General features: G+C 70.5%; 102 protein-coding genes and 2 pseudogenes (2 of these 104 only partly in view). 55 read left to right on the top strand and 49 right to left on the bottom strand.

The window, feature by feature from the left end:
• Position 1: a 1-nt sliver of a (2Fe-2S)-binding protein gene (locus LUX31_RS01860; protein ID WP_235472752.1), read on the top strand. 845 nt of this gene lie to the left of the window's left edge; just 1 of its 846 coding nucleotides falls inside the window; its start codon lies off the left edge, out of view; only part of the stop codon is in view: it crosses the left edge, with 1 base visible at position 1.
• Between the two features lie 3 nt (positions 2-4).
• Here LUX31_RS01860 and LUX31_RS01850 read toward each other — a convergent pair whose 3' ends face one another.
• The gene (locus LUX31_RS01850; RefSeq protein WP_268828105.1) at positions 5-1,768 is read right to left on the bottom strand and encodes an ABC transporter ATP-binding protein; all 1,764 of its coding nucleotides are present in this window, start codon (positions 1,766-1,768) and stop codon (positions 5-7) included.
• A 749-nt stretch (positions 1,769-2,517) separates the two neighbouring features.
• Between LUX31_RS01850 and LUX31_RS01845 the strand changes: the two genes are divergently transcribed.
• Both LUX31_RS01845 and LUX31_RS01840 read left to right on the top strand, forming a co-directional pair.
• Entirely contained in the window at positions 2,518-3,603 is a 1,086-nt protein-coding gene (locus LUX31_RS01845) for an S-(hydroxymethyl)mycothiol dehydrogenase (protein WP_235479764.1), read from the top strand.
• Positions 3,603-4,232: an MBL fold metallo-hydrolase gene (locus LUX31_RS01840; RefSeq protein ID WP_235472751.1), complete on the top strand. Its 630-nt coding sequence runs from the start codon at positions 3,603-3,605 to the stop codon at positions 4,230-4,232. The genes LUX31_RS01845 and LUX31_RS01840 overlap by 1 nt, the downstream gene beginning before the upstream one ends.
• Positions 4,233-4,323: 91 nt before the next feature.
• Here the strand turns inward: LUX31_RS01840 and LUX31_RS01835 are convergent, their stop codons facing one another.
• Genes LUX31_RS01835 through LUX31_RS01825 form a run of 3 tightly spaced genes read right to left on the bottom strand, consistent with a single transcriptional unit; the run spans position 4,324 to position 7,130 of the window.
• The gene (locus tag LUX31_RS01835; protein WP_235472750.1) at positions 4,324-5,046 is read right to left on the bottom strand and encodes an FAD:protein FMN transferase; all 723 of its coding nucleotides are present in this window, start codon (positions 5,044-5,046) and stop codon (positions 4,324-4,326) included.
• Positions 5,047-5,050: 4 nt separating this feature from the next.
• Entirely contained in the window at positions 5,051-5,782 is a 732-nt protein-coding gene (locus tag LUX31_RS01830; RefSeq protein WP_235472749.1) for an FMN-binding protein, read from the bottom strand.
• A gap of 10 nt (positions 5,783-5,792) precedes the next feature.
• Positions 5,793-7,130 carry a ferredoxin reductase family protein gene (locus LUX31_RS01825; protein ID WP_235472748.1) on the bottom strand — a complete coding sequence of 446 codons (1,338 nt, stop codon included), beginning with the start codon at positions 7,128-7,130 and terminating at the stop codon, positions 5,793-5,795.
• Between the two features lie 150 nt (positions 7,131-7,280).
• Here LUX31_RS01825 and LUX31_RS01820 point away from each other — a divergent pair, with 150 nt between their 5' ends.
• Genes LUX31_RS01820 through LUX31_RS01810 form a run of 3 tightly spaced genes read left to right on the top strand, consistent with a single transcriptional unit; the run spans position 7,281 to position 10,117 of the window.
• Positions 7,281-7,979, top strand: a complete 699-nt coding sequence (locus LUX31_RS01820) for a response regulator transcription factor (RefSeq protein WP_235472747.1) — start codon at positions 7,281-7,283, stop codon at positions 7,977-7,979.
• Entirely contained in the window at positions 7,976-9,424 is a 1,449-nt protein-coding gene (locus LUX31_RS01815; protein WP_235472746.1) for a sensor histidine kinase, read from the top strand. Before LUX31_RS01820 ends, LUX31_RS01815 begins: the two co-directional genes overlap by 4 nt.
• Before the next feature lie 39 nt (positions 9,425-9,463).
• Entirely contained in the window at positions 9,464-10,117 is a 654-nt protein-coding gene (locus LUX31_RS01810; protein WP_235472745.1) for an NAD(P)H-dependent oxidoreductase, read from the top strand.
• Positions 10,118-10,173: 56 nt separating this feature from the next.
• Here the strand turns inward: LUX31_RS01810 and LUX31_RS01805 are convergent.
• The 3 genes and pseudogenes from LUX31_RS01805 to LUX31_RS01795 all read right to left on the bottom strand — a co-directional run.
• Positions 10,174-10,687 (bottom strand): annotated as a pseudogene (locus tag LUX31_RS01805) (LysR substrate-binding domain-containing protein); the annotation flags it as partial.
• A gap of 215 nt (positions 10,688-10,902) precedes the next feature.
• Positions 10,903-11,496 (bottom strand): TetR/AcrR family transcriptional regulator, encoded by a 594-nt coding sequence (locus tag LUX31_RS01800; RefSeq protein ID WP_235472744.1) that lies wholly within the window; start codon positions 11,494-11,496, stop codon positions 10,903-10,905.
• A 22-nt stretch (positions 11,497-11,518) separates the two neighbouring features.
• Entirely contained in the window at positions 11,519-13,585 is a 2,067-nt protein-coding gene (locus LUX31_RS01795) for a discoidin domain-containing protein (protein ID WP_235472743.1), read from the bottom strand.
• A 226-nt stretch (positions 13,586-13,811) separates the two neighbouring features.
• Here LUX31_RS01795 and LUX31_RS01790 point away from each other — a divergent pair, with 226 nt between their 5' ends.
• The 7 genes from LUX31_RS01790 to LUX31_RS01760 all read left to right on the top strand — a co-directional run bounded on the left by LUX31_RS01790 (position 13,812) and on the right by LUX31_RS01760 (position 20,602).
• Positions 13,812-14,462, top strand: a complete 651-nt coding sequence (locus LUX31_RS01790) for a GntR family transcriptional regulator (RefSeq protein ID WP_235472742.1) — start codon at positions 13,812-13,814, stop codon at positions 14,460-14,462.
• Positions 14,463-14,590: 128 nt separating this feature from the next.
• Positions 14,591-15,340 (top strand): PIG-L deacetylase family protein, encoded by a 750-nt coding sequence (locus tag LUX31_RS01785; RefSeq protein ID WP_235472741.1) that lies wholly within the window; start codon positions 14,591-14,593, stop codon positions 15,338-15,340.
• Positions 15,337-16,080, top strand: coding sequence for a 4-carboxy-4-hydroxy-2-oxoadipate aldolase/oxaloacetate decarboxylase (locus LUX31_RS01780; RefSeq protein ID WP_235472740.1), 744 nt, complete (start codon positions 15,337-15,339; stop codon positions 16,078-16,080). Before LUX31_RS01785 ends, LUX31_RS01780 begins: the two co-directional genes overlap by 4 nt.
• A gap of 32 nt (positions 16,081-16,112) precedes the next feature.
• Positions 16,113-17,186, top strand: coding sequence for a 4-oxalomesaconate tautomerase (locus LUX31_RS01775; protein ID WP_235479763.1), 1,074 nt, complete (start codon positions 16,113-16,115; stop codon positions 17,184-17,186).
• Entirely contained in the window at positions 17,186-18,136 is a 951-nt protein-coding gene (locus tag LUX31_RS01770; protein WP_235472739.1) for a catechol 2,3-dioxygenase, read from the top strand. The genes LUX31_RS01775 and LUX31_RS01770 overlap by 1 nt, the downstream gene beginning before the upstream one ends.
• 256 nt (positions 18,137-18,392) lie before the next feature.
• A complete protein-coding gene (locus LUX31_RS01765) occupies positions 18,393-19,592 on the top strand; it encodes an NAD(P)/FAD-dependent oxidoreductase (RefSeq protein WP_235472738.1) in 1,200 nt (399 codons plus the stop codon).
• A gap of 101 nt (positions 19,593-19,693) precedes the next feature.
• Complete coding sequence (locus LUX31_RS01760; RefSeq protein WP_235472737.1) at positions 19,694-20,602, top strand: RNA polymerase sigma-70 factor; 909 nt, start codon at positions 19,694-19,696, stop codon at positions 20,600-20,602.
• Between the two features lie 34 nt (positions 20,603-20,636).
• On the opposite strand, the gene LUX31_RS01755 is transcribed toward LUX31_RS01760, so the two are convergent.
• The 5 genes from LUX31_RS01755 to LUX31_RS01735 form a co-directional block, all read right to left on the bottom strand.
• A complete protein-coding gene (locus LUX31_RS01755; RefSeq protein ID WP_235472736.1) occupies positions 20,637-21,572 on the bottom strand; it encodes an alpha/beta hydrolase fold domain-containing protein in 936 nt (311 codons plus the stop codon).
• Between the two features lie 134 nt (positions 21,573-21,706).
• The gene (locus tag LUX31_RS01750) at positions 21,707-22,516 is read right to left on the bottom strand and encodes an SAM-dependent methyltransferase (RefSeq protein WP_235472735.1); all 810 of its coding nucleotides are present in this window, start codon (positions 22,514-22,516) and stop codon (positions 21,707-21,709) included.
• Positions 22,517-22,550: 34 nt separating this feature from the next.
• Positions 22,551-23,090: a hypothetical protein gene (locus LUX31_RS01745; RefSeq protein WP_235472734.1), complete on the bottom strand. Its 540-nt coding sequence runs from the start codon at positions 23,088-23,090 to the stop codon at positions 22,551-22,553.
• Positions 23,091-23,357: 267 nt separating this feature from the next.
• Positions 23,358-23,603: a DUF397 domain-containing protein gene (locus LUX31_RS01740; RefSeq protein WP_235472733.1), complete on the bottom strand. Its 246-nt coding sequence runs from the start codon at positions 23,601-23,603 to the stop codon at positions 23,358-23,360.
• Positions 23,604-23,606: 3 nt separating this feature from the next.
• Positions 23,607-24,428, bottom strand: coding sequence for a helix-turn-helix domain-containing protein (locus LUX31_RS01735; protein WP_235472732.1), 822 nt, complete (start codon positions 24,426-24,428; stop codon positions 23,607-23,609).
• Positions 24,429-24,736: 308 nt separating this feature from the next.
• Between LUX31_RS01735 and LUX31_RS01730 the strand changes: the two genes are divergently transcribed.
• Positions 24,737-26,179, top strand: coding sequence for a hypothetical protein (locus tag LUX31_RS01730; RefSeq protein ID WP_235479762.1), 1,443 nt, complete (start codon positions 24,737-24,739; stop codon positions 26,177-26,179).
• Between the two features lie 142 nt (positions 26,180-26,321).
• On the opposite strand, the gene LUX31_RS01725 is transcribed toward LUX31_RS01730, so the two are convergent.
• Positions 26,322-27,158 carry an SDR family NAD(P)-dependent oxidoreductase gene (locus tag LUX31_RS01725; protein ID WP_235472731.1) on the bottom strand — a complete coding sequence of 279 codons (837 nt, stop codon included), beginning with the start codon at positions 27,156-27,158 and terminating at the stop codon, positions 26,322-26,324.
• A gap of 292 nt (positions 27,159-27,450) precedes the next feature.
• Here LUX31_RS01725 and LUX31_RS01720 point away from each other — a divergent pair, with 292 nt between their 5' ends.
• From LUX31_RS01720 to LUX31_RS01710, 3 genes are read left to right on the top strand one after another with little or no spacing between them, the layout of a single operon-like run.
• Positions 27,451-27,870 (top strand): ATP-binding protein, encoded by a 420-nt coding sequence (locus LUX31_RS01720; RefSeq protein ID WP_235472730.1) that lies wholly within the window; start codon positions 27,451-27,453, stop codon positions 27,868-27,870.
• A 43-nt stretch (positions 27,871-27,913) separates the two neighbouring features.
• Positions 27,914-28,501 carry a DUF6624 domain-containing protein gene (locus LUX31_RS01715; RefSeq protein ID WP_235472729.1) on the top strand — a complete coding sequence of 196 codons (588 nt, stop codon included), beginning with the start codon at positions 27,914-27,916 and terminating at the stop codon, positions 28,499-28,501.
• A 58-nt stretch (positions 28,502-28,559) separates the two neighbouring features.
• A complete protein-coding gene (locus tag LUX31_RS01710; RefSeq protein ID WP_235472728.1) occupies positions 28,560-29,486 on the top strand; it encodes an SDR family oxidoreductase in 927 nt (308 codons plus the stop codon).
• Between the two features lie 7 nt (positions 29,487-29,493).
• Here the strand turns inward: LUX31_RS01710 and LUX31_RS01705 are convergent, their stop codons facing one another.
• Entirely contained in the window at positions 29,494-30,039 is a 546-nt protein-coding gene (locus LUX31_RS01705; RefSeq protein ID WP_235472727.1) for a hypothetical protein, read from the bottom strand.
• 49 nt (positions 30,040-30,088) lie between these two features.
• Between LUX31_RS01705 and LUX31_RS01700 the strand changes: the two genes are divergently transcribed.
• Both LUX31_RS01700 and LUX31_RS01695 read left to right on the top strand, forming a co-directional pair.
• Positions 30,089-30,919 (top strand): SDR family NAD(P)-dependent oxidoreductase, encoded by an 831-nt coding sequence (locus LUX31_RS01700; RefSeq protein ID WP_235472726.1) that lies wholly within the window; start codon positions 30,089-30,091, stop codon positions 30,917-30,919.
• Positions 30,920-30,975: 56 nt separating this feature from the next.
• A complete protein-coding gene (locus tag LUX31_RS01695) occupies positions 30,976-31,671 on the top strand; it encodes a L,D-transpeptidase family protein (RefSeq protein ID WP_235472725.1) in 696 nt (231 codons plus the stop codon).
• 36 nt (positions 31,672-31,707) lie between these two features.
• Here the strand turns inward: LUX31_RS01695 and LUX31_RS01690 are convergent, their stop codons facing one another.
• Genes LUX31_RS01690 through LUX31_RS01675 form a run of 4 tightly spaced genes read right to left on the bottom strand, consistent with a single transcriptional unit; the run spans position 31,708 to position 36,180 of the window.
• On the bottom strand, positions 31,708-32,910 hold the full coding sequence (locus tag LUX31_RS01690) for a Gfo/Idh/MocA family protein (RefSeq protein WP_235472724.1): 1,203 nt from the start codon (positions 32,908-32,910) through the stop codon (positions 31,708-31,710).
• A 12-nt stretch (positions 32,911-32,922) separates the two neighbouring features.
• Positions 32,923-34,278: an ABC transporter substrate-binding protein gene (locus LUX31_RS01685; RefSeq protein WP_235472723.1), complete on the bottom strand. Its 1,356-nt coding sequence runs from the start codon at positions 34,276-34,278 to the stop codon at positions 32,923-32,925.
• Between the two features lie 32 nt (positions 34,279-34,310).
• Positions 34,311-35,252 carry a carbohydrate ABC transporter permease gene (locus tag LUX31_RS01680; protein WP_235472722.1) on the bottom strand — a complete coding sequence of 314 codons (942 nt, stop codon included), beginning with the start codon at positions 35,250-35,252 and terminating at the stop codon, positions 34,311-34,313.
• A 25-nt stretch (positions 35,253-35,277) separates the two neighbouring features.
• On the bottom strand, positions 35,278-36,180 hold the full coding sequence (locus LUX31_RS01675; RefSeq protein WP_235472721.1) for a carbohydrate ABC transporter permease: 903 nt from the start codon (positions 36,178-36,180) through the stop codon (positions 35,278-35,280).
• A 182-nt stretch (positions 36,181-36,362) separates the two neighbouring features.
• On the opposite strand from LUX31_RS01675, the gene LUX31_RS01670 reads away from it, so the two are divergent.
• Positions 36,363-37,544 carry an ROK family transcriptional regulator gene (locus LUX31_RS01670; protein WP_235472720.1) on the top strand — a complete coding sequence of 394 codons (1,182 nt, stop codon included), beginning with the start codon at positions 36,363-36,365 and terminating at the stop codon, positions 37,542-37,544.
• Between the two features lie 49 nt (positions 37,545-37,593).
• A complete protein-coding gene (locus LUX31_RS01665) occupies positions 37,594-37,779 on the top strand; it encodes a hypothetical protein (RefSeq protein WP_235472719.1) in 186 nt (61 codons plus the stop codon).
• 186 nt (positions 37,780-37,965) lie between these two features.
• Here the strand turns inward: LUX31_RS01665 and LUX31_RS01660 are convergent, their stop codons facing one another.
• The 3 genes and pseudogenes from LUX31_RS01660 to LUX31_RS01650 form a co-directional block, all read right to left on the bottom strand.
• Positions 37,966-39,327: a S1 family peptidase gene (locus LUX31_RS01660; RefSeq protein ID WP_235472718.1), complete on the bottom strand. Its 1,362-nt coding sequence runs from the start codon at positions 39,325-39,327 to the stop codon at positions 37,966-37,968.
• A gap of 118 nt (positions 39,328-39,445) precedes the next feature.
• Positions 39,446-40,320, bottom strand: a pseudogene (locus LUX31_RS01655) (SAM-dependent methyltransferase).
• A 95-nt stretch (positions 40,321-40,415) separates the two neighbouring features.
• Positions 40,416-41,390 (bottom strand): hypothetical protein, encoded by a 975-nt coding sequence (locus LUX31_RS01650; RefSeq protein WP_235472717.1) that lies wholly within the window; start codon positions 41,388-41,390, stop codon positions 40,416-40,418.
• A gap of 166 nt (positions 41,391-41,556) precedes the next feature.
• On the opposite strand from LUX31_RS01650, the gene LUX31_RS01645 reads away from it, so the two are divergent.
• The 7 genes from LUX31_RS01645 (at position 41,557) to LUX31_RS01615 (ending at position 49,389) form a co-directional block, all read left to right on the top strand.
• Positions 41,557-42,882 (top strand): sugar ABC transporter substrate-binding protein, encoded by a 1,326-nt coding sequence (locus LUX31_RS01645; protein WP_235472716.1) that lies wholly within the window; start codon positions 41,557-41,559, stop codon positions 42,880-42,882.
• Positions 42,879-43,805, top strand: a complete 927-nt coding sequence (locus tag LUX31_RS01640; protein ID WP_235472715.1) for a carbohydrate ABC transporter permease — start codon at positions 42,879-42,881, stop codon at positions 43,803-43,805. Before LUX31_RS01645 ends, LUX31_RS01640 begins: the two co-directional genes overlap by 4 nt.
• Entirely contained in the window at positions 43,802-44,746 is a 945-nt protein-coding gene (locus tag LUX31_RS01635; protein WP_235472714.1) for a carbohydrate ABC transporter permease, read from the top strand. Before LUX31_RS01640 ends, LUX31_RS01635 begins: the two co-directional genes overlap by 4 nt.
• 40 nt (positions 44,747-44,786) lie before the next feature.
• Positions 44,787-45,695: a 5-dehydro-4-deoxyglucarate dehydratase gene (locus LUX31_RS01630; RefSeq protein ID WP_235472713.1), complete on the top strand. Its 909-nt coding sequence runs from the start codon at positions 44,787-44,789 to the stop codon at positions 45,693-45,695.
• Complete coding sequence (locus LUX31_RS01625; protein ID WP_235472712.1) at positions 45,692-46,954, top strand: glucarate dehydratase family protein; 1,263 nt, start codon at positions 45,692-45,694, stop codon at positions 46,952-46,954. Before LUX31_RS01630 ends, LUX31_RS01625 begins: the two co-directional genes overlap by 4 nt.
• A gap of 296 nt (positions 46,955-47,250) precedes the next feature.
• Complete coding sequence (ltrA, locus tag LUX31_RS01620; protein WP_328285638.1) at positions 47,251-48,894, top strand: group II intron reverse transcriptase/maturase; 1,644 nt, start codon at positions 47,251-47,253, stop codon at positions 48,892-48,894.
• Positions 48,895-49,002: 108 nt separating this feature from the next.
• A complete protein-coding gene (locus tag LUX31_RS01615) occupies positions 49,003-49,389 on the top strand; it encodes a PPOX class F420-dependent oxidoreductase (RefSeq protein ID WP_235472710.1) in 387 nt (128 codons plus the stop codon).
• A gap of 304 nt (positions 49,390-49,693) precedes the next feature.
• On the opposite strand, the gene LUX31_RS01610 is transcribed toward LUX31_RS01615, so the two are convergent.
• From LUX31_RS01610 to LUX31_RS01600, 3 genes are all read right to left on the bottom strand, one after another.
• Positions 49,694-52,492: a hypothetical protein gene (locus LUX31_RS01610; RefSeq protein ID WP_235472709.1), complete on the bottom strand. Its 2,799-nt coding sequence runs from the start codon at positions 52,490-52,492 to the stop codon at positions 49,694-49,696.
• A 168-nt stretch (positions 52,493-52,660) separates the two neighbouring features.
• On the bottom strand, positions 52,661-53,041 hold the full coding sequence (locus LUX31_RS01605; RefSeq protein WP_235472708.1) for a Zn-ribbon domain-containing OB-fold protein: 381 nt from the start codon (positions 53,039-53,041) through the stop codon (positions 52,661-52,663).
• 141 nt (positions 53,042-53,182) lie between these two features.
• Positions 53,183-53,872: a TetR family transcriptional regulator gene (locus LUX31_RS01600; protein WP_235479761.1), complete on the bottom strand. Its 690-nt coding sequence runs from the start codon at positions 53,870-53,872 to the stop codon at positions 53,183-53,185.
• Between the two features lie 262 nt (positions 53,873-54,134).
• On the opposite strand from LUX31_RS01600, the gene LUX31_RS01595 reads away from it, so the two are divergent.
• Positions 54,135-54,803, top strand: a complete 669-nt coding sequence (locus LUX31_RS01595; protein ID WP_235472707.1) for a peptidoglycan-binding domain-containing protein — start codon at positions 54,135-54,137, stop codon at positions 54,801-54,803.
• A 16-nt stretch (positions 54,804-54,819) separates the two neighbouring features.
• Here LUX31_RS01595 and LUX31_RS01590 read toward each other — a convergent pair whose 3' ends face one another.
• From LUX31_RS01590 to LUX31_RS01565, 6 genes are all read right to left on the bottom strand, one after another.
• Complete coding sequence (locus LUX31_RS01590) at positions 54,820-55,209, bottom strand: hypothetical protein (protein WP_235472706.1); 390 nt, start codon at positions 55,207-55,209, stop codon at positions 54,820-54,822.
• Positions 55,210-55,492: 283 nt separating this feature from the next.
• Positions 55,493-56,944, bottom strand: coding sequence for an NF041680 family putative transposase (locus tag LUX31_RS01585; protein ID WP_235472705.1), 1,452 nt, complete (start codon positions 56,942-56,944; stop codon positions 55,493-55,495).
• Positions 56,945-57,067: 123 nt separating this feature from the next.
• On the bottom strand, positions 57,068-57,991 hold the full coding sequence (locus LUX31_RS01580) for a MurR/RpiR family transcriptional regulator (RefSeq protein WP_235472704.1): 924 nt from the start codon (positions 57,989-57,991) through the stop codon (positions 57,068-57,070).
• Positions 57,992-58,038: 47 nt separating this feature from the next.
• The gene (locus LUX31_RS01575) at positions 58,039-59,769 is read right to left on the bottom strand and encodes an ArnT family glycosyltransferase (protein WP_235472703.1); all 1,731 of its coding nucleotides are present in this window, start codon (positions 59,767-59,769) and stop codon (positions 58,039-58,041) included.
• 98 nt (positions 59,770-59,867) lie between these two features.
• Complete coding sequence (locus LUX31_RS01570) at positions 59,868-61,829, bottom strand: phosphatase PAP2 family protein (RefSeq protein WP_235472702.1); 1,962 nt, start codon at positions 61,827-61,829, stop codon at positions 59,868-59,870.
• Between the two features lie 196 nt (positions 61,830-62,025).
• Positions 62,026-62,925: an N-acetylglucosamine kinase gene (locus tag LUX31_RS01565; RefSeq protein ID WP_235472701.1), complete on the bottom strand. Its 900-nt coding sequence runs from the start codon at positions 62,923-62,925 to the stop codon at positions 62,026-62,028.
• Between the two features lie 355 nt (positions 62,926-63,280).
• Between LUX31_RS01565 and LUX31_RS01560 the strand changes: the two genes are divergently transcribed.
• The 6 genes from LUX31_RS01560 (at position 63,281) to LUX31_RS01535 (ending at position 71,561) form a co-directional block, all read left to right on the top strand.
• On the top strand, positions 63,281-64,411 hold the full coding sequence (locus LUX31_RS01560) for an ROK family transcriptional regulator (RefSeq protein ID WP_235472700.1): 1,131 nt from the start codon (positions 63,281-63,283) through the stop codon (positions 64,409-64,411).
• Positions 64,412-64,688: 277 nt separating this feature from the next.
• Entirely contained in the window at positions 64,689-66,011 is a 1,323-nt protein-coding gene (locus LUX31_RS01555; RefSeq protein WP_235472699.1) for an extracellular solute-binding protein, read from the top strand.
• 123 nt (positions 66,012-66,134) lie between these two features.
• Complete coding sequence (locus LUX31_RS01550; protein ID WP_235472698.1) at positions 66,135-67,046, top strand: carbohydrate ABC transporter permease; 912 nt, start codon at positions 66,135-66,137, stop codon at positions 67,044-67,046.
• Entirely contained in the window at positions 67,043-67,945 is a 903-nt protein-coding gene (locus tag LUX31_RS01545) for a carbohydrate ABC transporter permease (protein ID WP_235472697.1), read from the top strand. The genes LUX31_RS01550 and LUX31_RS01545 overlap by 4 nt, the downstream gene beginning before the upstream one ends.
• 2 nt (positions 67,946-67,947) lie before the next feature.
• Positions 67,948-69,666 (top strand): hypothetical protein, encoded by a 1,719-nt coding sequence (locus tag LUX31_RS01540; RefSeq protein ID WP_235472696.1) that lies wholly within the window; start codon positions 67,948-67,950, stop codon positions 69,664-69,666.
• A gap of 56 nt (positions 69,667-69,722) precedes the next feature.
• Positions 69,723-71,561, top strand: coding sequence for a hypothetical protein (locus LUX31_RS01535; protein WP_235472695.1), 1,839 nt, complete (start codon positions 69,723-69,725; stop codon positions 71,559-71,561).
• Between the two features lie 80 nt (positions 71,562-71,641).
• On the opposite strand, the gene LUX31_RS01530 is transcribed toward LUX31_RS01535, so the two are convergent.
• From LUX31_RS01530 to LUX31_RS01520, 3 genes are all read right to left on the bottom strand, one after another.
• On the bottom strand, positions 71,642-72,295 hold the full coding sequence (locus tag LUX31_RS01530; RefSeq protein WP_235472694.1) for a nucleoside/nucleotide kinase family protein: 654 nt from the start codon (positions 72,293-72,295) through the stop codon (positions 71,642-71,644).
• 17 nt (positions 72,296-72,312) lie between these two features.
• Complete coding sequence (locus tag LUX31_RS01525) at positions 72,313-73,440, bottom strand: serine hydrolase domain-containing protein (RefSeq protein ID WP_235472693.1); 1,128 nt, start codon at positions 73,438-73,440, stop codon at positions 72,313-72,315.
• A gap of 61 nt (positions 73,441-73,501) precedes the next feature.
• Positions 73,502-73,915: a TOBE domain-containing protein gene (locus LUX31_RS01520; protein ID WP_235472692.1), complete on the bottom strand. Its 414-nt coding sequence runs from the start codon at positions 73,913-73,915 to the stop codon at positions 73,502-73,504.
• 120 nt (positions 73,916-74,035) lie between these two features.
• Here LUX31_RS01520 and LUX31_RS01515 point away from each other — a divergent pair, with 120 nt between their 5' ends.
• Together LUX31_RS01515 and LUX31_RS01510 are read left to right on the top strand one after the other, a co-directional pair.
• A complete protein-coding gene (locus LUX31_RS01515; RefSeq protein WP_235472691.1) occupies positions 74,036-75,070 on the top strand; it encodes a permease in 1,035 nt (344 codons plus the stop codon).
• The gene (locus LUX31_RS01510) at positions 75,067-75,786 is read left to right on the top strand and encodes a TIGR03943 family putative permease subunit (RefSeq protein ID WP_235472690.1); all 720 of its coding nucleotides are present in this window, start codon (positions 75,067-75,069) and stop codon (positions 75,784-75,786) included. Before LUX31_RS01515 ends, LUX31_RS01510 begins: the two co-directional genes overlap by 4 nt.
• Positions 75,787-75,795: 9 nt before the next feature.
• On the opposite strand, the gene rpmF is transcribed toward LUX31_RS01510, so the two are convergent.
• Together rpmF and LUX31_RS01500 are read right to left on the bottom strand one after the other, a co-directional pair.
• Positions 75,796-75,960, bottom strand: coding sequence for a 50S ribosomal protein L32 (gene rpmF, locus LUX31_RS01505; protein WP_235472689.1), 165 nt, complete (start codon positions 75,958-75,960; stop codon positions 75,796-75,798).
• Between the two features lie 85 nt (positions 75,961-76,045).
• Complete coding sequence (locus tag LUX31_RS01500; protein ID WP_235472688.1) at positions 76,046-77,620, bottom strand: serine/threonine-protein kinase; 1,575 nt, start codon at positions 77,618-77,620, stop codon at positions 76,046-76,048.
• 191 nt (positions 77,621-77,811) lie between these two features.
• Here LUX31_RS01500 and LUX31_RS01495 point away from each other — a divergent pair, with 191 nt between their 5' ends.
• Both LUX31_RS01495 and LUX31_RS01490 read left to right on the top strand, forming a co-directional pair.
• The gene (locus tag LUX31_RS01495) at positions 77,812-78,660 is read left to right on the top strand and encodes an oxygenase MpaB family protein (RefSeq protein WP_235472687.1); all 849 of its coding nucleotides are present in this window, start codon (positions 77,812-77,814) and stop codon (positions 78,658-78,660) included.
• Positions 78,661-79,593: 933 nt separating this feature from the next.
• Positions 79,594-82,023 carry a GH92 family glycosyl hydrolase gene (locus tag LUX31_RS01490; RefSeq protein WP_235472686.1) on the top strand — a complete coding sequence of 810 codons (2,430 nt, stop codon included), beginning with the start codon at positions 79,594-79,596 and terminating at the stop codon, positions 82,021-82,023.
• An 88-nt stretch (positions 82,024-82,111) separates the two neighbouring features.
• Here LUX31_RS01490 and LUX31_RS01485 read toward each other — a convergent pair whose 3' ends face one another.
• The 6 genes from LUX31_RS01485 to LUX31_RS01465 all read right to left on the bottom strand — a co-directional run bounded on the left by LUX31_RS01485 (position 82,112) and on the right by LUX31_RS01465 (position 86,355).
• Positions 82,112-83,299, bottom strand: coding sequence for a S1 family peptidase (locus tag LUX31_RS01485; RefSeq protein WP_235472685.1), 1,188 nt, complete (start codon positions 83,297-83,299; stop codon positions 82,112-82,114).
• Positions 83,300-83,460: 161 nt separating this feature from the next.
• Positions 83,461-83,595, bottom strand: coding sequence for a hypothetical protein (locus LUX31_RS37410; RefSeq protein WP_268828104.1), 135 nt, complete (start codon positions 83,593-83,595; stop codon positions 83,461-83,463).
• 62 nt (positions 83,596-83,657) lie between these two features.
• On the bottom strand, positions 83,658-84,650 hold the full coding sequence (tgmB, locus tag LUX31_RS01480) for an ATP-grasp ribosomal peptide maturase (RefSeq protein WP_235472684.1): 993 nt from the start codon (positions 84,648-84,650) through the stop codon (positions 83,658-83,660).
• Positions 84,651-84,666: 16 nt separating this feature from the next.
• Positions 84,667-84,858, bottom strand: a complete 192-nt coding sequence (tgmA, locus tag LUX31_RS01475; protein WP_235472683.1) for a putative ATP-grasp-modified RiPP — start codon at positions 84,856-84,858, stop codon at positions 84,667-84,669.
• A 225-nt stretch (positions 84,859-85,083) separates the two neighbouring features.
• Positions 85,084-85,455, bottom strand: coding sequence for a DUF6479 family protein (locus tag LUX31_RS01470; RefSeq protein ID WP_235472682.1), 372 nt, complete (start codon positions 85,453-85,455; stop codon positions 85,084-85,086).
• Between the two features lie 87 nt (positions 85,456-85,542).
• Positions 85,543-86,355, bottom strand: coding sequence for an SAM-dependent methyltransferase (locus LUX31_RS01465; RefSeq protein ID WP_235472681.1), 813 nt, complete (start codon positions 86,353-86,355; stop codon positions 85,543-85,545).
• 210 nt (positions 86,356-86,565) lie between these two features.
• On the opposite strand from LUX31_RS01465, the gene LUX31_RS01460 reads away from it, so the two are divergent.
• Both LUX31_RS01460 and LUX31_RS01455 read left to right on the top strand, forming a co-directional pair.
• Positions 86,566-88,224, top strand: a complete 1,659-nt coding sequence (locus LUX31_RS01460) for a hypothetical protein (protein ID WP_235472680.1) — start codon at positions 86,566-86,568, stop codon at positions 88,222-88,224.
• Between the two features lie 203 nt (positions 88,225-88,427).
• Positions 88,428-89,420, top strand: a complete 993-nt coding sequence (locus tag LUX31_RS01455; protein ID WP_235479760.1) for a M23 family metallopeptidase — start codon at positions 88,428-88,430, stop codon at positions 89,418-89,420.
• A gap of 23 nt (positions 89,421-89,443) precedes the next feature.
• Here LUX31_RS01455 and LUX31_RS01450 read toward each other — a convergent pair whose 3' ends face one another.
• Positions 89,444-90,787, bottom strand: a complete 1,344-nt coding sequence (locus tag LUX31_RS01450) for an MFS transporter (RefSeq protein WP_235472679.1) — start codon at positions 90,785-90,787, stop codon at positions 89,444-89,446.
• Positions 90,788-90,902: 115 nt separating this feature from the next.
• Here LUX31_RS01450 and LUX31_RS01445 point away from each other — a divergent pair, with 115 nt between their 5' ends.
• A complete protein-coding gene (locus tag LUX31_RS01445) occupies positions 90,903-91,262 on the top strand; it encodes an ArsR/SmtB family transcription factor (protein ID WP_235472678.1) in 360 nt (119 codons plus the stop codon).
• A gap of 210 nt (positions 91,263-91,472) precedes the next feature.
• On the opposite strand, the gene LUX31_RS01440 is transcribed toward LUX31_RS01445, so the two are convergent.
• Both LUX31_RS01440 and LUX31_RS01435 read right to left on the bottom strand, forming a co-directional pair.
• Entirely contained in the window at positions 91,473-92,177 is a 705-nt protein-coding gene (locus LUX31_RS01440) for a DUF1775 domain-containing protein (RefSeq protein WP_235472677.1), read from the bottom strand.
• Between the two features lie 72 nt (positions 92,178-92,249).
• Positions 92,250-92,912: a hypothetical protein gene (locus LUX31_RS01435; RefSeq protein ID WP_235472676.1), complete on the bottom strand. Its 663-nt coding sequence runs from the start codon at positions 92,910-92,912 to the stop codon at positions 92,250-92,252.
• A 168-nt stretch (positions 92,913-93,080) separates the two neighbouring features.
• On the opposite strand from LUX31_RS01435, the gene LUX31_RS01430 reads away from it, so the two are divergent.
• Positions 93,081-93,896, top strand: coding sequence for a sulfotransferase family protein (locus LUX31_RS01430; protein ID WP_235472675.1), 816 nt, complete (start codon positions 93,081-93,083; stop codon positions 93,894-93,896).
• 103 nt (positions 93,897-93,999) lie between these two features.
• Entirely contained in the window at positions 94,000-94,413 is a 414-nt protein-coding gene (locus tag LUX31_RS01425; protein WP_235472674.1) for a BlaI/MecI/CopY family transcriptional regulator, read from the top strand.
• Positions 94,414-94,471: 58 nt separating this feature from the next.
• Here the strand turns inward: LUX31_RS01425 and meaB are convergent, their stop codons facing one another.
• From meaB to LUX31_RS01410, 3 genes are read right to left on the bottom strand one after another with little or no spacing between them, the layout of a single operon-like run.
• Positions 94,472-95,455, bottom strand: coding sequence for a methylmalonyl Co-A mutase-associated GTPase MeaB (gene meaB / locus LUX31_RS01420; RefSeq protein ID WP_235472673.1), 984 nt, complete (start codon positions 95,453-95,455; stop codon positions 94,472-94,474).
• Positions 95,452-97,626 (bottom strand): methylmalonyl-CoA mutase, encoded by a 2,175-nt coding sequence (gene scpA, locus LUX31_RS01415; RefSeq protein ID WP_235472672.1) that lies wholly within the window; start codon positions 97,624-97,626, stop codon positions 95,452-95,454. Before scpA ends, meaB begins: the two co-directional genes overlap by 4 nt.
• Entirely contained in the window at positions 97,626-99,434 is a 1,809-nt protein-coding gene (locus LUX31_RS01410) for a methylmalonyl-CoA mutase family protein (RefSeq protein ID WP_235472671.1), read from the bottom strand. Before LUX31_RS01410 ends, scpA begins: the two co-directional genes overlap by 1 nt.
• A gap of 271 nt (positions 99,435-99,705) precedes the next feature.
• Here LUX31_RS01410 and LUX31_RS01405 point away from each other — a divergent pair, with 271 nt between their 5' ends.
• Together LUX31_RS01405 and LUX31_RS01400 are read left to right on the top strand one after the other, a co-directional pair.
• A complete protein-coding gene (locus LUX31_RS01405; protein ID WP_235472670.1) occupies positions 99,706-100,260 on the top strand; it encodes an SMI1/KNR4 family protein in 555 nt (184 codons plus the stop codon).
• Between the two features lie 168 nt (positions 100,261-100,428).
• Positions 100,429-102,882 carry an ATP-binding SpoIIE family protein phosphatase gene (locus LUX31_RS01400; RefSeq protein WP_235472669.1) on the top strand — a complete coding sequence of 818 codons (2,454 nt, stop codon included), beginning with the start codon at positions 100,429-100,431 and terminating at the stop codon, positions 102,880-102,882.
• Between the two features lie 7 nt (positions 102,883-102,889).
• Here the strand turns inward: LUX31_RS01400 and LUX31_RS01395 are convergent, their stop codons facing one another.
• Positions 102,890-103,798: a MurR/RpiR family transcriptional regulator gene (locus LUX31_RS01395; RefSeq protein ID WP_235472668.1), complete on the bottom strand. Its 909-nt coding sequence runs from the start codon at positions 103,796-103,798 to the stop codon at positions 102,890-102,892.
• A gap of 111 nt (positions 103,799-103,909) precedes the next feature.
• On the opposite strand from LUX31_RS01395, the gene LUX31_RS01390 reads away from it, so the two are divergent.
• The 9 genes from LUX31_RS01390 to LUX31_RS01350 all read left to right on the top strand — a co-directional run bounded on the left by LUX31_RS01390 (position 103,910) and on the right by LUX31_RS01350 (position 112,091).
• Entirely contained in the window at positions 103,910-105,064 is a 1,155-nt protein-coding gene (locus LUX31_RS01390) for a C45 family autoproteolytic acyltransferase/hydolase (RefSeq protein WP_235472667.1), read from the top strand.
• A gap of 53 nt (positions 105,065-105,117) precedes the next feature.
• Complete coding sequence (locus LUX31_RS01385; protein ID WP_235472666.1) at positions 105,118-106,764, top strand: ABC transporter substrate-binding protein; 1,647 nt, start codon at positions 105,118-105,120, stop codon at positions 106,762-106,764.
• Between the two features lie 5 nt (positions 106,765-106,769).
• Positions 106,770-107,723 (top strand): ABC transporter permease, encoded by a 954-nt coding sequence (locus LUX31_RS01380; protein ID WP_235472665.1) that lies wholly within the window; start codon positions 106,770-106,772, stop codon positions 107,721-107,723.
• Positions 107,720-108,586 (top strand): ABC transporter permease, encoded by an 867-nt coding sequence (locus tag LUX31_RS01375; RefSeq protein WP_235472664.1) that lies wholly within the window; start codon positions 107,720-107,722, stop codon positions 108,584-108,586. Before LUX31_RS01380 ends, LUX31_RS01375 begins: the two co-directional genes overlap by 4 nt.
• A gap of 7 nt (positions 108,587-108,593) precedes the next feature.
• Positions 108,594-109,586: an ABC transporter ATP-binding protein gene (locus LUX31_RS01370; RefSeq protein WP_235472663.1), complete on the top strand. Its 993-nt coding sequence runs from the start codon at positions 108,594-108,596 to the stop codon at positions 109,584-109,586.
• Positions 109,583-110,407: an ABC transporter ATP-binding protein gene (locus LUX31_RS01365; RefSeq protein WP_235472662.1), complete on the top strand. Its 825-nt coding sequence runs from the start codon at positions 109,583-109,585 to the stop codon at positions 110,405-110,407. Before LUX31_RS01370 ends, LUX31_RS01365 begins: the two co-directional genes overlap by 4 nt.
• A 52-nt stretch (positions 110,408-110,459) precedes the next feature.
• Positions 110,460-110,849, top strand: a complete 390-nt coding sequence (locus LUX31_RS01360) for a VOC family protein (protein WP_235472661.1) — start codon at positions 110,460-110,462, stop codon at positions 110,847-110,849.
• A gap of 40 nt (positions 110,850-110,889) precedes the next feature.
• Positions 110,890-111,501, top strand: a complete 612-nt coding sequence (locus tag LUX31_RS01355; RefSeq protein ID WP_235472660.1) for a DinB family protein — start codon at positions 110,890-110,892, stop codon at positions 111,499-111,501.
• Between the two features lie 107 nt (positions 111,502-111,608).
• Positions 111,609-112,091 carry a VOC family protein gene (locus LUX31_RS01350; protein ID WP_235472659.1) on the top strand — a complete coding sequence of 161 codons (483 nt, stop codon included), beginning with the start codon at positions 111,609-111,611 and terminating at the stop codon, positions 112,089-112,091.
• Between the two features lie 49 nt (positions 112,092-112,140).
• Here LUX31_RS01350 and LUX31_RS01345 read toward each other — a convergent pair whose 3' ends face one another.
• Positions 112,141-113,166 carry the 3' portion of an ABC transporter ATP-binding protein gene (locus tag LUX31_RS01345; protein ID WP_235472658.1) on the bottom strand. The gene runs 744 nt beyond the window's last position, so only the last 1,026 of its 1,770 coding nucleotides appear in the window; its start codon lies beyond the right edge, outside the window — the gene reads right to left on this strand; its stop codon occupies positions 112,141-112,143.

Below are 113,166 nucleotides of genomic sequence, written 5' to 3'. Positions count from 1 at the left end.
AGACTCAGCCGGAGTCGGTCGTCGCCAGGAACTGGGTCGCCGCCAGCTCGGCGTACAGCGGGTCCCCCGCGACGAGTTCACGATGGGTACCCACAGCCCGCACCCGCCCCGCGTCCATCACCACGATCCGGTCCGCCATCGTCACCGTCGACAGCCGATGGGCGACGACCAGAACAGTCGTCGTACGGGAGACATCCGCGACCGTGTCGCGCAGCGCCGCCTCGTTCACCGCGTCCAGCTGCGAGGTCGCCTCGTCGAGCAGGAGCAGCCGGGGGCGACGCAGCAGCGCACGGGCGATGGCCACCCGCTGGCGCTCACCGCCCGACAGCTTGGTGCCACGATGCCCGACCAGGGTGTCGAGGCCACGCGGCAGCCGGGACACCAGACCGTCGAGCCGGGTCGTCTTCACGACGCGCGTGACCGCCTCCTCGTCCGCCTCCGGATTGCCCAGGACCAGGTTGTCGCGCAGCGAGCCCGACAGCACGGGCGCGTCCTGCTCGACATAGCCGATGGCGGACCGGAGTTCGGTCAGTTCCCAGTCGGCGGCGTTCCGGCCGTCGAGCGTGATGACGCCGGACTCGGGGTCGTAGAACCGTTCGATGAGCGAGAACACGGTGGTCTTGCCCGCGCCGGACGGGCCGACGAACGCCGTCATCCCCCGGGCCGGCACGTCGAACGTCACGCCGTGGTGGACGTACGGCAGATCGTCGTCGTAGCGGAAGCGCACCTCCTCGAAGGCGAGCGCAGCCGGTTCGGCGTCGGCGGCCGGGAGGGGCGCCGGGTGGGCCGACGACGGTTCGGCGGGCAGGGCGAGGGCCTCCTGGATACGGGTGAGGGCCGCGGCACCCGTCTGGTACTGCGTGATCGCGCCGACGACCTGCTGGATCGGCGACATCAGATAGAAGACATAGAGGAGGAACGCGACCAGCGTGCCGACCTCGACCGCGCCCGTCGCGACCCGCGCACCGCCCACCGCGAGCACCGTGATGAAGGCGATCTGCATCGCGAGACCCGCCGTGTTGCCCGCGGCGGCCGACCACTTGGCGGCGCTCACACTCTGCCGCCACGACTCCTCGGCCGCCGCGTGCAGGTTCCGCTCCTCACGGTGCTCGGCGCCGGACGCCTTGATCGTGCGCAGCGCGCCCAGCACCCGTTCCAGCGAGGCGCCCATGACACCGACCGCGTCCTGCGCCCGCCGGCTCGCCTTGTTGATACGCGGCACGATCACCCCGAGCACGGTCCCCGCCCCCACGATCACGGCGAGGGTGACGCCCAGCAACACCGGGTCCACCAGGCCCATCATCACGACCGTCGCCACCAGGGTGAGGCCACCGGTGCCGAGGCCGACGAGCGAGTCGGTGGTGACCTCGCGCAGCAGGGTCGTGTCGGACGTGACGCGGGCCATCAGATCGCCGGGCTCGGTCCGGTCCACGGCCGGTATCCGCAGCCGCAGCAGATAGGAGGACAGCGCCCGCCGCGCCCCCAGCACCACCGACTCGGCGGTCCGCCGCAGCACGTACGAACCCAGCGCGCCCAGCGCCGCGTTGGCGACGACCAGCGCCGACATCAGCAGCAGGGCCTTGGTGATCGTCCGGTCGTGGGAGAGATCGTCGATGAGCCCCCGCGCCACCAGCGGCAGCGCCAGCCCGGCGGCCCCCGTGGCCAGCGACAGCAGGGCGCCCACCAGCAGGGTCCACCGATGCGGCCGTACGTATCCGAGGAGCAGCCGCCAGGCGGGCGGAGCGGGGTCCGGCTCGGCGATGGTCACGGGGCTCCTCGGCGGGCAGACGGGTGGGAGATTTCACCCTACGTCGGTGGCCGGGGGAGCGGCGAAGCAGTTGTCGCCGCCCGCTGTCCGTGTGCTCCTCGCGCAGATCCCGCCGGTCCAGCGCCGTCGCGAGGACGACGGGCGGGGTGCCCCAGCTGGGCAGACGGTCGCCGAGCATGCCGGCCAGTACCTCGCCCGGGCCGAGTTCGAGATACGGGGTCACCCCGTCCTGCGCCAACAGCCCTACCCCGTCCGCGAATTGGACCGGCTCGCGCAGCTCCCGCCCCCAGAACTCCGGCGCGCACGCCTCGTCGTCGCCGACCGGTCTCGCCGTGATGTCGAAGACCGGAGGGAGGCGTGGCGCGCACGATCAGCGCGCACTGGCCGAGGCCCGCCGGTACGGCGTCGAACAGGTCCCGGTGGCGCTCGCGCGAGCAGGTCACCTCCTCGCCGGCGCCCGTGACGACGTCCAACTCCCTTACGTGGTCGGCGACCAGACCGTGCCGGTGGCTGGAACCGCCCAGGCCCCCGGTGCACATGGCGGCACTCCTTCCTGTCCTTTTCCTGGCCGTGAAGCGGCCCGATAATTACCCCGGGGGGGTATAATTCGCCACCGTAGCAGAGGTACCCCCGGGGGTATCCGCGGTCCGGGTCGCGCCGGGCTCGACCCTGGACGTGCCGTTACCGATCAGTCGCACGTAGGGTCGGAGAGAAGGACCGAACATTGGCCGATGGAAGGGTTCAGCACCATGGCGCAGGAAGTACGCGGCGTGATCGCACCGGGCAAGAACGAACCGGTGCGGGTCGAGACGATCGTCGTGCCCGACCCCGGTCCGGGCGAGGCCGTGGTGCAGATCCAGGCCTGCGGGGTGTGCCACACCGACCTGCACTACAAGCAGGGCGGGATCAACGACGATTTCCCCTTCCTGCTCGGCCATGAGGCAGCCGGGGTCGTGGAGTCGGTGGGGGAGGGCGTCACCGATGTCGCCCCCGGTGACTTCGTGATCCTCAACTGGCGTGCCGTGTGCGGGAACTGTCGGGCCTGTCTGCGCGGGCGGCCCTGGTACTGCTTCAACACGCACAACGCCAAGCAGAAGATGACCCTCACCGACGGCACGGAACTCTCCCCGGCCCTCGGTATCGGCGCCTTCGCCGAGAAGACCCTCGTCGCGGCCGGGCAGTGCACCAAGGTCGACCCGTCGGTCTCCGCCGCCGTCGCCGGGCTGCTCGGGTGCGGGGTCATGGCCGGCATCGGTGCCGCCATCAACACCGGCAACGTCGGACGCGGCGACACGGTCGCCGTCATCGGCTGTGGCGGAGTCGGCGACGCCGCCATCGCGGGCGCCAACCTCGCCGGTGCCGCGAAGATCATCGCCGTCGACATCGACGACCGGAAGCTCGCCACCGCCCGCACGATGGGCGCCACGCACACGGTCAACTCCAAGGAGACCGACCCGGTCGAGGCGATCCAGGAACTCACTGGCGGCTTCGGCGCCGATGTCGTCATCGAGGCGGTCGGCCGCCCGGAGACCTACAAGCAGGCCTTCTACGCCCGTGACCTTGCCGGGACCGTCGTCCTCGTAGGGGTCCCCACGCCGGAGATGAAGCTCGAACTCCCGCTGATCGACGTCTTCGGTCGTGGCGGCTCGCTCAAGTCGTCCTGGTACGGCGACTGCCTGCCCTCCCGCGACTTCCCCATGCTCATCGACCTCCACCTCCAAGGACGCCTGGACCTCGCGAAGTTCGTGACCGAGACCATCCAACTCGACGAGGTGGAGAAGGCGTTCGAGCGGATGCACGGCGGCGATGTGCTGCGTTCCGTGGTGGTGCTGTGATGGCCGCCCGTATCGAACGCCTCGTCACCTCAGGGCAGTTCAGCCTCGACGGCGGCACCTGGGACGTCGACAACAACGTCTGGATCGTCGGCGACGACCACGAGGCGATCGTCATCGACGCCGCCCATGACGCCGACGCCATCGCGGCGGCCGTCGGCGACCGGCGCCTGACCGCCATCATCTGCACCCACGCCCACAACGACCACATCGACGCGGCCCCCGCGCTCGCCGAGCGCACCGGCGCCACCATCTGGCTGCACCGCGACGACCTGCCGCTGTGGAAGCAGACCCACCCCGACCGGGAACCCGACGCGTGGCTGGCCGACGGCCAGGTGATCGAGGCCGCCGGCGCCGACCTGAAGGTCCTGCACACGCCCGGACACGCACCGGGCGCGGTCTGCCTCTACGACCCGGGTCTGGGCACCGTCTTCACCGGCGACACCCTCTTCAACGGCGGCCCGGGTGCCACCGGCCGTTCCTACTCCCACTTCCCGACGATCATCGACTCGATCCGGGACCGGCTGCTCGCCCTCCCGCCCGAGACCAAGGTCCTCACCGGGCACGGCGACCCCACCACGATCGGGGTCGAGGCGCCGCACCTGGAGGAGTGGATCGCCCGGGGCCACTGACGGCCACGGACACCGCACGCACACGCCAGTGGGCGCCCACCGTCAACAACGGAGGGCGCCCACACGGACGTACAACAGCAAGCAAGGCCCCTCAGGCGGCCACCGGAAAGCCCGCCGTCCGGAGGACCTGGTGGTCGGCGTCCACCGCGAAGATCTCGCAGCCCTTGCGTGCGGCGGCCCAGTCGACGCCCTCCGCGCCCATCGCGAACGCCGCCGTCGCCGTGGCGTCCGCCTCGGTGAGCGTGGCGGCCACGACGGTCAGGCTCAGCAGCCCGGTCGCCGGACGGCCGGTGCGGCCGTCGAGGATGTGGTCGCCGCGTTCATAGCGGGCCGAGGTCGCCACACCGCCCTCCGTGAGCTCCAGCACCGTGCACAGTTGGTCGGCGCGCTCGGGGTGACGTACCCCGACCCGCCAGGGGCGACCGGCGGCGACCACGTCACCACCGGCGTTCAGGCAGTACGTCCGTACGCCCGCCGCCTCCAGCAGATCCGCCGCCCGCTGCACCGCCCAGCCCTTCACCATCGCGCACGGATCGAGGCCACGGCCGGGCAGCCGTACGTCGAAGGCGCCCTTGGTCGCGACCCGGTACTCCTCGCACAGGCCGAGCACCTCGGTGAGGTCCGTGCTCAGCTCGTCGGGCTCCAGTTCGCCCCGGTCGAGGCGGGACACCTCGCTGTCGTCCTTGAAGGGGCTGAAGCGCGCGTCGACCTCGTGGAGCCAGGCGAACACGGCGTCGGCCGCCTCCGCCGGGGCGTTCTCGTCGTCGATCCGCAGCGAGATCGGGAACCCCATGATGTGTTCGACGCGCCGCATCCGCTCAGCCCTTCGCGTCGATCGCGGCCTGGAGGGACTCCTTGTAGCCGTCGCTCGTGATGGTCGCACCCGACACCGTGTCGATGTCCGCGCTCTGCGCCGCGAGGGTCTCCTCGATCAGGACCGGCACGGCCGCCGTGGTCTGCGGGTGGTTCGGCTGCTGGAGCATCTTCACGGACGCGATCGTGTCGCCCTCGAAGGTCACCTCGACCTGGACGGTGCCCTTCTCGGTGTCCACCGCGGTCCCCGAGACGACCTTGGACGCGGACTCGGCGGAAGCCGAGGCGGACGCGGACGCGGAGGGCGACGCGGACGACGCGGCGGAGTCCGCCTGGGAGTCGATGGCGGCCTGGAGGGACTCCTTGTAGCCGTCGCTCGTGATCGTCGCGCCGGAGACCGTGTCGATGTCGGCGCTCTGCGCGGCCAGCGTCTCCTTGATCAGGACCGGCACGGCGGCGGTGGTCTGCGGGTGGTTCGGCTGCTTCAGCATCCGCACCGAGGAGATCTTCGTCCCCGCGAACGTCACCTCGACCTGGACGTCACCCTTCTCGGTGGTCACGGTCGTGCCCTTGACGACCGTCGATGACGTACCGGAAGAACCCGAAGCGGCGGAGGAGGACGCGGACGGCGTCGAGGCGGAGGCCTCCGAGGACGTCGTGCCCAGCGACGGCTCGTAGAGCCAGACGGGGACCAGGCCCGCGATGCTCAGGACCAGTACAGGCAGTGCTCGTTTCACGACGTTCCTCTTATCCGGCCAGGCTGAAGCGCTCGAAGTGGGTCTGCGACTTGGGCACGCCCAGTTCCCGCAGGCTGCGCAGCACCGCGTTCATCATGGGCGGCGGGCCGCACAGGAAGACGTCCCGGTCGGCGATGTCCGGCACCAGCTTGGCCAGCTCCGCCGGGGCCAGCTTGTCGGGGGCGACCGGCCCGGACACCAGGTGCAGCTCGCAGCCCTTGGCGTGGGCGATGTCCCGCAGCTCCTCGTACAGGACGGCGTCCTGGTCCCTGGCCACCCGGTAGATGACCACGGCGTGGCCCTGGATCTCCTCAAGGAGCGCGCGGATAGGTGTGACACCCACACCGCCGGCGATGAGGACGGCCTCGGGGCGGGTGCGGTGCATCGAGGTGAAGGCGCCGTACGGGCCCTCGGCGAAGACTCGGGTGCCGACCGGGATGTGCTTCAGGGCCGCGGTGCCGTCGCCGGCGACCTTCGCGGTGAGGCGGAGCGACCTGCCGTCGGGCGCCGCCGACAGCGAGAAGGGGTTCGCCTGCCACCAGCGGTCCTTGGTGAGGAACCGCCACAGGAAGAACTGGCCGGCGCGGGCGGGCAGCTTGTCCAGGTCGCGGCCGGTCATGTAGATCGACACGACGTTGTCGGCCTCGGGGACGACCGCCGAGACCCGCAGCTGGTGCCGGAGGTTCTTGCGCAGCGGCAGCACCACGCGGCCCAGGAACACCGAACCGAGCGCCACGCCCCACATGGTCCACCAGTACGTGGTGGCGGCGGACGACGAGGTGAACGTCGTACCGACACCGACCTGGTGCGTGAACGCCAGGACCACCGCCACATAGGTGTAGAGGTGGATGAAGTGCCAGGTCTCGTAGGCGAGGCGGCGGCGGGCGTAGCGCGCCGAGACCGCGCCGATGATCATGATCAGGACCAGGGCGACGATCGCGCGCAGCACGCCCTCGGTGGTCTCGGCCAGCTCCACCAGCTCGTCGACCGGACCCATGGACGTGCCCTCGGCGTAGCCGAAGACGATGAACACCGCGTGGGCCATCAGCGTCCACAGCAGTCCGAAGCCGACCCAGCGGTGCCAGGAGGTCAGCCGGTCCATGCCGATGCGGTGGTCGAGCCAGGGCAGCCGGGCCACCAGGACCAGCTGGAAGGCCATGAAGAGCGCGCCGTACAGCCCGGCGAGCCGGCCCATCACGATCAGCGCGTTCGAGGCGAAGCCTGCCTGGGCGAAGAAGACGGTCACGACGGCCACGTTGGCGGCCAGCACGGCGTACAGGCCGGTGCGGGCCACCACTTTGGGTCGTATCGCCGTGGGGGGCGCGGGAGGCGATTGGACGGTCGTCACGGACAGTGCTCCTTGATCGGGTCCGGGGACACCGAGCTTGACCGACGGTAGCTGTCGTAATGCTGTCGTTGGACTTTCAAGTTGTTATCGATCGTGCGTAGGGAGGGGAGGGCGTTAGGGCTCGGGAGCCACGTGGAGCACTATGAGCACGTGGAAAAAGTACGACTCCTCGTCGTGGACGACGATCCGCCCATCGCCGACCTGGTCGCGACGGTCGCCCGCTACGAGGGCTGGGAGGCGGTCACCGCGTACTCCGGTGAGGAGGCGCTGAGCCGGGCCGCCGACTTCCATCCCGACATCGTGGTGCTCGACCTGATGCTCCCGGGCCTCGACGGCTTCGCCGTGCTCGACCGGCTGCGGCTGTCGGGCACGATGGTACCCGTGGTCTTCCTCACCGCCCGTGACGGAGTCGCCGACCGGGTCGCGGGGCTCACCCGGGGCGGCGACGACTACCTGGTCAAGCCCTTCGCGGTGGAGGAGCTGATGGCCCGGCTGCGCACCGTTCTGCGCCGCAGCGCCGGGCCCGGTTTCCAGCGGTCCGTGCTCCGGGTGGCCGACCTGACGATGGACGAGGACACCCGCGAGGTGCGCCGAGGTGACAAACGTCTCACCCTCACCCCGACCGAGTACGAGGTGCTGCGCTACCTGATGCGCAAGTCGCCGACCGTGCTCACCAAGGCACAGATCCTCGACCACGTCTGGGAGTACGGCTTCGGCGGCCGCTCCAATGTCGTGGAACTCGTCGTCAGCCGGCTGCGCCGCAAGCTCGACGACCCCGAGCAGCACGACGAGCCGCTGATCCACACCGTGCGGGGCGTCGGCTACGTGGTCCGGCAGGTCGCCGAGTGATCCGCCGCTGCCGGGAGAACTACCGCAGACTGCGACTGGGCACACGGCTGGCGCTCGGCATGGGCGTGCTCTCGCTCGTCGTGTTCGCCGTCGTCGGCGCCGCGCTCTCCATGTACATGCGGGACTACCTGGAACGCCAGCTCAGCGACCAGATGAAGCTCGTCCAGATCACCCAGTCCAAGGACGTCGTGGACTACGGCAGCGTGCAGGGCAAGCCGTACTACGGCTGGTACACCGCCTCCTACAAGGTCTCCGGCGTTACGCCCGTCCTGCGCGAGCCCGCCGACGTGCCGCCCGACTCCCGGGAACTCCTCGTCACCGCCGCGACCCTGCGGACCTCAGGCACCGACCCCGTCTACCGCACCGCGCGCATCGACGGGGACGCCTACCGGCTGCGCGCCTGCGAGGTCGAGGCCGGTGTCGTCCTGGTCACGGCGGCGCCCATGGACGACATCGAGAACACCATGGACCAGCTGGTCACGGTCCAGGTCGTCGCCTTCGCCATCGCCCTGCTGGGCCTGGTGATCTTCGGCCGCGCGGTGCTGCGGCGCGGCCTCAGGCCCCTCAGCGACATGGCCCACACCGCCCGCGGCATCACCTCGCACGACTTCACCGACTCCGCCCGGCTGCCCGTCCGCGCCCACCGGGGCAACGGCGGCCCGGAGGTCGAGGAGCTGCGCACCGCGTTCAACACCATGCTCGAACACATCGACGACTCCCTCGCCGTCCGCACGGAGGCCGAACAGCGCCTGCGCCGCTTCGTCGCCGACGCCTCCCATGAACTCCGTACCCCACTGATGTCGGTACGGGGCTATGCGGACCTCTTCCAGTACGCCGCCGCCAACGAGCCCGGCGAACGGGACAAGCACCTGGCCCGCCTGCGCGCCGAGGCCGCCCGGATGGGCATCCTCCTCGACGACCTGCTGCTGCTCGCCCGACTCGACGCGGCCCAGGTCGAGACCCCGCTGCGTCAGGAGAACGCCGACCTGGTGGAACTCGCCGGTCAGGCGGCCGACGCCTTCCGCGCGGGTCACCCGGACCACCCCCTGACGGTGACGGCCGCGCCGAACGAACTGCGGCTGCGCCTCGACCCCCTCCGTATCCGGCAGGTCCTGGACAACCTGCTGACCAACGCGGCCGTGCACACACCCGCGGGCACCCCGGTGTCCGTGCGGGTGAGCGTCGACGCCGACCACGCGGTGGTCCGGGTCGCCGACGCAGGCCCCGGCATCCCGGCCGCCGACCAGGACCGGGTCTTCGACCGCTTCTACCGCGTCGACAAGGCCCGCAGCCGCGACCGGGGCGGCAGCGGCCTCGGCCTCGCGGTCGCACTGTCCCTGGCACAGGCGCACGGCGGCACCCTCGACCTGACGAGCGGACCCGGCTCGACCGCCTTCACCCTCCGTATCCCACTCGACAGGACGGACCGACCTCCGAAGAACTGAACGACTGGACGACCGGACGATCTGAGGAGTCCCCCCACAGTGAACGTACTGATCGTTTTCGCCCATCCCGAACTCTGCTCCTTCAACGGCGCGCTGAAGGTCAGAGCCGTGGACGTCCTGAGACGCGCCGGCCACGACGTCGTGGTCAGCGACCTCTACCGGCTCGGCTGGAAGGCCGCCGTCGACGCCGACGACTTCCCCGGCGTCTGGACCGACCCCGACTACCTGGACGTCACCGCCGAGCAGGAACGGGTCCAGGCGGCCCACGAGACCCCGCCCGACGTCCTCGCGGAACAGGAGAAGGTCGCCCGGTGCGATCTGATGATCCTCCAGTTCCCCCTGTGGTGGTCCGGAATGCCGGCCATCCTCAAGGGCTGGATCGACCGCACGATGGCCCGAGGCTTCGCCTACGACGAGGGCCGCACCTACGACACCGCTCCCCTGAAGGGCAGACGCGCCCTGATCTGCACAACGACGGGCACCCCCTCAGGCCTCTACGCCCCCCACGGCACCGACACCGACCTCGACCGAGCCCTCTGGCCCATCCACCACGGCATCCTCAGCTGCCTGGGCTTCGACGTCCTGCCTCCGTTCGTGGCGAGGGCCCCGGGCGAGGCGTCCCCGAAGCAGAGGGAGGAGTACCTGACGGAGTACGCGGGCCGCCTGCTGGCGGTGGAGGAGCGCCCCTTTTAGGGGCGCGGGGAACTGCGCGACCAGCCCCCACCGGCCCGCAGAAAACAAACAACCCCTCAACCCTCGCGATAGAGGTCGGTCAACAACTCAACCACCCCCGCCCCCCGCAGGATGCGGATCGTCCCGCCACCAGGCAACCCGAACCACGACCGGCTCCGCATCCCGCACCGCCCGATAAACCACCCCGGGCCGCCGATACTGATGCGCGGTGGCCTCGGGCGTCAGCCCGACACAGCGCCCCGTCGAGATCGAGTTCAGCCAGTCGTCCACATCGTGCGTCTCCTGGACCACCGGACGAGCCCCCGCCGGCCACAACTCCTCCGTGGTCGTCCCGGTCCGCCGGTCCACCAACACCGTGCGCCCACTGATGTCGGCGAGCCGGATCCACCGCCGCCGCGCCAGCGGATCATCGGCGGCCATGACACACATGCGCCGTTCCAGGCCGAGGACGACGGAGTCGAACCGCCGGTCGTCCAGCGGCCGGCGCACCACGGCCAGATCGCACGCCCCCTCCGCCAGCCCACCGGTGCCGGAGTTGGTCCGGACGAGCTGCACCTCCGTCTCCGGGTGCCGGTCGGGATCGTCCTCGTCGTCGAGCATCCGCCGACCCTCGCGGCCGTCGGCTACGCCGTCGTCGCCGGGGTGCTCGCCTCGGCCTGGGGGAGAACCTGGGCGCCCTGGAGTGGGCGAGCATCGGGGCGATCGTCGCCGCCAACGCGGTGAGCATCCTGACCTCGCAGAAGTAGCGCGCCGCCCAACTCCCGTACGGACCACCCCTGTACGGACTACTCCCGTACGAGGGAGGCCACGTGGTCGGTGACCGTGTCGAGGATCGCCACGCAGGCCTTCTCGTCGCCGAGGGCAAGGAAGTTGAGGGTCAGCCCGTCCGTCATCGCGGCCAGATAGCGGGCCAACACCGGGACGGGCACGCTCAGTTCGAAGCCCATGCTCTCGCGCAGCTGCTCCAGCAGCCCGGCGTACGTGTCGGTGTACAGCTCGTACTGCCGGCGGGCCAGATGCGCGAACCCCGGCTCACGCAGGGCGTACTGGGTGAGTTCGTACGTCAGCATGTGCTCGCCCGGGTGGGCGGCCACATGGTCCCAGTACGCGTGGAAGCCCGCGCGGATCGTCTCCTGGAGGGTGGACTGCGGCTGGATCGCCGCGCGCACCACGTCGACGGAGTGGTCCGTGATCGTCGTCATGACCGACTCGACCAGGGCCTGCTTGGAGTCGAAGCAGTAGTGGAAGACGCTCAGTGACACGCCCGCCTCGGCCGCGATGGACCGGGTCGTCGTCCTGGGGACGCCGTCCCGGGTCATCGCGCGGATGGCCGCCTCCGTCAGCTGCCGGCGCCGCTCGGCCGACGGCTTGCGTGCCATGAACTCCCCCTAGATACGGAACTCAGCTGCTGTAGACACCCACTTCGTAGAGCGAGTATCCCCAGTCCGTGCCGCGATCAAGACCGTGGACGCGCACATAGCGGGCCGGTACTCCCGTGAACTGTGCCGTGTCCAGGCCGCCGTCGCCGACGGTCGTGGACCACGCGGTCTGCCAGGTCGTACCGTCCGTCGACAGTTCGACGCGGTACGACTTGCCGAACGCCTTCTCCCAGTCGAGGGTGACCCGCTTGACCAGGTTCGTCGAGCCGAGGTCGAGCTGGAGCCACTGGTCGTCGCTCCAGTCGCTCGCCCAGCGGGTGCCCGAGTCGCCGTCGACGGCCCGGCCGGGCTGGTAGCTGGTGACCGGGTTCGACTCGGACGAACTCGCCGTCGCCGTCACGCCCTTGGCGAGGTTCACCCCGGCCTTGTGGCTCTCGGAGGCGCCCCAGGTGTCGAGGTAGGACTCGGCGCCCCGGAACAGGTCGCTCACCGCGTCCGTGCCGCCGACCTGCTTGATGTCCTGGATCCAGTCCGGGATCAGCCCGACGTGCGCGGCGCCGTCGGTGTTGAAGTCCCAGGTGCGTTCACCGGTGGTCTGGCGGTCGATCACCGAGCCGCCGTCGACACTGGTGAAGGGGTACGTCACCGTCGAGGTGGCGCGTGGCGCCGGGTGGTCGCCGATGCCGTTGAAGTCGGTGCCGTAGCCGTAGCCCACGCCGTACTTGGTGCGCAGTGCGTCGGTGCGCGCGGCCTCCGTCACGAACTCCTCGGAGGAGTGCATGTACTGGGCGATGAAACCGCCGAGACCGTAGACCCGGTCGGTCCAGTTGAGGTCCATCCAGCTGTGCGAGGAGAGCACTCCCGGATAGGACTCGGACTCGAAGATGTCCAGCGCCTGGCCGGTGGCCTTGACGCTCATGTGGTCGATCTCCAGCATCATCTTGCGTTGCATCATGCCGCGCACCGCGTACTCGCCGAGATCGGTGAGCCCCCGGGTGTTGCACTGCGCGTCCGCGTCGTACGTCGGCAGCTCGGTGCCCGCAGGCAGGTCCTCCGTCGCGCTGGTCGCCGTGGCGCCGCCGATCGGGTTGTCGTGCATCGCGGTCGTGCACGTCTCCGTCTGCCAGAAGGTGCCCGTCGACAGGAACTGGCCGACGTTGATCGCCGTCCCGAGCCCGCCCTCGTCGAACCGCACCCCGCACAGCGCGTTGTCGAACTTGTGGCACAGGAACATGCTGCGCACACCCAGGTCGTACAACTCGTCGAGACCGGCGTCGATGTCGGCCTTGCTGCACTGCGCGATGTCCAGGATCTGCTTGCAGCCGAAGGGCTCCGACGTCTCTACGCCCAGCACGACCGCCAGCTTGCCCTGCTTGATCACCTCACGGGCCTGCGCGGTGTCGGTGACGATCCGGAACCAGCCCTTGCCCGAGCCGCCGTACTGCGCGTCGATGTAGTCCTGGAGGTCGTAGGTCAGCTGGGCCTGGAGGCGGATCGACGTCATCTCGTCGCAGCTGCGGTCCCTGAAGAAGTAGACCGAGCAGATCACGCCATTGGTGACCAGGTCGTTGACCAGCACGCGCTGGCCGCCGCGCCAGGCGCGCTCGACCCAGGCGTAGTAGTTGGCCTGATGGGTCATCGAGTCGTACGCGGGCCAGTCCTTGAACGTCGGGTAGCCGACCGGGTCGTGCCTGCCGTCGCCGCCGTGGGTGATGTAGTCGAAGATCGCGAGCGTGCCGTCGGGGTAGTGCTCCGGACAGTCCTTGAGGGCGTCCGCGATCCCGCTCGTGGAGAACACCTTGCCGCAGATCAGGCGTCCGCCGAAGGCCTCGTTGGAGAACAGATGGTTGTGCGCGTCGACGAACCCCTGTACCTCGCCCTGGGAGTTGGTGCCCTTGAAGGGCTCACCCGTGACGTTGATCTGGGAGTCGGGCGTCGGTCGCGCGGTAGGCGTCCACCAGTCCGTGCCGGCCGCCGAGCTGGGCACGGTGCCGAGGGTCAGCGCCAGGACGGCGAGCAGCAGCGACAACACGGTCAGGGGTCTGCGTCCGCGGCGCGGACGTGGCGGGAAGGCAGCAGGCACAGTCATCACTCACGTCCTCGCACCAGGGTTGTCATGGCTCGCGCAACTCTGTGATGAGGATCGCGACAGCGGGGTGATGGAGTCAATAGTCCGGGACGCTTGACCTGATAGCGGATCGGGGCCGTGTTGCGGTGTTTCCGTGGGTCAACCGTACGTGAATATGGAGAACAATATTGTTGACAATGTTGTCGGTCTAGATTTAGCGTCGACAGGCACTCACTCAGGAGGGCACATGCCGAAACAAGCCCGTCCAGGCACCGGAGAGCAGGCCAAGCAGCACGCGTTGGAGCGGCTGCGGCAGGCGATCCTGCGCGGCGACATGGCACCGGCCCAGCGGCTGGTGGAGAACGAACTCGCCGAGCAGTTCGGTGTGACACGGGCCAGTGTCCGGGCGGCGCTGATCGAGCTGGAGTCGGAGGGACTCGTCGAGCGGATCCGCAACCGTGGCTCGCGGGTGCGGGTGGTGACCGTGGAGGAGGCGGTCGCCATCACCGAGTGCCGGATGGTCCTCGAAGGGCTGTGCGCGGCCAAGGCGGCCGTCGCGGCCACCGACGACCAGCTGGCCCAACTGACCGGCGTCGGCGAGGCGATGACCAAGGCCGTCGCCGACGGTGAGCCGGTCACGTACTCCGAACTCAACCAGGAACTGCACGCCCGGATCAGACAGTTCTCCGGCCAGCAGACGGCCGTGGAACTGCTGGAAAAGCTCAACGCCCAGTTGGTGCGCCACCGTTTCCAGCTCGCGCTGAGACCGGGGCGTCCCCAGCAGTCCCTGGGTGAGCACCTGGCCATGGTCGAGACGATCACGGCCAGGGACCCGCAGGCGGCCGAAGCGGCCGCTCGCGCCCATCTCACGAGCGTGATCGCCGCGTTGCGCGAATAGCGTGTCGCGCGAAGGGCGTGCCACATGGGTGGCGTGTTGTGCGAACAACGCGCCGCACGGATGACACGTCACGCGGATGACGCCGCCGAGGTGGGCCGAACGACCTGTCCACCAAGGAGATTTCTGCAATGACACATGGTGCGGTGCTCGCAGCCGCTCGCTCGACGCTGGTGATCAGCGCGCATGCCGGTGACTTCGTCTGGCGGGCGGGAGGTGCCATCGCCCTGGCGGCCTCCCGTGGCGAGAAGGTCGTCATCGCCTGCCTGTCGTACGGGGAACGCGGCGAGTCCGCCAAGGCCTGGCGGGAGGGCAAATCGCTGGAGGAGATCAAGGGGATACGCCGGACCGAGGCCGAGCAGGCCGCCGCCGCGCTCGGCGCCGAGGTCCGCTTCCTCGACGCCGGCGACTACCCCCTCCTCGCCACCCCCGAGTTGACCGACCGGCTGGTGGGGATCTACCGGGACACCCAGCCCGACGTGGTCCTCACCCACCCGCTCGCCGACCCCTACAACGCCGACCACCCGGCCGCCGCCCGGATGGCCCTGGACGCGCGGATCCTCGCCCAGGCCATCGGCTACCCCGCCCCCGGCGAAGTCCTGGGCGCGCCCCCGGTGTTCTTCTTCGAACCCCATCAGCCGGAGATGTGCGACTTCACCCCGCAGGTGCTGCTCGACATCACCGAGGTGTTCGACACCAAGCGCAAGGCCATGGAGTGCCTGCCGGCCCAGCAGCATCTGTGGGACTACTACACCGACCTCGCCAAGCGCCGCGGCGTCCAGCTCAAGCGGAACGCCGGCCCCAACCTCGGCCTGCCGCACACCACTTACGGCGAGGCGTATATGCGTCCTTACCCGCAGGTCACGGGAGAACTGGCATGAGCGGCGTCATTGTCACCAACCCGCCGCGCGCAGCCGCCGCGGACGTCGAGGAGCTGGCCCGCCACGGCGTGGCCACCGTCCACGAGGCCCTGGGCCGCACCGGCCTCCTCGGCCCGGCCCTGCGCCCGATCCAGCAGGACGTCCGCATCGCGGGCACCGCCGTCACCGCGCTGTGCTGGCCCGGCGACAACCTCATGATCCACGCGGCCGTCGAACAGTGCGCCGAGGGCGACATCCTGGTCGTCACCACCACCTCCCCCTGCACGGACGGCCTGTTCGGCGAACTGTTCGCCACCGCGCTCCGGCACCGGGGCGTACGCGGCCTGGTCATCAACACCGGCGTACGCGACACCGCCGAACTGCGCGCCATGGACTTCCCCGTCTGGTCGGCCGCGGTGTCCGCGCAGGGCACGGTCAAGGCGACGGGCGGCTCCGTCAACGTCCCGATCGTCGTGGGCGGCCAGCAGATCCACCCCGGCGACGTGATCATCGCCGACGACGACGGCGTGATGGTCGTCCCCCGGCTGCGCTCGGCCGAGGCCGTCAAGGCGTCCGAGGCCCGCATCGCGAAGGAGGAGGCGTCCCGACTGGCCTTCGCCGACGGCCAGTTGGGCCTGGACCGGTACGGGCTGCGCGAGGCGCTCGTACGGCTGGGGGTCACGTACCAGTCGTACGAGGAGTACGTCCGGGACGCCGGTGCGGGGGCCGGCCCGGGCGCCGTACCGGGGACGCGCTCGTGAGTACGGGCGGCGCGGGGGAGGAGCTGCGCTGCATGCTGATGCGGGGCGGCACCTCCAAGGGTGCCTACTTCCTCGCCGAGGACCTGCCGGCCGATCCCGCGACCCGCGACGACCTGCTGCTGCGGGTCATGGGCAGCCCCGACCCCCGCCAGATCGACGGCCTCGGCGGAGCGCACCCCCTCACCAGCAAGGTGGCCGTGGTCTCCCGCTCGGCCGACGACGAGTCCGACGTCGACTATCTGTTCCTCCAAGTCGGCGTCGAGGAACCGGAGGTGAGTGGCCGTCAGAACTGCGGGAACCTCCTCGCGGGCGTCGGCCCGTTCGCCGTGGAACGCGGACTGGTCGCGGCCGACGGGGAGTTGACCTCCGTACGCATCCGCATGGTCAACAGCGGCGACCACGCCACCGCGACCTTCCCCACGGCGGACGGGCGTGTCGTCTACGAGGGCACGACCGAGATCTCCGGGGTGCCCGGTGGCGCCGCTCCGGTGACGATCGGGTTCGGGCGGGGGAGCGGACCCCTGCTGCCGACCGGCCGGGTCCGGGACACCGTCGCCGACACGCCGGTGACCTGCGTCGACAACGGCATGCCGACGGTACTGATCGTCGCCTCCGCCCTCGGCATCACCGGTTACGAGGAGCCGAGGGACCTGGAGGAGAACGTCGCCCTCAACGAACGGCTGCGTGAAATCCGCCTGGAGGCGGGCAAGTTGATGGGCCTCGGGGATGTCTCCGCGACGACCGTGCCCAAGCTCAGCCTGCTCGCCCCGCCCGTGCACGGCGGCACCGTCATGACCCGCACCTTCATCCCGGTCCGCTGCCACACGGCGATCGGCGTGCTGGGTGCCGCGAGCGTCGCCGCCGGACTGCGCATACCCGGTGCCGTCGGGGAGGGAGTGGCGCGTCTCCCCGCCCCCGACGGCGCCCCACTGCGCATCGAACACCCCACCGGATTCCTGGACGTGGAAACCGTCGTCTCCCTCACCGACCCCGACGGCCCCACCCCGGTCGCGCACCGCACGGCCGTCGTCCGTACCGCCCGCAAGATCTTCGACGGCACGGTCTTCCCCCGCCCCGCCGTCCCTCTCCCCGTCAGGAGCCGCTGATGACCCCGCCACTCGGCGACATCGCCCACCTCGGCCATGTCGAACTCCTCACCCCCGACCTGGACGCCAGCGTCCGGTTCTTCACCACGATCCTCGGCCTCACCGAGAACGGCCGCTCCGGCGACTCGGTGTACCTGAGGACCTGGGACGACTACGAGCACCACAGCCTCACCCTCACCGCCCGCTCGACCTCCGGCATCCGCCGCACCGCCCTGCGCGCCTCCAGCGAGGAGGCCCTGCAGCGCCGGGTCAAGGAGACCGAGAACGCCGGCCGCCCCGGCCGCTGGGTAGAGGACGAGCCCGGACTCGGCCCGCTCTACGTCACCACCGACCCCGACGGCCACGAGTACGCCCTCTATTGGGAGAGCGAGTGGTACGAGGCGCCGCCCGATCTGCGGCCCGGCCTCAAGAACCAGCCGCAGGCCAAGCCCGCGACGGGCGTCGGCGTACGCCGTCTCGACCACGTCAACTTCCTCGCCGCCGCGGTCGATTCGAACGCCGGCTTCGTCCAGCACGTCCTCGGCGCCCGCCCCACCGAACAGATCGTCCTCGACGAAGGACGCCTGGCCGCGCAGTGGCTGACGTTCACCAACAAGTCGTACGACATCGTCTACACGGAGGACTGGTCCGGCTCCAACGGCCGCCTCCACCACATCGCGTTCGCCACGGACACCCGCGAGGACATCCTGCGCGCCGCCGACCTGTGCCTGGACAACGGCGTGCACATCGAGACGGGCCCGCACAAGCACGCCATCCAGCAGACGTTCTTCCTGTACGTCTACGAGCCCGGCGGCAATCGCGTCGAGCTGTGCAATCCGCTGACCCGGCTGGTGCTCGCCCCCGACTGGCCGCTGATCACCTGGACCCAGGCGGAGCGGGCCAAGGGCCAGGCGTGGGGTCTGAAGACCATCGAGTCGTTCCATACGCACGGGACGCCTCCACTCGACTGACGCCGAGCGTTCCCACCCGCGGTGCGGGCCGTGACCTGACCGATGACGGCAGGGCCCGCACCGAGCGCATCTCATCCCCGTGTGCCGTTCCCGATAGGGACAAAGGGGGGTCTGGGGGCGCAGCCCCCAGAAGGATGGGACGGGTAGGGGCGGCGGGGGCGAAAAAAATCTGGCCGTACCTGTCACAGCCCCCGACCGACCGGTGTCTTGAGACCGAACCCCACCCCAGGGGCCCCGGCCAAACGGAGGAGACACCATGAGCGAGAACATCGATGTGGTCGTGATCGGCGGCGGGTATGCCGGTGTGATGGCGGCCAACCGGCTCACCCAGCGCACCGACATCACCGTCACCCTGATCAACCCCCGCCCCACCTTTGTCGACCGCATCCGCCTCCACCAACTCGTCGGCGGCACCGCCGACGCGGTCGTCGACTACCGGAAGGTCCTCGCCGAGAGGGTCCGCCTGGTGGTGGACAGCGCGACCCGGATCGATGCGGCCGGGTGTGTCGTCACGCTGGCGAGCGGCGGGACGGTCGGATACGACCACCTCGTCTACGCGGTCGGCAGCGGCAGCGCCGCCCCGAGCGTGCCCGGTGCCGCCGAGTTCGCCTACCCGATCGCCGGTCTGGAGGAGGCGCAGCGGCTGCGGCCGGTCCTCGACGCCGAGGCCGTCACGGCACCGGTGACCGTCGTCGGCGGCGGGCCGACCGGTATCGAGACGGCCGCCGAGCTGGCCGAGCAGGGCCGCACCGTGACCCTGGTGTGCGGCGGCCCGCTCGGCCCGTCCCTGCACCCGCGTGGACGGCGTTCGGTGGCCAAGCGGCTCACCGCGCTCGGGGTGACCGTGCTCGACGGCCCTGACACGAAGGTCACGGCGGTGACCCGTGACGCCGTACGGCTCGCCGGTGGCCGCGAGCTGCCGAGCGCGGTGACGATCTGGACCGCCGGTTTCGGCGTGCCGGACCTCGCCGCCCGCAGCGGACTACGCACCGACGCCCTGGGCCGCCTGCTCACGGACGAGACATTGACGAGCGTGGACGACACACGCATCGTCGCGGCCGGAGACTCGGCGGCCCCCTCGGACCTGCCGTTCCGGATGAGCTGCCAGGCCGCGGTCCAGCTGGGCCCGCAGGCCGCCGAGACGGTGCTGAACCGGATCGCGGGGGAGCAGCCGGCGTCCGTCGAGGTGGGTTTCGTCGGCACCTGCATCAGCCTGGGGCGCCGCGCCGGCGTCTTCCAGCTCATGACCAAGGACGACACCGCCAGGAAGTACTACCTCGGCGGCCGGTCGGGCGCCAAGGTCAAGGAGCTGATCTGCAAGGGCATCCCCTGGCAGCTGACGTACGAGGCCCGCAAGCCCGGCACGCGCACCTGGTGGACCAAGGACGCCAAGCGCCGCCAACTGCTCCAGAGCGAACTCGGCCAGAAGCGGACCACCGCCGAGCGGGCGGCCTGAACCGGAGCCGGAGCCCGGCGTGTCACATTCGGAGCGCCGGGAAACGTCTCCCTGTCGAGGAACGGCTGTCAACTGTCGACGAAGACGAAGAGGACCATGTCGTGGACGCACGCCCGAGCACCGATGAGACCGACCCGGCGACCGAGACGTTCGTCGCCCACCGCAACCTGCTCTTCACCGTCGCCTACGAGATGCTCGGCTCGGCGGCCGACGCGGAGGACGTCCTCCAGGAGACCTGGCTGCGCTGGGTCAAGGTCGATCTCGCACAGGTCCGCGACCAGCGCGCCTACCTGGTCCGGATCACCACCCGCCAGTCCCTCAACCGGCTGCGCACCATGAACCGCCGCAAGGAGGCCTACGTCGGCCAGTGGCTGCCCGAACCGCTGCTGACCTCGCCTGACGTCGCCGAGGACGTCGAACTCGCCGAGAGCATCTCCATGGCCCTGATGCTCGTCCTCGAAACCCTCTCCCCGACCGAACGCGCCGTCTTCGTCCTGCGCGAGGTCTTCGACACCGGTTACGACGAGATCGCCGCCGCCGTCGACAAGACCCCTGCGACCGTCCGCCAGATCGCCCACCGCGCCCGCCGCCACGTCGACGCCCGCCGCCCCCGCCAGACGGTCTCGCCCGACGAGAGCCGGGCCGCCCTGGCGTCGTTCCAGCGCGTACTGGAGACCGGGGACCCGCAGACCCTCCTCGACGTGCTCGCCCCGGACGTCGTCCTGGTCGGCGACGGCGGCGGCATCAAACAAGCCGCCCTGCGCCCCGTCACCGGCGCCGAGAAGGTCGCCCGCTTCCTGGCCGGCGGTCTGGGCAAGAACAAGCTCCCGGTCACCGTCACCCCCACCATGGTCAACGGCAGCCCCGCGCTCGCCGTACACGTGGACGGAGAATTCGACGGCATCATGGCGATCCGCGTCGAGAACGCCCGTATCACCGGCCTCTACTACGTCCGCAACCCCGAAAAACTGACCCACGCCCAGACGGAGACCCCTCTCACCCTCCGGTGAACGCGATGAACACCGGCGGCCACGGGGGCGGTCGTCAGTCGTCCGCCGTGGCCTGCCGTACGTGCCGGGCGATGAAGGCGTAGATCTCCCGGGCCTTCTCGTCGTCGTTGAGGTCGTAGCCGTGGTCGACCCCCGCCACGTCATGGTGCTCGACCAGCGAGCCCACCTGCCGCAGTCGCTCGGCGTACCGGACGTTCTCCGCGTGGAGGCGGTCGTGTGCGGCCGTGACGATCAGGGCCGGGGCGATGCCCTTGAGGTCCGCGGTCTCCTTCGGGTGGGCGGGGGAGACCAGCCGGTCGGCGCGCTCGCGCGGGTCCGGGACGTACGCGCTGTCGAACACCTCGCCCATCCACGGGCGCAGCATCGGCTTGGCGATCGCCGCCCGCTTGTCCTTCGCGGCGGTCGCGAGGTCGAGCGGCGCGTAGTGCAGGACCTGGAGCGTGATCGAGGGACCGCCCTCCTCCAGGGCCTGGCGTGCCACGGCCGCCGCGAGACCGCCGCCCGCGCTCTGCCCGCCGACGGTGAGCCGGGCGCCGTCCCAGCCGTGTTCGGCGCCGTGCTCGGCGATCCAGCGGACCACCTCGTACGCCTGCCGGGGCGGGGCCGGAAACGGATGCTGCGGAGCGACGACGTAGTCGACGTTGACGACCACGACGCCCGCCAGCGCGGCGACGGCACGGCAGAAGGCGTCGTCCGTCTCCGTGACGGCCATGATGAAGCCGCCGCCGTGGAAGTTGACGTGGACCGGCGGGGCCGGGTCCTCGGTCGCGGGCCGGTAGACCGTGACCCGGGCGGGGGCGACCGAGGAAGGGACCGTCAACTCGCTGGTGTCGCGCGCGAATTCGGGAAGGCGGGCGTGGGCCGCGGCGGCGGAGCCCCGCCCGCTGGTCCGCCGGTCCGCCAGCATGACGAGACGTTGCATCGCCTTGGCGATGAGGGAGGCCACCGCAGGCCGGGCCAGGAGGGACACGCGGTTCCGATCGGTCGGGCTATTGCCAGGAATCCTGTCGATCCACAGGCTGACATTAAACACGACCGTTCGGTACAGCGGAAGTCGCCCGGTCGCCCAGGACGCCTGTCCGCCGGAGAGGTCCTCTGTCTGCCCTACGCCTTGTACGCGATCCCCCCGTACACGTCCGTCGGCTCCGGCGAGGTGCCGGGCTCCGGGCGCCACAGCGGGCAGGAGACGATGCCAGGCTCCAGCAGCTCCAGACCCTCGTAGAGCGCGATGAGCTTGTCGGGGCTGCGCAGCACGTACGGGACCGCGCCCGTGTCGTCGTACCCCTGCTGGGCGCGCTTGAGTTCCTCGTCGGTGTCCGTGCTGTCGTAGTGCACGAAATAGCTGCCCGGGGGCAGGGCGGCCTGGAGGCGGTGCGTGATCGACTTGGCCTCCTCCCAGTCCTGGATGTGACCGAGGATGCCCATCAGCATCAGCGCCACCGGCTTGTCGAAGTCCAGGAACCTGCCCGCCGCCTCGATGATCTTCTCGGGCTCGCGCAGATCCGAGTCCACGTAGTCCGTGGTGCCCTCGGGGGTGCTGGTGAGCAGCGCCTGGGCGTGCCGCAGGACGAGCGGGTCGTTGTCGACGTAGACGATGCGCGACTCGGGGGCCACCTTCTGGGCCACCTGGTGCGTGTTGTCGTACGTCGGCAGGCCGGTGCCGATGTCGAGGAACTGGCGGATACCGCACTCGCGGGCCACGAAGGTGACCGCGCGGATCAGGTACACGCGGGAAGCCCGGGCCATCGTCTCGATGTTGGGGGCGATCTCGCGGTACTCGTCGCCCGCCTGGCGGTCGACCTCGTAGTTGTCCTTGCCACCCATCCAGTAGTTCCAGATACGGGCGGAGTGCGGCACCGTGGTGTCGATCTTGGACAGTGCTTCCTGGTCGGGGGTGGGCCGGCCGTCTGTCATCGGGTTCTCCTGAACTCGCCTCGCGCGGACTTCGCTAACCTACCGTCAACTGCCGTGCTGATCGCCGGAGTTGGGACTGGTGGGACGCGGGTGCACGGATGCGGCGACCCGGTTCGGCGGTCAGCTCGGCGGCGTCGATCGTCACGACGGGAACGTGCTGGGCGAGCGTGCGGAACACCCGGGCGTACGCGAGGGTCGCGGCCACGGACTCCGAATCGTCGTCGCCGTGCTGCCCGCCGGTGAGATGGAGCATGGCGCCGTCGCGTTCCGCGACAGCTTCGGCGTGGTCGAGTGCCTGGATCCAGGTCACCCGGGAACGTCCGTGCCGCAGCGGCCCGTACACGAGTTCCCTGATGATGCCGCCGTCGATGACGAGCCGGCCGGGCGCGGACAGCAGTTCACGGTACGGCAGCGTCGGGTCGAGGTGGTGCAGACCGCCCGGCGGCCGCCGTAACAGGAAACCGGCGCGGGCCAGTTCGGCGAACACCGGGGTCCGGCGGATGCCCTCGTGGCCCTCGACGACCAGTGTGCGGTACCGGGCGACGGCTTCCGCGGTGGTCTGCGGAAGGTTCATCGCGGCGTCGTCCCGGCCCGTCGGGGAGCGGCCCGGCAGGGGAGGCCGGCACGTCCGGGCGGCATGACTCGACCCGGGACGCGAGGCGGCGTACGCATGCCGCTCCCTTCGGTCTTCGCAGTGATGCGTGAGGTTGTGCGTCAACTCCCTCAGTGTGTACGGGACCTCGGCACGGCGGGAGTGCTCGTGCGGGTTGTCCGGTTGTGCGGGTGTGGTGGTGCGCCGTGCGCCGGCGGAGTGCGCCGGTGGGTCAGGCGGTCAGGGCGGTCAGGCGATGAGGAAGTCGGCCTGGCCGGACTTGGCGCCCTCCAGGAACGACACCATCTCGTCCCGGGAGTAGACCAGCGCGGGCCCGTCCGGGTCCGTGGACTGCCGGAACGCGACACTGCCGTCGGGCAGTCGCTTGGCCTCGACGCAGCTTCCGCCGTTGGTGCCGCTCCAGGGCTTGTGCCAGCCCTCGGAGCCGAGTTCGGACGCGGCCATGCCGCTGTGGATGGGGCCGTTGGTTGCCATGGTTCACAACTCCTTACGCAGTGCTGCCAGGGTCTCCCTGGTCCGAGCGACCGGCTCCGCCTGAACGGACATCCGGTCCAGTACCTCCAGGTACGTCACGACGTCGGCGGGCTGGTCGAAGTACTGCGCGCCGGCGAGGCTCTCCGTGTAGACGACGTCGGGCAGTTCGGAGAAGCCGAAGCGGAAGTAGTGGAAGGGACCGAAGGCCCCCGGGTGCGGGCCCACGGCGAAGCGCATGATCTGGATACGGACCTTCGGGTACGCCAACACCTCGATGAGGTGGTCGATCTGAGCCCGCATCACCTCGGCCCCGCCCACGGGCCGGCGCAGCACGGTCTCGTCCAGTACGGCCCAGACGGCGGGCGCCTCGGGCTTGTCGAGCAGATCCTGGCGCCTCAGCCGCAGGTCGACCCGGCGCCGGATGTCCTCGGGACTCTCGTTGGGAAAGCCGATGCGCAGCAGCGCGGCGGCATAGTCGTGGGTCTGCAACAGGCCGGGGACGTAGTGGGGTTCGTAGAGCCGGATGACGGTGGCTTCGCTCTCCAGGCTCACATAGGCGCTGAACCACTCCGGCAGCACATCGCGGTACGTGTACCACCAGCCGGGCTTGTTGGCCTCCCTGGCCAGCTTGAGGAAGTCGTCGACCTCCTTGGCCAGGACCCCGTAGGTGCGCAGCAGCTCCTTCACGTAGGGGATGCGGAGGCCGACCTCGGCCTTCTCCATCCGGCGGACCGTCAACGGCGTGACCTCGATCGCCCGTGCGGCGTCCTCGAACGACACCCCTGCCTGCTCCCGCAGATGCCTCAGACGCTTTCCGAGGACCATCCGAAGGACCGTGGGGGCACTGCCGCCTGAGCGGTTCTCGCTCACGTGGGACCTCCGGGGACCGCCGTCACAGCGGGCAGTGTGCCACGTCTTCGGTTGACACCGACAGGCCTTTGCGCTTCATTCTGAAATTATCAGAACGAAGGTTGCGAGCTGTGCCTGTCGGTCACCATAGTGATCGAGTGACCTGCCGCACATCGCGCGGCGGCGTCACCGAACCTCGTCCGTCCGCCGGGAAGTTGACGACCCGGCAGCTCCGGACAGGGACGAAGCCCCACACCGACGTGATGCGAGACTGCGAGACCTGGATGGCCGCCGTGACGAACGGACAACCGAGAAGCCCGGGCAAGGGCGCGGGCGGAGCCAACAAGACACTGGCGACCGCGCTCAAGGACGCAGGCTGCTCGTACGCCTCACTCGCGCACCGCGTCAACGAACTGGGCCGCCGCCAGGGCGTGGACACCAACTACGACAAGGCGTCGGTCACCCGCTGGCTCCAGGGCCAGCAGCCCCGGGGCGGCACCCCCGAGTTGATCGCCGCGGTGCTGAGCGAGCGACTGGCCCGCCCGCTCTCCCCGGCGGACCTCGGCTTCGTACCCGACCAGCAACGCCCCGTCGTGGGCAGGGCACTTGTGTACGGCGACGACGTGGCGGAAACCCTGCACACCCTGGCGGAACTCGGCTCCACCGACATCTCCCGGCGCACCCTCCTCGGCACGGTCCCGTTCGTCGCGGGAGCCCTGACGAACCCTCAACGGGAGTGGCTGCTCTGGCTGCTGGAGAACGAGGGGACGGCTGACGGGGACGCCGTGCGCCTCGCCTCGGTGGCCGTCGCGCCTCCCGGCGCCGCCGGTCCCGTGGAACAGGTCCACGCGATGATCGGCATGTTCGACGAGATGGACAACCACTACGGGGGCGGCGGGGTCCGCACCAGCATCGTGCACTACCTGTCCACCGAGATCATCCCCATGCTCCAGCAGCGCGGCGTCGCCCCGGCACAGCTCCGCGAGCTGTTCGCCGCAGCGGCCCGCCTCGCGGCGATGGCCGGCTGGAGTTCGTACGACGCGGGGGAGTACGGGCTCGCCCAGCGCTACATGACCCAGGGGCTGCGGCTCTGCGCCGAGGGACGCGACCGGGTGCTCGGCGGACAGATCCTGGCCGGCCTGTCCCACCTGGCGACCAGCCTCGGCCGCCCCGACGAGGGCGTGTGCCTGGCCCGGGCGGGCCTCGCCACGGCAAGGGATTCGGGCAGCCCGCTAGGCCTGATGCGCCTGTACGCCATGTCGGCCAGGGGACACGCGGCGCTCGGCCGCGCCCGCGAGACCTCCGACGCCCTGCACGCGGCCGAACAGCAACTGGCTGCCAGCCGGGGCAGCGCCCAGGAGTCACCCTGGGTGCGCTTCCTGGACCACCACTACCTGGAGGCGGAGTCAGCGGTGTGCTTCCGGGACCTGGGCTGGGCGGCCCAGGCGGAGAGCACCGCGAAGCAGTCGGTAATCGCCCACGCCGACCGCCGCCGCCGCCAGGCCATCAGCCGCTCGGTACTGGCCACGGCCCACCTCCAACAACACCGCCTCGACGAGGCGTTGAGCACGGCCACAGATGCCCTCGACGCCCTGAGCGGCGTCCACAGCGAACGCTCGATCCAGGCCTTGCGCGACTTCCGGGGCCGACTGGCCCCACACCGGGGAGAGCCGATGGTCCAGGAGTTCGACCGCAGGTCGCGGGCTGTGCTGGGCGCGGTGGCATAACGGAGCCCTTGAGATGGCCACGGGCACTGGGGCCACCGGCCATCGGCACCGGGTACCTGCCGACTCCGGATGCGGACGCGCCCTTAAGGGGCGCGGGGAACTGCGCGACCAGCCCCCACCGGCCCAAGCCGAACGAACCACCTCAATACCCCTCCGGCGTAGGCGAGTTCTGCCCCCGGTCCACCGGCAGATTCGCCCCCGAGACACCACTCGACGCGTCGGACAGCAGAAACGCGACCACCTCCGCGACCTCCTCCGGCGTGACCGGCTCGCCGCCGGGCAACTCGGTGGCCGTGAACGCCGCGTACGCCTCAGGCTCCTCCACGCGCATCCGGTCCCAGCGGCGGCCGGGGATCAGCATCGAGCCCGGGGAGACCGCGTTCACGCGGATGCGGTCGGGGCCGAGTTCGCGGGCCAGAGTGGTCGCCAGGTGGATCTGGGCGGCCTTGGCCACGCCGTACTGCGCGTACGGTCCCGGTTTCCAGCCGGAGATCGACGCGATCACGACGACCGAGCCGCCCCCGGCCGCCCGCAGCCCCGGCAGCGCCGCCCGGACGAGCCGGGCCGTGTGACCGGCGTTCAGCTCCCAGGTCGCCGTCCAGTCCTGTGCGGCCGACTGTTCGAGTCGCCCGCCCCGGGAGCCCCCGACACACGCGACGACGCCGTCCAACGCTCCGCCGAAACGTTTCGTCGCAGTACTGGCGAAGTCCTCCAGCCGATCGGGCTCCACCACGTCCAGCACCTCGGTGAGCAGTCGGCCGCGTGACTCCTCGTCCAGGGAGGACCTGAGTGACGCCAGTCCGGACTCCCCCCGCGCACACGTCGCCACCAGTGCGCCCTCCGCGAGCAGCAGCCGTACGATCCGCTCGCCGAGCCCCCGGGTGCCCCCGGTGACCAGCACCCTCTTGCCCCGTACCCCGGCCGGGCCGCCGGAGCGGTACCGCGAGCCGGTGGCCCGGCCTTCGTTCACGTACTCCATGAACGGGAACCTACCGCCCCCGCCACTACGCATATGCAACCGGACAACCCCCGCACTCCCTGTCCCGGTGGCCCCCCGGTGCTGTTGTCTTCGACAACAGCCACCGGCGCTCCGGCGCACCGGAAGGAGTCCTGATGACGGCACCCGCGGCATCCCCGCCTGGCTTACCCGGCCGTCGCCGCACCTCCGTGTGCCGGGCCGGGTGGCGGACGGTGGACGACACCGGACCGGACCGCATGGACGACGCAGGCGCAGATGTGTACGTGTACGTGAACTACATGGTGAGGCTTCCTTGATTTCCCTCAGCAGGCCCCGCCTGTTCCAGGTCGCGGTGCCCGCACACCCCTCGTGCGCCGCCTGGGTACGGCGCACGGTGGCCGCGCACCTCACCCTCTGGCAGCTCTCGCACCTGCTCGACGACGCCGTCCTCGCGACGGACGAGCTGTTCGCGAACGCGGTCCGGCACGGGGGCGCCGGCCCGGCCGATGCCATCGCCCTCGTACTCGAACACACCGAGCACGAACTGCGCGTCACCCTTTCGGACCCCTCGCCCCGGCTGCCCCGGCCACGTACGCCGGGCACCGCGGCCGAGTCGGGCCGGGGACTGTCCATCGTCGCCGCGCTCGCGGACGACTGGGGCACGGCACCGCCGGACCCGGGCACCCCGGGCAAGAAGGTGTGGTTCTCGCTGGTCACAGGAGAGAAGACGTGAAGCTCGTCGGGGGCAGGAGAACAGAATGAGGAGCGCACCGCCGATGGAGACCGAGAACGCACAAGGCCCGGCGGCCGAACCGCCACCGGCAGCCCAGGCCGCGCTGGCCGCCGAACTGGTGCGCAGGGCCGAGGAGGACCAGCAGCTGACCCGCCGGGCCCGCGAGAACCCCACCGCCCTCAACCGGCATTTCGTCACCCGGTGCCGCGCCGCCAACGCCGACGCCCTCAGGGCGGCCGTGGCCCGGCGCGGCTGGCCGGAGGCCGGTCAGGTCGGGGAGCCCGCCTCCACGGCGGCCCTGATGATCCTGCTGCACACCGCCGACCTCGGCTTCCAGCTCACCTGCCGCGATCTGATCGCCGAGGCCGTGGCGGACGGCGGCTGCCCCGCCGTGCACCACGCCTACATCGCCGACCACTGCGCGGTCGAACTGGGCCTCCCGCAGTTCTACGGCACCCGCATCGACGCCGGCACCCTCTGCCCGTACCCCATCCGCAACCCGGAGACGGTCGAGGAACGCCGCCAGGACGTGGGTCTGGCCCCGCTGGCGGAGCACCTGCCCGCACTACGGCATGTCGTGAGCGGAATACCGGACAGCGGATGTCCGGAATTGGCGACACCCTGGACGTGACGCCGGTCCACGGGCCGGGTCGGTCGGGTCGTCGATCGCGCACGGAGGAGCCATGGACATGCGGCAGGACAGGAACCGGAGCCTGACGGGCAAGGTCGCGCTGGTCGCGGGGGCGACCCGAGGCGCCGGACGCGGCATCGCCGTGGAACTCGGGGCCGCCGGAGCCACCGTCTACGTGACCGGACGCAGCACCCGGCAGCAGCGCTCCGAGTACGACCGGCCGGAGACCATCGAGGACACCGCCGACCTGGTCACCGCGGCGGGCGGCCACGGCATCGCCGTACCCACCGACCATCTCGACCCGGCCCAGGTCAAGGCCCTGGTGGAGCGCATCGCCGAGGAACAGAACCGGCTCGACGTCCTCGTCAACGACATCTGGGGCGGCGAGAACCTCTTCGAGTGGGAGAGCCCGGTCTGGGAGCACGACCTGGACAACGGGCTGCGGCTGTTGCGCCTCGCCGTCGAGACCCACGCCATCACCAGCCACCACGCCCTGCCCCTGCTGCTGCGCAACCCCGGCGGCCTGGTCGTCGAGATGACCGACGGCACCACCGAATACAACCGGGACAACTACCGGCTCTCCTTCTTCTACGATCTCGCCAAGTCGTCAGTCCTGCGCATGGGCTTCGCCCTCGGCCATGAACTCGGCCCGCGCGGTGCCACCGCCGTCGCGCTGACCCCCGGCTGGCTGCGCTCCGAGATGATGCTCGAACACTTCGGCGTCGGCGAGGAGAACTGGCGGGACGCCCTGGAACGCATCCCGCACTTCGCCATCTCGGAGACCCCACGCTTCGTCGGCCGCGCCGTGACGGCCCTGGCGGCCGACCCCGACGTGGCCCGCTGGAACGGCCAGTCCCTCTCCAGCGGCCAACTCGCCCAGGTGTACGGCTTCACCGACCTCGACGGCAGCCGCCCGGACGCCTGGCGTTACATGGTCGAGGTCCAGGACGCGGGGAAACCGGCGGACGCGAGCGGATACCGGTAGGGGTACTTCAGCCGCCTCCTGTCGGGTCCGTCGGCAGGACCGGCCAGCGCGCCGAGTGGCCCGGTGGCAGGGCCAGATCGTTCCGTACGGCCGCGTAGTAGCCCTCCCGGCCAGCCCGCTGACGCTCCAGCAGGGCCTGCCACGCCTGCGGATCCTCGGTCCGCTCCCGCAGGAACCGCTCCATCTCCAGCAGTACGGCCACCCACTCCCGCGCCTTCGCCACCACTGTCGGGTCGCCCAGCAGAAGCAGTGCCTCCCCGGACGGGTCCCTGGCGAGAGTGGCCTCCGCGAGAAGCGGTGCTGCCTCCTCGGGGGTGAGGGGATACGGATGGGGGTCGTTGCCGAGGCCCGCCGCGACCCGGTACGTCAGGGACACCGACTTCTTGAGCGTCCGCGCGTAGTCCGTGTACACCGCGAGCAGCCGCTCCTCCCAACGCGCCTCCCGTTCACGGCGGGAGCGGACACGTTCCCCTCGTGCGACGGCCCAGTAGGAGCCGAGCGCGCCGATGACGACACCTATGAGAGCGGGGAGTTGCTGAATGAACGCGGACATGTCCGCACGTTATCCGCCCAGTTGATCTCCGGGACAGTACCGTCTGTCCATGACACCGACACGGCGCTTCGCGGGTTACGGGGTTCTCGTCACGGGCGCGGCCCGGGGCATCGGCGCGGCCACCGCCCGGAGGCTGGCCGAGGAGGGCGCGCGGGTCCTGGTGACCGACGTCGACCTCGACGCTGCCGAGCGCACGGCGGTGGCGCTGCGCGAACGCGGCCTGGCGGCCGAGGCGTTCGTGTGCGACGTGGCCGACCGTGCCTCGGTCGAGGCCGCCGTCGCCCAGGCCGTCGCCTCCTTCGGCTCGCTCGACGTCCTGGTCAACAACGCCTACGGCTGTACGCCCGACGTCCCGCTGTTCGAGGACCAGCTCGACGAGACCTGGGACCGCGACCTCGACCTCACCCTGACCGGCGCCTACCGCTGCTGCCGGGCCGCGCTCCCGCACCTCGTCGCCTCCGGCCGGGGCGCCGTCGTGAGCATCGGCTCCGTGAACGGCGTCCAGTCCTTCGGCAACCACGCCTACAGCGCGGCCAAGGCGGGGCTCGCGTCCCTCACCCGTACCCTCGCCGGGCACGCCGCCGCCCGCGGGGTCCGCGTCAACCTGGTCGAGCCGGGCACCGTACGGACCACGGCCTGGGCCGGCCGTGACGGGGAGTTGGAGGCGCTGCGCGAGCTGTACCCCCTGGGGCGGATCGGTGAACCGGAGGACATCGCCGCGGCCGTCGCCTTCCTCGCCTCCGGCGACGCGGCCTGGATCACCGGCACCACCCTGCGCGTCGACGGCGGCCTCACGGCGGTCAACACCGGGTTCCGCAATGTCACCGTTTCGTCCCGGCTCGGGCCCTACCACAACCGATCACCCGAAACGCCGGTCTAGCTGGCAGACACCGCACACGACCACCCGCACGCAGTACCCACGAGAGAGGTTCCACCATGGGGGACGTACGCAGACGAGGAGCCGTCGCGCTCGGGATCACGGCGCTGGTGGCGCCGCTCACGCTCGTGCTCGGCACCGCCCCGGCACAGGCCGCGAGCTGTACGACACAGACCGGCCCGTACCAGAAGAAGGTCGAGAAGTTCCTCGGGCGGCCCGTCGACGGCGTGCAGTCCAGGGGTGACTGCAAGGCCATCCAGGCCTTCCAGAACAAGCACGGCATCACCCCCAACCAGGGCTACGCGGGTCCCGTCACCTGGGGTGTGATGGACCTGATGCTGAAGCAGCGGGCCGTCGGCAACAAGCCCAACAAGGCAGGCAAGTGCCCGACGAACAAGGGCCGTATCGCCTGCGTCAACCTCACGCTCCAGCTCAGCTGGATCCAGGACGGCAGCCGTCTCGTCTACGGCCCGGTGCCGGTCCGCACCGGCCGCAACGGCTACGAGACCCGCACCGGACTGAAGAAGATCTACTGGCGGGACATCGACCACGTCTCGTCCATCTACGACGTCCCCATGCCCTACAGCCAGTTCTTCGACGGCGGCCAGGCCTTCCACTCGGTCGGCCTCAGCATGTGGAACCCGCCGGGCTCGCACGGCTGCGTCAACATGACGAAGACCACCGCCAAGAAGTACTGGTCGCTCCTGAAGAAGGGCGACGACGTCTTCGTGTACGGGCGCAAGCCGGGCACCTGACAGCACCCGGCCGCACCCGCCACCGAGGGTCGCGGCTCACGCGTCGGGCGCGTCCCCGAAGTCCGGGATCGCCAGCCGCTCCCCGCCCTGCCGCGCCGAGTCGTGCGCCACGATGCCCGGCAGGGTGTAGCGGGCGGCCACCCACGCGTTCACCGTCGGCAGGGTGCGAGTGTTGACCGCCGTCACGAAGTCGTCCACCAGGAAGTGATGGCTGCCCTCGTGGCCGTTGTGCAGGTTGTCGAACTCCCTCGGGAGGCGCGAGCGGTCGTGCACCGGAGCCGAGCCCGAGGTGAACGCGGCTCGCAGGTCCGGGGCGATGTGCTGGAGTGACGGATCGTCAGGAGCCATGGTGGGCTTGGGTTCCAGCAGCTCGCTGATGTCCGTGACCCCTTTCTTGTCCTGCCAGAAGGCGACCGTGGCGAGCTGCTCCATGCTCGCGTCCGTACCGAAGAACCGGAACCGCGACTCCCGGATCTGCGAGGGGTAGCCGACGCGCCGGAACTCGTTCGTGCGGAACGAACCGCCGCCCGCGACCTCGAACAGCGCGCTCGCGTTCGAGAAGTCGTTGCCGAACTGGCTGACCTCCTTGTCGAACACCCCGTCGCCGCGCTCGTCCCGCACCCCGATCGCCGACACGCTCACCGCGTGCGTCTGCCAGGCGCCGAGCACCCCGCCCACCGAGTGCGTCGGGTAGAGGAGCGGGGGATAGCTGGCGGTCGCCTTCCAGTTCTCGCCGCCGCTGTACCGGTAGGCCTCGTAGAACCCGAGGTCCATGTCGTGGACGTAGTCGCCCTCGGCGTAGAAGAGCCTGCCGAAGGCGCCCTCCGCTATCCGGTTGCGGGCGTGGACGGTCGCCGGGTTGTACTGACTCGTCTCACCCATCATGTAGGTGAGCCCGGTGGCCCGTACGGCGTCGATGATCGCGCCGATCTCCTCCGCGCTGATCGCCATCGGCACCGCCGAGTACACGTGCTTGCCCGCGCCGAGCCCCTGGAGGACCAGCGGGCCGTGCGTCCAGCGCTGGGTGAAGATCGCCACCGCGTCGACCGCCGGCGACTCAAGCATCGCCTCGTACGAGGGGAAGGTGCCCGACAGGCCTTCCGCTGCGGCCAGTTGCTCCGCCCGCTCCGGCAGGAGGTCGGTCACGTACACCTCGCCGACGCCCGGATGGGCGAGGAACAGCTTGGCGAACTGGCCGGAGAACTGCCCGGCGCCCACGATGCCGAGGGAGAACGTCATGAAGTGTGCCTTTCACTGTCCGAGAATGAGATTGATCTGGCTGTTGGTCCGGTCGAGGCTGGTCACAGACCTGCCGTTGCCGTAGATGTCCTGCATGGCCGGATGCATCAACGCGAAGACGTCCGCCGCGTAGTTGGTGATCGGGTAGGAGAAGGTGGCGAACTCCTTCCCGCCGGCCTTCTCGTCGGCGACCGGCCTGGTGAACGCCGAGACGTCGATGCCCTTCTTCTTGTACGCGGCCACGGCGGCCTTCGTGCCGTCGGGCGTGGCCGGGAAGACGGTCCCGTAACCCCCCACCGTGCGCTGGCACTTGGCGGAGGCCAGATACCGCACCCACTTCTTGGCGCCCGCCTTGTTGTGGGCGCCCTTGGTGATGGAGTCGGCGAGGCCGTTCATCATCGTCGCCCGCTTGCCGGTCGGCCCGGCCGGAGTGACGGCGGTGGCGATGTCCAGGCCCTTGAAGCCGTCGTACGACGAGATCATCCAGGCGCCGTCGAACGCCGCTGCCGCCTTGCCCGAGGCGACCTGGGTGTTGGCCTGGTTGGACGCGATGTTGTAGTCCGTGAAGGGGGCCATGTAGCCCTTCTTCGCCAGGCCGAAGTACCACTTGATGACCGACTGGAAGGTCTTGCTGTCGTACTGGTACTCGGTGCCCCAGCGCTTCTCGTTCGTGTAGGTCCAGCCCGCCGAGGCGGCGAACGTGCTCCACTGGGTCTGGCCGTCACCGTCACCGGCGCCGTTGGTGGCGAGGCCGTACACCTTGACCTTGCCCTTGTCGAAGCCGGGCTCGTCGCCCCGCTTGCCGTTCTCGTCGACCGTGAGGTGCGCGATCGCCTTCTCGAAGGTGCCGCCGTCCTCCGGGTTCCAGGACAGGTCGTTGAGCTGTGCGGCCGGGAGACCTGCGGCGTCCGTCAGTTTCCGGTTGTAGAAGAGGGCGACGGTGTCCCAGTCCTTCGGGGTGCCGTAGCGGTGGCCGTCCTGGCCGATCCAGTTGGCGGCGAGGCCGGGCTGGTAGGCGGACTCGTCGATGCCGAGGTCGTCGAGCGGTTCGAGGACCTTCAGATCGGCGAACTGGCCGAACTTCACGATGTGGTCGGTGAACACGTCCGGCTGGGTGCCCGCGATGAAGCTCGCGGTGAGTTTGGTCCAGTAGTCGTCCCAGCCCAACTGGGTGATCTTCACCGTCAGTCCGGGGTTCTCCTTCTGGAAGTCCTTCGCACAGGCCTGGTAGGCGGGTTGCTGGTTGGCGTCCCACAGCCAGTAGGTCACCGTGTCCGACGACGACCCGGCCGCCCCGCCCTGGGCGCAACCGGTCACGAGGGACAGCGCCAGGGCCCCGGTCAGCGCAACGACCGTACGAATTCGCATGTCAGTCCTCTCCGTTGACCCGGTCGACGCCGTCACTTGATCCCCGTGAAGCCGATGGAACTCACGATGCGCCGTGCGAAGCACGCGAACAGCACCAGCATCGGCAGCGCGGCGATGAGCGTCGCCGCCATCAGCCCCGACCAGTCGACTCCGGTCTGGGGTGTCTGTGCCCGGAAGATCGCCAGCGCCACCGTGAGAACCCGTGAACTGTCGCTGTACGACACCATCAGCGGCCAGAAGTAGTCGTTCCAGGCGGTGATGTACGTCAGGATCGAGAGCGTGATGACCGGTGTGGACGCCATCGGCAGCAGCACCCGGAAGAAGACGCGGATCTTGCCCGCGCCGTCGAGCAGCGCCGCCTCCTCGACCTCGCGCGGGATGTTCATGAAGAACTGGCGCAGGAAGAACACCGCGAACGGCGTCATGAACATCGTCGGCAGCGCGATCCCCAACAGGTTGTCCACCAGGCCGAGTTGCTTGATCAGGACGAAGTTCGGCAGCAGGGTGAAGATCGCCGGGACCATCAGGCCCGCCAGGAAGAGCCCGAAGACCGTGTCCCGGCCGCGCCAGCGCAGCCGGGCGAAGGCGTACGCGGCCATCGCCGAGAAGAAGATCTGGCAGCCGGTGATCAGGGTCGACACGAGCACCGAGTTGAGGAGATAGCGCCAGAAGTCCAGGCCGCCGCCCGCGCCGCCCTGCGCGATGGCCTCCTTGGTCGACTGGAGCCCGAGCGCCCGCTCGAACCCGCCGGTGGTGAGGCCCACCGGCAGCGGGTCGGAGGGGTTCGCCGCGAGGCCGGTGTTGGTGGACAGGGCGGTGCGCAGGATCCAGTAGAACGGCAGCAGGGTGACCAGCAGGATCGCGGCCAGCACCGCCCAGGCGGCGATCCGCCCGAGGGAGGGCCCGCGCCGCAGCGGTCGTACGGTCGCCTTGGTGGGGGTGGGTGTCGGGGCCGGTGTGGTCAGCGTTGTCATGGTGTGCGTGCTCCTTCCGGTCCGGTCAGCCGAGGTCGGTGTGGCCGGCCCGGGTGAGCCGGTACTGGAGGAAGGTGATCGCGCTCAGCACGACCAGCAGGGCCACCGACATCGCGGAGGCGTAGCCGAACTGGAAGCGGCCGAAGGCGGAGCCGTAGATGTAGTACTGCAGGACGTTGGTGGCGTTCGCCGGACCGCCCGCCGTCGTCACCGCGACCGTGTCGAACACCTGGAACGAGCCGATCACCGTCATGATCAGCACCACCGCGAGGATCGGCCGCAGCAGGGGCATCGTGATGCGCCAGAACATCCGCCACTCGCTCGCCCCGTCCACCTTGGCCGCCTCGTACATGTCGTTCGGGATGGCCTGGAGCCCGGCGAAGAGCAGCAGCGCGGTGTAGCCGACGTGCCGCCAGACGTTGATCAGCGCGATCGTCGGGATCGCCCAGGTCTCGTCCGCGAGGAACGGGATCCGGTCGAAGCCGAGGCCCGCGATGATCTCGTTGCCGATGCCGAGCTGGGTGTCGAGGATCCAGAGCCAGACGATGCCCGCGACGATGTTCGACATCAGATACGGGGTGAGCACGATCCCGCGGAGCACCGCCGACTGGGTCAGCCGCTGGAGCAACACGGCGATGGCGAGTGCCGACACCGTCTGCACACCTATGTTGATGACGACGTACTCGACGGTCACCGTCAACGAGTCCCAGAAGATGGGGTCGTTGACCATTCGGACATAATTGTCGAGCCCCACCCACTCGGCCGGGGTCAGCAGGTTGAAGCGCGTGAAGCTCAGGTAGACGCCCCGCAGCGTCGGCCAGAGCAGGAACACCAGGAAGCCCAGCATCGCCGGGGCGACGAACAGCGCCGCGAGCGCGCCGTCGCCGCGTGGTCGACGCAGGGGTGGGCTGGTGGAGGCGACGGTCATGGAGCGACTCCCTCGTCTGCTCGTAGGCGGCTCGTCCTCAGGGCACTTACTTTTGCCGCGAAAGAATCCACCCGTCAAGATGCGGGCAGATATCTTTTCCTGGACCGTGATCGCGACCTATCGAGACGTATGATCGCCCCGTTAGTTCCAGGGCGAAAGAAAAAGTGAGGGGTCTGATCGTCATGACCGCACTGGCAGACGGCTGGCCGCCGCTGAGCCCCGGCGAGCGCTCGGTGGCGATCGAGGTGCTCGTCCACGGCCCTCTCTCCCGTGCCGAACTCGCCCGCCGGCTCGACCTCTCCGCTGGCAGCCTCACCCGGCTGACCAAGCCACTGCTCGAATCGGGCCTGCTGGTCGAGGTGCCCGACGCCGGTTCCCCGGCCGAGGTGCGGCAGGGGCGCCCCTCGCAGCCCCTCGACGTCGTCGCCGAGTCCCGTGCCTTCCTCGGCTTCAAGATCACCTCGGACATGGTCTACGGCGTCGTCACCACCCTCCGCAGCGAGGTCGTCGCCCGCCTCGACCGGCCCCTCACCACCCATGACCCGGACCGAGTGGCCGACGTGATCGCCGAGTTGGCCGCCGAGCTGACCGCCGCGCATCCCGCCGTGGCCGGTATCGGGATCGGCGTCGGCGGACGCGTCGAGAACCGCGCGGTGGTCGCCGACTCCGTCTTCCTCGACTGGTACGACGTCCCGCTCGCCGCCCTCGTCGAGGAGCGGACCGGGCTGCGGGTGGTCGTCGAGAACGACGTGAACGCCCTCGTCGAGGCCGAGAGCTGGTTCGGCGCGGGCCGGGGCCTGGACCGCTTCGCCGTCCTCACCATAGGAGCGGGCCTCGGCTACGGCCTGGTCAGCGGCGGCCGGCGGATCCCGTCCTCCGAGGACGGCATGGGCATAGGGCGCCGCTGGATCGTCAACCCGAACGGCCCGCTCACCCCCGACGGGGAGCGCGGCAGCGCCATCTCCCTGCTCACCATCCCCAGCATCCGCTACCAGCTCCGCGCCGCCACCGGCCACGACCTGACCTACGACGAGATCCTCGCCCGCGCTGTCGCGGGCGACCCCATGGCCGCCCGCGTCATCGACGAGGCGGCCCGCGCCCTCGGCACACTCGTCGCCCAGATCGCCAACTTCGCGATGCCCGAGAAGATCCTGCTGGCCGGCGAGGGCGTCGGGCTCGTGGCGGCGGCCGGGGGCGCGGTCGAGGAGAGCATCCTCGCCAACCGCCATCCGCTCGCCGACCCGGTCAACCTGGAGACCAAGGTCTCCGACTTCCACGACTGGGCGCGCGGGGCCGCCGTACTCGCCATCCAGGTACTGGTGCTCGGGGCGGCCGACGGACGTGATCAGCAACACGGTCCGTAATGACGGAAAGGTCGGTTTTATCCAATTCAGCTTTCACTTACGTCGGCATATGCTTCACAGCATGTCCACCACTCTTCAATCCGCCCCTGATCGATCGGCAGCCGACGTCAACGAAGAGATCCGGGCCCTCTGGCTCCGGTCGGGCGGGATCCTCAGCACCGAGCAGCGGCTGACCTACCAGCAGCTCGTAGCCGAATGGGCAGCGGTCTCCCCGCACCCCGGGCACGACGCGTAACTTTCGTTCGACATCTCAACAGCAGGGCCGGGGCCGCGAAGCCCCGGCCTTTCGTGTGTGTGCTTTTTTGAGGGCCGCAGGCCCCAAAAAGGGGCGCGGGGCTGTATCTGATGTGCGGCTCCGCCGCGTGGGCGCGACCAGCCCCCACCGGCCGGTGGCAAACGAACCACCCACCGACCCGAGCCCTCAACTCCAGGTAGCGGAGTAAGACCGCCGATAATCCCGCCGATCCTGCTCCACCCGGAACCACCGCGTAGCGACAAACGCGATCAAACTGCCCCCCGCGATCAACAGCCCAGGCCCCACGTTCTTGGGATCCGACAGACGCTCCAACAACGCCTCCCCGGCAGACCCACCCGCAACCGGCGCCACAGACCCCGGCTGCGCATCCTCAGGGTCAATCGCACTCTGTGTAGCCGTAGCCGACGGAGCCGGCGCAGCAGCCTGCCCCGCCTGCCCGATCAACCGAACGTTGAGCGCGCTCAACGCCTTCGTCACCGGCTGGAAGAACGTCGTACCGCCGGCCGTGCAGTCACCGTTGCCGCCCGACGTGATCCCCAGCGCGATGCCCTCGGAGAACAACGGGCCCCCGCTGTCGCCGGATTCGGCGCACACGGTGGTCTCGATCAGGCCCGACACCGTGCCCTCCGGGTAGTTGACCGTGGCGTTGAGCCCGGTCACCTCGCCGTTGCGCAGCCCGGTGGTGCTGCCGCTGCGGAACACCTTCTGGCCGACGGTCGGATCCGCCGCGCCCGTGATGCGCACGCCCCGGCCGTCGCCGATCGCGACGACATCCGCGCCGTCACCGGCCGAGCCGCCGTCGTACTGGATCAGCGAGTAGTCGTCGATGGGGAAGCTGCCGCTGATCGTCTTGCCGATCTCCTGCGCGCCCCCGGAGTCCGCGAACCAGACCGAGCCGTTGGGCCCGCAGTGCCCGGCGGTGAGGATGAAGTCGGCCGTCCCGTTGGTCACGTTGAAGCCCGCCGAGCAGCGCCCGCCGGTCGACAGGATCGGCTGCGCCGCGTTGATCCGGGTGGTGAAGGTGCCCTGGGTGCGCTCCATGCGCACCGAGCCGCCGATCTCCTCGGCGACCGCGGACAGCTTGGCCCAGTCGGCCTTCGACACCGTGCTGTCGGCCTGGACCACCACCTCGTTCTTGGTGTAGTCGACCGACCACGCCGTGCCCGCCACACGCGGCGCCGAACGCAGCGTCTCCGTCGCGGACTTGAGGGCTTCCATGCTGTAGTCGACGACCTTGGGCCGGGCGCCCGCCTTCTTGACCTCCGCCGCGGCCTCCTCGTCGGTCACCGCGACGACCGGTTCCCCGTCGTCCGCGATCCAACTGCCCGCCGTACGGTCGGTGCCGAGTTCGCTGACGAGGCCCGTACCGGTGCTGCCGGCCGCCTGGGCGGAGCTGAGGGGCAGGTTGGTGGCTTGTGGTGGTTCGGTCGCCACGGCCTGGGTGACCATCAGTCCGCCGAGGATGACCCCGCCGACGGCCGCCAGCCGTGTCGCTCGCCGGACGATCCGTCGTCGTGCGTGCCTCATCAATGGCTCCCGAACCCCGAACTCGCGGTGTGGACACCGCGGGGCCCTCCGGTCGTTGAGTGGCCCTCACTTCCATACGTGGCGGGCGGTGTTCGTGTTCACCGCACTCAACATCCCGTCAGGGTTTGCGGGCCACTCCGCAGTACATGGCGACCTCGGCCGGTTCGGCGTCCCCGGGGTGCGATTCCTCGGGGCGCCAGCGCGAGCAGGACACGACCCCGGGCTCCAGGAGTTCGAGGCCGTCGAAGAACCGCGCCACCGCCTCGGGGGTGCGCTGGACCAGCCGGGGCGTGCCGTGCGCGTTCCAGTACCGGACCGCCGCGTCCACCTCGGCCAGCGCCGGGCCGGTGATGGTGTGCGACAGCGCGAGATGGCTGCCCGGGGGAAGGGCGTCCAGCAGCCGACGTACGACTCCGTACGGGTCCTCGTCGTCGCCGAGGAAGATCACCACGCCGAGCAGCATCAGGGCGACGGGCCGGGTGAAGTCCAGGGTGCGCGCGGCCTGTTCGAGGATCGCGTCGACGTTGCGCAGGTCCTCGTCGAGATGGTCGGTGCGCCCCTCTGGTGTGCTGGTGAGAAGGGCGCGGGCGTGGACCATGACGAGCGGATCGTTGTCCACGTACACGACCCGGGCGTCCGGCGCGATCCTCCCCCATAGTCCTGCGGACATGGGGGGACCCCAATTCGCTCCGGCTGCGCTCCGCTCGCGACCTCGTGCGTGTTGTCGGCGGTCGGCAACCCGGTCCCGATGTCGAGGAACTGCCGGATCCCGCACGCGGTGACCAGATGACGTACGGCCCGCCCAAGGAAGAGCCGGTCCGCGCGGGCGTACTCCCCGATGCCCGGGTGCAGTTCACGTATCCGGTCACCGGCCGCGCGGTCGACCTCGTAGTGGTCCCGGCCGCCGAGCCAGTAGTTCCAGATCCGGGCGGTGTGCGGCTGTCGCGAGTTGATCCGCGCGCGCAGCGACGCGGCCGGCGAGTTCTCGGGCACGGAAGCAGCTCCTGGGGCACCTGCGAGGGAGTGTCAACCGGCAATCTAGACAAGGTTGTTGATGTTGGCGAGGATCCTGACGCCGCAGTGACGGATCAGCTGTGAACAGCCCCGAAAAGCCGTCGCTTGCTGCGCTCCTCGCCCCAGACGGAACCCCATGCGGAACTGCTGTCCACGTACGGCCGCAGCAGCGCCGTCAGGGTCGCGTCACCGCGTCCGTTCAGCTCGTGGGAGGCGATGCTGCGGGCGATCCCGGCGAGGAAGTCGGCCAGCTGGACCCGTGTGTCGTCCCGTGCGACGACCAGCCGCAGGCCTTCGATCCGGGCCGTCTCCCTGAGCCACTCGATGCGTTCCTCGGTCAGCATGTTCTGCCGGTCGTGCACCAGCGTGACGGCCCGCCCGCCCGCACTCCAGTACGCGGCCGTCCGCACGATCGCGGGCAGCAGCGGGTTCAGTACGGGGATCAGGGCGGGGGAGGCGAGCAGCCGGGCGCGCTGCTCCTCGGCCCGGGAGCGGGCGCCGCCGAGCAGCTTGAGGACGTCGGCCACCTCTTCGTCCCCGAGCCCCGGCGCCCGCTCGGCCAGGGCGTCCACCGCACGGAAGAACGCGTCCACGGGCGCCCCGGGACCGCCGTTGGCGTCACCGCGTACCCGCAGCAGGGCGTTGGTCGCCGCCAGGAACGCCTTCCAGCGCTCGGCCCCGAAGGTGTGCGCGCCCGCACGGAAGAGGGGAGCGGCGCCGGCCGGGTCACCGAGGAGCAGGTCGACGACCCGCTCGACCATGAAGAAGGTCTTCTCCGTGAGGTGGACGTACGCGCGCCCGTGCAGTGGCCCCGACGGGCCGAGCGTCCACTCCAGGACCGCCCGGTGCTTCTCCCGGAGCAGATGGTTCGCCTTGTACTCCTCGGCGGGCGACCGGATGCGGTCGCGGATCTCCCGGATGGCCGCCGCCGCGTCCGCCCTGGGCACATCCACACTGCCGTGCGCGAAGACGTCGGTGTTCCCGCCGGTCAGGTTCTCGCCGTCGGACCCCGACTCGTCGCAGGCGATCTCGGTCACACCGGCCAGCATCCCCCACGGGGGCCTGCCGGAGCATCTGGTTATCGCGGCGGGACGACTGGTGTGACGTCCGTGAAAACTCCGAACCTTGTATTGACATACGGCTGAAACCGTTCGTAGCTTACAGCGATCATTTAGATTCGTGAAAGACGTTCACGAATATGAACGGAGAACTTCCATGGGCGATCGCCGACGAAGTCGCCGCCTGGCCGCCGGGCTCGTCGCCACGGGGCTCGCATTCGGAACGGCCGCCTGCGGAGCCGGCTCCGACAGCGCCGGAGGCGACCCGAACACGCTGGAGGTGTGGACCCGGAGCAACCCGGACCCCGCCGCCACCTATGAGCGGGTGTTCGCCGCCTTCACCAAGAAGACCGGAATCAAGATCGACTATCAGCCGGTCATCAACTTCGACCAGCAGCTGCAGAGCCGCGCGTCCACCAGGGACCTGCCGGACGTCATGATCAACGACACGGCGCTGATGGGCAGTTACCAGAGCCAGGGGCTGCTGAAGGCCATCGACCCCGACTCGATCGCGGGCCACGAGCAGATCACCGCCAAGTCATGGTCCTCGACCGTCGGCATCGACGGCAAGCACTACGGCATCCCCTACTCCCGCCAGGCCCAGACCCTGATGATCAGGAAGGACTGGCTGGCCAAGCTCGGCCTCGAAGCGCCCACCACCTGGCCGGAGATGCTGAGCGTCGCCAAGGCCTTCGCCACCCGCGACCCGGACGGCGACGGCAAGGCCGACACCTACGGCATGGTCGTCCCCGGCAGCGCCCAGAACGGCTACGCCGCCTGGTGGGGCGCCAGCTTCCTCTGGCAGGGCGGCGTGAAGATCGTCGAACCGGACGGCAAGGGCACCTACAAGGCAGCCATGGACTCGGCCGCCGCCGTCAACACCGTGACCTGGATGAAGGACAACCTCTTCTGCGGTGACAACGCTGTCACCCAGCCCGGCGCCCTGACCGCCGTCACCTCCACCGCCACCAACTTCCAGGACGGCAACGCCGGGATGTACCTGACCGGCCCGTACAACATCGCCACCTTCGACCAGACCCTCGGCAAGGACAAGTACGAGGTCGTCCCGGCCCCCGCGGGCCCGGCCGGCGGTGACGTACTGGCCGACGGCGAGAACGTCTACTTCGGCGCCCGGACCGGGAAGGCGAAGCAGGAACAGGCACTGGCCGCGTTCCTCGTCTCTCCCGAGGGCCAGCGGCTCGCGATGACCGGTGAGAACCAGCCCGTCGTCCGCATCCCCGTGAACTCCACGCTCGACGCGGCCACGGTCCGCGACGACCCCCGCTGGAGCGTGGTGCAGAAGGCGTACGAGGACGCCTCGCAGCAGTTCCCGAACGCACCCGACTTCGCCCCCATCAAGCAGGACACCGCCGACAGCCTCAACGCGATCTTCACGTACTGCGGCGGCGATGTCCGCTCCCAGCTGGGCGAGCTGAACGAGACCCTCGACGGTGACCTCAAGGACCAGGACCTGCTGAAATGACCGCTACCGTGACCACCCCCGCGGCGACTGCCCCCGGGGCGCGCAGGGGCCGGGGCCTCACCAAGAAGTCCGTGGTGCCGTGGCTGTTCCTCGCCCCCGGCCTGCTCCTCGCCCTCGTCTTCAAGTTCTGGCCGATGGCCAAGGGCGTCTGGCTCAGCTTCTTCGACGTCCGGCCCTTCCTCGGCGACAAGTGGATCGGCCTCGACAACTACACCCGGGTCCTGACCGACCACCGCTTCCAGGACGCCATCGGACACACCCTCGTCCTCGGCATCGGCCAGTCCCTCGGGGCCATCCTCCTCGGCTTCGTCCTCGCCCTGCTCCTGGAGGGCCAGGCCCGCTCGCTGAAGATCGTGCGCACCGCGGTCTTCCTGCCCGCCGTCACGGCCACCGCGGTCGTCGGCGAGCTGTGGCGGCTGATGTACTACCCGACCTCCGACGGCCTCCTCAACAGCGGCCTGCACCTCTTCGGGCTCGGCCCCGTCCAGTTCCTCGACAACCCGGGCATCGCCCTCTGGTCGACGATGGTCATGGGCATCTGGATCTGGGCCCCCTACAACATGGTCATCATCATGGCCGGCCTCGCGGGCGTCGACCGCTCGCTGTACGAGGCCGCCGCGATGGACGGCGTCTCCCTCTGGCAGCGGCTGCGGTACGTCACCCTCCCGGCGATCCGCCCCGCCCTCGGCATCGTCCTCACCCTCGCCGCGATCCGCGGGCTGCGCGTCTTCACCGAGGTGTACGTCCTCACCGGCGGCGGCCCGGCCGGGTCCACAGAGGTCTGGATGACCCGCGCCTACACCCTCGGCTTCACCCGCAACGACATCGGCGGCGCCTCCGCGGCCTCCGTCGTCCTGCTCTGCGTGACGCTGCTGCTCACCGTCACGGTCAACCACTTCCGCAAGAGGGGAGACGTGCGATGAGCGCCCCCGTCATCGACCCCGTCCGTACGACGGTCCCGAAGCCGGCGCCGAAGCGGTCCGGCAAGGCACAGCGGACCACCCCGGCCCGCTTCGACACCGCCCTAGGCTGGAACGACAGGCCCGGCGCCGCCTGGGCCCTGAGGATCCTGCTCTGTGCGATCGCCCTGGCCGTCTTCGCCGCGCCCTTCCTCGCCATCCTCTCGGGCGCCTTCACCAAGAACGCCAGCGGCTCGTCCCTCTCCTTCCTGCCGCACGACAGCACGCTGCTGAACTTCACGGTCGCCGGCGAACGCGGCATCTGGGACTACTTCTCCAACTCGCTCGTCATAGCGGGCGGCGGACTCCTGCTCCAGCTCGTGGTCTGCACGCTCGCCGCCTACGCGCTCGCCCGGCACCGCTTCCGTGGCCAGGCCCTGGTCCTGACCCTGTTCATGCTGACGATGATGCTTCCCGAGGAGGTCATCGCGATCCCGCTGTCGCTGGTCCTCGGTGACGTCCCGGTGGTCCACCTCGACCTCAAGGGCACCGTCTGGGGCGTCATCCTGCCGCTGGGCGCCTGGGGCTTCTCGGTGATGATGCTGACCGAGTTCATGAAGGACATCCCCGACGAGATCGAGGAGGCCGCCCGCCTCGACGGCGTCGGCGAGCTGCGCATGCTGTGGCAGATCGTGCTGCCGCTGTGCAAGCCCGCGCTCGGCGTGGCCGGCGTCCTCGGCTTCATCATGATCTGGGACCAGTACCTGCTGCCGCTGATCGCCTCCAAGGACCCCACCGACTACACGGTCACCGTCGCCCTGTCCATCCTGCGCACCGACCCCGAGGTCGGCTCCGGCGTGGTGCTGGCGGGCGCGGTCATCGCCCTCGTACCCAGCCTGATCGTCTATCTGCTCCTCCAGCGCTCGCTGGTCACCGGCATCGCCGCCGGTGCCACCAAGGGCTGAACCCACCCAGTGACATCAACCCCCCACGCTTGAGGGAGACATGAAGTTCCAAGGAGTGCTGTTCTTTCCGGTCACGCCCTTCGGGGCGGACGGATCGCTGGACGGGGAACTCCTCGCCCGGCACATCGAGGCCGGGGTCGCGGCCGGGGCCGGCGGGGTGTTCGTCGCCTGCGGCACCGGAGAGTTCCACGCGCTGACACCGGACGAGATCGAACAGGCGACCAGGATCGCGGTCGCCACGACGGCCGGCCGGGTCCCCGTCCTGGCCGCCGCCGGCGGTCCGCTGCCCGTGGCCGTCGACGAGGCCACCCGTATCCGGGAGGCCGGCGCCGACGGCATCCTGCTGCTGCCGCCGTACCTGGTGACCGCACCGCAGCAGGGCCTCGTCCGGTACGCGCGTGAGGTGACGTCGGCCGCCGGGCTCCCGGTGATCTTCTACCAGCGCGGCACCGCCCGCCTCACCGAGACCACGGCCGCCGAGATCGCCGCCCTGCCCGGTGTCGTGGGCCTCAAGGACGGCATCGGCGACCTCGAACGCATGCACCGCATCGTGCGCGCGATCAGGGCCCTGCCCGGCGGCGAGGACTTCGCCTTCTTCAACGGCCTGCCGACCGCCGAGATGACGGCCGCCGCCTACCAGGGCGTCGGCGTCGACCTCTACTCGTCCGCCGTCTTCGCTTTCGCCCCGGAGATCGCCACCGCGTTCCACCGGGCGCTGGGGGAGGGCGACGAGCCCCTGGTCACCAAGCTCCTCGACGAGTTCTACGGCCCCCTCGTCGAACTCCGCGACGAGGTACCGGGATACGCGGTGTCCCTGATCAAGGCAGGGGTGACCCTCCGGGGCCTGGACGTCGGCGGCGTCCGCGCTCCGCTGCTCGACCCGACGCCGGAGCACGTGGCCCGGCTGGCGAAACTCATCGACCACGGTCTGGAGGCGGTTGGAGCATGAGCAGCACCGGAGTCGGCACCCGTATCCGTGAACTCGTCGTCACCCCCATCGCGTTCGACGACCCGCCCCTGCTCAACGCCGACGGTGTGCACGAACCGCTCGCCCTGCGCTGCATCCTCCAACTCGTCCTGGAGGACGGCACGGTGGGCCTCGGTGAGTCGCCCGGCGGCACCGCCCGACTCGAACGGCTCCAGGAGGCCGCGAAGGTCGTCGTCGGTATGGACGTCTTCGACACGACGGCCGTCGCGGCCGCGATCGACGCCGTCCTGTCGCCGACCGTGCCCAGTTCCCATGAACGCGGCTGGGCCACCTCGGCCGTGGAGGTGGCTTGTCTCGACGCCCAGGGCAAGCTGCTCGGCCGCCCGGTCAGCGACCTCCTCGGCGGCAAGGTCCGGGACGCGGTGCCCTTCGCCGCGTACCTGTTCTACAAGTGGGCCGAACACCCCGCCCTCGACGGCCGCGAAGCCATCGGCGACGAATGGGGCGAGGCCCTCGACCCGGCCGGGGTAGTGGCCCAGGCCCGGCTGATGCAACAGCGGTACGGATTCACCTCGTTCAAGCTCAAGGGCGGTGTCTTCCCGCCCGACGAGGAGATCGCCGCGATGAAGGCGCTCGCCGAGGCTTTCCCCGGGCAGCCGCTGCGCCTGGACCCCAACACGGCCTGGTCGGTGGAGACCTCGAAGTACGTCGCCCGTGAACTCGACGGCGTCATCGAGTACTTGGAGGACCCGACCGCCACCATCCTCGGCATGGCCGAGGTCGCCAAGGAAGCGGCGATGCCGCTCGCCACCAACATGTGCGTGATCGCCTGGGAACATCTGCGCCCCGCCGTCGAACAGAACGCGATCCAGGTCCTCCTCACCGACCACCACTACTGGGGCGGACTGCGCCGGACCCGTGAACTCGCCGCTGTCTGCGAGGCGTTCGGCATCGAGCTGTCCATGCACTCCAACTCGCACCTGGGCATCAGCCTCGTCGCGATGACCCATGTCGGCGCGGCCATCCCCAACCTGGCGCACTCCTGCGACACGCACTACCCGTGGAACTCGGCGGACGACGTCATCGTCCCCGGCGCCATCGAGGTCCGCGACGGCGCGGTGAAGGTACCGACGGGCCCCGGCCTGGGCGTAGAGCTGGACCCCGACGCCCTGGCCCGAGCCCACCGCCGCTACCTCGACTCCGGGATCCGGAACCGCGACGACACCGGGTACATGCGGCGGATCCGGCCGGAGTACGAGCGCCGGCTGCCACGCTGGTGACGGCCGGCAAGTGAGGGAGGGGCGCCGGGGGTCGGATGGAGTCCCGGCGCCTAGACTCCCGGCCATGTTGCGTCCTGAAAGCTGGTCCAGGCTCGCGGGTGGAAGTCCCGTCCGGGTAGGCACCGGAGTGCCCGGTAGCAGGTCCCGGTTCGTCGTGGAGACGCGGCGGGCTGAGCGGGATGTCAAGAGCCTCATTTTGGAGGGAGCAAGCACGCGGGCCGTAGCGTGAAGCGAACCTTGCAGCCTCGTCAGAGTCAAAGCGGAGAAGCCGAGCCCCTCATGTCCGGGCGAAGGCCATGTCCTGGGGGCCCTGTTCCGGGGTCAGCCTCCGGGGTTCTCCCGGGGTACGGAGGGCGGCACGTGTGCACAGTCTGGGCCGGAACAGGAGAGACCCGTCTGACCACGCCTGGCATCGGGCAGGAGACCGGACGTATAAGCCGATGGTGAAGTCGTCCGGAGGGCAGCGGGAGTCCGAGGGGGCCGTAGTACCGCTGATCGGCGTGCAACATAACGCGCCGGGAGGGAAGGACCCCCACTTTGATCACGTCCGTAGCGAGGGTAAGCGCGAGGGCATGGCCGGGTCTGCCCGGTCCAACCACCCCGGCGGGGCATCCCCCGTCGTAGTGGACGGGCATGCGTCCGTCTCGAAAGTGCGAAAACTTCAACGCGGGCTATGGACTGCGGCCAAGCAGTCTCCGGAGCGGCGTTTCCACGCCCTGTACGACCGTATCCACAGAGGTGATGTGCTGTGGGAGGCGTGGGAACGGGTCCGGGCCAATGGTGGAAGTGCTGGGGTGGATCGGGTCACTCTGGTATTCGTGGAGAAGGAATACGGGGTCGGGCGGTTGCTCGGTGAACTCCAGGCTTCTCTGCGTGCAGGCACGTATCGTCCCGCGCCCGCCAGGCGTGTGGGCATCCCGAAACCGCAGGGTGGCATCAGGCCGCTTTCGATTCCTGCTGTCCGTGACAGAGTGGCCCAACAGGCGGCGAAGATTGTTCTGGAGCCGGTTTTCGAGGCGGGGTTCTCCCCGTGCTCGTATGGATTCCGTCCGAAACGGTCGGCGACGCAGGCGATGGAACGGCTTCGAGTCGGCTTTGTCAAGGGCCGTCACTTTGTCGTGGAGTTTGACATCCGGAGCTTCTTCGACGAGATCGACCACGGTCGGCTTCTCGCCGAGGTGGGGCGTCGGGTGTCGGATCGCAGGGTTCTCAAGCTGGTCCGTCTGTGGTTGCAGGCGGGGGTGATGGTGGACGGTGAGGTCCGGCGGACGGTCGCCGGGACGCCTCAGGGCGGGGTGATCTCGCCCTTGCTGGCCAACATCTACCTGCATGTTCTGGACTCCGAGCTGACGAGGCAAGGGGTTGGTGAGCTGGTGCGGTATGCCGACGACGGAGTCGTTCTGTGCCGTTCGGCCCGCCAGGCCGGAGCTGCCCTGGATGCGGTCGGGGAGATCCTCGGCTCGCTGGGGCTGCGACTGCACCCGGACAAGACGAAGATTGTTGACCTCAGAGAGGGCCGGGAAGGACTCGACTTCCTCGGCTGCCACTTCAGAGCCCGTTTCTCAGGCAGGTCGTGGGAGAAGTACGGGACAGTCCGCTTCTACCTGCACCGCTGGCCTTCGAAGGCGGCGATGAAGAGACTCCGGGACAAGGTCCGGGAACGGACCGACTGCCGTCGGTCGGGATGGGATGTCCGTGATGTGATCGCGGATTTGAATCCGATCCTGCGCGGCTGGGGCAATTACTTCCGAACCGGGAATGCCGCCGAGAAATTCCAGAACGCTGACAGATATGTGGTGTGGCGACTTCGCAGACTGATGGTCAAGAAGCGCGGGCGCAACCTGCGGCAGGGTCAGTGGCGGGAATGGACGGAAGAGTGGTTCAACGGGCACGGCCTGTATCGACTGCGTGGCACCATTCGCTATCCGAAGGCTGCGTAATCCTGTCAAGAAGATCATCGGTAAGCCGTGTGCGGGAAAACCGCACGCACGGATTGAAAGGGGACGGAGGAAACGGGCCCGCAAGGAGCACCGCGCCTCCAACTACCAATGGACGAAACCAGCCCCCTGGACCGGCTCGCTGCGGGCAAATACCTGCTGATCACCAGCTACCGCAAGAACGGCACGTCCGTCGCCACCCCGGTCTGGGTGGTGCGGGACGGGGACGCGCTCGGCGTCTGGTCGGTGGCGGACGCGTGGAAGGTGAAGCGGATCCGCAACCGGGCCGACGTTCTGGTCGGTCCCTGCGACTTCCGCGGAAACCCGACCGGGGACCCGGTCCCCGCCACTGCCGAGATACTCGACCAGCCCGCGACCGACGCCTACCGCAAGCTCCTCGCCCGTAAGTACGGCGTGTTGGGCCGCATCACCCTGTTCGGCAGCCGACTGCGGCGCGGGAAGACGGGCACGGTCGGGATCCGCATCACTCTCACCTAGCGGTCTCGTACGACGGTCGGCGGAGCCTCCTTTTTGCTCCCGGTGGTGAACCAGTGTCGGCAGAGATGGCAACTATTTCGCCGTCGGATCTCTTGAAGGCGGACCTCGACGCCGTACGACTCGCCCACCGCGAAGGACTGACGGTCGGGATCCGCTCCGGCGTGCGGGACGGCGGCATGCTGCTCGACCTGTCTGTTTCGGGCGGGGGAGAGGGACGCAGTCCCCTTCCCCGCCCCCTAGGGGCGCGGGGAACTGCGCGACAAGCCACAGCGCACCCGCACCCGCACCCAACAAACAACCCCCCCTACGACCCGTCCAACACCGTCCCCACAAACTCAGGTCCAGGCACCGGCTCGCCCGTCTCCTCATCGAAGTCCGTAACCCGAACCCGCACAGACTCCTCCCCCTCAACCACCGAGTCCGCAACCGTAGGAATACTCAGCTCCGCGCTCACCTCGCCCGGAGGGATCGACACCCACAGATACAGCCCCTCGATCGAGGACAACGCCCGCTCCGGCAGCGGCGGCTCCCCGGAGACCTCCTCCAGCCACGCCGGATCAACATCCGTCGTGGACAGCTCGGCCCCGCCCGCGACCGGCAGCACCTCCAGGATCGCGTTCATCTCGGTGCCGGACGGCGCCGAAAGCGTCGCGCGCCAGGTCAGCCGCTGACCCTCGGTGACCCGGTCCGCGACCGGAGCGACGGTCACCGTGGGCTGGGGATCGTCGTTGAGGGCGGTCACCCCGCCGGTGTACGAGCCGATCACCGCCCCGCGCACCGCCTTCACGAACACGAACTGCCAGGCGTCGTAGTCGTACCGGGTGTCACCCTTCACCGTCACCGGCACATCGATGCTCTGCTCGCCGGGGCGTACCGTCACCAGCCGGTTCGTCACCGTCTCCGACCCGGGATCCTGGACGTACACCCGAACCGTGCCGCCGGCGCCGCCCTGCCCGGCGATCCGGACCGGTACCCGGTAGGTACGGGAGCCGGAGTCGCCCTCCTTGACGGTGAGCCGTCCGATGTCGACGCGCGGCAGCGCGGCCGGCCGTACCGCGGGCGTTCCCGGGCGCCAGCTCCAGGCGTCGATCAGCCAGGCCTGCCCCGAGCGGCTGCGCGGAGTCAGGTCCACGCTCCGCACCCTGCGCAGGTCGACCCCGGCGGAGGCGGCGGCGGACAGCGGTACGCGGACCTCCCGCGCCCAGTACGAGGCCGTCCGATTGCTCCCGGGCAGCCCGTCCACCCGGACCCGGCCGAGGGTGGCGCGCTTGCCCGCGGTGTCGGTGACGGACACGTCCAGCTGTGTCCCGGTGGTGTTGGGCGGCACGACGACACGCAGGGCGAGGCCCTTGGCACCGCCGAGGGACACCGGCCGCTCGGGACGCACACGCACCGCGGTACCGGGCTGCGACCACTTGAGGGTGACCGCGCGGCGGCCCACCTCCCGTCGCGTCATCCAGCCCGCGAAGTGCGGGGACTCACCGCCGCTGTCCGCGGCCAGACACCTGACCGAGGGCCGGTCGTCCACCGCCGAGCACAGCCGTCCGCCGCCGCCCTGCACGGTCACCGCGCCGTCGGGCAGGATGCCGGCGGAGCGGTTCCCGCCCACGGCGTGTGTGAGGACGCGCGCCGGGTCGGCGGACGGGGCCCGCCGGCCGGAGCCGTCGAGCAGCGGACGTACCCGGTCGTCGCCCGCGACGAACAGCCGGGCCGCCGCCGCGATATAGCTCGCGCCCGCCTTGTGCTGCTGGTCGGCGGTCAGCCGGGTCCGGGTGCCCACACTGCACACCGGGTCCTTCTCGTCCGGGTCGGACCAGAAGTCGTCGTCCGCCGGTGCCTGCGCCTGCCCCGGCGTCCACTCGGTGTTGAAGTAGTTGTGGTTGGCGCCGATCACGTACACCGCGCTGTGCAGGGCGGTGCCCCGGCTGATGCCACGGGTGCCGTCCAGGGCCAACTCGCCCTGGAGATCGGACACATCGCCGTCGCAGCCCGGCAGAATCGTCACCGACGGCACGTCGGCGACCGGGTTCTGGCCGAAGATCGTCGGGCCGATGAGGACCGTGCCCCGGATGTTCCAGCGCACCGGGCCGCCGTACCCGTCCTGGTCGGCCGGCGGACGGTACAGGCTGTCCATCGCGGCCCGGTTCACGCCCTCGCCGCCGCGCGAGTGACCGACCAGCAGCACCCGCGAGAGGTCGGCGACCGGAGCGTTCCGTACGACCGCCGGTGCCGAGGGGCGGTTCGCCGACCAGTCGGCCCAGCGGGCCAGATGCTGCCGTACGAGGGAGGAGCGGGCCTGTGCCCCGGCGTCCTCGGCGTCCGCGTCCTGGGCGTTGATGCCGTTGGCGGAGATCGACACCGTCACATAGCCCTGCGACGCCAGGAGTTTCTGGTCGCGCAGATAGCCCCGGTAGCTCGGGATCTGCTTCTCGCCGGCCGGGCAGGGCCACGCGCCGCTGATCTCGTCGGTGCCGGGCTTGTAGCAGGTGGAGTGGCGGCCGTGCAGGAACAGGGCGAGCGGCCTGCGGCCGGTGGCGCCGGTCGGCGCGACCACCACGGCCTTCATCTCCACCGGCACGGGGAACCCGGGCAGTTTCACCGAGTCGAGCGCGTACTCGCCCGAGACCGTACGGTACGAACCCGGCTTGCCGGGGTCGACGGGGTTGGCCGGGGCCAGGGCGGGCGGGGCGATCGCCGCGCGCCGCTCGTCAGGGACCGCCGCCAGTCCGGCCGCGTCCAACCGGCGTCCACCGGCGCGCACTTGGAGGTCCTCGAACCCCTCGGACCCCTTGAGGCCGCGGGCGTTCAGGGCGTCTTCGAGCGGGAGCCGGAACATCCGGCCGTCCTTCGCGGCCGTTGGCCGGCCGAGCAACCGGTCGCCCGCGTAGAACTCGACGCGCGCGTCACCCATCGGCACCGGTCTGCCGGAGCGCCAAACGAGCTGCCGCTCCGCACCCTCACCGGTGAACGTCCAGCCGGAGGGCAGCTGTTGGGCGGCCACCTCCGACCGGGGCGACGGCTCCGCCTGCGCCCATCCTGGCGATCCCCCCACCACCGCGAGTACCGCCGCAGCGGTGACCCATATTCGCCGGGCACGTAGCAATGGTCTCCTCCTCCTGGCCCTTGCTCAGGAGCCCCGGTTCCCCGACGGCCCCTCTCGCCCCGGAGGACGGGATCAGAGACCTGTGGGTTGCCTGTGGGGAAGTGGAGAAGGAGGAAGTGGAGAAGGGGGAAAGGGAGTTGACGGACCGTCAGGCCGTCGGCCGGAACGTCAGATCCAGGCGCGGTACGGCTCGTCAAGGAGCTGGAACACCGGCTCGCCGCGCACCGGGTCCTTCGCGGTGGCCAGCCGGACCCGGTCCCCGCTGTGGATGCCGGCGGCCGGACCCATCACCCGGCCGCGTACGACGAAGCCCTCGGCCATCTCGACCAGCGACACATTGCGAGCGGCCGGTGTGTTCCGGTGGACGACCGTGGCGTGCCGGACCGTGCCCGTGCCCTCGCTGCGCTCCGTACGCAGGTCGCTGCCCGCGCAGACCGGGCACAGCAGCCGGTGGTACATCGCGGTGGCGCACCAGCCGCAGCGCTGGAAGACGAGGGTGTTCGTGTCGGCCGGGGCATCGAGCAGGCCCGTGGCGGAACCTGCGGCCATCGGACGAGTGGCGCCTAGTGAGTGGTACACGGTGTCATCTCCCTGCGCTCGGCCTGAATCCGAAGTGCGCGGTTCGCCGTGCCACCGTGCACGGCCTCAGGGTATGGCACTCAGTGTCATGCGTAAAGGCACTGCGTACCCTCAATTCTCGGGTTGTTTCGTGAGCGCGGACTCGATCTCCTGGACGACCCGCCACATGGGCGCCCCGCGCCGCGAGACGAGGACCACCACGTCCTCGCTCTCGACTTCGGGCTCGTTCCCGCCGGAGCCCGGCGGCGGGGTGCCGAACGCCGCCTTCACATAGTCCAGGGCATGGTCGACGGCCGTGGTCGCGTCGCCCTCCCCGTCCGAACGCAGCCAGGAGCGCAGCGCGTTGTTGTGGGCCGCGACGACGGCCGCCGCGACCACATCGGCCCGCAGCATTCCGTCGGGCCGGCCGGCGAACCGCTCGCGGAGATACGCGGCCAGGGCCCGCTCGTACCGCCAGACCACCGACAGCTCGGACGCGCGCAGCCCGGGGACCTTCTTGGTGAGGCGGTAGCGCTGGACGGAGAAGGCCGGGTTCTCGGCGTACATGAGCAGCACCATGCGGGCGGCGGCGCACACCCGCCCGACCGGCTCCGAGGCCTCGGGGCTCTCGGCGAGGTACGCCGTCATGTCGGCCAGGCACCGCTCGTGGTCCGGGAAGACCACGTCCTCCTTGGAGGGGAAGTAGCGGAAGAACGACCGGCGCCCGACCCCGGCGAGCGCCACGATCTCGTCCACGGTGGTCTGCTCGTAGCCCCGCTCCAGGAACAGCTGGAAGGCCGCCGCGACCAGGGCGTCCCGCATGGGCGGTTTGGTCATGGACGGGAAACTAGCATCAGAGCGAGGCCGATGGCACTCAGTGCGCTGCGTATGGGGAACTGAGTGCCCCGGAGATACGGTCGACGCCGCGTTCCCACAACCTCCGCCAACCTCCGCCCGTCGCGCTGAACTGGGCGGCCCCCGACCGCGTATCACTCCACGGAGCCGACGGCATCGCTGTCCGCGGTTTTTGTGCGGAACGGATAGACGTCCGTGCCGCAGTCCGTATGCAGGGAAGGGGAGCAGAGTGTCGACACCGCCCGCACCGGGCCGGCCGGAACGCCGCCGGACCCTGGAGCCGACGCGCGTAGTACGCCGACGCCGTACCGAGGCGCTGGCGCAGCTCATGCGGGAGCACGACGAGGCGATGGCCGCCGTACCCGAGGGCTATGAGGCGGTGATTCTGCCCAGCCCGGTGCCCGGCGCCGAGGACGCCACGCAGGAACTGCCCCCGGTCGCCCCGCGCAGACGTGCCCAACGGAGGGAAGAGGTCGAGACCGGCTTCGGGTTCGGGCCGAATCTGCGCCGCGTCGCCGTCGTGGTCGCCGTCGGCGCGGCGGCCCTGGTCGGCTTCGCCTCCGCGCTGCTGCTCCCGGGCAACGCCCAGGGCGAGGAGGCCGGGCCGGCCTCCTCCGTCATTCCTTCGGCTGCTCCCACCGCATCGGCACCGCCTGCGGCCGACCCCGGCTTTCTCAAGGAAGGGGACAGCGGCCCCGAGGTGACCGAACTCCAGGAACGCCTGCTGCGCATCTCGGACGTGTACACCGACGGTGCCACGAGCGGCAGTTACGACACCGCCCTCGCCGAGGCCGTGGCCCGTTTCCAGCTCTGGTACGGCATCCGCGGCGACGAGACCGGCGTCTACGGCGACGACACGCGCAAGGACCTGGAGTCCCGTACGGCGTCGGTGTCCTGAGTGTCCTCGCGGTCGCTCAGCGGGCGGCGTGGGTGTCGATCAGGGCCTGGGTGACCTCGCGGATGCTGCGGGCGATGTGCTGGAGCTGGAGCACCTCGGCGGCGTACATCTTGATCGTGTGCTCGATGACCGACTCGCTCAGGCCGAGGCCGGGCAGGTCGGCGCGGGCCGTCTGGAGGGCGGTGCGGGCGACCCGGATCTCGTGCTGGACCTGGATGTGTGCGTGGCGGGCCAGCAGGATGGGGTGGCGGATCAGCGTCGGGTAGCCCGCGTAGCGCGTCGGCACCAGCTCGCGCAGCCATTTGACCGCCGAGCGCTCCCAGTCGTAGCTGCCGGGGATCTTGACCTGACACGGCCAGTCCGGGCCGGTCCGCGTGGCGATCGTGGAGGTCAGGGGCATGGTCATCGCTTCCGGGAGTGCGGCGTCGACAGGGTGGCGACGGTATTCAGCGGCCCCGGCCTAGGGGATGGCCGGGGCCGCAACGGGCGTACGCGCAGACGACACCCGTCCGGACAGCCGAGGCGCCGACGCGGGTAGGAGACGGCGGCAGCGGGTCCGTGAGCAGTATTTATATATGCCGTCCGGTTTGCAAGAAGTATGAAAAAATTCATGCACAAAACGGGATGAACGCCTATACGCCCATATGTTGGTCTGCGCGGATGGGGGGAGGGCGGACTCAGCTTGATCATTAACCTCGCTGCTGTTTCAGGCGGGCGTGTTCGGTGAGGGTTTCGATTCGTTTCACGGTCTTCCCGGGTTCGTGACGCGGGGCTGGCCTGCGGTTCTTCGATCCGGGTGGGCGTCCGGGTCCGGGCTTGGAGGGTCTGGGCACGTCGGCGGGACGGGCCGTCTTCACGCGGAGGTGGCGGAACCCCCGGCGGACCCGGGCAGGGGTGAGCCGACGAGGCTGCGCCGGCCGCTCCCAGGGCCGACGAAGATCCTCGGCGAGGGGCCGGGCAAGGCGGAGTTGGGTGTGGACGGCGATGATCAGCCACGTCCACAGGTCGGCCGTGTGCGGATCGCGGACCTTGGGGACGGTCCAGCCCAGGGTCTGTTTGAACAGCCGGAAGGTGTGTTCAAGATCGAATCTGCGGAGGAACGCCTGCCAGCGCAGGTCGACGTCTGAGCCGGTCATGCCGGTGCGCGAGGACCACAGCCACACCGGCTTTGGGTCACGGTCACCGGGTAGGTGCTTGACCTTCAGCCGGATCAACGTGCCGTGGATCAAGGGGAGTTCGCCGCAGTGGTCGAGCCAGGGGCCACGGGCCTGCAATCGGGGGTGCATCCGGTCCCAGGCGAGGGCTTCGGCCGTGCCGTAGCGGGTGGTGTCGCACGTCGTGGCCTGGTCAGGGGTGTGCCAGGACTCCGGCTTGGAGAAGGTGAGGACGCCGCCGTGCTTGCGGGGCTGTCCGCCGCGCGGGGTGGATCGGCGTGGTCCGGCGTCCCGGAGCATGACGCGGTCCGAGCGGAGCCGGCCGACCAGCTCGACGGGCAGGTCGGCCAGGACGTGGGCGAGACGGGTGACGTCGTAGCCGGTGTCCATGACGACGAGAATGTCCGCGTCGCCCGGCCGCCACTGCCCGGCGTGCACCAGCCGGGTGACCACCTCGCGCAGCTGGGTGGCGGTCACTGCGGTGGCGTCGTCGGACGGCCCGAGCCGGATCGCGTCCAGCACGGCCGTCCAGGATGTGCGTCCCGTCTCCAGCGCGGCGACGACGGAGTAGGGCCAGCCGGGGATGAACTGATCCGCGCTGCGGCCTCGCCCGTAGACGTGGCAGAACAGCAGCTCCGGGCTGGTGGGGGCGTCGGGTCGCAGCCAGTTGCTCACGTCCACCGCGAGCACGATCCGCCCGTCGGCGGCACGCGGCAGCGGCGTGGAGGCCAGCAGCCTGCGCAGACGGCGCGGCTCCAGCCAGCCGTGGTTGACCGCGTCGTACATCGCCCCGTGCCCACGCCGGTGCTCGGCCGTTAGCGTCAACTCGACCAGCGAGGTGACCGGGCCGTCCGAGCACAGCACCGCGTCGGTGAGCTCGAAGAGCGCATCCGCCCGGGTGTAGAGGCAGTCGTAGAACTGGACACGAAAGTGGGACAGGACGCCCAACGCGGCGTCAGCGGACTGTTCAGCGGCGAGACTCTTCACCAGCGGCCGTTCCTTCACGCGACGTTGCTCGACACCTCGAAGCGTGAAGAACGGCCGCCCTGCTGTCCCGGGAACGAACAAAGATCAGCGGGTCAGGTGAACGGCCGAGGTTAAACACCAAGCTCAGTCCCGGAGGAAGAACTGGTGCAGGTCGGCGCTCTGTTCGTACTCCTCCAGGCGCCCCTGGGTCCGCTCCGGATCGGCGTCCGTCATGGCCTGGAGCAGCGCGGCCGACAGCACCACGGGCCCGGCGTACGAGTCGAACACCAGCCGCGAGCCCGTGCCGGTGGCGAAGGTGATGTCGGCCTCGTCGGCCAGCGGGCCGAGCGCCAGATCGGTGATCAGGGCCACCCGCAGCCCGGCCCGCCGGGCCACCTGCACCGCGGTGAGCGTCTCCTGCGCGTGCCGGGGCATCGAGAAGGCCAGCACCCAGGTGCCCCCGGCCTCCCGCGACTGGAGAAGCGCGTCGTAGGCGACGCTGCCGCCCCGGGTCACCAGGCGTACGTCGGGGTGGATACGGCGGGCGGCGTAGGCGAAGTACTCGGCCAGCGATCCGGAGATACGCAGCCCGAGCACGGTCAGCGGAGTCGAGCGCGACAGGCTGCGGCCGACCTCGATCACCCGGTCGGGGTCGGCGAAGTCCCGCCGCAGGTTCTCCAGGTTGGCGATCTCGGCGTCCACGGCCGCCTGGAGTTCGTTGCTCCGGTTCTCCTCCGCCGCGCCCGGCGCGCTCGCGAGGGTGCTGAGCGCGATGGCCTGGAGCCGCTCGCGCAGCGCGGGGTAGCCGCTGAAGCCGACGGCCGCCGCGAACCGGGTCACGGACGGCTGGCTCACGCCGACGCGGTCCGCGAGGTCCGTGATCGACAGGAACGCGGCCTCGGTGATGTGCTCGATCAGATACTGCGCGATGCGCCGCTGCCCGGGGGAGAGCCGGGGCCCGTCGAACAGCTCCCGCAGCCGGGAGGCCGGCGCCGCCTCCGCCTCAGGGGCCGTCTTCCCCGAGGTGATCGCGGACGCCTGGGCGCGTGCCTGCTGCGGCGATGGCACCGATGAGCCTCGTTCGTCTCCCACAGCGACTCAACATAGCTCACCGTTCACCGGCGGAAGATCGTGATCGAGTGGCCGACCTCGTCGACCTCGTGGCTGGTGTGGATCAGCACCGCCAGCCGGCCCGTCGCCTTGGCGATCGAGGAGTCCGACACCACCAGCAGTCCGCGCACGTTCCGTTCGGGCTGACGGCGCGGATCCGACGCGTGGATCCCGTAGTACGACGGCACTCCGCTGCCCTTGTAGACCAGCCAGACGTGCTGGCCCGTGTACCGGTCCCGCAGCCGGTCCGCGAGCCGCCCCAGGTCCTGGCCCCAGTCGACGTTGGAGTCGTGCAGCCACTCGTGCGTCTTCGCCGAACCCCCGAACGCCTCGTTGGCGTACGGCAGATAGAGAGGGAACGTCCGCAGCGAACTGACCGCCACGAACACCAGCAGCCCCGCCGCGACGGCAGGCACCCACCGCCGCCGCAGCGCGAGCACCCCGATCGCCGCCAGCGCACCGAACATCGGCACGAAGATGGCGTACCGCACCCCGAAGTTCCGCTCCCCCTCCATGGCGGCGGCCAGCAGTACGGCCGTCGGGAGCAGCAAGTAGGGGGCCACCGGCCGAAGTTGATGAGCCGTCACAAACGCGACCGTGCCCGCGGCCCACAGCGCCAGCATGCCCAGCGGAGTCTTCACCAGGAGCGCGGCCGGCAGGTAGTACCAGAGGGAACCCTCGTAGTGCCGCCCGAAGAGGAAGCCCTCCCAGTGCGCGTTCTCCAGGCCGAACTGCATCCGCATCCCGTCGCGGTACGCCTCCGGGAAGGGCAGCAGCCCGGCCAGCTGCCCCCGCAGCCCGTGCACCACCGGGACCTGGCCAGCGGTCGGCGTCCAGCGCAGCCGGGGATCGACGACGAGATACGACGCCCATACGACGGCCACCGCGACCAGCGCCACCAGGGCCGCGCCCGCCACAGCGCGCACGAGCAGCTTCCGGCGTGCCCCCGGAGCCGACGTCCGCCGGGCGTGCCACACCGACAGACCGGCCAGCAGAAGCAGTACCGGGACCGCGGCGAGGGTGTTCATCTTCGTGGCGACGGCGGCCCCGAGCGCCAGTCCGGCGAGCGGGAGACACAGACGGGGCTGTCGCCGCGCCCGCCACAGCAGCCACACCGACGTCAGCACGAACCCGGCCGCCGGTACGTCGAGCGTGGCCAGCGAGCCGTGCGCGACGACGTCCGGCGAGAACGCGTACAGGGCGAGCGCCCCCAACCCGCCTACCGGACCGGCGAGTTCACTGCCGAAGGCGAACACCACCAGACCGAAGAGCAGCGTCAGCACGATCACCGGAAGCCGCGCCCACAGCATCAGCCGCCAGGGGTCGTTGCCGGACTCGTAGAGCAGATGGCGGCCCACCTGGCCCTGGTTGCCCTCGAAGTGCCGGTCGAAGTGCGGGTCGGCCGCGGCGACTCCGGCGGCGACGATCAGTTTGCCCAGCGGCGGGTGCTCGGGGTTGAGGCGCAGGCTGTGCTCGTGGAGGTAGACGGCCGCCGTGCCGACGTACACGGGTTCGTCGATGGTGGGTGTCTGCTCGACGGCTGTGGTGATCATCGCGACGGCCATCTGGAGGAGCAGGACGGCCACGGCGAGCGGGACCAGCAGGCGCTGGTGGTGTCTCAGCAGGGCGAGCAGTCGCGCGCGTCCGGTCGGGGGCGAGGGAGCGGCGCCGGGTAGCAGCTCTACCGGGGCCTCGACGGCGGGCGGGGCGAGAACCGTGTGCCGGTCGCGCGTCATCGTCCGCCTCGCGGCGACGCCGACCGCGCGGCGGCGGGAGTGATCCGGAGCCGGGCCATGGCCCTACTCTCGCATCAGCTCCCGCCCCGCAGCGTGCATTACCGCTTCAGGAGTCGTACCGACAGACCCTCCGAGGTGTAGACCGGCACCGCGCGAACCTTGTCCGAGTTCACCTCGATACGGTCGAACTGGCCCCGCAGCACCGGAGCCTCGATCACGGAGACGACACTGCCCACGGCCGGCGGCTTCTCGGAGTCGAGGGTCAGGGACAGGACGCTGCCCTTCTCCAGGATCACCCGGCGCGTCACCGTCACGACCTCCTTGCGGCGGCCCGCGCGCAGTGTCACCGCCAGCGTCGCCGACTTCTGGGAGTACGTGCCGTGCAGCTGGACCGGCTCGGTCACCCGCAGCGTCCCGCCCTGCACCTCGACGTCGCCGTGGCCGAGGCCGTGGGCCGAGGAGGAGACCAGCGTGCCTGCCTCGATGACCGTGCCGCCCGTGTAGCTGTTGTGCCCGGTCAGCGTGAGCGTGCCGGTGCCCTTCTTGGTCAGTCCGCCCCGGCCGTCGATGTCGTTGCGCCAGGCGTCGGCCGCGCCGAAACCGCCGGCCGCCGCGTCGAGCGCCACGGTCACGTCGGAGTCGAAGGAGCCGTAACCGTCCGCCGCGGCGAACAGGTTGAGCCGGCCCCACTGCTCGGCGCCGTCGAGCAGGACGTACCCGGCGGGCAGCGCGGTCGTGCGCAGCACCGCGCGCCGCTGCGCCGCGTCCAGGTACGGCTGACGCGTCTCCAGGAGCACCTCCGCGCCCTTGGGCACGGTCAGCGCCTGGTCGCGGCCCTTGCGGTTGAGTATGTACGTCAGCTTCGGCTCGACCGCACGCGCGTTGGCGTCCCGGTCGGCGTACGCGTCGGTGCCCGTGTGCGCGTACGCGTACAGGGTGTCCGCCGTCGTGCCGGTCTGCGCCTGGAAGTAGGCGAGGGCCTGGGCGCGCGCCGCGGCCTTGAGACCGGCGTTGGCCGGGTCGGCGAGTGCGGCGGCGGCCAGGGCGGTGGCCATGATCCGCCCGCCCAGGACGTCGACGGGGGAGTGCATGCCCGACATGATCCGGGTGTGGCTCAGCTCGAAGGCACGCGTCACGATCTCCTGGAAGCGCTCCGGGACCGCGTACGCGAACGCCAGCGCCGCCAGGTGGAAGGCGTTGGTGTGGCCGCTGGGGAAGCCGCCGTCCTCGGCCGGGTTCGTACTGCGCTGCCGCAGCAGCTGCGTGACGACGACCACGTCGGACTCGTACACCGGGTAGCCGAGCGCGTCGGTCGCACCGGTGGGGACGACCTCGCTGTCCTCGTTCATGCGCCACGGACGCGGGTACTGGAAGGCGAACTTGGCGGGGTTGCCGGAGGCGAACGGGCCGCGCACGGTGTCGACCAGCTTCGCCACCTGACCGAGGTCCGAGGTGTACGAGCCAGCACCGAGCGCCGATCCGGCCGGGGCGCCCGCCGGGACGGAGTCGCTGATCGTGGTCGCGGGTGTCGTGTCCGGCGCCGCCGTGATCGACGTGACCGCCTTGGCACCCGACTTGTACAGGTCGGCCAGCGGGCCCAGCGCGGCGATCATCGCGTAGCTCTGGTGCTGGCGGTCGTAGACGAACGCCTCCCTCGCCTGCGCCTCGGTGCGCGCACGGGTGATGCGGACGCAGTAGCGCACGTTGGCGCGCAGCACGTCGGCCATCAGCGGCGTACCCGTGTTCCAGGCGGCGCCGGTCTTCCACACCTTGGCGAAGCCGCCGAGGATCCGGATCACCGCGTTGGTCTCAGGCGTGCTGTTCGCGACGATGTTGGTCGTGTAGTCGTCGACGAACGCGGCGGCGGTCGTCGCGGACCTCGCCTCGACCGAGGAGGCGGCGGTCGCGGCGCTCGCCTCCTCGACGCTCGCCCAGGTGAGCACGGTCGGGGCCACGACCAGACCGGCCGACGCGGCCAGGGACGTCTTGAGGATGCTCCGCCGGTTCAGGGCGGGCCGGCCCGACGACGCGGTGGAGTGGAGTCCGTCTGAAGACGGCATGCGCGTGCCTCTCTGGAGTTCTTCGGCCGTGCGGCCAGGAGGGAAGGTGGTGCGGGCGACTGCGCCTCGGCGAGCACATGGGACGAGCACATGAGACGTGCCGGCCACAGGTGGCCTGTGATGAGGGTGAGTCGTACGGGTGAAGATCTACGGTCGGGCGATGTCCGGCCGGGGATTGCTCAATGGCCGGAACGTGTCATACGAATGAACGGGCCAGCGCCACGGCACCCGTCACCGGCGCCACCCGCAACGGCCGCAGCCGCGCACCGGGGACGAGTATGGCAAGGGACGCCAACAGTGCGTCGTGCAGGGCGGGTTGGGCGAGCACCGTACCGCCCGAGACCACCACGTCGTCGACGGTGACCCCGCGTCCGGCGAGCCGCACCACGAGCGACGCGAGCGACCTGCCGCCCTCGGCGATCACCTCTTCGGCGATCAGGGAACCCCTCTCCGCGGCCTCGAACACCACGGGGGAGTGCCGGCCCCACTCGGCCGAGACATCCGTGGCGCTCTCCAGCGCGGCGCCCAGAGCGGGCACTTCACTCACCCCGAACGTGGAAATGAGCCCCGCGGCGAGTGCGTCGGGCGCCTCGCCCCGGTCGTGGGCGGCCCACACGGCCCGCGCCGCCTCGCGCACGAGACCGGCGGCCCCGCCTTCGTCGCCGAGTACGGCACCCCAGCCGCCGACCTGGACGAGAGTGCCGTCGGAACGCCGCCCGACGGCGACCGAGCCGGTGCCGGCGACCAGGCCGACCCCCTTGTCCAGTCCCGCCGCCGGAACCAGCAGTTCGGCGTCGCCGACGACCAGACACGGCACGCCGAGACGTTCCTGGAGGACGGAGCGGATCTCCTCGCACTGCCGGGGCGTCTCACAGGCGTGACCGCCCACGGCGACCGAGGAGGGGAGGGTGCCCACGGGCAGCGCCTCGCCGACCACAGCGCACAGCCAGTCGGCGGCGGCCACGGGGTCGTGCGGCCGCCAGCCGCTGCTCGAACGCACATGATCGGCGACGGTGACGCTCCCCGCGTCGGCGCGGAGGTGGGTCTTGGTTCCGCCCACGTCGATACCGACGGCGATGGGCGCGGAGTCCTGCACGGATCCTCTTTCGTCGTTGCGCGGTGGCTGCGACGGTGGGCGAACCGTGTCTGGAGCAGGGAAAAAACTGACGTACATGAAGAGCTGCAGAAGAGCTAAGGAGGCCCCGGGACAGGCCTCTTCGCGGACACGGCAGGCGAGTACCGTGACATTCGTTAGGAAGTTAACTAACGAAGTACAGTGCGTGTCAAGAGGTATCGCGCACTCGACCGCGACGGTGGTCCGAACGGGCCGGAACGCGGCGGGAAACGCGATATCAAGGCGTCCCATCGCCGCATCCCACGACATCGAGGTCACGACATCGAGCCGCCGGGGGAGCGCGGCCTTCGACCTTGGGGAGACTGTGGAACACGACGTGGCGAAGGCCCCCCGCCTGACCGAGAGCGCGAGCGCGGTGTTCGCCGTGCTGGCCGGGGCGGGCACGGCCACCCGGCCGCAGCTCGCGAGTCTGGCGCGCCTGTCGAAGCCGACCGTGTCCTCCGCCGTGGCGGAGCTGGAGAGCGCCGGGCTCGCCGCCCACTCGGGCATCGCGTCCGGCGGTACGGGCCGTTCCGCCGCCGTGTACGGACTCGGTCCCGCGGCCGGCTCCGTACTCGCCGTCGACCTCGGCCCCGCCCTGACCAGGGCACGCGGCTGCGCCCTTGACGGCACCCTGCTCGCCGAGGCCACCGGCTCCCGCGAGGAGGCCGCCGACGTGGTGCGCGACGCGCTGTCCGCGCTCCCCGCCGGCGCTCCGCTGCGCACCATCGTCGTGGCCGTCGGTGACGTCACCGCGCGCGCCGAAGAGGGCACCGTGCGTCCGGCGACCGCCAAGGCGGGACCCGTCTTCGACGCGGTGGCCGTGGCACTGCCGCCCGGGGTGCCCGTCCACCTCGAGAACAACGTCAACTGCGCCGCGCTCGCCGAACTGCACGAGGGCGCGGCGCGCGGCCGGCACACCTTCGGCTATCTCCGGATCGGTGTCGGTATCGGTCTCGGCATCGTCGTGGGGGGCCATGTGCTGGCCGGGGCCAACGGGGCGGCCGGAGAGCTGGCCCGGCTGCCCTACCCCTGGGACGACGACCTGGAGCCCCGCCACGAGGCCCTGGAGGAGTACATCGGCGCCCACTCCCTGCTGCGCCGGGCCGCCGAGATCTGGCCGGAATCCGACGTTTCATGCCCCCGTACCGTCGATCGGCTGTTTTCGCTGGCCGGAGAGGGCGCCGCCACGGCCCGCGCGATCGTCGACCGGCACGCGGTGGACGTGGGTCGGCTGGCCGCCGCGGTGACCGCCGTACTGGACCCCGGGCTGCTCGTCCTGGGCGGCAGCACCGGTTCGTTTCCGCAGCTCCTGCCCGGTGTGCGGGCCGAGCTGGAGCGGCTGAGCTGGCCCACCGAGGTGGTCAGCAGCCAGGTCGGTGATCTCGGCACGGTGGTGGGCGCGGCGCGGCTCGCGGTCGTCAGGGGAGTCCAAACCGTGACCGAGGCGGCGCGGATGAAGCATTGACGGTTTCGGACTCGGTCTGCCAATGTCCGGACAAGCGCTTTCTAAGTCGGCCGGGACGCCGACTTGGGGTGAGCCTCCCGCCCGTACTCGACGTACGGCAACCGCACGTGGGCGTGCCCGTGCGGTGACGGCCAGCAGGCCGGGGATCCCGCCCCGCGTGGACGACGCGGCCGGGCGAGGCCGCGCCCCCCGGAAAGCAAACCTTCCTGCAAACTGCACCAGTGCCGCCTCGGTCGGCGCCGTGCTCTGCCCCCTACCGAAAAAAAAGGGATCGAAGATGACCACTGTGGGTGTGCGGCGCTCCAGCCGACTCGGCCGCGGCGGTATGCGCCGCCTGGTTCCCCTCGCTGCCGCCGCGTCGGCAGGCGCCATGCTGCTCTCCGCCTGCGGAGGGGGCTCCGACTCGGGCGGTACGTCCAAGTCGCTGACGTTCTGGATCTCCACGGTTCCGGGGCAGGACGCGGGCTGGAAGAAGTCGGTGGCGGCGTACGAGAAGGAAACCGGCGTCAAGGTCAAGCTCGTCAACATCCCCTACGACGGCTACACGACGAAGCTGCGCAACTCCGCGCAGGCGAACTCGCTGCCCGACGTGGCGGCCGTGCCGGCGCTGGACCCGATCTGGTCGAACAAGCTGATCGACCTCAGCTCCATCGCCAACAACAAGACCAACAAGATCAACGCCAACTTCGTCGCCAAGGACTCGTCCGGGAAGGTGCTGTCCATCCCCTCGGACGTCACCGCGTCCGGCATGTTCATCAACAAGTCGCTCTTCGACAAGGCCGGCGTCTCCTACCCGACCTCGCCCTCGAAGACCTGGACCTGGACCGACTTCATCAAGGCGGCGGACGAGGTCCGTGAGAAGACCAAGGCCAAGTACTCCCTGACGTTCGACCAGTCGGCGTCCCGGCTGCGCGCCATGATCTACGAGTTCGGCGGGGAGGGCGTCCACGCGGACTCCTCCGGCAAGTTCTCGGTGGACGACGCGACCAAGAAGGCCGTGAACACCTTCGTCGGATGGAACGACGACAAGACCATCCCGAAGTCGGTGTGGACCAGCGGCGCCGACCCGTCGGCCATGTTCCAGAGCGGTGACGTCGTCGCCTACTGGTCCGGCGTGTGGCAGGTCGCCTCCTTCGCGGAGAGCATCACGAAGTTCGAGTGGGCGAGCGTCCCGACCCCCGCCGAGCCGGTGCAGGCCAGCGACGTCAACAGTGGCGGCATGACGGTGGGCTTCAACAACAACGCGGACGCGGCCAAGGCCGCGACGGACTTCCTGTCCTGGCTGTACGAGCCGGCCCACTACCAGGCGCTGTGCGAGGCGTCCGGGTTCCTGCCCGTCGAGACCGGTCTGAACCCGACGTACCCCTTCAAGTCCGAGGCGGCGCAGGCGGCGTTCAAGCTCTACAACGAGTCGATCCCGCTCTACGCCCCGATCTCCGGCTACTTCAACTCCGCGCAGACGAACTGGGTGCTGAAGGGCAAGAGCCTCACCGACGACCCGACCAAGGCTGAGATCGGCAAGGCGGTCAACGGCGAGCAGACGGCCGACGAGGCCCTGGAGAACATCGTGGCCGGCTACAACCAGCAGGTCGGCGGCTGATCGTAGGCCCCAGGGCCGGGCGGCGGGATCGACACACCGCTGCCCGGCCCTGGACGACCCTGTGACGCCGGGCTCATGGCGTGAGCCCACCGCAACCCAATCCACCAGCACGGAGTCAGGAAGATGACAAAACGAGCCTCGGACGTGTCCGTGAGCCCGCCCAGGAGCCGCAGTAAGTACACCCTCGCGCCGCTCGTCCTCATCGCGGCCAACGTCGTGCTCTTCGCGCTGTTCTTCGTCTGGCCGGCGGTGATCGGGCTCGTTTACTCCTTCACGAACTACACGGGCGTAGGGGCGTTCCAGTTCGTCGGACTGGACAACTACCAGAAGCTGCTCGGGGACTCGACCTTCTACGACGCGACGACCCGCACGCTGCTGTACACCGTGCTCTTCGTTCCGCTGAACTTCGTGTTGTCGCTGCTCATCGCCAACGTGGTGGTGAGCAAGCACGCCAAGGGCGCGTCGGTCGCCCGTCTCTTCTTCTTCATCCCGTGGCTGCTGTCGCCCATCATCGTGGGTGTCCTGTGGCGATGGCTGTTCGGTGAGAACTTCGGACTGGTCAACTACCTCATCGAGAAGGTCGGCGGAAGTGCCGTTCCGTGGCAGTCGAACGCGGACCTGTCACTGATCGTGGTCGTGGTGGCGGCGGCCTGGGCCTGGACGGGCTTCTCGATGCTGCTGTTCATCGCGGCGATCAAGAACGTGCCGACGTCGTACTACGAGGCGGCCGCGCTCGACGGCGCCGGTCCGTGGCGCCAGTTCATCAGCATCACACTGCCGAGCATCGCGCCCACCTCCTTCATCGTCATCCTGCTCAACACGATCCACGCGATGAAGGAATACGCGGTGTTCGCCTCCCTCAACAGCGGCGGACCCGGTACGTCGAACAACCTGCTTGTCCAGTACATCTACCAGACGGGGTTCAAGGCAGGCCAGATCGGCTACGCGAGCGCCGCGTCGTTCGTGCTCATGCTCATCCTGATGGGCGTCGCGATCATCCAGATGATGGTCAACCGGCGGGTGGAGAACCGATGACAACCACAGACATGCCGCGCAAGGTCGACGCCGACTCCGTACGGGTCGTCTCCAAGAAGAGGCCCCGCGGCTCGGCAACCGGCGGGCTTCGGCGCGCGATTCCCGCGACGACACTGCTGTGGGTCCTGGCGGGCCTCTACGGGATTCCGGTGCTGTGGTTCGTCCTCAGCTCCTTCAAGCCGGCGGGGGACCTGTTCTCCCTTCCGCTGACGGTGTTCCCGGACGACCCCACCGTGTCGGGTTACAAGGAAGCGTGGGCAAGCGCCAACTTCGCCCAGTACTTCATCAACACGACCCTCGTGTGTGTGATCGCGACGATCCTCACGGTGGGAGTCAGCTGCTGCACCGGGTACGCGCTGGCCAAGTACGACAACAAATGGCTCAAGGCCTTCTTCCTCTGCATCCTGGCCACCACGATGCTGCCGGCCGAGGTCATGCTCGCCCCGCTGTTCCTGGTGGTCCGCGACCTCGGCTTCTACAACTCGCTCGCGGGCATCATCCTCCCGGCCCTGCTCACCGCGACCGGGTGCTTCATGTTCCGCCAGTTCTTCCTGACGGTCCCGGACGAGCTCATCGAGGCCGCCCGCATCGACGGCGCCCGTGAGCTGTCGATCTTCCTGAGGATCATGGTCCCGCTCTCCCGGCCCATCGCGCTGACGCTCGCCATCCTGTCGTTCCAGTGGCGGTGGAACGACTACATCTGGCCGCTGCTGATGCTGAACGACCCCGAGAAGTTCACCGTGCAGATCGGTATCCAGAGCCTCGTGGGGGCGCAGAACATCAACTGGTCGGTGCTGCTCGGCGGTTCGGTCATCTCCATGATCCCGCTGATCGTCGTCTTCCTGGTGTTCCAGAAGTACGTCATGAACGCCGACATCAACGCCGGCCTGAAGGACTGACCTTGCCCACTCCGCTCGACCACGAGTTCGTCCGGTCGGCGGCCCGCGCCGCCGACCGGCTGGCCGCCCCGCTGGCGGGCCGCCCCGACGAGGAACCCGCCGGTGTGCCGCACCGTGGTCTGGCGCGGCGGGTGAAGACCCTGATCGCGGCCTACCGGTCCCCGGACTCGGCACTGCACGGCAGCGGACAGGCCGTCGCCGCCGCGGCGACCCACCTCCGCGCCCTGCGGGCCACGCAGACCGGCACCGGCCTCTTCGCCGGCGGCGACAACGTGCAGTCGCCGCCGGACTCCGGCTTCACCGTCAACGACGTGTGCGACGCGCACGTCCTCGCCGCCGGCGCGGGCCCGGAACTGGACGACGTCACGGCCGCGCTCGCCGAGATCGCCCACGCAGCCACCGGCAGTCTCCTCACCGGCGGGGTGCACACCCCGAACCACCGCTGGGAGCTGTCCGCGGCGCTGGCCCGGCTGCACCGGTCGTTCCCGGACGACCGCCTGCTCGACCGCGTCGAGGAGTGGCTCGCCGAGGGCGTCGACATCGACGCGGAGGGCCTGTACTCGGAACGCAGTGCCAACTACGCGGCCCACGTCTCCAACCCGTCGTTGCTCCTGCTGGCCGAGGTCCTCGGCCGCGCCGACCTGCTGTACGCCGTCGAACGCAATCTCGCCACGACCCTGGACCTGATCAGGCCGGACGGCACGGTGGAGACCGTCCACTCGCGAAGGCAGGACCAGAAGCACCCCTTCCCGCTGGCGCCCTACCTGCCGCACTACCGGCTGCTCGCGATCCGCACCGGCCGGGGCGACTTCGCCCGGGTGGCGCGGCTGGCGGCCGCCGACGGCATCGACGACCCCGACCTGCTCGCCGAGACCCTCCTCACCCCGGACCTGTGCCGCGCCCTGCCGGCCCCGGCCGAGGAGGCACTTCCGCGCGACCGGTACCTCACCACCGCACGCCTCGCCACCCGTGCCTCGGCCACCGCGCACACGGTGGTGTACGGCGGCTCCGACGTGCCCGAGCACCGGCGCATCCGCTCGGGCCTCGCCTGCAACCCCACCTTCCTGCGCCTGTTCGCCGGTGACGCCGTCCTCGACGCGGTCCGTCTCTCGCGCGGCTTCTTCGACCTGGGCCCGTTCCGCGCCGCCGACATGGAACAGCCCGCCGACAACAGCTACCGGCTCACCCAGACCCTCACGGCCGCCTACTACCAGCCGCTCCCGAAGGACGAGAGGCGGGACGACGGCGTCTACCGGCTGGTGGACGACGGACGCTTCTCCGCCTCGATGGCCTTCCCGGACCGCCCTCAGGACGGGGTCTCCCACACGACCCGTGTCGAGGTGGACCTGCGGGAGGACGGCGCCGACCTGCGCATCGACATCAGCGGACCACCGGTGCCCTGGTCACTCGAACTGACCTTCCGGCCGGGCGGTGTGCCAGAGGGCGCCGTACCGATCGGCGACGGACGCTGGTGCCTGACGAGCGGGCCCATGACCTACCGGGTCGGGGACGACGAGATCCGCGTCGAGGCCGGCCTTCAGGCAGGCGAACCGCTCGCCGGGCCGGACCGGAGCGACGTACTGCGCTACGACCCGGGGCAGGACTACACCGTGGTGGGCGGCACCGACGCGACGACCGGGATTCGCGTCTACATCGGCGGACTCGGCCCGCACACTGTGACCGTCGCACTGCGCGCCCGCCGGTCCGCACCCGTCGTGTGACGCCGTGACTCCGACGAAGCACGCCATGGCCACCCGGGCATGAAGGACTGAGGGCATTGCATCTCCCGTACCAGCGAGGGGCGTTGCACGATCTGCCGGCGACTCCGGCGGACTACGACGCCGTCCTGACCGCCGTCGTGGGTGAGGCGCTCACTCGCCTCACCCGCGACGGCAACCTCGAACACCCCGCCGCCACCGACGACATCGGCGACACCTCCCTCGGCGTCACCTCGCTGCTGGCCCTGGCCTGGCAGCGCGGCAAGGACCCACGCCTGCCGGAGGCGGTGGCCCGCAGCCTCGCCTTCCATCTCCGCGAGCGCGTCTACACCGAGGACAACCCCGGCTACCCCAACCTGCGGACCCGCAACTCCGGTCTCCCGTACGCCCGTTACGTACTGGAGTCCGGCGCGCACCCCATCGGTGACTGGCCGAGCACGGTGTGGGCGCTGCTCCAGGCCGTCAACATCCTGGACGCGGCCGAGGGGCTCGTCGCCGACGAACAGCGCGCGGAACTGGTCGAGTTGGCGCACGGCTACTGGCGCTGGCTGACCGAGGCGACCTTCTTCAACCCGCAGGAGGCCGGCAACCAGGCCATCGGCTGCGTGGTGGGCGGCCTGATGCTGGCTCCTCATCTCTCTTCCGAGGAAGGGCAGTCGGTCAGGTCGCGCGCGATCTCGCTGTACGTCGACAAGATCCGCGCCCACCGGGTGGGCGACCGGGGCGCGGCCCTGCCGCCCGAGCACGGCGGTGCCTACGACAACAACTACGGCCCGATCTCCCTCTCTTTCCTCGCCCAGGCCCACCGGATCAGCGGCGAGGAGATCTTCGCGGAGGACGGCGAGGCACTGGCCCGCTACATCGACGCCCGCCTGACGAACGGCGGTTACGACAACGGCGGCCCCCGGTACAGCGAACAGCACTCCGCCTTCGAATCGGTCCTCGGCCTGCGCTACTTCGGCCACCGCATCGGCGCCGACCTCGGCCGCTACCGGGGCGACAGCCGCTGGGCCCGCCACGCGGCCAGGCCGGACGGCGGCATCGACGGCCACTTCGCGTGGATGCTGGTCTGGCAGATCCAGGACACCACCCCCTGGCACCGCACCCCGTCGACCGAACCCCTGCGCCACCAACTCCGCGCGGGCACGGTCTCGGTGGCCTTCGACAGCAAGATGACGCCGTCCTTGGTGGAGGCGGCGGGCACGTACTACCTCCCGGCGGCGGTGAACCGTCAGCACGGCTTCGGCCCGGTCGTGGACGGTTTCCTGCTCTGTCGCCCGATGGGCGAGGTCCGGGTACGGGACGTCCGCACCGACGGCCTCGCGGCCAAGCTGGTCACCAAGCCGGTCGTCGGCCGTGACCACGTCCTGCGCCATGTCCGGTCCCTGTACGTCACGGACGGCACGGCCCTGTGGGTCACGGTCGCCGTCGAACACCTCGACGGCGCACCGTACTTGCTCGCCGGTCTGCCGTACGCCACGGACGACGGCGACCGGGTCCGCCGTACGGCGGAAACCGGTGCCGTGGCCTCTGCGGGCCCTCTGCGTCTGACGCACCCTGGGGCGGAGGGCGTGGAGCACTTCGACGCCCGCGCCGAGGTGACCCAGGAGCAGGCGGCGTTCGCCCTCGCGGCCGACCCGCGCGGTTACGGCAACCCTGACGACGGCTGGCGGCACCTGGTCAGCTCCACGGCGCTGGAGGCCGAGGCGGCGCCCGGCGCACCGGAGGGGTTGAGTGTCTTCGCCGTGCGGTACGGAGACGGGGCCGCCGAGTTCGCGCCCGTCTTTGAGGCGACGCCGGACGGCCTGCGGGTGCGCACCGACGGGTTTACGGCTGTGATCGGCGAGGCGGCGGGCGATGCCCGCGGTGAGCCGGAGCTGGCTGTTTCGGGCTGCTGAGGGGGACTTTCGGGTGCGGGCCGGTGGGGGCTGGTCGCGCCCGCGCGGCGGAGCCGCAGATCAGACACAGCCCCGCGCCCCTAGGTGGGTGCAGCCCCGTCTGTCTGTACGACCAGGTCTGCTCGGGCAAGGGTTGCCGTTACCAGTTCCGCGTTGGGCTGGTCCGAGCGCAGGACCCACGCCACCGCCTCCTCGTGGGTCTTGCCGAACTCCTCGTGGCGGGCGATGAGGCGGTGCAGGCGCTCCTGCTCGTCCAGCTCGCAGAACCACACCTCGTCCAGTTGCGAGCGGACCCGGGGCCACAGGAGTAGGTAGTTGCCCTCGGTGACGACGAGCCGCGCCGACGGGAACACCGGGATCGCGCCCGCGATCGGCTGCTCCAGGCCCCGTTCGAACCCCGGGGCGTAGACGATGCCGTCCTCGCCCCCGGTGCGCAGCCGTTGCAGCAGCGCCGCGTACCCCGCCGAGTCGAAGGTGTCCGGCGCGCCCTTGCGGTCGCGCAGGCCCAGGCGGTCCAACTCGATGTCGGCGAGATGGAATCCGTCCATCGGGACGTGGGCGACCCAGGGTGTGCCGTCGCCGTTCAAGGCCCGGACGAGCCGCTCGGCGAGCGTCGTCTTGCCCGCGCCGGGGCTCCCGGCGATTCCGAGCACGGCACGCCGGTCGTCCCTGACCAGCGCGCGGGCCCGGCCGAGGAGTTCGTCGAAGGTGGGGGAGGAGTGAGGTCGTGCCACGCGGCCGAGTCTCTCACCTACACGGACAGCCCTTCGTAGGCCGCCGCCAGGATCAGGAACGCGCGTTCGTCGCCGAGGCCTTCCGGGTCGAGCATCCGGTTCATGACGTACGCCACGGTCAGGCGCGCGTCCATGTCGACCAGGACAAGCGAGCCGCCCCAGCCACCCCAGAAACACGTGCGGGGGTTGGGGAGTTGGCCGCTGTGCAAGCCGTACCCCATGCCCCAGCGCATGGGCACGCCCAGGGTGTTGTCCGTGCCGCGGAACTGTTCCTCCAGGGCGCGTTCGCAGCCCGCCTCCGACAGCAGCCGTACGCCTCGTGCGGTGCCGCCGCAGGACAGGACGGACTGGACGGCGGCGACCGAGCGGGCGTTGCCGTGGCCGTTCGCGGCGGGGATCTCGGCCCGCCGCCAGGCCTCCGTGTTGCCGGTGGCGGGCGGGAGGTGCGGGTTGCCGGGGCGGTCGCGAGGCAGGGCGGCGTTCGGGTCGAGGACACGCTCGGGCGGGGCGATCACGGGCGCGACGCGGTGGTCGTGCTCGGCGGGCAGTCCGATGTGGAAGTCGGCGCCCAGCGGTCCGGCGATCTCCTCGGCGAAGAAGACACCCGGGGTGCGACCGGTGACCCGGCGGATCACCTCGCCGACCAGGTGGCCGTAGGTGACGGCGTGATAGCCGCCCTCGACGCCGGGCTTCCAGGCCGGGGCCTGGGCGGCGAGCCGGGAGGTGGCGGTCGGCCAGTCGTACAGGTCGTCGAGCGTCATCGGCTCGTCCCAGGTGGGCAGGCCCGCCGTATGGCCCAGCAGATACCGTACCCGGACGTCGTCCTTGCCGTTCGCGGCGAACTCGGGCCAGTAGCGGGCGACCGGCGCGTCCAGGTCGAGCTCGCCCCGGTCGGCGAGGACCAGGGCGGACAGTGCCGTCATCGTCTTGGTCGTGGACCAGGTGTTGGTGAGCGTGTCGCGCTCCCACGGGACGGTACGGGCCTCGTCGAGGTGGCCGCCCCACAGGTCGACCACCGGCTCGCCGTCGAGGTACACCGCGACGGACGCGCCCACGTCCTTGTCGTCGAGCGATGCCTCCAGCGCCGCGCGGACAGGGGCGAACTGGTCGGTGCACGTGCCGGATGTGCCGGATGTCTCCACCATGCCGCGACCGTAACCAGGCCCGGTGGACACGGCCACCGATTATTGCGTCGCGTGCCCCGGATCAGGCGCGGTCGATATGTACGTTCGTCGACTTCACGCGGGCCGTGGCCTCCACGCCGACTTCGAGGCCGAGTTCCTCCACGGCTTCCCGGGTCAGCAGCGACACCAGCCGGTGCGGGCCCGCCTGGATCTCGACCTGAGCCGCCACATCGCCGAGCTTCACGGCCGTGACGATGCCGGGGAAGGCGTTACGGGCGGAGGTGTACGACGGTTCCTCCTCGCCGGGGCCGCTGCCCGCGCCGGAGCTCGCGCTCGCCAACTCGGTCGAGAACGCGGCCAGATCCCGTCCGTCGATCAGCCGCCGCCCACCCTCGTCACGGTGGGTCTTCACCCGCCCCGCGTCGGCCCACCGCCTCGCGGTGTCGGGGCTCACGCCCAGCAGACGGGCGGCCTGACCAATGGTGTAGGACTGCATACGCGCCAACCTAAGCTCGTTCCTCTGTCTCGCAAAATGAGCAACAGCGCCCGTCCGGGCGTACTGAACTGGTAGGGAACGCACGCACAGAGCACGGCCACGCCCGGAGGTACCTCGCCCGTGAGCATCACCAAAGCGGCCCCGCCCGGGGCCGACCACCGCGACACGGAGGCGCCGGAGGGGGATCCGGGCGGCGAGCAGCAGGGCTGGCAGTTCAGCTCGCCGCTCGTCCTGACGATGCTGCTGATCCTGGTGGTCGCCCTGCAGGGGCCGATCCGCGGGGCGGTGTCCGCGCCGGTGATGCAGAGCTGGATGACGGTGTTCGTCGCCGTCGTCGTCCAGGCACTGCCCTTTCTCGTCCTCGGGGTGCTGCTGTCGGCGCTGCTCGCGGTGTTCGTGCCGCCGTCGTTCTTCGCCCGCGCCCTGCCCAGCCGTCCCGCGCTCGCGGTGCCGGTCGCGGGGATGGCCGGGGCGGTGCTGCCCGGCTGCGAGTGCGCGTCCGTGCCGGTGGCGGGGGCGCTGGTGCGGCGGGGTGTCGCCCCGGCGGCGGCGCTGGCGTTCCTGCTCTCCGCCCCGGCGATCAACCCGATCGTGCTCACCGCGACCGCCATCGCGTTCCCCGGCCGACCGGAGATGGTGGTCGCCCGGTTCGTCGCGAGTCTGCTGGTCGCCTGCGCGATGGGCTGGCTCTGGCAGCGGCTCGGCCGCGCCGACTGGCTGCGCCCGCTGGCTCATCCGTCGGACGAGGGCCTCGGCAAGGGCGCCGCGTTCTGGAGTTCCGTACGGCACGACGTGATGCACGCGGGCGGCTTCCTGGTCGTCGGCGCGATGGCCGCGGCCACGCTGAAGTCAGTGGTGCCGGAGCACTGGTTGGGCCTTGCGGCGGACAACCCCGTGGTGTCGGTCCTCGCGCTCGCCGTCCTCGCGGTGCTGCTGTCGATCTGCTCGGAGGCGGACGCGTTCGTCGCGGCGTCGCTGACCCAGTTCTCGCTCACGGCCCGGCTGGCCTTCCTGGTGGTCGGCCCGATGATCGATCTGAAGCTGTTCGCCATGCAGACGGCGACCTTCGGCCGCGGTTTCGCCCTCCGCTTCGCGCCGGCCACCTTCGTTATGGCCGTGGCGTCGTCGGTGCTCGTCGGGGCGGTGCTCCTGTGAACCGGCAGGCACAGGCGGTCGTCCTGTTCCTGGTCGGCGGAGCGATGGTGCACGCCGGCACCACCGACCTCTACCTGCGGTACGTCAAGGCAGGGCTCCAGCCACTGGTCGTCGGCGCCGGAGTGGTCCTGATCGTGGCCGCGCTGGCGACGGTCTGGTACGAGCGGAAGCGTGCAAGTACCGGCCCCAGCAAGGAGGTTCACGTCCACCGTGAACCGCGCGTCTCCTGGCTCCTGGTCCTGCCCCTGTTGGCGCTGATCCTGGTCGCCCCGCCCGCCCTGGGCTCCTACAGCGCCCTGCGCACGGGTACGGCCCTCCAGGCGCCGCTCGCCTACGCGCCGCTGCCCTCCGGTGATCCCGTACGCCTCAGCCTCGTCGACTACGCGGGCCGCGCGGCCTACGACCACGGGCGCTCGCTCGGCGACCGGCGGATCGCGATCACCGGGTTCGTCGCGCTCGACGGCAAGGGCACCCCGTACCTCGTCCGGATGGCCCTCAACTGCTGCGCCGCCGACGCCCAGCCGGTCAAGGTCGGCCTGACCGGCCGGATCCCCCCGGTCATCCAACCGGACACCTGGCTCGAACTCACCGGCACCTACACCGCCAAGCGGACCAAGGACCCGGTGAACAACGGCATCATCCCGTTCTTCGACATCACCGAGGCGAAGCCGGTCCCGACGCCGCGCGACCCGTACGACGAGAGCTGGAACGGCTGAGACGCCGGGTCAAGGCTGGATGAGCCCGCGCTCGTACGCCTTGACCAGGCGCTGCGGCACCATGTGCGCGACCCCGTCGACGGTGACCTGGACCAGCTGGGTCGGGGCCGCCTTCCACTGGGCGCGGCGGTGCCGGGTGTTGCTGCGGGACATCTTCCGCTTGGGAACGGCCATGGGAGTCCTCCTCGGTCGGTGAGCGAGACAGGACGCTACATGAAAATGGATCCCATTAACAATATTGGTGTCGTCGACCGGTCCGTCAGGGCTGGTGCGTGACGCTCACCTGCACGGTCAGCGCGCCCCGGTTGTCCTCGGAGCAGGCCCCGGCGGAGTCGTTGATGCCCAGTTGCAGGGTGCCGTTCCCGGCCGCCCGGAAGGTCAGCCTCCGTCCGACGGTGTGGACGGGGAAGTCCTTGGTGCCCGTGAGGACGGCCAGCAGGGTGCCGAACGGTGCCGCGGGCTTGACCTTGCAGTCCTTCGCGCCGTCCAGCAGTGCGTCGGTGTCCGCGTCGTAGCCGGCCGGCCCGGTCTTGGGGATGTTCCGGTGGTCGACCGTCCAGGCTCCCGAGACGAACCGCACGGTGACCTGGTCTCCCCGCCGGACGGCCACTCCGGTCACCGGCTGCCAGCCGGTCGCCGACTGCACGACCTGATTGACGGTCGTCGTCTTCGGGCCCTCCGTCAACGGCAGTGTCCCGGTGAGGAAGAGACCGCCCACGACGCCCGCCGCCAGTACGGTTGTCCCGGCCAGCGCCCACAGCAGCCGCTTCGGCCCCGTCGAGCGGGACGACCGATCCTGCCGGGGCTTGAGCGATGTGGTGTGCCGTGCCGTCGGCACGGTCGTTCCGGCCGGTACGAGACGCTCCTGCCCGCTGGTCACCGTGTCCGCGTCGGCCGTCGGGTGCGAGGGCCGAAGTGCGCGCACGGTCGCCGGGGGCAGTGGCTCGGCGGACATCTCCGACGTCTCCCCGGCCGCGACCCGCTGCAGCGCGGAACGTACGACGGCTGCCGAAGGGCGCTCCGCCGGGGCCTTGCGCAGCAGCGCCTCGACGACCGGGCGCAGCGGGCCGAGCCGCTCCGTCAGGACGGGTTCCTCGTACGCCACCGCGTGCAGCGTCGCGGGCGCGGCCGGTCTGCGGAACGGGGACTGCCCGCCGCAGACCGTGGCGAGGGTCGCGCCCAGGGACCACAGGTCGGACGCGGGACCGGCCTCCGCTCCCGTGACGCGCTCGGGCGCCATGAACTCCAGGGAGCCGATCAGCTCGCCGGTGGTCGTCAGGAACTCGCCGTCGTCCAGGGCCGCGATGCCGAAGTCGGTGAGAACCGCGCTGCCGTCCGGGCGCAGCAGGACGTTGGCGGGCTTGACGTCCCGGTGCAGGGTGCCGGCGTTGTGCACGGCCTCCAGCGCGTCGAGCAGCTGGAGGCCCAGGGCGGCAGTGTGCTGCGGCGTGAGAGGGCCGGTCTCGGCGGTCCGGTGGGCCAGTGAGGGCCCGTTGACGAGTTCCATGACGATCCACAGCCGGTCCTCGGCCTCGACCAGGTCATGGACGCCGACCACATGGGGGTGCGGCACCCGGGCGACCGCGCGTGCCTCACGGATGGCGCGGCGCACGCGGATGCGGTGCTCCTCGTCGCCGTGGGTGAGGATGTGCAACTCCTTGGCGGCGACCGGCCGGTCGAGCAGCTGGTCGTGGGCACGCCAGACCGTGCCCATACCGCCCCTGCCGAGGATGTCGTGGAGCAGATACCGACCGGCGATCAGCCGTGCTGAGCCGTGTCCCGAGGCGCGTTCCGAACGCGTCGCCGATGGGTGATCGCCGTCTCCGGATGTCACGTGCGCTCTCACGTTCCTGTTCGGTCGGTCGTCGTTCGCTCGCAGGGGTCGAGCATAGCGGAGCGCATCATGCTCCATGGCCGGTCAACTACCTTGTGATGAAAGGGGTTTGACGGCATGAGCCGTTCTGTACGGGGAGGGCGGAGACCTTGCACCGAAGATACAGATGGGTGGACCGTGAGCTTGCCCGAATGGACCCGGAGACCGACTGGGAGCGGATGATCTCGCTCTACATCGGCCACCGGGTCCCGGAGTTCGCCCTGGCGATGATGATCTATCCGGGCACCATGCGCATGATGCAGCCGAGCATGGGGTCCGCCACCCTGGCCCACACCGCGAAGCTGGAGACGCGGCCCCACCGGCGCTTCCAGGACGGCAACGACTTCCTGACGGCCTGGATGGTGGACGGCCTGTCCAGCGAGGCGGGCCGCAAGGCCGCCGAACGCCTGAACCGCATCCACCTGGGCGTCGCCCGCCGCACCCCGCACCTCCCCGGCAACTTCGACGACGTCGACGACTTCGTCTATCCCCTGGTCCTGCTGGCCACGTTCGGCGACCGCCTGCAGACCTCGCTGGGCCTGCCCGGCACGAGCGAGAACATGAAGACGGCGTGGCACCACTGGGCGCGAACGCTCTTCCGCCTCCTGGAACGAGAGTCCGGCCCCTTGGCGGGTGAGGCGTTCCCCGAGGACTGGAACGCGATGACCGAGTTCGCCGCGAAGTTCGACTCCCGGCCGTACGAGCAGACGGAGGCAGGTCACCGCGTGGCGACCGCGATGATGGACTTCTTCGCCGAGCGCTGGTTCCCGTCCCCCTTACGCCCGTTCGGCCGAGACCTGACCCGCTACCTCGCCGGCGAGCGAGTCTGCCGCCTCCACGGCATCGGCTGGCTGAGCCCCCGCCGAGAGCGCGTCGTCCGAGCCTTCCTGAAAACCGCGTTCCGCGCCCAGCGACTACTCCCCGACTACCGCACCCCACTCCCCGAGCGCCTACGCCGAACCCGCTACACCAACGCACAACTCAGGAAGCTGGAGGCGTGAGGCGTGAGGCGTGAGGCGTGAGGCCCGGGCCCTGGGGCCCGAGGTTTGACGGGCCTTCGGCCCTCGCCCCCCGGCTCCGGCTCCGGACCCCGGTCCCGGCTCCGGACCCCGGTCCCGGCTCCGGACCCCGGTCCCGGCTCCGGACCCCGGTCCCGGTCCCGGTCCCGGTCCCGGTCCCGATTCGGGTCCGGATTCGGGTCCGGGCCCAGGCTCCGGGCCTCGGCTCGGGTCCCACCCCCGCACCCGGTTCCGGTCCGAGTTCCGGCTCCGGTCGGGTCCCGGTTCGGTCCGGGTCTCGGCTCCGGGCCTTGGCCCTCGCCCCCGACCCCCTGTCCCGGTTCCGGTCCCGGCTCCGAGCCTTGCCTCCGGCTCCGGTTCCGCCCCGGTTCTGCCCCCGCCCTCGGTTCCGGCTTGGGTCCCGCCCCGGTCCGGGTCCTGTCCCTGTCCCTGTCCCCGGCCCCCTGTCCCCGGCCCCCTGTCCCCGGCCCCCCTGCCCTGTCCCCTGCCCTGTCCCCGGCCTCGGCCCTGTCCCCTGCCCTGTCCCCGGCCTCGGCCCTGTCCCCTGCCCTGTCCCCGGCCTCGGCCCCGGCCTCGGCCCCGGCCCCGGGTCCGGCCTCGGCCCCGGCCCCGGGTCCGGCCCCGGGTCCGGCCCCGGGTCCGGGTCCCGGGTCCGGCCCCGGTCCGGGTCCCGGTTCCGGTCTCGGTTCCGGCTCCGGCTTCGGTTCCGGGCCTCGGCCCCAAGGCCCGGCCCCCCGGCCCTGACGGACCCCGGCCCCCAACGCCCCGCATCCCCAACTCCCCACCATTCACCTCCCCTTCACCACCCCGTCGCCGACGTCACTTCCCACCCACCGCGCGACCTCCTAACCTCAGGCGCCACCCTCATCCGCACCGCCATGCCCAAATGCCCCTCTCCGAAAGGTGACCGTGTCCATGCGCCCTCAACGGCCGTGCAGCGCAAGACGGTTGGTACACCGACTTGCCGCCGCGCTGACAACCACCGCCCTTGCACTGGCGGTTCCCGCCCCGGCGACCGCCGTGCAGGCAGCCGCCGAGCGGCCGTCCTCGCTCGTGGATCCCCTGATCGGCTCCGCGAACGGCGGCAACACCTACCCCGGTGCCACCCTCCCGTACGGCATGATCGCCTGGTCGCCGACCAGTACGACGGGTGATCAGACCAGCACGGGTGCGGCCAACGGCTATCAGTACGGCGTCACCCGTATCCGTGGGCTGAGCCTCACGCATGTGAACGGTGCCGGCTGCAACCCGGGCGCCGCAGGGGACGTACCGATCATGCCGTTCGTCGGGGACGTCACGTCCTCGCCCTCGGCGGACACCAGGGACGCCGTCTACGCCTCCGACTTCTCGCACGCGGAGGAGAAGGCCGTGCCCGGGCGCTACACGCTCGGTCTGAAGTCGGGCGCGAGCGCCGACCTGGCGGTGAGTCGGCGCGCCGGGGTCGCCGACTTCACGTTCCCGAGCGACAAGCCCGCGAACCTCCTCTTCCGGGTCTCCAACTCCCTCAACGGCAGCGAGAACGCGCACATCGATATCGACGCCGCCCACCGCAAGGTGACCGGCTGGGTGCTCACCGGCGCCTTCTGCGGGCGGCGCGCCAACGGCGGCGTCAACAACCGCAAGAGCTACTACAAGCTGTACTTCAGCGCCTCCTTCGACCGCGCCTTCGCTACCACCGGCACCTGGCACGACAGCACACTCTCACCCGGCTCGACCACGGACTCCGGAGGCGAGGGATACGCGACCGGCGCCGACCGCGCGGGACGCGGCTCCGGCGGCTGGGTCGGCTTCGACACGTCCTCCGACAACGATGTCCGGATGCGGATCGGCATCTCGTACGTCAGCCAGGCGGGCGCCGAGACCAACCTCCGCCGGGAGATCCCGCCGCAGGCGACCGTCGCCGACGTGGCCGAGGCCGGCGCGCGGGCCTGGGACCGGGAGCTGGCCACCGTACGTGTCGAGAGCGGTGAACCGGCCCGCCGTACGGCCTTCTACACCGCGCTCTACCACGCCCTCATGCAGCCGAACCTGATCAGCGACACCGACGGCCGCTACTACGGCATGGACGGCGCCGTGCACCGGCTGGCGCGCGGGCAGCGGGCCCAGTACAGCAACTTCTCCGGCTGGGACCAGTACCGGGCGCAGATACAGCTGCTCGCCCTGCTGAAACCCACGGTGGCGGGCGACTTCGCCCAGTCGCTCTACAACTTCGCCCGCCAGAACGGCGGAGTCTGGGACCGCTGGGTGCACATCAGCGGCGCCACCCATGTCATGACCGGCGACCCGTCGGCCGCGACCCTGGCCACCTTCTACGCCATGGGAGTACGCAACTTCGACTACGAGGGCGCCTTCGACTCACTCCTGCGGCAGGCCACCGTCCCCCATCCCGACGGCCTCCTGGACGCCGGCTGTCCGGGCCAGTGCGTCGGCCAACGCCCCAACCTCGCCCAGTACTTGACCTCGCACTACGCCGCCCAGGACGTGTGCCACTGCTGGGGCGGCGCCGCCGAGACCCTGGAGGACGCCGTCGCCGACGACGCGCTCGCCCGGTGGGCCAAGCTGCTCGGCCGGGACACCGAGGCCGCGGCCCTCGCCGAGCGCGGCGCCTACTGGCGCAACGTCTTCAACCCGAACGCCACCGCCACCGGCGGCTACATCCAGGCCCGCAACCTCGACGGCTCCTGGGTGACCCCCTTCAGCCCCGGCAGCGACCGCGGCTTCGCCCAGGGCACGAGCGCCACCTACACCTGGATGGTGCCCCAGGACGTCCAGGGCCTGGCCACCGCGATGGGCGGACGCGAACAGGCCGCCGCCCGCCTCGACGGCTTCTTCCACAATCCGGACGGGTCGTGGTCCGTCCGAGGCGGTGACGCGCTGCGCTACGACCCCACCAACGAGCCCGGAATCCACGCCCCTTGGCTCTACAACGCCCTGGGACAGCCCTGGAAGACCCAGGCGACCGTACGCCAGATCCTGAACACCGTGTACGGCACCGGGCCCTCGGGCCTGCCCGGCAATGACGACCTCGGCACCATGTCCGCCTGGTACGTCTTCTCCGCGCTGGGGCTGTACCCACAGACCCCGGGCAGCGCGAACCTGCTGCTGGGCACCCCGGTCTTCACCTCCGCAGTGCTGGACCGTCCGGGCCGTACCGACATCAGGATCAGCGCGCCCGAGGCCGACGCCACGCACGTGTACGTCGATGCCGTACGCCTCAACGGCCGTACGGAGGGCAGGTCTTGGGTCGGACCCGGTCTGACCCTGCGGGGCGGCACGCTCGCCTTCGGTCTCTCCGAGCAGTCGGACACCGGGTGGGCGACCGACCCGGCGGACCTGCCGAACTGACCCTGCGGACAAGCCTGTCGGCGGCACGCGTACGCTCCGCGTGCCGCCAACAGGGGAGTTCAGGGCACCTGGATCAGGAGGCGCTGGTTCATGCTGTGTGCAGGGTCAGGCCGTACCGGCTGAGGATCTCGTTGATGGGCTGGAACCAGGTCTGGCCCCCGCTGGTGCAGTTGCCCCAGCCGCCGGAGGTGACGCCCTGGGCCTGGTCGCCGCTGATGAACGAGCCGCCGGAGTCGCCCGGTTCGGCGCAGACGCTCGTCTTGGTCATCTGATAGACCGCGCCCTGGCTGTAGTTGACGGTCTCGTTGAGGCCCTGCACCGTCCCGCAGTGCCAGTGCGTGGTCGACCCCGACCGGCAGATGGAGGTGCCGACGGGCGCCACGGCCGAGCCGCGCACGAGCCGGTCGGGGATCGTGCCCCAGCCGAGCACGACCGGCACGGTCCACCAGCCGCTGCCCACGTTGACCCAGGCGTAGTCGTTGCCGGGGAACGAGGAGCCCTGGAAGTTGCCGATGTAGGACCGGTCCCAGCCGCTGACCCCGGCGCCGGCGCTGCCGCAGTGCCCGGCGGTCACGAATCCGCCGTGCACCGAAAACCCTATGGAACAGCGGACGTTGCCCGTGTAGTACGGGTCGCCGCCGACGGTTCCGGCGGCGAAGGTGCTCGGGGCGGAGGCGGTCTTCTCGACCGTGACGGGGCCCGTGGCACGGGCCCGGTCGAGGAACTGTTCGACATCGTTGTCGCCCTGTCGGTCGGCGACGACGGTCACGACGACCGCGCTGCCCTTCGGGTCGACGTGCCAGCCGCTGACTCCGTCGGGCGCGTCCAGCTTGTCGAGGCGGGCCCGCGTGGCGTCGAGCTGCCGGGCGCTGTGGGCCGCGGTGCGGACGGTCGCGCCGGTGGCCCGGACGGCGCTGAGGGTGGCGGGGGAGGCGTCCGCGGTGACGGCGACGGACAGTCGGCCGCTGTCGGCGTCGAACCAGGCGCCGCCGTAGGAGGCACCTGCGGCCTGGCGGGCCTTCGGCTCGGCGGCCGTCGCCGTCTTCTCCGCGGCGAGGCGCGCCTCGGCCTGCGGCTTCGTCAGCCCGAAGTCGCGCTGCATGGCGGCGAGAAGTCCGGCCGAGGCCGGTGCCTCGGCGGAGGAGGCGGATGTGGTGGTCGTCTTGGCGGTGGGGGAGGAGTCGGCGGCTGCGGGCAGGACGCCCGTCGTGGTGAAGGTGCCGAGCATGAGCAGTGTCGCGGCCAGGGAGGCGCGCGTGATCGTCCTGCGTCTCAAGGGAGTTGCCCTTCGTTGTTCCAGCAAGGTGGGGTGGAACGGCGGTACTCTGAGAGCGCTCTCACACGTGTGGCTGGCCAGAGCCTAGCGGCTGACCCTTGGCAGGTCCATACCAATTGGCGTCGCTGTGATGTCCCCCGGGCGGCAGGACCGACGAGCGATCAGACGAGGTCCGCCAGAGCCGTGAGCGTGCCCTCGCCCGCCGGATCACCGGCGGTGGCCGCCACCCCGACCCGCACCGGCTCGTCGACCGGACCGCCGTCCTCACGGGCCGCGGCGACCACGCTGAAGTCCATGAACCCACGGTAGGGGGTGGCATGTTGAGGGCGACGGCCCTTTTCGGGCAGCGACGGCCTTTTCAGGGGGCCGTACGCACGGACCCCTGCGGGCCATTCGGATGCGGCTGTCCGTCGGGCCCTTCCCCGGCCAGCCAGTCGGCGACGGAGCGGGCGATCGGCTGCCCGGTGTCCATCTCGACGAAGCCGAACTGGCCCGACTGGTTGCATTCGAGGAACCACCAGATGCCGTCGGCGTCCTCGGCGAAGTCGAAGGCCCCGTAGGCGAGTTCGGCCTCCCGCAGATACCGGTGTACAGCCTCGGTGATACGTGGTGACACCTCGACCGGGCGCCAGGGCTCGTCCGAGGGAGCGAAACGCACGTCGACGTCGTCGGGATGCGCGTCCGATGCGACGGCCTTGCGGGCGGCGAGGATCCGGTCGCCCACCGCCGTCAGACGGATGTCGGCCCGCTTGTCGACCCGGCGTTGCAGCAGGGTCGGCCCGAAGGCCACGGCGGTGAAGTCGACATCCGGTGCCACCCGGCTCGTCGGCACCACCCTGGGCGGCTCCTGCGGATGCGACCCGGAGACGGGCTTGACGACCAGGTCGGGAAAACGCTGCGCGAAGTCACGGGCGGCCTGCGGGAACGTCGTGATCAGCGTCGCCGGGACGGGGAGCCGACTGCGCTGGGCCAGATGCAGCTGCCAGGGCTTGTGACGGGCCCGGCCGGCAGCGTCGGGATGGTTCATCCAGCGCGCGCCCGTACCCCGGAGCATGCCGTAGAAGGCCTGCGAGGCCTCCTCGGTGAGCCAGCCGGACGGCTCGGCGGCCCGCGCCCCCGGAACCCCCGGCCTGCGCACCCACACGGACCGCAGCCCGCCCATGCTGACGAGCCGCCCGCCGACGGACAGATGCCCACGAAAAGCGCCGTGCACATACTCGCCGGACAGGGCGACATCGCCGGGCAGATCGGCGGGATCGAGCCGGACCACGGGAATACCGGTGCTGTTCAGCCGGGCCACCACGAGATCCGCCGTCACATCCTGTTCGGACGTCAGAACCAGGACCGTCATCGCGTCAGATCCATGTTCAGTCGTCGAAGTGTGTCTTGGAACCGGCGGTCGACGTAGTGGCCCCGAATTCACGCATCACAGCATGGTCATGAGCCGCTATCCGCCCGCCCGGAAGCACATTCAACTGCAGTGCGCAGTCATAGCTGTACGGAGCGCTCACCTCCAACTGCTCAGTCGGGCGCGCGTAGTTCAGAACGAACAGCTGCATCGCTTCTCCTCGATCGGCGACGACGTCGGTCAAGTGGACGCTGGCACTCCGGGATTACCGTCCCGTCCCCCGTGCCCCGCCTCCAAGGAGTTATACGAATCGAACGAGTGAATGGTTGCCTCACGTTGTGTACAACCGCGTCCGGACAGCTCTCCGTAGTCCGCACACCACGCTCCGCAGGTCGCGGGGCCTGAGCGCGGTGGGATCAGAGGGATCGGAGGGGGATCAGTGGCGTCCCAGACCACCACTGCCGAAGGAGCCGCTGGAACCGGGGTCCCAGCGCCCCCGCTGCTGGTCCTTGCGTCGTTTCGTCGACGCGGGGTGGAGTTCGTACGGCATGAGCCGTTCCCGCTCGGCCGCCGCGCGCGGCATTTCGTCGGGCTCCCTCATCTCGCGGACCTCGTGAACGGGACCGGAGGGCGGGAGTGTGGGTTGTTCGTCGGGGCGGGGCCGGGCGGATTCCCGGTCCCGTACCCGCATGCCGAACCAGAAGGCCCAGATCAGTGCACCAGCGATGAACAGGCCCGCGATAAATGCGGCCGTTACGTTGAGTAGATCGCTCGACGCGGCCAGTAGCTCAGACGTTGCCGTACTCATGTGCCAATTATCGCCGACGGCATATGAATGCGCGCCTGAAATGATCCTGAGAAATCGCTGTCCGGCTCTTGTCCCTTCTTTGTGCGGTCAGGGCTTCAGGGCGACCGCACCGAATTGCGGAAGAGTAGCGGCGGAGTCGCTCTCCGTACGCCACTGCGCACAGGAGACGAGCCCGGGGTCGAGAAGATCCAGGCCGTCGAAGAATGCGGCGACCTCGGCGCGGGGACGTGCGGTGATCGGCGGGGTGGCGTTCTCGTTCCAGAACTTCATCGCCTCGACGTTTCCCTCACCGCCGAGATCCGAGTCGGTCGTCGGATGCGTCAGCACCAGATAGCTGCCCGAGGGCACCGACGCCATGACCTTGCGCACGATGTCCTGCGCCTTGGCGGTGTCGAGCACGAAGTTCAGGATGCCGAGCATCATCACGGCGACGGGCCGTTCGAAGTCGAGGGTCTCCGCGGCCCTGGTGACGATGGCGTCGGGGTGGTGGACGTCCGCGTCGATGTAGTCCGTGGCCCCCTCACGTGTGCCGGTCAGCAGCGTACGGGCGTGGGCGAGCACGATCGGGTCGTTGTCGACGTACACGATCCGTGACTCGGGCGCGATGCGCTGGGCGATCTCATGGGTGTTGTCCACCGTCGGCAGTCCTGTCCCGATGTCCAGGAACTGGCGTACCCCCCGCTCGGTGACCAGGAAGCGCACGGCCCGCCCGAGGAAGGCGCGGTCCGCGCGGGCCACGCTGCGGATCAGCGGGAACATGGCGTCGATGTGGTCACCGACCCCCTGGTCGACGACGTAGTTGTCCTTGCCGCCGATCCAGTAGTTCCACACCCTGGCGTTGTGGGCCACCGAGGTGTCCAGCCGGCCGCGTCCCTCTGACGTGCTGCCCTGCTCGCTCACGCCGATTCCTCTCGTCACTTCCCGCACCCCGCACGGACGTTGACACACACCCCGGCCGTCAACATCGTTCGCGCCTACGAGGGTGATCTTATGACCGGACTCTGGGAGGCCAGGGCGGGAGGCGGCGGGAACGCGTGCTGCCGCGGCCGGCGGCCGGGCTCTAGTCTCGCCGGACAGGCCCCAGCGGAGCGGGAGACCGGGAGAACACGGATGGATCACTACGACTACGACCTCGGCACCCATGGGCGGACTGTGACGACGACGTCCGCCGAGGCCCAGAAGTGGTTCGACCGGGGCCTGGTGTGGACGTACGGCTTCCACCACGAGGAGGCCGTCGCCTGCTTCGAGGCCGCCGCCGCTGCCGACCCCGACTGCGCCATGGCCCACTGGGGCATCGCGTACGCCCTCGGCCCGAACTACAACAAGCCCTGGGAGTTCTTCGACGGCGAGGACCTCGCAGCGACCGTCGCCCGCACCCACGCCGCCGTCGAACTCGCCCAGCGCAAGGCGGCCGGTGCCACACCCGTCGAACAGGCCCTGATCGGCGCCCTGCGGGCCCGCTATCCGCAGGCGGAGGCCGTCGAGGACTGCTCGGTGTGGAACGAGCCCTACGCCGACAGCATGCGCACGGCGTACGAACTCGCCCCCGACGACCTCGACGTCGCCACCCTGTACGCCGACGCGCTGATGAACCTGACCCCCTGGCAGCTGTGGGACGTACGCACCGGCGAGCCCACCGAGGGCTCGCGCACCCTCGCCGCGAAGGCCGTCCTGGAGCGGGCGATCGAGACCGACGCCGGCTCACGCCACCCGGGCCTCCTGCACCTCTACATCCACCTGATGGAGATGTCAGCCGCCCCGGAGACCGCCCTGCCCGCCGCCGACCGGCTGCGCGGCCTCGTCCCCGACGCCGGCCATCTCCAGCACATGCCCACCCACCTCGACGTGCTCTGCGGCGACTACCGGCGCGTGGTCGCGGACAACAGCACGGCGATCGTCGCCGACGAGAAGTTCCGCGCGCGGTCCGGCGCGATGAACTTCTACACCCTCTACCGGTCGCACAACCACCACTTCAAGATCTACGGCGCGATGTTCCTGGGACAGTCCAGGACCGCGCTGGAGGCCGCCGCACAGCTGGAGGCATCCATCCCGGAGGAACTGCTTCGGGTGCAGAGCCCGCCCATGGCCGACTGGCTGGAGGGCTTCCTCGCCATGCGGGTCCATGTGCTGATCCGCTTCGGCCGCTGGTCGGACATCCTCGAACTGCCGCTGCCCGCCGACCCGTCGCTGTACTGCGTGACGACGGCGATGATCCGGTACGCCCGAGGGGTCGCCCTCTCCGCCACCGGCCGTGTCGTGGAGGCCGAGGCGGAGCGCGAGCTGTTCCGTGCGGCGGTCATGCGGGTCCCGGAGACCCGCATGCTGTTCAACAACACCTGCGCCGACATCCTCGCCATCGCGTCGGCCATGCTCGACGGTGAACTGGCGTACCGGAAGGGCGACTTCGACGCGGCCTTCGCCTCGCTGGAGCGGTCGATCTCGCTGGACGACAACCTGCCCTACGACGAGCCGTGGGGGTGGATGCAGCCGACTCGGCATGCGTATGGGGCGCTGCTGCTCGAACAGGCGCGGGTTGCTGAGGCGGAGGCGGTGTATCGGGCCGACCTTGGACTCGATGACACGCTTCCGCGGGCGGTGCAGCATCCCGGCAACGTGTGGGCGTTGCATGGGTTCCATGAGTGTCTGGTTCGGCTGGGGCGGGTGGGGGAGGCGGGGATTGTTGCTCAGCAGTTGAAGATTGCGGTTGCTTTGGCGGATGTGCCGATCGAGGCGTCCTGCTTTTGCCGTCTGGACGTCGGATGTTGCTAGACGTTCGCCTGCCGGCCGGTGGGGGCTGGTCGCGCAGTTCCCCGCGCCCCTTTGGGGCGCTGCCCCTGGGGACGTTTGTTGTTGCCTTCTGGTCTGCCTTTGGGGGCGGTGACCTTCCGTGGGGGGCGGGCTAACGTCCGTGTGTGAGTGACGACAACGCCCAGCAGGGCCCCCGTCGGCGTGGGCCGGGTTTCTTCACGCTGATGGTGTTGCCGTGTCTGGTGACCCTCGCTGTCGTCGCCGGTTTTCTTGCCCTGACGGGTGGTCTGCCCGGGGGTGGGTCCTCGGACGGGGATGCGCGGCAGAGCGTCGCGGGTGGTGTCAACGAGACCTATGGGCCCTGGCTGCGCAAGGCCGCCGTCTGTAGCGTCGTCGCGCCGTCCGTGCTCGCCGCGCAGATCGACCAGCTCACCGGGTGGCGCGACGACAGCGGCGAACTCACGGGCGAGCAGGGCATCGCCGGGTTCACCACCGCGCAGTGGCGGACCTGGGGCAAGGACGACGACGGCAACGGCACCTCCTCGCCGCGCGACGAGGCCGACGCGATCATGGCGCTCGGCCGCCAGGACTGTTCCCTCGCCCGGAAGATCACGGACCTCAGAACCGAGGGCACCGTCAACGGCGAGCTGGTGGACCTCACCCTCGCCGCGTACGCCGTCGGAATCGACGAGGTCACCGAAGCGGGACGCGTGCCCGACGGTGCCCGGACCTACCTCGCCGAGGTCAAGGAACTGCTCCCGCGCTACGAGACGTTCGACCAGGAGCCCGTGACCGGCGGCGGACCGGCGAGCGCGATCCTGGCCGCCCCCGTGAGCACCCTCGTCATCACCTCCCCCTTCGGATCACGTCAGCACCCCCTCACCGGCGTGACCAAACTCCACACCGGCGTGGACTTCGGCGCGCCCCAGGGTGCCCAGGTCTTCGCCGCCCGCGAGGGTCAGGTGGTCTTCGCGGCCATGACCAAGGCGTACGGCAACCGCGTCGTCATCGACCACGGCACGATCGAGGGCAAGCGCCTGGAGACGACGTACAGCCATCTGTCCGCGTTCGACGTCACCGCAGGACAGACGGTGACCGCGGGCACCACCATCGGCCGGGTGGGCTCCACCGGTCTGTCCACCGGCCCGCACCTGCACTTCGAGGTGATCTACGACGGCTACTACGCGGACCCGCAGCCGTGGCTGGCGGCGAACTGACCGTTCCTGACCCGTCCGTCCGGTCAGCCGTGGGCGTGCAGCCCGTCGAGGAGAGGGTGGTGGCTGTGCCGCCAGCGGCCGCCGACCCGGCGCGCGTCGGCCACATGCGGGTGCCCGGCGGGCAGACCGGCGTGCTCGTGCTCGACGGGCACGGGTTCCCGCGCAGGCCACAGACGTACGGCGGACAGCCCGCCGACGAGCGCGACGGCCCCCAGAGCGAGCACCGCGGACCGGAGCCCCGCCACCGCACCGAGCCAGCCGGCCAGCGGATACGTCAGCAGCCAGCAGCTGTGGGAGAGGGAGAACTGGGCCGCGAACGCGGACGTCCGCTCCCCGGCCGGCGCCGCCCGGCGGATCAGCCGCCCGGTCGGAGTGAGCACCATCGAACAGGCGGCACCGAACGCGGCCCAGACGGCCAGCAGCGAGGGCCAGCGCCAACTGCCGCCGCCCGCCGAGGTGATGGCGCCGAGCGCGACGAAGACGCCGGTGAGCAGCAGCGCGCCCCGCAGCATCACCGTACGGTCCGGTATTCGGTCGAGAACCCGGGGCAGGAGCAGTGCCACGACCATCGAGCCCGCACCGAACGCACCGAGGGCGAGAGGCACGTCGGCGGCGCTCCGGCCGAGCAGGTCACGGACGTACACCACGGTGTTGACGGTGACCATGGCGCTCGCGGCGGCCACCGCGAGGTCGAGGGCGAGCAGGGCGCGCAGCTGGGGGACGGCGAGGAAGAGCCGGGTGCCGGCGGTCGCGCGCGCGTACACGCTGCCGGTGGGCAGGGCGGTGGTGGCGCTGACGGGCTTGGGCAGCACGACGGAGGTGACCAGGAGGGCCGAGGCCAGGAAACCGGCCACCGTGCCGAGGAACAGCCAGTTGTACGTGATCAGGGACAGCAGCGCGGCGGCGAGGGCCGGGCTGAACAGGCTCTCCAGGTCGTAGGCGAGCCGGGACAGGGACAGGGCCCGGGTGTAGTCGCGTTCGGCGGGCAGTACGTCCGGTACGACGGCCTGGAAGGTCGGGGTGAACGCGGCAGACGCGGCCTGCAGCAGGAAGATCAGGACGTACACCTGCCAGACCTGGTCCACGAACGGCAGCAGCAGCGCGACCCCGCCCCGGGTGAGGTCCGACCCCACGAGCAGCGCCCGCCGAGGCACCCGGTCGGCGACCGCGCCGACGGCCGGGGCGATGACGACGTAAGCCGCCATCTTGACCGCGAGTGCCGTCCCGAGCACCGAACCTGCGTCGGCGCCCGCGAGGTCGTACGCGAGAAGGGCGAGGGCGACCGTCGCCAGGCCGGTGCCGGTCAGGGCGACGAGCTGGGCGGTGAGGAGGTGGCGGTAGGTGCGGTTGCGGAGGATGGAGAGCATGCGGCGGTCCCTGGGGGTGGCGGGGAGCGGGCGCGACGTCTCCCTACTGTATCTACAGGTGCGCACCTGCGCACATATGGGGGAGGAAATGCCCTCCTCCCTCTACGCTGAGGGCATGCCTGCTCGCGAGACCTTGCCACCTGCGGCCGATACGCATCTGCGTGCCCCGGACAGTGCGCGGCTCGCGGAGGCGACCGAGGTGTTCGCGCTGCTGTCCGACGCGACGCGGCTGCATCTGCTGTGGCTGCTGGCCCAGGGCGAGTCTGACGTCGGTTCGCTGACGGAGCGGTGTGAGGCGTCGCGGACGGCGGTGAGCCAGCATCTGGCGAAGCTGCGGCTCGCGGGGTTGGTGGAGACGCGGCGGGAGGGGCGGTACGTCCACTACAGCCTGCGTGACGGGCACTTGCGGCGCCTGGTCATGGAGGCACTGAGCCATGCGGACCACAGGGTGACCGGCAAGGCGGCCCACGACTGAGGGGTTTTTCTCGCCCCCGCCGCCCCTACCCGTCCCATCCCTGGGGGCGCTGCCCCCGAACCCCCGTATCGCGCTGAACACGCTCGTCCTCAAACGCCGGACGGGCTGGGTATGTCAGCCCGTCCGGCGTTTGAGGACAAAGGGGGGTCTGGGGGCGCAGCCCCAGGGATGGGAACGGGTAGGGGCGGCGGGGGCGAGGAAACCCGGCGGCTACTGCTGGGCGGCTCCCCGGCGGCGTACCAGGTAGACAGCCGCACCCGCCACCACGACCACCGCCGCCCCGATACCTATCCAGACCCCCGCCGACATCCCACCGTCGTCCTCGCTCGCCGTCGTCTCCACGGCCGGCGATGCCGACGCCTTCGTGGGCTCGGCACTCGGCGTCGGCGTCGCCGACGGCGTCTCGCTCGGCGACGGGCTGCTGATCGGCTTCGCACCAGGCGCCGCCGCCTTCAGCTTCAGGACCGGCGCCGGCTGCTCCCCACCCTCGTCCAGCTCGATCCACCGATCGATACTCCCGTCGCTGTACGTCTGCAGCGACTTGAAGGCAACCTGCTTCGCGTCGGGAAGCTGCCGCACGACAACGGAGTACTCGGCGCTCACGCCGGTCTTGAGGGCCGGGCCCTTGACCGTGTAGCCGTCGTCGGCGGTGGCGAACTTCCAGCCCTTGGGACCCTCGCCGTACGTCACGTCGCCGGGCGCGATGCCCTCCGGCAGGATCACGCGGACCTCGGCGATCCCGGCGCTGTCGGACTCCGCCTCCGCGTGGAAGGAGATCTCGACGTTCTCGGCGAGAGCCTGCGCCTTGTCGGACTCGACCTCCATATGGGCTGCGGCCGGTCCGGCGGTGAGGAGGACGAGGGTGGTGGCAGCGGCGGCGGTGAGGGCCAGGCGCCGTGTGGCAGTGAAGAGCATGGGTGTCTCCGGGTCTTTCCGGGCGTGCTGTGGCACGGAACGGCCGACTCACGACGGGCCGTTCCGGGAGGGTCAGTTGGCGAGAGCGAGCCACGCCGCCGGAGGACCCCGTCGTACCACCACGTCCGAGAGGAACGCCGCTCTGAACAGCGGCTGCTCCGTCCGGCGCGGACGGCGCACCCGCGATCCACGCCAGGCCGGCGCCGGCCGGCCGTCGAGCAGCGCCCGTACGGTCGCGATCCGCGTCCGTACCGCGTCGACCGCCCCGGTCAGGCCGCGCGCCAGCGACCAGCAGGCCGCGTCCGCCCGGTGCAGCAGCACAGCGACGAGCACGGCGGCCACGGCATGCAGGACCGTCATCGCCCCCGAGTCGTGCAGCCAGTCCGGCCAGGCCCCATGAGCGGGCATCGCGTGATGCGCGTGCGTGGGCATGTCCGTGGCCGTGACCGACGTGTGGCGTGCGTGCGTGGCCGACAGCCACACATGCAGTCCGGACTGCGCCGTCGCGCTCGTCACCACCACCGCGGCCAGCGAACGCGGGCGCCGCGTACCGGCCAGCCCCACCGCGAACAGCAGCGCCGCCGCTGTCACGCTCGACCGCCACGGAGCCGGACCCTCGGCGACCAGATGATGCGCGCTGACCCCGAGCACCGTACCGACGACCGCGAACACCGCTGCCCGGAACACGGGCAGTGGCGCGGGGCGCGTCGTCGTCGGAGTGCGGGGCGTGGTCATGATCCGCCCATCATCGACCATGCGACGGGCGGGCAGGGGCCGGGTCTCAGGAATTTCTCATTCCTTTCCCATGGTGGACCCAGGCTTTGGTCACAGAATGGTCAAGCACCCAAGGGGGGTCCAGGGTTGTGTGGGTTCTGTACACCGGGGGATCAAGGAGGCACAGTCATGGTCCTGGTCGGTCCGGAAGTACGCCGAGTGGCCCGCGGGTTGAGACGGCGGGTACGGCGGTTCGCTGAACCCCCTGTGCCGCAGTCGGCCCACCGGCTCGTCCCGGAGCCGGTGTTCGTGATCTCCTCCGTGCGCTCCGGCTCCACACTCCTGCGGGTCCTGCTCAACAGCCACCCCCAGATCCGCGCGCCCCACGAGATGCACCTGCGCACCCTGTCGGTCGACCTCACCAAGCCGTACACCAGCAAGGCGATGGCCCAACTCGACCTCGACCAGCGTGAGTTGGAGCACCTGCTGTGGGACCGGGTCATGCACCGGGAACTCGTGCGCAGCGGCAAGCAGATCATCGTCGACAAGACACCGGGCAACGCGGGATTCTGGGAGCGGCTCGCGGAGGGCTGGCCGCAGGCCCGGTACATCTTCCTGCTGCGCCACCCCGCGTCGATGGTGAGTTCCCTGATCAACAACCGCCCCGACCGCGACCTCGACGCGACCGTCCGCGAGGTACGCATGTACGTGAAGGCGGTCGAGGCCGCCCGCAACGGGCTGGACGGCCTCACGGTCCGCTACGAGGACCTGACGGAGCGGCCCGAGGCGGTCACCCGGGAGCTGTGTACGTACCTTGGTGTGCCCTGGACGCCGAAGATGCTCGACTACCGGAAGGGCGACCACGGCCCCTTCGTGCCGTTCATCGGCGACTGGAGCGAGAACATCAAGTCCGGGAAGATCCAGAAGGCCCGCCCGCTGCCCGACGCGGAGGAGGTCCCGGAGGCGCTGCGCGACCTGGCCCGTGCCTGGGGGTACTCCTGTTGAGCCGGAGGTGAGCCGGCCGCCCGCGTGGCGCCGACCGGGGCTCCCGGCGTCTATACGATGTCCGCTCGGGAAACGGACGGCGGCGGGGGAGGGGAGTCAGGGCGTGACGGATCACCGGCAGCGTCCCCGGCGACGGGGCCAGGGCGAGCTGGAGGCGCTGGTCCTGTCTGCGCTGCGCGAGGCCGAGGCGCCCGCGACGGCCGGCTGGGTGCAGGAGCGGCTCGGCGGCGACCTCGCCTATACGACCGTCATCACGATCCTCACCCGGCTGCTGGCCAAGGGCGCGGTCACCAGGGAACGCGCGGGCCGCTCCTTCTCCTGGACCTCCACGTCCGACGAGGCGGGCCTCGCCGCACACCGGATGCGCAGGGTGCTGGACGCCGAGCGCGACCGGGAGGCGGTGCTGGCCAGCTTCGTCACCGGGCTCGGCCCGGACGACGAGCGACTGCTGCGCGAACTGCTGGACCGGCCGAGGCCGGAAGCGGAAGCGAAACCGGAAGACACGGAGGAAGCCTGAGCCTCATGGGGGTGTTCGTCTCATGAGGGTGTTCGTCTTTCACGGAACACCCGTGCCCTCAGCGGCCCCCGGCGCCGAACGCCTTCAGGATGCGCTCAGCCGCGAGCGTTGCCGTCAACTCGCCCTCCCTCACCTGCCGTTCGAGCTCGGGTGTGACGGCACGTACGCTCTCGTCCGCGTGCAGGCGGCCCAGGAGATCGTCGCGGACCATCGTCCACGTCCAGTCGACCTGTTGGTCACGGCGTTTGGCGGCGAGGCGGCCCGTTGAATCGAGCAGGGTGCGATGCTGTTCCAGGCGGTCCCAGACGGTGTCCAGGCCGGTCGACTCGCGGGCGCTGCACGTCAGGACGGGCGGTGTCCAGGCCGCGTCCCTGCCGTGCATCAGCCGCAGGGCGCCCGCCAACTCCCGTGCGGCGGACTGGGCGTCGCGCTCGTGCGGGCCGTCCGCCTTGTTGACGGCGAGGACGTCCGCCAGTTCCAGGACGCCCTTCTTGATGCCTTGCAACTGGTCGCCGGTGCCGGCCAGCGTCAGCAGCAGGAACGAGTCGACCATGTTGGCGACGGCGGTCTCGGACTGGCCGACGCCGACCGTCTCCACCAGCACCACGTCGTAACCCGCCGCCTCCATCACCACGATCGACTCGCGCGTGGCCTTGGCGACCCCGCCCAGCGTGCCCGCCGTGGGGGAGGGCCGGATGAAGGCCGCCGGGTCCACGGCCAGGCGCTCCATCCGGGTCTTGTCGCCGAGGATTGAGCCGCCTGTACGGCTGGACGACGGGTCCACGGCGAGGACCGCCACCCGGTGCCCGAGCCCGGTCAGCATCGTGCCGAACGCGTCGATGAACGTCGACTTCCCGACCCCCGGCACCCCGCTGACCCCGATCCGCCGCGCCCGGCCGCTGTGCGGGAGCAGCGCGGTCAGCAACTCCTGTGCCAGCGCCCGGTGTTGGGGGCGTGTCGACTCGACGAGCGTGATGGCACGCGCCACGATCGCCCGCTTCCCGTCGAGCACGCCCTTGACGTACGCGTCGAGATCGATCACAGGTCGTGCCCGAGATCGGCCGAGAGCCGCCGCACGAGGTCGTACGCCGCGTCCGGGATCACCGTCCCGGGCGGGAACACGGCCGCCGCGCCCATCTCCAGCAGGGTCGGCACGTCCTGCGGCGGGATCACCCCGCCGACGACGATCATGATGTCCTCCCGGCCCTCCGCCGCCAGCTCCTCGCGCAGCGCCGGTACGAGGGTGAGGTGCCCGGCGGCCAGCGAGGACACCCCGACGATGTGGACGTCCGCCTCCACCGCCTGCCGGGCCACCTCGCCCGGGGTCTGGAACAGCGGGCCGACGTCGACGTCGAAGCCGAGGTCGGCGAAGGCGGTGGCGATCACCTTCTGGCCCCGGTCGTGGCCGTCCTGGCCCATCTTGGCGACCAGGATGCGCGGCCGGCGCCCCTCGGCCTCCTCGAAGGCGTCCACCAGGGTCCGGGTGCGGTCCACGGACGGGGACTCGCCTGCTTCGTTGCGGTACACCCCGGCGATCGTACGGATCTGGCCCGCGTGCCGCCCGTACACCTTCTCCAGCGCGTCCGAGATCTCCCCGACCGTCGCCTTCGCGCGGGCCGCGTTCACCGCCAGCTCCAGCAGGTTGCCCTCGCCCCCGGCCGCCCGCGTGAGGGCGTCCAGCGCGTCCTGGCATGCCCGCTCGTCACGCTCGGCCCGCAGCCGCCGCAGCTTCTCGATCTGCTGGGTGCGTACGGAGGAGTTGTCGACCTTGAGGACGTCGATCTGCTCGTCGGTCTCCACGCGGTACTTGTTGACGCCGATCACCGGCTGGCGCCCCGAGTCGATCCGGGCCTGGGTACGCGCCGCCGCCTCCTCGACCCGGAGCTTCGGGATGCCCGCGTCGATGGCCTGCGCCATACCGCCCGCCGCCTCGACCTCCTCGATGTGCTGCCAGGCCCGGCGCGCGAGGTCGTACGTCAGCTTCTCCACGTACGCGCTGCCGCCCCACGGGTCGATGACCCGGGTCGTGCCCGACTCCTGCTGGATCAGCAGCTGGGTGTTGCGGGCGATGCGCGCCGAGAAGTCGGTGGGCAGGGCGAGTGCCTCGTCGAGGGCGTTGGTGTGCAGCGACTGGGTGTGGCCCTGGGTCGCGGCCATCGCCTCCACGGCCGTGCGCGTCACGTTGTTGAACACGTCCTGGGCCGTGAGTGACCAACCCGACGTCTGCGAATGGGTGCGCAGGGAAAGGGACTTGGCGTTCTGCGGGTCGAACTGCTTGACCAGCTTGGCCCAAAGCAGCCTCGCCGCGCGCATCTTCGCGATCTCCATGAAGAAGTTCATGCCGATCGCCCAGAAGAAGGAGAGCCGGGGCGCGAACGCGTCCACGTCCATCCCCGCGTCCCGCCCCGCCCGGATGTACTCGACCCCGTCCGCGAGCGTGTACGCCAGCTCCAGATCGGCCGTCGCCCCCGCCTCCTGGATGTGATAGCCGGAGATCGAGATGGAGTTGTAGCGGGGCATCCGCTGCGAGGTGTACGCGAAGATGTCGGAGATGATCCGCATCGACGGCTTCGGCGGATAGATGTAGGTGTTGCGGACCATGAACTCCTTGAGGATGTCGTTCTGGATGGTCCCGGCCAACTTCTCGGGCGGTACGCCCTGTTCCTCCGCCGCCACGATGTAGAGGGCGAGCACCGGCAGCACCGCGCCGTTCATCGTCATCGACACCGTCATCTTGTCCAGCGGGATGCCGTCGAAGAGCTGCCGCATGTCGTAGATCGAGTCGATGGCCACGCCCGCCATGCCGACGTCACCGGTCACGCGCGGGTGGTCGCTGTCGTACCCCCGGTGCGTGGGCAGGTCGAAGGCGACCGACAGGCCCTTCTGGCCGGCGGCGAGGTTGCGCCGGTAGAAGGCGTTGGACTCCTCGGCGGTGGAGAAACCTGCGTACTGGCGGATCGTCCAGGGCTGGTTGACGTACATCGTCGGGTAGGGGCCGCGCAGATAGGGGGCGGCACCCGGGTACGTCGAGAGGAAGTCCAGGCCCTCCAGGTCGGTGCCGGTGTAGAGCGGCTTGACCGCGATGCCTTCCGGGGTCTCCCAGAAGGTCTCGTCCGAGCCGGTGGCCGCCTTCACGGCCGTACGCCAGTCGGTGGCGCCGTTACCGGCGGTCGGGGTCCCCAGTTCGATTCCGGAGAAGTCGGGGATTCCCATCAGGACGCTCCCATGCGGTCGAGGGTGGCGGAGAGCACGGCTACGGCGTCGCAGCCCGCGAAGACGTACGAGTCGACGTCCGAGTACTGCCCGGGACGGCCGGCGAGGAACACGTGCGAGGCACCGGCGGCCCTCAGTTCCGCCGCCACGGTCGCCGCCTGCTCCTCGTACAGGGTGTCGCTGGAGCAGAGGCAGACCTCGGTGGCGCCGCTCTCCTCGAAGGTGCCCGCCGTGACCGGCTCGATGCCGCCGGCCTGGAAGAGGTTCGAGACGAAGGTCGTGCGTGCGGTGTGGGCGGCGGCGGGGCCGATGGTCGCGAGGTAGACGCGTGGCCGGGTTCCGGTGGCGGCGAGGTGGGCGTCGGAGCGGGCGCGCAGCGCCTCGTACGCCTCGTCGCGCCGGACCCGGGGGAGTCCGCCGGACGGCGGCTCGGGCGCGGGCTCGCGGTCCGGGAGGCGCTCGGCGAGGTTGGGGAACTCGCTGACGCCGGTGATGGGTTCGCGCCGCTTGGCCAGCTTGGCGGAGCGCGCCGCCCAGGTGCTGGCGAGGGCCTCACCGAGTCGGCCGGAGCGAAGGGCAGCTGCCTGGCCGCCGGCCCGCTCGATCTCCTGGAAGAACTCCCAGCCCGCGTGGGCGAGTTCGTCGGTGAGCCGCTCCACGTACCAGGAGCCGCCCGCCGGGTCGATCACCCGGGCCAGATGCGACTCCTCGACCAGGATCGTCGAGGTGTTGCGGGCGATCCGGCGCGCGAACGCGTCCGGGAGGCCCAGCGCGTGGTCGAAGGGGAGCACGGTGACCGAGTCGGCGCCGCCGACCCCGGCGGCGAGCGTGGCGACCGTCGTACGCAGCATGTTCACCCACGGGTCGCGGCGCGACATCATCACCGGCGAGGTCACGGCGTGCTGCACCTGGGCCCCGGCCGCCGGCGCCCCGGACACCTCGGCGACCCGCGCCCACAATCTCCTGGCCGCACGCAGCTTGGCGATCGTCAGGAACTGGTCGGCGGTCGCCGCGTATCGGAACTCCAGCTGCGCGCAGGCCTGTTCGACGGTCAGACCGGCCTCGGTCAGCTCCCGCAAGTAGGCGACCCCGGTTGCCAGGGACGCGCCCAGCTCCTGCGCGGCCGAGCCGCCGGCCTCGTGGTACGGCAGCGCGTCCACGGTCAGCGCACGCAGCCCCGGGTACTGCTCGGCGCACAGCCGCGCCAGCTCGACGACCGGCGCGAACGCCAACTCCTCGCCGGTACGGGCCTCGTGGCCCAGCGGGTCGCCGCCGAGATTGCCGCGCGCCGCCTCCTCGGCGACGCCCCGCTCCTCGTACAGCCGCAGCAACTCCCGTGCGGCGGGCTCCACTTCCTGTCCGGCGTCGAGGACGACAGGGGCCAGGTCGAGATAGACGCCGTCGAGCGCCCGGGCGAGGGACGACACCGGGATCGCGTCCGGGCCGACGGTCAGCCAGAGCGAGGTGACGCCGTTCTCCAGGTCCGCGAGGACCGCGTCGCCGACGAGGGTCGCGTGCCGCTGCCGTACGTCCCAGCCGCCAACGGTGTTCCCCTCGGGCCGCCCGCCGCGTACGAAGGGGGCGAAGCCGGGGAAGCCGGGCTCGGGGGACTCGTCGCGCGCCGTGTAGAGGGGACGGGTGGTGAGCCCGTCCTCCAGCGCGGTGGACAGCGCGTCTTCGGCTGCCGCGCCCGAGACCTCCTTGCCCGACTTGCGCAGCACGCCCTCCACCAGGCGCTGCCACTGCTCATGGGTCGTGGAAGGGAACTCGGCGGCCAGCGAGAGCCCGTCGTTGGGCAGGACTGTCATGCCCGGATGCTAGGGCAGAGAGGTGCGGCCGCAGCAGAGCGCCAGGCTGTGACCTTGACCTCGGCCGAAATGTGACCCCGGCCTCACGTGATGATTTCCTGAGGCCAGTCAAGGCCGCCGTCAGCCGTGACGAGCCCGGAGGCCGGCCGCACGTACGGTTCCTCGGGACGCTCCGGCCGGCGTGAGGAACGCGGTGGAACGCATGGCCGCAGGCGTTGTCAGTGGTGCTCCCTAGACTTTCGAACGACCTGATCGAAGGGCGGGGACCACCATGGAAGACCTCACGGGAATCGAGGCGTTGCGGCAGCTCCTGCCGCCGCCTCCCGGCGCGGGCGAGGACATCGACTGGCGGGCGGCCGAGGAGAAATGGGGCACCAGGTTCCCCCGGGACTACAGGGACTTCATGTCCGTGTACGGCGTCGGCGGCATCGAATCGGAGGAGGAGATCGGCGAGGTCGGAATCCTCGGGCCGTTTCCCACGGGCGCCTACCCGTTCTCCCCCGACGACTTCGAGGACGAGACGGGGAACGCCCAGCTGACCTGGGAGGAGGAGGGCGACGGCCAGGACGACCTGGACCTCGACCCGGACCACATCCTCGCCTGGGGCTATACGTCCCACGCCGACATACTGTGCTGGCTGACCAGCGATCCCGACCCCGACAAATGGCCCGTCCTGCTCTTCGCCCGCCATGGCTCGAAGACGTGCGAGGTCGTCCCCCTGGGCATGGTCGAGTTCCTGCGCGGACTCCTCGTCGGCGAGCTCGCCTCGTTCAGCATGGAGTTCACTCCGGAACCGCGCTTCGAGCACTGGCGCAAGGGGAGGTGACCCGCCTGAGGGGCCTCGCGTGGACCTTATTGCAAGGTTTCGCAATAACGTTTTCGGTGGCCAAGTGCCCCTGTGTCCCCTTGTCGCGGGCGCCGGGCGTGGTGTCGGGCGGCGCACCATAATGAAGGGGAGCGCGGCGCGGGAGACAGCGCCGCAGGTGAGGTGCGCATGGCAGGCCTGAGCGAGCACGACGGCGTGAACATACCGGCCGACGAGGTCGCCGTCGTCCTGCTCGACAGCGCGGGGATCGTCCAGGGGTGGTCACGGGCGGCGGCGGAACTGCTGGGGCGGCCGGCCGAGCAGGTCTGCGGGCGGCCACTGGCGCGGCTGCTCGCCGAGCCGGTGCGGGGGAGCGGCGCGGACACGCGGGGCGACTTTCTGGCCGTACCGGCGGGGCGGGTCGCGTTCCGGCACGCCTCCGGCCGGACCGTCGACACCACCGTCGACGAGGTGCCCCTCGGCGGGTCCTCCCAGCGCGTCCTGCTGGTGGCGCCGAGCCGCGAGGACGGCGAGCAGGAACAGGGATCGTCGCTGCTGACCGCCCTGCTGGCGCAGTCCCTCCTCGGGGTCGTCCTCTTTGACACCGAGCTGAGAGTCGTCCGCACGAACGTCATCGCCGAGGTGGAGGGCTGGCCGCTGCTGCGCCCCGGGCACCGTCTCGGAGACGTCATGTCCCCGGCGGACGCCAAGGACGTCGGGGACCAGCTGCGGCAGGTGCTCGACACGGGAATGCCGCTGCTCGCACAGGAACAGCGGATGAGCGCGCCGGACGGGTCCGGGCGGGAGCGGTACGTGTCCGTGTCCGCGTTCCGGCTGGCGGACGGTCACGACCGGCCGACCGGGATCGCGGCGTTCTTCACCGACAGCACGCAGCAGCGGCGGGCCCGGCGGCGCACCGAGGTCGGCCATGAGGCGTCGGCGCGTATCGGCGCCTCGCTGGACGTGACTCGCACCGCCCAGGACATCGCCGACGTGCTGGTACCGGCCCTGGGGGATATGGCGTCGGTCGAGATCGCCGAGTCCGTGCTCGAGGGCGAGGAGCCGTCGAAGGCGATCCGGCCCGGCGACTGGCTGCGGCTGCGCCGGGTGGCCGTCTCCTCGGCCACCGGGCCCTGGCCCGCCGAACTCGTTCCCGTCGGCGGGGTGGTCCCGCGCTTCCCCGATGTCCCGCAGGTGCGGCGGGCCGCCATCCAGGGGGACACCGTCTACAACACGACCCGGCAGGAGATGCTCGACCTCCTCGGCGACCCGGAACTGATCCGGGCGGTGATGCCCGAGCGGGGCCACTCCGCCGTGGTGTCGCCGCTGTACGCGCGCGGTCTGCTGCTGGGTTTCGTGGCCGTCTGGCGGACCGAGCAGCCGGAGCCGTTCGAGCAGGAGGACGCGGACCTCGTGTTCGACATCTCCTCGCGAGCCGCGCTCAGCGTGGACAACGCCCGCCGGTACACCCGCGAGCACCGGGCAGCGGTCGCGCTGCAGCAGCGTCTGCTCCCGAGGGCCACGACGAGCACCGCAGCGGCCGAATCGGCCAGCTGTTATGTGCCGGCCGGCGGCGGGGCGGACATCAGCGGCGACTGGTTCGACGCCATCCCGCTGCCCTCGCTGCGGGTGGCCTTCGTCGTCGGCGACGTCTTCGGCCACGGACTGCACGCCGCGGCGACCATGGGACGCCTGCGGACCGCGATCCGTACGCTCGCCGACCTCGAACTGGAGCCGGGGGAACTCCTCATCCACCTGGACGACCTCGTCCAGCAACTCGCCGACGAGGCCGATCCCGAGGACAGGGACACCATCGGCGCCACCTGCCTGTACGCGGTCTACGATCCGCTCACCGGCAGCTGCGCCCTCGCCAGTGCCGGCCATCCGCCGCCCGCGGTGATCGGGCCCGACGGCACCGCCCGTCCGGTCGAGGTGTCCCCGGGACCACCGCTCGGAGTCGGCGGCATGCCCTTCGAGGTGACCACCGTCGCCCTGGAGGCAGGCAGCACCCTCGCGCTCTACACCGACGGCCTCGTGGAACGGGGATCCCGCGACGCCGACCAGGGCACCCGGGACCTTCTCGACACCCTCACGTCCCTCTGCCGGGGCGACAGGACGCTGGAGGAGATCGGCCGTGCCGTCATGGCCCGCGCCGCTGAGGCGCCGCCCCGCGACGACATGGCGCTCCTGCTGGCCCGGCCCCGGCTGCTGCCGGCGGCGGACATCGCCGACTGGCAGTTCCCCGACGATCCGGCGGCGGTCGCCGAAGCCCGGAACGCCGTCGCGCGCAGACTCGCCGAGTGGGGACTCGACGACCTCACCTTCACGACGGAACTGACCGTCAGTGAACTGGTCACCAACGCCATGCGGTACGCGGGCGGCACCGTCGGTCTGCGTCTCTTCCACGACGACACCACCCTGGTGTGCGAGGTCCGCGACTCCAGCAACACCCAGCCACGCCTTCGCCGGGCCCTGGCGGGCGACGAAGGCGGGCGAGGACTCTTCCTCGTCGCCCAGCTCAGCAGACGCTGGGGCAGCCGGTACCACCACAGCGGCAAGACCATCTGGGCGGAGCAGCCGATAGACGATGCCGCGACATCGGACACCGGCCTGACCGCCGTGTGGGACAGCGCCACCCTGTAGTAGCCCCTCAGCCGCGACGGTTCCCCTGTTCCCCCGGCAGCAGGGCCCGCAGTGCGTTGAGCTGGTGGGAGTGCTCGACCGCCGACGTCTCGTCCAGGGCGGTCAGGGCGAGCAGGAGCGCGTCCGCCACGATCAGGGCGGTCAGGACCTCGTTGGTGATTCCGGTCGGGGTGCCGGGCGCGATCAGTACGGCGTCGACGCGGTCCTCGAAGGCCTCGCTCAGCTCGTCGGTGACGAACACGACCTTGGCACCGACCGCGCGGGCCCGTTCCACCAGGACCGTCAGCTCCGGCAGCGGCCGTCCCGGCTGGAAGATCACCACGGCGTCGCCCTGCCCCAGGGTGAGCAGCGAGTCGGCGAGCGCGAAGCCGGTCTCGCCCGCGAAACGGGCGCGGCGGCCGATGCGGCCGAGCGACCGGGCCAGGTGGCGCGCCCCGAGTTCACACGCGGCGGCCCCGTAACACAGCACCTCACGGGCCTCGGCGAGCGCGGCGACCGCCCGTTCGAGCGCCTCCGTCCCGGTGAGCCGCCGGCACTGGTCGATGCGCTCCTGGGTCTCCTCGAAGATGTCGCTCCAGATGTTCTCCAGGTCCTTGCCGACATGCGCGATGCGCTGCGCCAGCCGGACATCGGGGGCCGTGGCCGCGGTGAAGTCGGCCGCCAGCTCCCGCTTGAGCGCCGGCAGACCTGCGTAACCCAATCGTTGGAGGGCGCGTACGACCGTCGCGTTGCTGGTGCCGCTGGCGCTCCCCAGCTCCTGGGCGCTGGCGAACATCAGCTTCTCGGCAGGGGCGCTGACCAGGTACTGCGCGACCGTCTGCTCGGAGGCGGACAGCTCGTCCCACTGGTCGCGGACGGCGGCGCGCAGACGCGTGAGCCCTCCGGGGGCGGCACTGCCCGTTTTTGAAATCGCCATTACAGCCATTGACTCCTACGTCACCGACGTTACTCTCTGAACATCACGTTCCAGAAAGTCGAACTTTCGGAACGAATGTTACGGCACATGTGTCTTTCGAGGAGCCCCCGTATGCAGCACAGTCTTCCGGTCGTCGAGATCTCCGGTACTCCGGCCCAGCGTGGCAGGCAGTACGGAGAGGCCGTGGCCGGACAACTGGCGGCTTCCCTCGGCTACTACGAGGAGGCCTTCGGCGCCTCGTCGGGCCTTACCTGGCAGCAGGTCACCGCCCGCGCCGCCCGCTGGCTCGACCCCGTCCGGGACTACGCGCCCCACCTGGTGGAGGAGATGCAGGGCATCGCCGACGGCGCGGGCGTCGATCTGCTCGACGTACTGGCGCTGAACGCGCGCGGCGAGGTCATCTACGACGACTCCTTCAGCGGGATGCATGAGGTCAGTGGGATGCGCGAGGAGGAGCCCGCCGAGGGTTGCACCTCCTTCGCCGCCTACGGGCCCGCCAGCGGCGACGGCCATGTCTGGGCAGGCCAGAACTGGGACTGGCGGGCCGGTGTCCAGGACACGGTGGTCATGCTCCGTATCGTCCAGCCGCCCAAGCCGACCCTGCTGATGCAGGTGGAGGCCGGGCAGATCGGCCGGCAGGGAGCCAGCTCGGCGGGGATCGCCCTCAACGCCAACGGCCTCGGCGGCCGCTTCGACGAAGCCGTCGGCCTGCCCCAGACCGTGATCCGGCGCAGTGTCCTGGACCAGCCCAGCATCACCGACGCCCTCAACGTGCTGTGCCGCACCCGCGCCCACATCGCGAGCAACGCCCTGCTCACCTGCCGGGAGGGCTTCGCCGTCGACCTGGAGACCACCCCGGCGGGCCACGGCTGGTTGTATCCGACCGACGGCCTGCTCGTGCACGGCAACCACTACCAGGCAGGTGTCCCCACGGCCCTGGCCGACGGATACCGGCCCCTGTCGCCCGACTCCCTCGTACGCGTGCCACGCGCCGAGGAAGGTCTGCGCCGGCTGCGCGACGCCACCGGCCCGGACGAGACCCGCAAGCTGATCAAGCAGTCGATGTCGGACCACCTCGGCTACCCCGAGTCGCTGTGCACCCACGCCGACCCGCGGGAGCCCGAGGTCAAGCACTGGACGACGCTGGTGTCCTCCTGTGTGGACCTCACCGCCGGCGACTACCACGTCACGGCCGGCACGCCCTGCGACCGCGAGTACCAGCACCTCCCCTGGAACCTCTACGACGGTCCCCACGCCCCGAACTGAAGGCCCCCACTCCCGAAATCCCGGATTCCCGTTTTCCGCCCAGGAGCACTGTCATGAAGCTCAAGTCCGCTGTCGCGGCCGCAGGCCTCGCCGGAGCGCTGGCCCTCACCGCCGCCTGTAGCGGAGCCGACACCGGCTCCTCCGCGGGCGACGGCGCCGCCGTCGACGTCACCAAGCTCGAACTCACTCCCACCACGGCCCCCGCCACCGGTTCCGTCGCCTCCGTGGACTGGCTGCTGGCGGACGAGCCGGAGTCCCTCGACCTCGACACCCAGGGCGGCAGCGCCGGCCGCACCGTCCTCAGCAACGTGTGCGAACGCCTCTACCAACTCCAGCCCGACATGTCCGTACAGCCCTCGCTCGTGGCGAAGGAGAGCAGACCGGACGCGAAGACCCTCGTACTCACTCTGCGCGACGGCGTCACCTTCCACGACGGTTCCCCGATGACCGCCGACGACGCCCTGTTCAGCCTGCGCCGGCACGCCGAGCCGGAGATGGAGCAGTCCGACGAGTTCGGCAACGTCGACAAGATGACCAAGACCGGTGACCGCGAGATCACCATCACGTTCAAGCAGCCCGACGCCCTGTTCACCAAGGCCCTCGCAGGCGACGCCGGCCTCGTCTACAACGACGCGCAGGTCAAAAAGGCGGGCGACGACTTCGGCACCCCCGGCCAGGGCGACGCCTGTTCAGGACCGTACGAGCTGAGCCGCTGGAAGTCCGGCGACTCCGTCACGCTGACCGCCTCCGACACCTACTGGGGCAAGAAGCCGCTCACCAAGCAGGTCGTCTTCCACTGGGCCGACGACAGCGCGATGGTCAACGCGCTGAAGACCGGCGCCGCCGACGGCGCCTACGCCGACACCCCCGGCGCGGCGGCCTCCCTGCGCGGCACCAAGGGCCTGACCCAGTACTACGGCCCGAGCACCGCCACCCTCGCCCTTCTGCCCACCGAGCGCGGCGGCCTCGCCGACCCGGACATCCGCCGGGCCCTGTCCCTTGTGCTGGACCGCGCAGGCATCGCGAAAGCTGGTTACGGCGGCCTCGCCGAACCCTGGGCGACGCCCGTCGGCTCCGGCTCCTGGGGCTACGAGAAGGCGACCTTCGCCGCCGCCCAGAAGCAGCTCACCGAAGCCCCGGCGACCCCGGACGCCGAGGACCTCGCCAAGGCCAAGGAACTCGTCAAGCAGGCCAAGTCCGCGCCGACCGGACCCATAGTGATCGGCACCGACAGCACCCAGGGCCGCCTGGTCATCGCCAACGCCGTCCGCGCCGCCCTCACCCAGCTCGGCCTCAAGGGCGAGATCAAGACCCTGCCCTCCTCCGCCTACCAGGAGGCCTACGGAGACAAGGGCGCCCGCGCCGACTTCGACGTCCTGGTCGCCGACTGGTACATCTCCAAGAGCGACCCCATCGGCTTCTACGACAACGCCCTGTCCGACAGCTCGAACAACTGGGTCGGATTCAAGAGCGCCGACTACGACGCCAAGGTCGAGGAGGCACTTCGTACCATCGACGACAAGAAGCGCGCCGCCCTCGTCGTGGACATCCAGCGCGAGTTCGCCGACGCGGCCGTGTGGATCCCCGTCGCCCAGACGCCCACCATCCTCACCCTGAACAGCGAACTGACCGGCCCGCCCGCCTCCATGGCCTACCTCTACTCTCCCTGGGCCGCACAGCTCGGCGCCAAGAAGGGCTGAACCGCATGATCGTCGCCATCGGCCGACGGCTCTCGGGACTGCTGGCCACCCTGCTGGCCTCCTCGTTCGTGATCTTCGCCGCCGTCTACGCGGCCCCCGGCGACCCCGCGGTGTTCCTCGCGGGCGGCCGGGACAAGCTCACCCCCGAACGGCTGGCCAGTGTCCGCGCCCAGTACCACCTGGACGAGCCCCTGGTCGTCCAGTACGGCCGCTGGCTGTGGGACTGCGTCCACCTCGACCTCGGCCGCTCCTTCCAGTACAGCGACCAGGTCTCCGACCTGCTGGCCTCGCGCTTCCCGACGACCCTCGTCCTCGTCGCGTACGCCACCGTGCTGTTCGTGGTCCTCGGGGTCGGCGCGGGCATCCTCGCGGCGATCCGCCAGGGCGGCTGGGTCGACTCGGCCGTCGTCGGCACCACCACGCTCGCCGCGTCCGTGCCGTCCTTCGTCGGAGGGATCGCCCTCGTCGCCCTCTTCGGCGTGAAGCTCGGCTGGTTCCCCGTGACCGGCAGCGGCGAGGGCGTCGGCGGCACCCTCCACCACCTCACCCTGCCCGCCGTGGCCATGGCGCTCGGTTCGCTCGCCGTCATCAGCCGGGTCACCCGGCAGGCCATGGTGGAGGCGGGCGCCGCCGAACACGTGGCGGTGGCACGGTCCGCCGGGCTGCCCGAACGGCAGATCATCAGACGGCACATCCTGCGCAACGCCCTCGGCCCCATCGTCACCATGTGCGGCCTGGTCACCGCGGGCATGCTCGCCGGCACGGTAGCCGTAGAGACGGTCTTCGGCCTGAGCGGTATCGGCTCCCTACTGGTCGGCGCCATCAACACCCATGACTTCCCGGTCGCCCAGGCGGTCCTGCTGCTGATGGTCACCTCCTACATCGTCGTCACCACCGTCGTGGACCTCGTGCACCCCCTGCTCGACCCCCGCCTGACCGCCATGAGGAGCACCGCATGACCGCCCTGCCCGCCGAGGCCGTCCCGGCGGCCGTCCTGCCGGTCGCCGTGAAACGGGCCCGCCGCCCGTGGGGCGTGACCGTCGCCGCGGTCTTCCTCGCCCTCGTGGTGCTCGCCGCGGCCTTCGCCCCGCTCCTCGCCCCGTACGCACCGGACGCCATCGACCTGTCGTCCTCCCTGGTCGGCACCAGCGGCGCCCACCCCCTCGGCACCGACGCCTCCGGCCAGGACCTGCTCTCCCGGGTGCTGTACGGCGCCCGCACCAGCCTCCTCGCCCCGCTACTCCTGCTGCTCCTCGCCTCCGTGCTGGGCGTCACCCTCGGCACGGTCGCCGCGTGGCACGGCGGCTGGGTCGACACCCTGCTGTCCCGGATCACCGACGTCATGTACGCCTTCCCGGGCCTGCTGTTCGTCGTACTGATCATCGCGGTGTTCGGGGCCGGCATGACCACGTCCGTGATCGCCCTCGGGCTGGCCTACGCCCCGACGATCGCCAAGTACACGCGCAGTGTCGCGCTGGCCGAACGGTCCAAGGCGTACATCGACGCCTACCGGGTCCTCGGCATGAGCGGCACCCGTATCTGCGTGGCCCATCTCGTGCCCAACCTGGCCCGGTCCGTCGTCGGCTACCTCGTCGTCCTGTTCGGCGAGGCCCTGATGGGCCTGGCCACCCTCAGCTACCTCGGCTTCGGCGCCCAGCCGCCCAGCTCCGACTGGGGTCTGATGGTGCAGGAGGGGCAGGCCGCCATCGTCCAGAACGCCCTGCTCCCCGCACTCGTGCCGGGCACCGCCATCGCCGCCGTCGTGGTGGCCTTCAACGTGGTCGGCGTCTGGGCCGCCGACCGGCTCGGCGCCAGGAGGTAGCGCGCGCATGCTGCTCGACATCGAGAACCTGACCGTCCAACTCCCGGGCGCCGCCCGGCCGTTGCTCGCCGATATCTCCCTCACGGTCCGCACCGGCGAGGTCGTCGGACTCGTCGGAGAATCCGGCTCCGGCAAGTCCACCACCGCCAAGGCCGCCCTGCGTATCCTTCCCGACGAAGCCCGGGCCAGCGGCCGGGCCCTGGTCGACGGCACCGACGTGCTCACGATGAACGGTCCGCGCCTGCGCGAACACCGGGCCAGGACGGTCGCGATGGTCCACCAGGACCCCCGCTCCGCACTCAACCCGGTCCGCCGCGTCGGCGACTTCCTCGTCGAACGGCTCCTCGCCACCGGGCAGTTGGACAAGCGCGCCGCCCGCCTCCGCGCCGTCGAACTCCTCGACGCCGTCGGCCTGCCCGACCCGGAACAGCGCATCCGCCAGCACCCGCACGAGATGTCCGGCGGCATGCTGCAACGCGTCGTCATCGCCGGCGCCCTCGCCGCCGAACCCCGCCTCCTCCTCGCCGACGAGGCGACCAGCGCCCTGGACGTCACCACCCAGGCCGAGATCCTCGCCCTGCTGCGCAAGCTGCGCGCCGAGCGCGACCTCGGGCTCCTCTTCATCACCCACGACCTGCATCTCGCCGCCGCCTACTGCGACCGCGTGTACGTCATGTACGCGGGCCGGATCGTCGAGGAACAGCAGGCCGGCCGCCTCTTCACGGACGCCCGGCACCCCTACACCCGAGGCCTGCTCGACTGCTCGCCCGAACTGGGCGACACCACCCGGGTGCTGCGACCGATCCCCGGCAAACCCCCGTCCCTCGCCGAGCACTTCACCGGCTGCCCGTTCGCCCCGCGCTGCCCCCACGCCGAGCCCGAGTGCGAGAGCGGGCCGCCCGAGCTGGTCCCCGTCGAGGGCGGCGGCACGGCAGCCTGCCGACGCCTCCCCGACCTGTCCGCGCAACCCGCCGCCCCGGCAGTCAGGAGTACGTCATGACCGGCACCTCGCCGACCCAGCCGCTGCTCGTCGTGGACGGCGTGACCAAGACCTACCGGCTGCCCGGCGGCGAGCGCCTGACCGCCGCCGACCAGGTGTCCTTCACCGTGCCCCGAGGCGGATCCGTCGGCATCGTCGGCGAATCGGGCTCCGGCAAGAGCACGGTCGCGCGCATGCTCGTCGGCCTGCTCCGGCCAGACTCCGGCACGATCGCCGTCGAGGGCAAGGACCGCGCACACGGGCGGGGCAGGCTCGGGCGTCGTGACCGGCTGGCCCGCGCCCGCGACATCCAGATGGTCTTCCAGGATCCGTACGTCTCGCTCGATCCGCGACTGACCTCCCGTCAGTGCCTGCGCACGGCGCTGCGCCTGCACCGGCACCCCGAGCCGGACGCGCGGGTTGCCGCCCTGCTTGACCAGGTCGGCCTCGGCAGCCGGGAGGGAGACGCGCGGCCCCACGCCCTCTCCGGCGGCCAGCGGCAGCGGCTCGCCATCGCCCGCGCCCTCGCCGTCGACCCCCGGATCCTGGTCCTCGACGAGGCGGTCGCCGCGCTGGACGTGTCGATCCAGGCGCAGATCCTCCAGCTCCTCGGCGAGATCCGCCGGGACACCGGGGTCGCCCTGGTCTTCGTCAGCCATGACCTGGCCGTCGTCCAGCACATCACGGACGAGACGGTGGTCATGCGGCGCGGAGTCGTGGTCGAGCAGGGACCGACGGTGCGGGTACTGAGCGACCCGCAGGATCCGTACACGAGACTTCTGCTCGATTCGGTGCCCCATGAGGGCTGGGACCCCGGCGGCGTACGACCGCTGGTTGCGTGATGATGCGGGAGAGGCACCGCACCTTCGGTGACCCGAACCGAGAGAGGGCACCATGAGGATCCACCTGACCAGCGTCTTCGTCGACGACCAGGACAAGGCCCTGCGCTTCTACACGGACGTGCTGGGCTTCGTGAAGAAGACCGAGGTCCCGATCGGCGCGGACCGCTGGCTGACCGTGGTCTCGCCCGAGGACCCCGACGGGACCGAACTGCTCCTGGAGCCCTCCGGCCATCCCGCGGTGAAGCCGTACAAGGACGCGCTGGTCAAGGACGGCATCCCGGCCACCGCCTTCGCCGTGGAGGATGTGCACGCGGAGTTCGACCGGCTGCGCGGGCTCGGCGTGCGGTTCACCCAGGAGCCGATGGAGATGGGCCCCGTCACCACGGCAGTGCTGGACGACACCTGCGGCAACCTGATCCAGATCGTGCACCAGGCCGAATAATTGGGTGGCGGAGCCCGGTGACGGGCGCCACGATGCCCCCATGGAATCGCGCGGGCACGAAACCGACACGACGACGACTCGGTGGACGGTCGCGACCGTCTATGACGACATGTGGGTCGACCCGGACGACGATCCACGCGAGACCGAGACCGAGATCGTCGACGAACGCGGTGTGCTGCTGGAGGGCCTGCGCCACTTCCGCCTCACCGTGGAGATGAAGTGCGCGGGCCTGGACGCCGAACAGATGGCCCGGCGCTCCGTACCGCCGTCCACGATGTCCTTGCTCGGACTGATCCGACATCTCACCGAGGACGAACGGCACTTCCGCCGGGTCATGGCAGGCGAGGACGCGCCAAAGCTCTACCGCACCGAGGAGGACCGGGACGGCGACTGGAACGGCGCGGTCGCCGATCCGGCGGTCGTCGAGGACGCCTGGCGGCAGTGGCGGCTGGAGACGGAACGCACCGACCGCTTCATCGCGAGCGTCGACGACCTCGGCACCACCAACGCCGGCTTCTCCGACTTCGGCGCCGAACACGGCGTACAGCTCCAGGTCCGTGACGTCCTGTCGGCGCACGTCAACGAGTACGCGCGACACTGCGGCCACGCCGACCTCCTGCGCGAGCGGATCGACGGCCGCGTGGGCCAGTAGGCCGCCGTTCGGAAAACTCACCGCGCCACCGATGAGTTTCCGCACGAGGATCGGTCGAAAGGGGTGACAGTTCTCCCGCTCCAGTCGCCCGCTCCAGGAGGTTCTCCATGACGACCGACGGATTCACCACGTGTCTCTGGTTCGACGGCACGGCCGAGGAAGCCGCGCACTTCTACGTCTCGATCTTCAAGAACTCGTCCCTCGGAAAGATCGGCTACTACAACGAGGCCGGTCCCGCCCCCGCCGGCGGCGTGATGGCCGTCGACTTCGTGGCCAACGGCCAGAAGTTCGTCGCCCTCAACGGCGGCCCCATGTTCAAGTTCACCGAGGCCGTCTCCTTCCAGATCTTCTGCGCGGACCAGCAGGAGGTCGACCACTACTGGGCCAAGCTCACCGAGGGCGGCGGCGAGGGCGGCCCCTGCGGCTGGCTCAAGGACAAGTACGGACTGTCCTGGCAGGTCATCCCGGACGGCCTGATCGAGATGATCGGCGACCCGGACCAGGAGAAGGCCGTCCGCACCACCAAGGCCATGTACGCGATGGGCAAGCTGGACATCGCCGCCCTCAAGAAGGCGTACGCGGGGGAGTAGGGGGCGACCCCGGCCGGTCGGCCGACCCGAGCCGCCCCAGCGCGGTGGCTCAGGCCGGCTGACCGCTGCTGTGCAGCGCCGAGTAGACCCCGCCGCGCCCCAGCAACTCCTCGTGCGAGCCGATCTCCCGGACGGCGCCGTCCTCCATCACCACGATGCGGTCGGCGCCCCGGATCGTCGACAGCCGGTGCGCGACCACGAACGTCGTACGCCCGTGCAGCAGCCGCGCCAGCGCCTCCTGCACCAGCGCCTCCGACCGGGTGTCCAGCGCCGAGGTCGCCTCGTCGAGGATCAGCACCCGGGGATCGCGGATCAGCGCCCGCGCGATGGCCAGGCGCTGCCGCTGGCCCCCGGACAGCCGGGCGCCGTGCTCGCCGACCAGGGTGTCGACGCCGTGCGGCAGCCGGTCGACGAACTCCAGCGCGTTGGCGTCCCGCAACGCGGCCCGTACCGCCGCGTCGTCGGCGTCGTCCATGCCGTACGCCACGTTCTCCCGGACCGTCCCGTCGAACAGGATCGACTCCTGCGGCACCACCGACACGAACCGCCGGTACGTCCGCAGGTCCAGCGTGTTCATGTCGGTCCCGTCGAGCAGCAGCCGCCCCGAGGTCGGCCGGATGAACCCGATCACGAGGTTCAGCACGGTCGACTTCCCGGCCCCCGAGGCACCGACCAGCGCGATCGTCTCGCCGGGCGACACGGTGAGCCCGAAGTCCCGTACGGCGGCCCGCCCGCCCTCGTCGTACGCGAACCCCACGCCCTCGAAGGTCACCTCGCCCCGCAGCCCGTGCACGACGGTTTTCCCCGCGTTGTCCTCCAACTCGGGCGCCTCCAGCACCTCGCCGACCGAGCGCACCGACTCCAGCCCCTTGGTGATGACCGGCGCGAGCCCCGCGAGCGTGGTCGTCGAGTTGGTGAGGGTGGTCAGGAACGCGCTCAGCATGACCACATCGCCCGGGGTGACACCCCAGACGCCGTAGTACGAGACGAGCGCCCCGCCCGTCAGGAACAGCACGCCGACCGCGTTCAGGAACACCCAGGCCAGCGACGCGAACCGCCCGTTGAGCAGATCGAG

It is taken from the genome of Streptomyces sp. GQFP (assembly GCF_021545335.1).
GTDB lineage: Bacteria > Actinomycetota > Actinomycetes > Streptomycetales > Streptomycetaceae > Streptomyces.
The sequence above is the reverse complement of the archived record's forward strand: the minus strand, read 5'-3'. Positions and strand labels throughout refer to the sequence as shown.

Excerpts from the sequence above, each read along its gene's own strand:
- LUX31_RS01845 (WP_235479764.1), top strand. The coding sequence starts at position 2,518 with ATGGCGCAGGAAGTACGCGGCGTGATCGCACCGGGCAAGAACGAACCG.
- LUX31_RS01840 (WP_235472751.1), top strand. The coding sequence starts at position 3,603 with ATGGCCGCCCGTATCGAACGCCTCGTCACCTCAGGGCAGTTCAGCCTC.
- LUX31_RS01835 (WP_235472750.1), bottom strand. The coding sequence starts at position 5,046 with ATGCGGCGCGTCGAACACATCATGGGGTTCCCGATCTCGCTGCGGATC.
- LUX31_RS01800 (WP_235472744.1), bottom strand. The coding sequence starts at position 11,496 with ATGGCACGCAAGCCGTCGGCCGAGCGGCGCCGGCAGCTGACGGAGGCG.
- LUX31_RS01795 (WP_235472743.1), bottom strand. The coding sequence starts at position 13,585 with ATGACTGTGCCTGCTGCCTTCCCGCCACGTCCGCGCCGCGGACGCAGA.
- LUX31_RS01790 (WP_235472742.1), top strand. The coding sequence starts at position 13,812 with ATGCCGAAACAAGCCCGTCCAGGCACCGGAGAGCAGGCCAAGCAGCAC.
- LUX31_RS01785 (WP_235472741.1), top strand. The coding sequence starts at position 14,591 with ATGACACATGGTGCGGTGCTCGCAGCCGCTCGCTCGACGCTGGTGATC.
- LUX31_RS01780 (WP_235472740.1), top strand. The coding sequence starts at position 15,337 with ATGAGCGGCGTCATTGTCACCAACCCGCCGCGCGCAGCCGCCGCGGAC.
- LUX31_RS01775 (WP_235479763.1), top strand. The coding sequence starts at position 16,113 with ATGCTGATGCGGGGCGGCACCTCCAAGGGTGCCTACTTCCTCGCCGAG.
- LUX31_RS01770 (WP_235472739.1), top strand. The coding sequence starts at position 17,186 with ATGACCCCGCCACTCGGCGACATCGCCCACCTCGGCCATGTCGAACTC.
- LUX31_RS01765 (WP_235472738.1), top strand. The coding sequence starts at position 18,393 with ATGAGCGAGAACATCGATGTGGTCGTGATCGGCGGCGGGTATGCCGGT.
- LUX31_RS01750 (WP_235472735.1), bottom strand. The coding sequence starts at position 22,516 with ATGACAGACGGCCGGCCCACCCCCGACCAGGAAGCACTGTCCAAGATC.
- LUX31_RS01745 (WP_235472734.1), bottom strand. The coding sequence starts at position 23,090 with ATGAACCTTCCGCAGACCACCGCGGAAGCCGTCGCCCGGTACCGCACA.
- LUX31_RS01740 (WP_235472733.1), bottom strand. The coding sequence starts at position 23,603 with ATGGCAACCAACGGCCCCATCCACAGCGGCATGGCCGCGTCCGAACTC.
- LUX31_RS01735 (WP_235472732.1), bottom strand. The coding sequence starts at position 24,428 with ATGGTCCTCGGAAAGCGTCTGAGGCATCTGCGGGAGCAGGCAGGGGTG.
- LUX31_RS01730 (WP_235479762.1), top strand. The coding sequence starts at position 24,737 with ATGGCCGCCGTGACGAACGGACAACCGAGAAGCCCGGGCAAGGGCGCG.
- LUX31_RS01725 (WP_235472731.1), bottom strand. The coding sequence starts at position 27,158 with ATGGAGTACGTGAACGAAGGCCGGGCCACCGGCTCGCGGTACCGCTCC.
- LUX31_RS01715 (WP_235472729.1), top strand. The coding sequence starts at position 27,914 with ATGGAGACCGAGAACGCACAAGGCCCGGCGGCCGAACCGCCACCGGCA.
- LUX31_RS01710 (WP_235472728.1), top strand. The coding sequence starts at position 28,560 with ATGCGGCAGGACAGGAACCGGAGCCTGACGGGCAAGGTCGCGCTGGTC.
- LUX31_RS01705 (WP_235472727.1), bottom strand. The coding sequence starts at position 30,039 with ATGTCCGCGTTCATTCAGCAACTCCCCGCTCTCATAGGTGTCGTCATC.
- LUX31_RS01700 (WP_235472726.1), top strand. The coding sequence starts at position 30,089 with ATGACACCGACACGGCGCTTCGCGGGTTACGGGGTTCTCGTCACGGGC.
- LUX31_RS01695 (WP_235472725.1), top strand. The coding sequence starts at position 30,976 with ATGGGGGACGTACGCAGACGAGGAGCCGTCGCGCTCGGGATCACGGCG.
- LUX31_RS01690 (WP_235472724.1), bottom strand. The coding sequence starts at position 32,910 with ATGACGTTCTCCCTCGGCATCGTGGGCGCCGGGCAGTTCTCCGGCCAG.
- LUX31_RS01685 (WP_235472723.1), bottom strand. The coding sequence starts at position 34,278 with ATGCGAATTCGTACGGTCGTTGCGCTGACCGGGGCCCTGGCGCTGTCC.
- LUX31_RS01680 (WP_235472722.1), bottom strand. The coding sequence starts at position 35,252 with ATGACAACGCTGACCACACCGGCCCCGACACCCACCCCCACCAAGGCG.
- LUX31_RS01675 (WP_235472721.1), bottom strand. The coding sequence starts at position 36,180 with ATGACCGTCGCCTCCACCAGCCCACCCCTGCGTCGACCACGCGGCGAC.
- LUX31_RS01670 (WP_235472720.1), top strand. The coding sequence starts at position 36,363 with ATGACCGCACTGGCAGACGGCTGGCCGCCGCTGAGCCCCGGCGAGCGC.
- LUX31_RS01665 (WP_235472719.1), top strand. The coding sequence starts at position 37,594 with ATGCTTCACAGCATGTCCACCACTCTTCAATCCGCCCCTGATCGATCG.
- LUX31_RS01660 (WP_235472718.1), bottom strand. The coding sequence starts at position 39,327 with ATGAGGCACGCACGACGACGGATCGTCCGGCGAGCGACACGGCTGGCG.
- LUX31_RS01650 (WP_235472717.1), bottom strand. The coding sequence starts at position 41,390 with ATGCTGGCCGGTGTGACCGAGATCGCCTGCGACGAGTCGGGGTCCGAC.
- LUX31_RS01645 (WP_235472716.1), top strand. The coding sequence starts at position 41,557 with ATGGGCGATCGCCGACGAAGTCGCCGCCTGGCCGCCGGGCTCGTCGCC.
- LUX31_RS01640 (WP_235472715.1), top strand. The coding sequence starts at position 42,879 with ATGACCGCTACCGTGACCACCCCCGCGGCGACTGCCCCCGGGGCGCGC.
- LUX31_RS01635 (WP_235472714.1), top strand. The coding sequence starts at position 43,802 with ATGAGCGCCCCCGTCATCGACCCCGTCCGTACGACGGTCCCGAAGCCG.
- LUX31_RS01630 (WP_235472713.1), top strand. The coding sequence starts at position 44,787 with ATGAAGTTCCAAGGAGTGCTGTTCTTTCCGGTCACGCCCTTCGGGGCG.
- LUX31_RS01625 (WP_235472712.1), top strand. The coding sequence starts at position 45,692 with ATGAGCAGCACCGGAGTCGGCACCCGTATCCGTGAACTCGTCGTCACC.
- ltrA (WP_328285638.1), top strand. The coding sequence starts at position 47,251 with ATGTCCTGGGGGCCCTGTTCCGGGGTCAGCCTCCGGGGTTCTCCCGGG.
- LUX31_RS01615 (WP_235472710.1), top strand. The coding sequence starts at position 49,003 with ATGGACGAAACCAGCCCCCTGGACCGGCTCGCTGCGGGCAAATACCTG.
- LUX31_RS01605 (WP_235472708.1), bottom strand. The coding sequence starts at position 53,041 with ATGGCCGCAGGTTCCGCCACGGGCCTGCTCGATGCCCCGGCCGACACG.
- LUX31_RS01600 (WP_235479761.1), bottom strand. The coding sequence starts at position 53,872 with ATGCGGGACGCCCTGGTCGCGGCGGCCTTCCAGCTGTTCCTGGAGCGG.
- LUX31_RS01590 (WP_235472706.1), bottom strand. The coding sequence starts at position 55,209 with ATGACCATGCCCCTGACCTCCACGATCGCCACGCGGACCGGCCCGGAC.
- LUX31_RS01575 (WP_235472703.1), bottom strand. The coding sequence starts at position 59,769 with ATGACGCGCGACCGGCACACGGTTCTCGCCCCGCCCGCCGTCGAGGCC.
- LUX31_RS01570 (WP_235472702.1), bottom strand. The coding sequence starts at position 61,829 with ATGCCGTCTTCAGACGGACTCCACTCCACCGCGTCGTCGGGCCGGCCC.
- LUX31_RS01555 (WP_235472699.1), top strand. The coding sequence starts at position 64,689 with ATGACCACTGTGGGTGTGCGGCGCTCCAGCCGACTCGGCCGCGGCGGT.
- LUX31_RS01550 (WP_235472698.1), top strand. The coding sequence starts at position 66,135 with ATGACAAAACGAGCCTCGGACGTGTCCGTGAGCCCGCCCAGGAGCCGC.
- LUX31_RS01545 (WP_235472697.1), top strand. The coding sequence starts at position 67,043 with ATGACAACCACAGACATGCCGCGCAAGGTCGACGCCGACTCCGTACGG.
- LUX31_RS01525 (WP_235472693.1), bottom strand. The coding sequence starts at position 73,440 with ATGGTGGAGACATCCGGCACATCCGGCACGTGCACCGACCAGTTCGCC.
- LUX31_RS01520 (WP_235472692.1), bottom strand. The coding sequence starts at position 73,915 with ATGCAGTCCTACACCATTGGTCAGGCCGCCCGTCTGCTGGGCGTGAGC.
- rpmF (WP_235472689.1), bottom strand. The coding sequence starts at position 75,960 with ATGGCCGTTCCCAAGCGGAAGATGTCCCGCAGCAACACCCGGCACCGC.
- LUX31_RS01495 (WP_235472687.1), top strand. The coding sequence starts at position 77,812 with ATGGACCCGGAGACCGACTGGGAGCGGATGATCTCGCTCTACATCGGC.
- LUX31_RS01490 (WP_235472686.1), top strand. The coding sequence starts at position 79,594 with ATGCGCCCTCAACGGCCGTGCAGCGCAAGACGGTTGGTACACCGACTT.
- LUX31_RS37410 (WP_268828104.1), bottom strand. The coding sequence starts at position 83,595 with ATGGACTTCAGCGTGGTCGCCGCGGCCCGTGAGGACGGCGGTCCGGTC.
- tgmB (WP_235472684.1), bottom strand. The coding sequence starts at position 84,650 with ATGACGGTCCTGGTTCTGACGTCCGAACAGGATGTGACGGCGGATCTC.
- tgmA (WP_235472683.1), bottom strand. The coding sequence starts at position 84,858 with ATGCAGCTGTTCGTTCTGAACTACGCGCGCCCGACTGAGCAGTTGGAG.
- LUX31_RS01470 (WP_235472682.1), bottom strand. The coding sequence starts at position 85,455 with ATGAGTACGGCAACGTCTGAGCTACTGGCCGCGTCGAGCGATCTACTC.
- LUX31_RS01460 (WP_235472680.1), top strand. The coding sequence starts at position 86,566 with ATGGATCACTACGACTACGACCTCGGCACCCATGGGCGGACTGTGACG.
- LUX31_RS01455 (WP_235479760.1), top strand. The coding sequence starts at position 88,428 with ATGGTGTTGCCGTGTCTGGTGACCCTCGCTGTCGTCGCCGGTTTTCTT.
- LUX31_RS01450 (WP_235472679.1), bottom strand. The coding sequence starts at position 90,787 with ATGCTCTCCATCCTCCGCAACCGCACCTACCGCCACCTCCTCACCGCC.
- LUX31_RS01445 (WP_235472678.1), top strand. The coding sequence starts at position 90,903 with ATGCCTGCTCGCGAGACCTTGCCACCTGCGGCCGATACGCATCTGCGT.
- LUX31_RS01440 (WP_235472677.1), bottom strand. The coding sequence starts at position 92,177 with ATGCTCTTCACTGCCACACGGCGCCTGGCCCTCACCGCCGCCGCTGCC.
- LUX31_RS01435 (WP_235472676.1), bottom strand. The coding sequence starts at position 92,912 with ATGACCACGCCCCGCACTCCGACGACGACGCGCCCCGCGCCACTGCCC.
- LUX31_RS01430 (WP_235472675.1), top strand. The coding sequence starts at position 93,081 with ATGGTCCTGGTCGGTCCGGAAGTACGCCGAGTGGCCCGCGGGTTGAGA.
- scpA (WP_235472672.1), bottom strand. The coding sequence starts at position 97,626 with ATGGGAATCCCCGACTTCTCCGGAATCGAACTGGGGACCCCGACCGCC.
- LUX31_RS01410 (WP_235472671.1), bottom strand. The coding sequence starts at position 99,434 with ATGACAGTCCTGCCCAACGACGGGCTCTCGCTGGCCGCCGAGTTCCCT.
- LUX31_RS01405 (WP_235472670.1), top strand. The coding sequence starts at position 99,706 with ATGGAAGACCTCACGGGAATCGAGGCGTTGCGGCAGCTCCTGCCGCCG.
- LUX31_RS01400 (WP_235472669.1), top strand. The coding sequence starts at position 100,429 with ATGGCAGGCCTGAGCGAGCACGACGGCGTGAACATACCGGCCGACGAG.
- LUX31_RS01395 (WP_235472668.1), bottom strand. The coding sequence starts at position 103,798 with ATGGCGATTTCAAAAACGGGCAGTGCCGCCCCCGGAGGGCTCACGCGT.
- LUX31_RS01390 (WP_235472667.1), top strand. The coding sequence starts at position 103,910 with ATGCAGCACAGTCTTCCGGTCGTCGAGATCTCCGGTACTCCGGCCCAG.
- LUX31_RS01385 (WP_235472666.1), top strand. The coding sequence starts at position 105,118 with ATGAAGCTCAAGTCCGCTGTCGCGGCCGCAGGCCTCGCCGGAGCGCTG.
- LUX31_RS01380 (WP_235472665.1), top strand. The coding sequence starts at position 106,770 with ATGATCGTCGCCATCGGCCGACGGCTCTCGGGACTGCTGGCCACCCTG.
- LUX31_RS01375 (WP_235472664.1), top strand. The coding sequence starts at position 107,720 with ATGACCGCCCTGCCCGCCGAGGCCGTCCCGGCGGCCGTCCTGCCGGTC.
- LUX31_RS01370 (WP_235472663.1), top strand. The coding sequence starts at position 108,594 with ATGCTGCTCGACATCGAGAACCTGACCGTCCAACTCCCGGGCGCCGCC.
- LUX31_RS01365 (WP_235472662.1), top strand. The coding sequence starts at position 109,583 with ATGACCGGCACCTCGCCGACCCAGCCGCTGCTCGTCGTGGACGGCGTG.
- LUX31_RS01360 (WP_235472661.1), top strand. The coding sequence starts at position 110,460 with ATGAGGATCCACCTGACCAGCGTCTTCGTCGACGACCAGGACAAGGCC.
- LUX31_RS01355 (WP_235472660.1), top strand. The coding sequence starts at position 110,890 with ATGGAATCGCGCGGGCACGAAACCGACACGACGACGACTCGGTGGACG.
- LUX31_RS01350 (WP_235472659.1), top strand. The coding sequence starts at position 111,609 with ATGACGACCGACGGATTCACCACGTGTCTCTGGTTCGACGGCACGGCC.